95 protein-coding genes, 7 tRNA genes, 2 rRNA genes and 3 pseudogenes (2 of these 107 cut by a window edge) are annotated in these 114,414 nt (G+C 62.1%); 62 read left to right on the top strand and 45 right to left on the bottom strand.

The features are described from left to right. The 5 genes from ABX298_RS13750 to ABX298_RS13770 all read left to right on the top strand — a co-directional run. Window positions 1-2,335: ribosomal RNA gene (locus ABX298_RS13750) — 23S ribosomal RNA — on the top strand (it extends 556 nt beyond the left edge of the window). Between the two features lie 136 nt (window positions 2,336-2,471). Beyond that, window positions 2,472-2,587, top strand: a 5S ribosomal RNA gene (rrf, locus tag ABX298_RS13755). A gap of 256 nt (window positions 2,588-2,843) precedes the next feature. Continuing rightward, window positions 2,844-3,503 carry a paraquat-inducible protein A gene (locus ABX298_RS13760; protein WP_367393232.1) on the top strand — a complete coding sequence of 220 codons (660 nt, stop codon included), beginning with the start codon at window positions 2,844-2,846 and terminating at the stop codon, window positions 3,501-3,503. Further along, window positions 3,490-4,113: a paraquat-inducible protein A gene (locus tag ABX298_RS13765; RefSeq protein WP_367393233.1), complete on the top strand. Its 624-nt coding sequence runs from the start codon at window positions 3,490-3,492 to the stop codon at window positions 4,111-4,113. Before ABX298_RS13760 ends, ABX298_RS13765 begins: the two co-directional genes overlap by 14 nt. Continuing rightward, entirely contained in the window at window positions 4,106-6,406 is a 2,301-nt protein-coding gene (locus tag ABX298_RS13770; RefSeq protein ID WP_367393234.1) for an MlaD family protein, read from the top strand. Before ABX298_RS13765 ends, ABX298_RS13770 begins: the two co-directional genes overlap by 8 nt. A 244-nt stretch (window positions 6,407-6,650) precedes the next feature. Here the strand turns inward: ABX298_RS13770 and rpsT are convergent, their stop codons facing one another. Continuing rightward, complete coding sequence (gene rpsT, locus ABX298_RS13775; RefSeq protein WP_003247625.1) at window positions 6,651-6,929, bottom strand: 30S ribosomal protein S20; 279 nt, start codon at window positions 6,927-6,929, stop codon at window positions 6,651-6,653. Between the two features lie 250 nt (window positions 6,930-7,179). Between rpsT and murJ the strand changes: the two genes are divergently transcribed. The 6 genes from murJ to ispH all read left to right on the top strand — a co-directional run bounded on the left by murJ (window position 7,180) and on the right by ispH (window position 14,515). Continuing rightward, complete coding sequence (gene murJ, locus ABX298_RS13780; RefSeq protein ID WP_075043650.1) at window positions 7,180-8,718, top strand: murein biosynthesis integral membrane protein MurJ; 1,539 nt, start codon at window positions 7,180-7,182, stop codon at window positions 8,716-8,718. 118 nt (window positions 8,719-8,836) lie between these two features. Beyond that, a complete protein-coding gene (ribF, locus tag ABX298_RS13785; RefSeq protein ID WP_025337594.1) occupies window positions 8,837-9,787 on the top strand; it encodes a bifunctional riboflavin kinase/FAD synthetase in 951 nt (316 codons plus the stop codon). Further along, window positions 9,784-12,615, top strand: coding sequence for an isoleucine--tRNA ligase (gene ileS / locus ABX298_RS13790; protein WP_085592500.1), 2,832 nt, complete (start codon window positions 9,784-9,786; stop codon window positions 12,613-12,615). Before ribF ends, ileS begins: the two co-directional genes overlap by 4 nt. Beyond that, on the top strand, window positions 12,608-13,123 hold the full coding sequence (gene lspA / locus ABX298_RS13795) for a signal peptidase II (RefSeq protein ID WP_025337596.1): 516 nt from the start codon (window positions 12,608-12,610) through the stop codon (window positions 13,121-13,123). The genes ileS and lspA overlap by 8 nt, the downstream gene beginning before the upstream one ends. Continuing rightward, window positions 13,116-13,553: an FKBP-type peptidyl-prolyl cis-trans isomerase gene (fkpB, locus tag ABX298_RS13800; protein WP_003258215.1), complete on the top strand. Its 438-nt coding sequence runs from the start codon at window positions 13,116-13,118 to the stop codon at window positions 13,551-13,553. Before lspA ends, fkpB begins: the two co-directional genes overlap by 8 nt. 14 nt (window positions 13,554-13,567) lie before the next feature. After that, window positions 13,568-14,515: a 4-hydroxy-3-methylbut-2-enyl diphosphate reductase gene (gene ispH, locus ABX298_RS13805; RefSeq protein WP_025337597.1), complete on the top strand. Its 948-nt coding sequence runs from the start codon at window positions 13,568-13,570 to the stop codon at window positions 14,513-14,515. 156 nt (window positions 14,516-14,671) lie between these two features. Here the strand turns inward: ispH and ABX298_RS13810 are convergent, their stop codons facing one another. Continuing rightward, complete coding sequence (locus ABX298_RS13810; protein ID WP_075043653.1) at window positions 14,672-15,169, bottom strand: GspH/FimT family pseudopilin; 498 nt, start codon at window positions 15,167-15,169, stop codon at window positions 14,672-14,674. Window positions 15,170-15,278: 109 nt separating this feature from the next. Between ABX298_RS13810 and ABX298_RS13815 the strand changes: the two genes are divergently transcribed. The 5 genes from ABX298_RS13815 to thiO are packed head-to-tail and all read left to right on the top strand — an operon-like array spanning window position 15,279 to window position 18,106. Next, window positions 15,279-15,461, top strand: coding sequence for a prepilin-type N-terminal cleavage/methylation domain-containing protein (locus ABX298_RS13815; protein ID WP_075043654.1), 183 nt, complete (start codon window positions 15,279-15,281; stop codon window positions 15,459-15,461). Beyond that, a complete protein-coding gene (locus ABX298_RS13820) occupies window positions 15,458-16,102 on the top strand; it encodes a PilW family protein (protein WP_367393235.1) in 645 nt (214 codons plus the stop codon). The genes ABX298_RS13815 and ABX298_RS13820 overlap by 4 nt, the downstream gene beginning before the upstream one ends. Further along, a complete protein-coding gene (locus tag ABX298_RS13825) occupies window positions 16,099-16,563 on the top strand; it encodes a hypothetical protein (protein ID WP_085592508.1) in 465 nt (154 codons plus the stop codon). The genes ABX298_RS13820 and ABX298_RS13825 overlap by 4 nt, the downstream gene beginning before the upstream one ends. A gap of 1 nt (window position 16,564) precedes the next feature. After that, complete coding sequence (locus ABX298_RS13830) at window positions 16,565-16,954, top strand: type IV pilin protein (protein ID WP_317410499.1); 390 nt, start codon at window positions 16,565-16,567, stop codon at window positions 16,952-16,954. 54 nt (window positions 16,955-17,008) lie between these two features. Beyond that, entirely contained in the window at window positions 17,009-18,106 is a 1,098-nt protein-coding gene (gene thiO, locus ABX298_RS13835; protein ID WP_075043657.1) for a glycine oxidase ThiO, read from the top strand. 158 nt (window positions 18,107-18,264) lie between these two features. On the opposite strand, the gene ABX298_RS13840 is transcribed toward thiO, so the two are convergent. From ABX298_RS13840 to ABX298_RS13885, 10 genes are all read right to left on the bottom strand, one after another. After that, entirely contained in the window at window positions 18,265-19,674 is a 1,410-nt protein-coding gene (locus ABX298_RS13840; protein WP_367393236.1) for an amidase, read from the bottom strand. A gap of 1 nt (window position 19,675) precedes the next feature. Further along, on the bottom strand, window positions 19,676-20,953 hold the full coding sequence (locus ABX298_RS13845; RefSeq protein WP_075043659.1) for a Zn-dependent hydrolase: 1,278 nt from the start codon (window positions 20,951-20,953) through the stop codon (window positions 19,676-19,678). A 175-nt stretch (window positions 20,954-21,128) separates the two neighbouring features. Beyond that, window positions 21,129-21,824, bottom strand: coding sequence for an ABC transporter ATP-binding protein (locus tag ABX298_RS13850; protein WP_047934069.1), 696 nt, complete (start codon window positions 21,822-21,824; stop codon window positions 21,129-21,131). Next, window positions 21,824-22,576 carry an ABC transporter ATP-binding protein gene (locus ABX298_RS13855; protein WP_039614950.1) on the bottom strand — a complete coding sequence of 251 codons (753 nt, stop codon included), beginning with the start codon at window positions 22,574-22,576 and terminating at the stop codon, window positions 21,824-21,826. The genes ABX298_RS13850 and ABX298_RS13855 overlap by 1 nt, the downstream gene beginning before the upstream one ends. Next, window positions 22,576-23,595: a branched-chain amino acid ABC transporter permease gene (locus ABX298_RS13860; RefSeq protein ID WP_039614951.1), complete on the bottom strand. Its 1,020-nt coding sequence runs from the start codon at window positions 23,593-23,595 to the stop codon at window positions 22,576-22,578. The genes ABX298_RS13855 and ABX298_RS13860 overlap by 1 nt, the downstream gene beginning before the upstream one ends. A 1-nt stretch (window position 23,596) precedes the next feature. After that, window positions 23,597-24,457, bottom strand: coding sequence for a branched-chain amino acid ABC transporter permease (locus ABX298_RS13865; RefSeq protein ID WP_039614952.1), 861 nt, complete (start codon window positions 24,455-24,457; stop codon window positions 23,597-23,599). A 65-nt stretch (window positions 24,458-24,522) separates the two neighbouring features. Further along, window positions 24,523-25,725 (bottom strand): ABC transporter substrate-binding protein, encoded by a 1,203-nt coding sequence (locus ABX298_RS13870; RefSeq protein WP_075043660.1) that lies wholly within the window; start codon window positions 25,723-25,725, stop codon window positions 24,523-24,525. 90 nt (window positions 25,726-25,815) lie between these two features. Beyond that, complete coding sequence (locus ABX298_RS13875; protein WP_047934916.1) at window positions 25,816-26,580, bottom strand: FadR/GntR family transcriptional regulator; 765 nt, start codon at window positions 26,578-26,580, stop codon at window positions 25,816-25,818. Window positions 26,581-26,806: 226 nt separating this feature from the next. Further along, entirely contained in the window at window positions 26,807-27,037 is a 231-nt protein-coding gene (locus ABX298_RS13880) for a PP0621 family protein (RefSeq protein WP_084785029.1), read from the bottom strand. A gap of 94 nt (window positions 27,038-27,131) precedes the next feature. Further along, entirely contained in the window at window positions 27,132-28,151 is a 1,020-nt protein-coding gene (locus ABX298_RS13885; RefSeq protein ID WP_025337604.1) for an outer membrane protein assembly factor BamD, read from the bottom strand. A gap of 147 nt (window positions 28,152-28,298) precedes the next feature. Between ABX298_RS13885 and rluD the strand changes: the two genes are divergently transcribed. The 8 genes from rluD (at window position 28,299) to ABX298_RS13925 (ending at window position 33,654) form a co-directional block, all read left to right on the top strand. Then, window positions 28,299-29,261 (top strand): 23S rRNA pseudouridine(1911/1915/1917) synthase RluD, encoded by a 963-nt coding sequence (rluD, locus tag ABX298_RS13890; protein ID WP_025337605.1) that lies wholly within the window; start codon window positions 28,299-28,301, stop codon window positions 29,259-29,261. After that, complete coding sequence (pgeF, locus tag ABX298_RS13895; protein WP_075043662.1) at window positions 29,258-29,998, top strand: peptidoglycan editing factor PgeF; 741 nt, start codon at window positions 29,258-29,260, stop codon at window positions 29,996-29,998. The genes rluD and pgeF overlap by 4 nt, the downstream gene beginning before the upstream one ends. A 250-nt stretch (window positions 29,999-30,248) precedes the next feature. Further along, window positions 30,249-32,813, top strand: a complete 2,565-nt coding sequence (gene clpB, locus ABX298_RS13900) for an ATP-dependent chaperone ClpB (RefSeq protein WP_025337607.1) — start codon at window positions 30,249-30,251, stop codon at window positions 32,811-32,813. A 397-nt stretch (window positions 32,814-33,210) separates the two neighbouring features. Further along, window positions 33,211-33,286 (top strand) — tRNA-Asn (locus ABX298_RS13905). Between the two features lie 4 nt (window positions 33,287-33,290). Next, window positions 33,291-33,367 (top strand) — tRNA-Pro (locus ABX298_RS13910). Window positions 33,368-33,373: 6 nt separating this feature from the next. Continuing rightward, window positions 33,374-33,449 (top strand) — tRNA-Lys (locus tag ABX298_RS13915). A 47-nt stretch (window positions 33,450-33,496) separates the two neighbouring features. After that, a tRNA-Pro gene (locus tag ABX298_RS13920) sits at window positions 33,497-33,573 on the top strand. A 5-nt stretch (window positions 33,574-33,578) separates the two neighbouring features. Beyond that, window positions 33,579-33,654 (top strand) — tRNA-Lys (locus ABX298_RS13925). A 177-nt stretch (window positions 33,655-33,831) separates the two neighbouring features. Here the strand turns inward: ABX298_RS13925 and ABX298_RS13930 are convergent. From ABX298_RS13930 to ABX298_RS13940, 3 genes are all read right to left on the bottom strand, one after another. After that, entirely contained in the window at window positions 33,832-35,127 is a 1,296-nt protein-coding gene (locus tag ABX298_RS13930; RefSeq protein WP_025337608.1) for an NAD(P)/FAD-dependent oxidoreductase, read from the bottom strand. A gap of 84 nt (window positions 35,128-35,211) precedes the next feature. Beyond that, a complete protein-coding gene (locus ABX298_RS13935) occupies window positions 35,212-35,385 on the bottom strand; it encodes a DUF3094 family protein (RefSeq protein ID WP_013970765.1) in 174 nt (57 codons plus the stop codon). Window positions 35,386-35,518: 133 nt separating this feature from the next. Then, window positions 35,519-36,148, bottom strand: a complete 630-nt coding sequence (locus ABX298_RS13940) for a DUF1780 domain-containing protein (protein ID WP_013970766.1) — start codon at window positions 36,146-36,148, stop codon at window positions 35,519-35,521. A 133-nt stretch (window positions 36,149-36,281) separates the two neighbouring features. On the opposite strand from ABX298_RS13940, the gene ABX298_RS13945 reads away from it, so the two are divergent. Beyond that, entirely contained in the window at window positions 36,282-36,989 is a 708-nt protein-coding gene (locus ABX298_RS13945; RefSeq protein ID WP_286100995.1) for an energy-coupling factor ABC transporter permease, read from the top strand. 136 nt (window positions 36,990-37,125) lie between these two features. Here ABX298_RS13945 and yacG read toward each other — a convergent pair whose 3' ends face one another. The 4 genes from yacG to ABX298_RS13965 are packed head-to-tail and all read right to left on the bottom strand — an operon-like array spanning window position 37,126 to window position 40,023. Further along, window positions 37,126-37,326, bottom strand: coding sequence for a DNA gyrase inhibitor YacG (gene yacG, locus ABX298_RS13950; protein ID WP_003260624.1), 201 nt, complete (start codon window positions 37,324-37,326; stop codon window positions 37,126-37,128). Beyond that, entirely contained in the window at window positions 37,323-37,946 is a 624-nt protein-coding gene (gene coaE, locus ABX298_RS13955; protein WP_075043664.1) for a dephospho-CoA kinase, read from the bottom strand. Before coaE ends, yacG begins: the two co-directional genes overlap by 4 nt. After that, window positions 37,946-38,812, bottom strand: coding sequence for an A24 family peptidase (locus tag ABX298_RS13960; protein WP_286100996.1), 867 nt, complete (start codon window positions 38,810-38,812; stop codon window positions 37,946-37,948). The genes coaE and ABX298_RS13960 overlap by 1 nt, the downstream gene beginning before the upstream one ends. A gap of 2 nt (window positions 38,813-38,814) precedes the next feature. Next, window positions 38,815-40,023 (bottom strand): type II secretion system F family protein, encoded by a 1,209-nt coding sequence (locus ABX298_RS13965; RefSeq protein WP_286100997.1) that lies wholly within the window; start codon window positions 40,021-40,023, stop codon window positions 38,815-38,817. A gap of 216 nt (window positions 40,024-40,239) precedes the next feature. On the opposite strand from ABX298_RS13965, the gene ABX298_RS13970 reads away from it, so the two are divergent. Together ABX298_RS13970 and ABX298_RS13975 are read left to right on the top strand one after the other, a co-directional pair. Then, the gene (locus ABX298_RS13970; RefSeq protein WP_075043667.1) at window positions 40,240-40,650 is read left to right on the top strand and encodes a pilin; all 411 of its coding nucleotides are present in this window, start codon (window positions 40,240-40,242) and stop codon (window positions 40,648-40,650) included. Between the two features lie 71 nt (window positions 40,651-40,721). Further along, a tRNA-Thr gene (locus tag ABX298_RS13975) sits at window positions 40,722-40,797 on the top strand. Window positions 40,798-41,675: 878 nt separating this feature from the next. Here the strand turns inward: ABX298_RS13975 and ABX298_RS13980 are convergent. After that, complete coding sequence (locus ABX298_RS13980; RefSeq protein ID WP_286100998.1) at window positions 41,676-42,545, bottom strand: LysR family transcriptional regulator; 870 nt, start codon at window positions 42,543-42,545, stop codon at window positions 41,676-41,678. 143 nt (window positions 42,546-42,688) lie between these two features. On the opposite strand from ABX298_RS13980, the gene ABX298_RS13985 reads away from it, so the two are divergent. Next, window positions 42,689-43,879: a multidrug effflux MFS transporter gene (locus ABX298_RS13985; RefSeq protein WP_286100999.1), complete on the top strand. Its 1,191-nt coding sequence runs from the start codon at window positions 42,689-42,691 to the stop codon at window positions 43,877-43,879. Window positions 43,880-44,118: 239 nt separating this feature from the next. Here the strand turns inward: ABX298_RS13985 and ABX298_RS13990 are convergent, their stop codons facing one another. After that, the gene (locus ABX298_RS13990) at window positions 44,119-44,892 is read right to left on the bottom strand and encodes an NYN domain-containing protein (protein WP_367393237.1); all 774 of its coding nucleotides are present in this window, start codon (window positions 44,890-44,892) and stop codon (window positions 44,119-44,121) included. A 633-nt stretch (window positions 44,893-45,525) separates the two neighbouring features. Here ABX298_RS13990 and ABX298_RS13995 point away from each other — a divergent pair. Then, window positions 45,526-45,753, top strand: coding sequence for a hypothetical protein (locus ABX298_RS13995; protein ID WP_015268870.1), 228 nt, complete (start codon window positions 45,526-45,528; stop codon window positions 45,751-45,753). Window positions 45,754-46,138: 385 nt separating this feature from the next. Here ABX298_RS13995 and ABX298_RS14000 read toward each other — a convergent pair whose 3' ends face one another. The 5 genes from ABX298_RS14000 to ABX298_RS14020 all read right to left on the bottom strand — a co-directional run bounded on the left by ABX298_RS14000 (window position 46,139) and on the right by ABX298_RS14020 (window position 49,742). Continuing rightward, window positions 46,139-46,558, bottom strand: a complete 420-nt coding sequence (locus ABX298_RS14000; protein ID WP_075043678.1) for an MAPEG family protein — start codon at window positions 46,556-46,558, stop codon at window positions 46,139-46,141. Window positions 46,559-46,603: 45 nt separating this feature from the next. Beyond that, window positions 46,604-47,182, bottom strand: a complete 579-nt coding sequence (locus ABX298_RS14005; RefSeq protein ID WP_075043679.1) for a hypothetical protein — start codon at window positions 47,180-47,182, stop codon at window positions 46,604-46,606. A 498-nt stretch (window positions 47,183-47,680) separates the two neighbouring features. Then, window positions 47,681-48,391, bottom strand: coding sequence for a hypothetical protein (locus ABX298_RS14010; protein WP_286101001.1), 711 nt, complete (start codon window positions 48,389-48,391; stop codon window positions 47,681-47,683). After that, the gene (locus ABX298_RS14015) at window positions 48,391-49,098 is read right to left on the bottom strand and encodes a nucleotidyl transferase AbiEii/AbiGii toxin family protein (RefSeq protein WP_075043681.1); all 708 of its coding nucleotides are present in this window, start codon (window positions 49,096-49,098) and stop codon (window positions 48,391-48,393) included. The genes ABX298_RS14010 and ABX298_RS14015 overlap by 1 nt, the downstream gene beginning before the upstream one ends. Further along, on the bottom strand, window positions 49,095-49,742 hold the full coding sequence (locus ABX298_RS14020; RefSeq protein ID WP_075043682.1) for a hypothetical protein: 648 nt from the start codon (window positions 49,740-49,742) through the stop codon (window positions 49,095-49,097). The genes ABX298_RS14015 and ABX298_RS14020 overlap by 4 nt, the downstream gene beginning before the upstream one ends. A gap of 260 nt (window positions 49,743-50,002) precedes the next feature. On the opposite strand from ABX298_RS14020, the gene ABX298_RS14025 reads away from it, so the two are divergent. Beyond that, a complete protein-coding gene (locus ABX298_RS14025; protein WP_367393238.1) occupies window positions 50,003-50,932 on the top strand; it encodes a malate dehydrogenase in 930 nt (309 codons plus the stop codon). Window positions 50,933-50,991: 59 nt separating this feature from the next. On the opposite strand, the gene ABX298_RS14030 is transcribed toward ABX298_RS14025, so the two are convergent. The 5 genes from ABX298_RS14030 to ABX298_RS14050 all read right to left on the bottom strand — a co-directional run bounded on the left by ABX298_RS14030 (window position 50,992) and on the right by ABX298_RS14050 (window position 58,669). Next, window positions 50,992-51,309 carry a DNA-binding transcriptional regulator gene (locus ABX298_RS14030; RefSeq protein ID WP_075043684.1) on the bottom strand — a complete coding sequence of 106 codons (318 nt, stop codon included), beginning with the start codon at window positions 51,307-51,309 and terminating at the stop codon, window positions 50,992-50,994. Between the two features lies 1 nt (window position 51,310). Next, a complete protein-coding gene (locus ABX298_RS14035) occupies window positions 51,311-51,538 on the bottom strand; it encodes a type II toxin-antitoxin system RelE/ParE family toxin (RefSeq protein WP_237140965.1) in 228 nt (75 codons plus the stop codon). A 530-nt stretch (window positions 51,539-52,068) separates the two neighbouring features. Further along, a complete protein-coding gene (locus ABX298_RS14040) occupies window positions 52,069-53,022 on the bottom strand; it encodes an arsenic resistance protein (protein ID WP_367393239.1) in 954 nt (317 codons plus the stop codon). 278 nt (window positions 53,023-53,300) lie between these two features. Continuing rightward, on the bottom strand, window positions 53,301-54,554 hold the full coding sequence (gene glyA / locus ABX298_RS14045) for a serine hydroxymethyltransferase (protein ID WP_025337620.1): 1,254 nt from the start codon (window positions 54,552-54,554) through the stop codon (window positions 53,301-53,303). Window positions 54,555-54,838: 284 nt separating this feature from the next. Then, complete coding sequence (locus ABX298_RS14050) at window positions 54,839-58,669, bottom strand: EAL domain-containing protein (protein ID WP_367393240.1); 3,831 nt, start codon at window positions 58,667-58,669, stop codon at window positions 54,839-54,841. 248 nt (window positions 58,670-58,917) lie between these two features. Between ABX298_RS14050 and ABX298_RS14055 the strand changes: the two genes are divergently transcribed. The 15 genes and pseudogenes from ABX298_RS14055 to gdhA all read left to right on the top strand — a co-directional run bounded on the left by ABX298_RS14055 (window position 58,918) and on the right by gdhA (window position 84,034). Then, complete coding sequence (locus ABX298_RS14055; protein WP_025337622.1) at window positions 58,918-59,325, top strand: hypothetical protein; 408 nt, start codon at window positions 58,918-58,920, stop codon at window positions 59,323-59,325. Window positions 59,326-59,565: 240 nt separating this feature from the next. Then, window positions 59,566-61,266 carry a ShlB/FhaC/HecB family hemolysin secretion/activation protein gene (locus ABX298_RS14060; protein ID WP_367394479.1) on the top strand — a complete coding sequence of 567 codons (1,701 nt, stop codon included), beginning with the start codon at window positions 59,566-59,568 and terminating at the stop codon, window positions 61,264-61,266. 23 nt (window positions 61,267-61,289) lie between these two features. Next, window positions 61,290-74,441 (top strand): hemagglutinin repeat-containing protein, encoded by a 13,152-nt coding sequence (locus ABX298_RS14065; protein WP_367393241.1) that lies wholly within the window; start codon window positions 61,290-61,292, stop codon window positions 74,439-74,441. Further along, complete coding sequence (locus tag ABX298_RS14070) at window positions 74,438-74,989, top strand: hypothetical protein (protein ID WP_075043689.1); 552 nt, start codon at window positions 74,438-74,440, stop codon at window positions 74,987-74,989. Before ABX298_RS14065 ends, ABX298_RS14070 begins: the two co-directional genes overlap by 4 nt. Window positions 74,990-75,448: 459 nt before the next feature. Next, window positions 75,449-76,291, top strand: a pseudogene (locus ABX298_RS14075) (IS5 family transposase). A 40-nt stretch (window positions 76,292-76,331) separates the two neighbouring features. Further along, window positions 76,332-76,538 (top strand): DNA/RNA non-specific endonuclease, encoded by a 207-nt coding sequence (locus ABX298_RS14080; protein ID WP_367393242.1) that lies wholly within the window; start codon window positions 76,332-76,334, stop codon window positions 76,536-76,538. A gap of 79 nt (window positions 76,539-76,617) precedes the next feature. Next, entirely contained in the window at window positions 76,618-76,866 is a 249-nt protein-coding gene (locus tag ABX298_RS14085; RefSeq protein WP_367393243.1) for a hypothetical protein, read from the top strand. 685 nt (window positions 76,867-77,551) lie between these two features. Next, window positions 77,552-77,662 carry a ribonuclease domain-containing protein gene (locus tag ABX298_RS14090; RefSeq protein WP_075043693.1) on the top strand — a complete coding sequence of 37 codons (111 nt, stop codon included), beginning with the start codon at window positions 77,552-77,554 and terminating at the stop codon, window positions 77,660-77,662. Window positions 77,663-77,676: 14 nt separating this feature from the next. Continuing rightward, window positions 77,677-78,051, top strand: coding sequence for a barstar family protein (locus ABX298_RS14095; RefSeq protein WP_286101006.1), 375 nt, complete (start codon window positions 77,677-77,679; stop codon window positions 78,049-78,051). A 189-nt stretch (window positions 78,052-78,240) separates the two neighbouring features. Further along, window positions 78,241-78,876, top strand: a complete 636-nt coding sequence (locus tag ABX298_RS14100) for an SMI1/KNR4 family protein (RefSeq protein WP_317410589.1) — start codon at window positions 78,241-78,243, stop codon at window positions 78,874-78,876. Window positions 78,877-79,076: 200 nt separating this feature from the next. Continuing rightward, entirely contained in the window at window positions 79,077-79,292 is a 216-nt protein-coding gene (locus ABX298_RS14105; RefSeq protein WP_162276772.1) for a hypothetical protein, read from the top strand. 149 nt (window positions 79,293-79,441) lie between these two features. Further along, window positions 79,442-79,621 (top strand): annotated as a pseudogene (locus tag ABX298_RS14110) (hypothetical protein); the annotation flags it as partial. A 5-nt stretch (window positions 79,622-79,626) separates the two neighbouring features. Further along, on the top strand, window positions 79,627-79,881 hold the full coding sequence (locus ABX298_RS14115; RefSeq protein WP_075043697.1) for a MafI family immunity protein: 255 nt from the start codon (window positions 79,627-79,629) through the stop codon (window positions 79,879-79,881). Window positions 79,882-80,713: 832 nt separating this feature from the next. Next, window positions 80,714-82,381 (top strand): energy-dependent translational throttle protein EttA, encoded by a 1,668-nt coding sequence (gene ettA / locus ABX298_RS14120; protein WP_085601695.1) that lies wholly within the window; start codon window positions 80,714-80,716, stop codon window positions 82,379-82,381. Window positions 82,382-82,693: 312 nt separating this feature from the next. Further along, window positions 82,694-84,034, top strand: coding sequence for an NADP-specific glutamate dehydrogenase (gdhA, locus tag ABX298_RS14125; RefSeq protein WP_015268894.1), 1,341 nt, complete (start codon window positions 82,694-82,696; stop codon window positions 84,032-84,034). A gap of 130 nt (window positions 84,035-84,164) precedes the next feature. On the opposite strand, the gene ABX298_RS14130 is transcribed toward gdhA, so the two are convergent. The 4 genes from ABX298_RS14130 to ABX298_RS14145 form a co-directional block, all read right to left on the bottom strand. Continuing rightward, complete coding sequence (locus tag ABX298_RS14130; RefSeq protein WP_075043714.1) at window positions 84,165-84,662, bottom strand: GreA/GreB family elongation factor; 498 nt, start codon at window positions 84,660-84,662, stop codon at window positions 84,165-84,167. A gap of 67 nt (window positions 84,663-84,729) precedes the next feature. Then, the gene (locus ABX298_RS14135; protein WP_025337630.1) at window positions 84,730-85,086 is read right to left on the bottom strand and encodes a hypothetical protein; all 357 of its coding nucleotides are present in this window, start codon (window positions 85,084-85,086) and stop codon (window positions 84,730-84,732) included. Window positions 85,087-85,326: 240 nt separating this feature from the next. After that, on the bottom strand, window positions 85,327-87,180 hold the full coding sequence (locus ABX298_RS14140) for a DUF4105 domain-containing protein (protein WP_367393244.1): 1,854 nt from the start codon (window positions 87,178-87,180) through the stop codon (window positions 85,327-85,329). Between the two features lie 74 nt (window positions 87,181-87,254). Then, window positions 87,255-87,743, bottom strand: coding sequence for a DUF3015 domain-containing protein (locus ABX298_RS14145; protein ID WP_003256313.1), 489 nt, complete (start codon window positions 87,741-87,743; stop codon window positions 87,255-87,257). 253 nt (window positions 87,744-87,996) lie between these two features. On the opposite strand from ABX298_RS14145, the gene ABX298_RS14150 reads away from it, so the two are divergent. The 5 genes from ABX298_RS14150 to ABX298_RS14170 all read left to right on the top strand — a co-directional run bounded on the left by ABX298_RS14150 (window position 87,997) and on the right by ABX298_RS14170 (window position 92,868). Next, window positions 87,997-90,435 (top strand): Lon protease family protein, encoded by a 2,439-nt coding sequence (locus tag ABX298_RS14150; protein ID WP_075043716.1) that lies wholly within the window; start codon window positions 87,997-87,999, stop codon window positions 90,433-90,435. Between the two features lie 161 nt (window positions 90,436-90,596). Further along, window positions 90,597-90,935 (top strand): hypothetical protein, encoded by a 339-nt coding sequence (locus tag ABX298_RS14155; protein WP_003247487.1) that lies wholly within the window; start codon window positions 90,597-90,599, stop codon window positions 90,933-90,935. A gap of 199 nt (window positions 90,936-91,134) precedes the next feature. Continuing rightward, a complete protein-coding gene (locus ABX298_RS14160) occupies window positions 91,135-91,623 on the top strand; it encodes a TIGR00645 family protein (protein ID WP_367393245.1) in 489 nt (162 codons plus the stop codon). Window positions 91,624-91,859: 236 nt separating this feature from the next. Beyond that, window positions 91,860-92,165 carry a DUF6482 family protein gene (locus ABX298_RS14165; protein ID WP_084785033.1) on the top strand — a complete coding sequence of 102 codons (306 nt, stop codon included), beginning with the start codon at window positions 91,860-91,862 and terminating at the stop codon, window positions 92,163-92,165. Window positions 92,166-92,250: 85 nt separating this feature from the next. Then, the gene (locus ABX298_RS14170) at window positions 92,251-92,868 is read left to right on the top strand and encodes an FKBP-type peptidyl-prolyl cis-trans isomerase (RefSeq protein WP_025337633.1); all 618 of its coding nucleotides are present in this window, start codon (window positions 92,251-92,253) and stop codon (window positions 92,866-92,868) included. 128 nt (window positions 92,869-92,996) lie between these two features. On the opposite strand, the gene ABX298_RS14175 is transcribed toward ABX298_RS14170, so the two are convergent. The 3 genes from ABX298_RS14175 to ABX298_RS14185 all read right to left on the bottom strand — a co-directional run bounded on the left by ABX298_RS14175 (window position 92,997) and on the right by ABX298_RS14185 (window position 94,825). After that, window positions 92,997-93,242, bottom strand: a complete 246-nt coding sequence (locus ABX298_RS14175; RefSeq protein ID WP_003256316.1) for a hypothetical protein — start codon at window positions 93,240-93,242, stop codon at window positions 92,997-92,999. 84 nt (window positions 93,243-93,326) lie between these two features. Further along, window positions 93,327-93,668, bottom strand: coding sequence for a zinc ribbon domain-containing protein YjdM (locus tag ABX298_RS14180; RefSeq protein WP_009686103.1), 342 nt, complete (start codon window positions 93,666-93,668; stop codon window positions 93,327-93,329). A gap of 188 nt (window positions 93,669-93,856) precedes the next feature. After that, the gene (locus ABX298_RS14185; RefSeq protein ID WP_003256318.1) at window positions 93,857-94,825 is read right to left on the bottom strand and encodes a polyprenyl synthetase family protein; all 969 of its coding nucleotides are present in this window, start codon (window positions 94,823-94,825) and stop codon (window positions 93,857-93,859) included. Between the two features lie 244 nt (window positions 94,826-95,069). On the opposite strand from ABX298_RS14185, the gene rplU reads away from it, so the two are divergent. From rplU to ABX298_RS14210, 5 genes are all read left to right on the top strand, one after another. Then, window positions 95,070-95,384 (top strand): 50S ribosomal protein L21, encoded by a 315-nt coding sequence (gene rplU, locus ABX298_RS14190; protein ID WP_003247466.1) that lies wholly within the window; start codon window positions 95,070-95,072, stop codon window positions 95,382-95,384. A gap of 38 nt (window positions 95,385-95,422) precedes the next feature. Then, a complete protein-coding gene (gene rpmA, locus ABX298_RS14195) occupies window positions 95,423-95,680 on the top strand; it encodes a 50S ribosomal protein L27 (RefSeq protein WP_003247464.1) in 258 nt (85 codons plus the stop codon). A gap of 189 nt (window positions 95,681-95,869) precedes the next feature. Further along, window positions 95,870-97,096, top strand: a complete 1,227-nt coding sequence (gene cgtA / locus ABX298_RS14200; RefSeq protein ID WP_025337634.1) for an Obg family GTPase CgtA — start codon at window positions 95,870-95,872, stop codon at window positions 97,094-97,096. Window positions 97,097-97,181: 85 nt separating this feature from the next. Continuing rightward, a complete protein-coding gene (proB, locus tag ABX298_RS14205; RefSeq protein WP_025337635.1) occupies window positions 97,182-98,300 on the top strand; it encodes a glutamate 5-kinase in 1,119 nt (372 codons plus the stop codon). 22 nt (window positions 98,301-98,322) lie between these two features. Beyond that, window positions 98,323-98,766 (top strand): CreA family protein, encoded by a 444-nt coding sequence (locus ABX298_RS14210; RefSeq protein WP_075043719.1) that lies wholly within the window; start codon window positions 98,323-98,325, stop codon window positions 98,764-98,766. A 133-nt stretch (window positions 98,767-98,899) separates the two neighbouring features. Here ABX298_RS14210 and mksF read toward each other — a convergent pair whose 3' ends face one another. Genes mksF through mksB form a run of 3 tightly spaced genes read right to left on the bottom strand, consistent with a single transcriptional unit; the run spans window position 98,900 to window position 103,714 of the window. After that, on the bottom strand, window positions 98,900-101,731 hold the full coding sequence (gene mksF, locus ABX298_RS14215) for an Mks condensin complex protein MksF (protein ID WP_075043720.1): 2,832 nt from the start codon (window positions 101,729-101,731) through the stop codon (window positions 98,900-98,902). After that, a complete protein-coding gene (gene mksE / locus ABX298_RS14220) occupies window positions 101,728-102,435 on the bottom strand; it encodes an Mks condensin complex protein MksE (protein WP_013970824.1) in 708 nt (235 codons plus the stop codon). Before mksE ends, mksF begins: the two co-directional genes overlap by 4 nt. After that, window positions 102,425-103,714, bottom strand: coding sequence for an Mks condensin complex protein MksB (mksB, locus tag ABX298_RS14225; RefSeq protein WP_024086237.1), 1,290 nt, complete (start codon window positions 103,712-103,714; stop codon window positions 102,425-102,427). The genes mksE and mksB overlap by 11 nt, the downstream gene beginning before the upstream one ends. A gap of 285 nt (window positions 103,715-103,999) precedes the next feature. On the opposite strand from mksB, the gene ABX298_RS14230 reads away from it, so the two are divergent. Genes ABX298_RS14230 through ABX298_RS14245 form a run of 4 tightly spaced genes read left to right on the top strand, consistent with a single transcriptional unit; the run spans window position 104,000 to window position 106,550 of the window. After that, complete coding sequence (locus ABX298_RS14230; protein WP_084785034.1) at window positions 104,000-104,785, top strand: energy transducer TonB; 786 nt, start codon at window positions 104,000-104,002, stop codon at window positions 104,783-104,785. Then, window positions 104,782-105,237: a ribosomal protein S18-alanine N-acetyltransferase gene (rimI, locus tag ABX298_RS14235; RefSeq protein ID WP_025337640.1), complete on the top strand. Its 456-nt coding sequence runs from the start codon at window positions 104,782-104,784 to the stop codon at window positions 105,235-105,237. The genes ABX298_RS14230 and rimI overlap by 4 nt, the downstream gene beginning before the upstream one ends. A gap of 52 nt (window positions 105,238-105,289) precedes the next feature. Next, a complete protein-coding gene (gene can, locus ABX298_RS14240; protein ID WP_025337641.1) occupies window positions 105,290-105,928 on the top strand; it encodes a carbonate dehydratase in 639 nt (212 codons plus the stop codon). Between the two features lie 46 nt (window positions 105,929-105,974). Beyond that, on the top strand, window positions 105,975-106,550 hold the full coding sequence (locus ABX298_RS14245) for a D-Ala-D-Ala carboxypeptidase family metallohydrolase (protein WP_286101010.1): 576 nt from the start codon (window positions 105,975-105,977) through the stop codon (window positions 106,548-106,550). Here ABX298_RS14245 and ABX298_RS14250 read toward each other — a convergent pair. Beyond that, the gene (locus ABX298_RS14250) at window positions 106,490-107,407 is read right to left on the bottom strand and encodes a LysR substrate-binding domain-containing protein (RefSeq protein ID WP_367393246.1); all 918 of its coding nucleotides are present in this window, start codon (window positions 107,405-107,407) and stop codon (window positions 106,490-106,492) included. The two genes, ABX298_RS14245 and ABX298_RS14250, sit on opposite strands and share 61 nt — an antisense overlap. 246 nt (window positions 107,408-107,653) lie before the next feature. Here ABX298_RS14250 and ABX298_RS14255 point away from each other — a divergent pair, with 246 nt between their 5' ends. Beyond that, complete coding sequence (locus tag ABX298_RS14255) at window positions 107,654-108,268, top strand: LysE family translocator (RefSeq protein WP_367393247.1); 615 nt, start codon at window positions 107,654-107,656, stop codon at window positions 108,266-108,268. 99 nt (window positions 108,269-108,367) lie between these two features. Here the strand turns inward: ABX298_RS14255 and ABX298_RS14260 are convergent. Together ABX298_RS14260 and ABX298_RS14265 are read right to left on the bottom strand one after the other, a co-directional pair. Next, window positions 108,368-108,444 (bottom strand) — tRNA-Met (locus tag ABX298_RS14260). 130 nt (window positions 108,445-108,574) lie between these two features. Next, window positions 108,575-109,135 (bottom strand): annotated as a pseudogene (locus ABX298_RS14265) (FecR family protein); the annotation flags it as partial. Window positions 109,136-109,317: 182 nt separating this feature from the next. Between ABX298_RS14265 and ABX298_RS14270 the strand changes: the two are divergent. After that, a complete protein-coding gene (locus tag ABX298_RS14270) occupies window positions 109,318-110,532 on the top strand; it encodes an MFS transporter (RefSeq protein WP_025337646.1) in 1,215 nt (404 codons plus the stop codon). Window positions 110,533-110,938: 406 nt separating this feature from the next. Beyond that, window positions 110,939-112,096: an MFS transporter gene (locus ABX298_RS14275; protein ID WP_367393248.1), complete on the top strand. Its 1,158-nt coding sequence runs from the start codon at window positions 110,939-110,941 to the stop codon at window positions 112,094-112,096. 160 nt (window positions 112,097-112,256) lie between these two features. On the opposite strand, the gene ABX298_RS14280 is transcribed toward ABX298_RS14275, so the two are convergent. Next, window positions 112,257-114,414, bottom strand: partial view of a TonB-dependent siderophore receptor gene (locus ABX298_RS14280; protein ID WP_367393249.1) — the 3' portion only. The gene runs 311 nt beyond the window's last position; 2,158 of the gene's 2,469 nt are visible here — the last part of the coding sequence; its start codon lies off the right edge, out of view; it ends in the stop codon at window positions 112,257-112,259.

Consider the following 114,414-nt stretch of genomic DNA (forward strand, 5'->3'; position numbering starts at 1 on the left):
TTTTGTATAATGGGTCAGCGACTTATATTCAGTGGCGAGCTTAACCGAATAGGGAGGCGTAGCGAAAGCGAGTCTTAATAGGGCGTTTAGTCGCTGGGTATAGACCCGAAACCGGGCGATCTATCCATGGGCAGGTTGAAGGTTAGGTAACACTGACTGGAGGACCGAACCGACTACCGTTGAAAAGTTAGCGGATGACCTGTGGATCGGAGTGAAAGGCTAATCAAGCTCGGAGATAGCTGGTTCTCCTCGAAAGCTATTTAGGTAGCGCCTCATGTATCACTCCAGGGGGTAGAGCACTGTTTCGGCTAGGGGGTCATCCCGACTTACCAAACCGATGCAAACTCCGAATACCTGGAAGTGCCGAGCATGGGAGACACACGGCGGGTGCTAACGTCCGTCGTGAAAAGGGAAACAACCCAGACCGTCAGCTAAGGTCCCAAAGTCATGGTTAAGTGGGAAACGATGTGGGAAGGCTTAGACAGCTAGGAGGTTGGCTTAGAAGCAGCCACCCTTTAAAGAAAGCGTAATAGCTCACTAGTCGAGTCGGCCTGCGCGGAAGATGTAACGGGGCTCAAACCATGCACCGAAGCTACGGGTGTCATCTTTGATGACGCGGTAGAGGAGCGTTCTGTAAGCCTGTGAAGGTGAGTTGAGAAGCTTGCTGGAGGTATCAGAAGTGCGAATGCTGACATGAGTAACGACAATGCGAGTGAAAAACTCGCACGCCGAAAGACCAAGGTTTCCTGCGCAACGTTAATCGACGCAGGGTTAGTCGGTCCCTAAGGCGAGGCTGAAAAGCGTAGTCGATGGAAAACAGGTTAATATTCCTGTACTTCCAGTTATTGCGATGGAGGGACGGAGAAGGTTAGGCCAGCCTGGCGTTGGTTGTCCAGGTTTAAGGTGGTAGGCTGAAATCTTAGGCAAATCCGGGATTTCAAGGCCGAGAGCTGATGACGAGTTGCCTCTAGGCGACGAAGTGGTTGATACCATGCTTCCAAGAAAAGCTCCTAAGCTTCAGATAACTGGGAACCGTACCCCAAACCGACACAGGTGGTTAGGTAGAGAATACCAAGGCGCTTGAGAGAACTCGGGTGAAGGAACTAGGCAAAATGGCACCGTAACTTCGGGAGAAGGTGCGCCGGCGAGGGTGAAGGACTTGCTCCGTAAGCCCATGCCGGTCGAAGATACCAGGCCGCTGCGACTGTTTATTAAAAACACAGCACTCTGCAAACACGAAAGTGGACGTATAGGGTGTGACGCCTGCCCGGTGCCGGAAGGTTAATTGATGGGGTTAGCGCAAGCGAAGCTCTTGATCGAAGCCCCGGTAAACGGCGGCCGTAACTATAACGGTCCTAAGGTAGCGAAATTCCTTGTCGGGTAAGTTCCGACCTGCACGAATGGCGTAACGATGGCGGCGCTGTCTCCACCCGAGACTCAGTGAAATTGAAATCGCTGTGAAGATGCAGTGTATCCGCGGCTAGACGGAAAGACCCCGTGAACCTTTACTATAGCTTTGCACTGGACTTTGAATTTGCTTGTGTAGGATAGGTGGGAGGCTTTGAAGTGGGGACGCCAGTTCTCATGGAGCCATCCTTGAAATACCACCCTGGCAACTTTGAGGTTCTAACTCAGGTCCGTTATCCGGATCGAGGACAGTGTATGGTGGGTAGTTTGACTGGGGCGGTCTCCTCCCAAAGAGTAACGGAGGAGTACGAAGGTGCGCTCAGACCGGTCGGAAATCGGTCGTAGAGTATAAAGGCAAAAGCGCGCTTGACTGCGAGACAAACACGTCGAGCAGGTACGAAAGTAGGTCTTAGTGATCCGGTGGTTCTGTATGGAAGGGCCATCGCTCAACGGATAAAAGGTACTCCGGGGATAACAGGCTGATACCGCCCAAGAGTTCATATCGACGGCGGTGTTTGGCACCTCGATGTCGGCTCATCACATCCTGGGGCTGAAGCCGGTCCCAAGGGTATGGCTGTTCGCCATTTAAAGTGGTACGCGAGCTGGGTTTAGAACGTCGTGAGACAGTTCGGTCCCTATCTGCCGTGGACGTTTGAGATTTGAGAGGGGCTGCTCCTAGTACGAGAGGACCGGAGTGGACGAACCTCTGGTGTTCCGGTTGTCACGCCAGTGGCATTGCCGGGTAGCTATGTTCGGAAGAGATAACCGCTGAAAGCATCTAAGCGGGAAACTTGCCTCAAGATGAGATCTCACTGGGATCTTGAATCCCCTGAAGGGCCGTCGAAGACTACGACGTTGATAGGTTGGGTGTGTAAGCGCTGTGAGGCGTTGAGCTAACCAATACTAATTGCCCGTGAGGCTTGACCATATAACACCCAAGCAATTTGCGCACGAAAGCCAAATTGTGGTGGTGAAGACGAAAGAACCGAAAGTTCGCAACATCACAAATATCGCATATCCGAATTCGCTGGGCTGTCCATCTGGACATTCTGGCAACAGAATTTCTTGACGACCATAGAGCATTGGAACCACCTGATCCCATCCCGAACTCAGCAGTGAAACGATGCATCGCCGATGGTAGTGTGGGGTTTCCCCATGTGAGAGTAGGTCATCGTCAAGATTCATTTCGCAAAACCCCTATCTGCACATGCAGGTAGGGGTTTTGTCTTTGTGGTGCAAAAATTCCCGGGCATACGCAGCCCCTGTGGGAGCGGGCGCGCCCGCGAAACAGACGACGCGGTGTATGGCACCGGCTTCGCCGGTGTTCGCGGGCGCGCCCGCTCCTACAAAGGTCGCGCAGGCCCGCTGTTATGTTGCCTCCCACAATTCGAGCCAGAACACTAGAATAGGCCCACGCACCTATTCAGAAGCGCTATATGCCCAATCCTGTCGAACCTGAAACCTTGGCCCGGTTGCCGCTGGACGAGCTTGTCGCCTGTCATGAATGCGACCTGCTGCTGCGCAAGCCCGTGCTCCAGCATGATGAGAAGGCCCAATGCCCGCGCTGCGGCTACGAGCTCTACGCCCATCGGCACAATGTGGTCAACCGCAGCCTGGCCCTGGTACTCACCGCTTTGCTGCTGTTTGTGCCCGCCAATTTCCTGCCGATCATGCAGCTGCACCTGCTTGGCCAGACATCGGACGATACCGTCTGGAGCGGCGTGCTGGGCCTGTACAACTCGGAAATGCGCGGCGTGGCCGTGGTGGTGTTCTTGTGCAGCATGGCCATCCCTCTGGCAAAACTGCTCTGTCAGCTGGTCGTGCTCCTGAGCATCCGCCTGAACGTGGGGCGTAGTTTCGGCCTGCTGTTCTACCGCATCTATCACCACTTGCGTGACTGGGGCATGCTCGAGGTCTATTTCATGGGCGTGCTGGTGGCCATCGTCAAGCTGGTGGACCTGGCCGAACTGACCGTGGGCCTGGGGCTGTTCTGCTTCATCAGCCTGTTATTGATCCAGGTGTGGCTCGAGGTGGTGATGTCACCGCACCAGATCTGGAGTGCGCTATCAGGGGAGGACCTGCATGCGGGCGATTGATGCAGGCATTCTTGTCTGCAATGAGTGTCACGAGCTGAACAGGCAACAGCCAGACAGCACTTCACAAACTTGTACACGCTGCGGTGCCATCGTGCATGCCCGTCGGCCGAACAGCATCGCGCGCACCTGGGCGCTGCTGATTGCCGCGTCGATCCTGTACATCCCGGCCAACATGCTGCCGATCATGACCGTGAGCACCCTGGGCCAAGGCAGCCCCGACACGATCATGTCCGGCGTCATCACCTTGCTCAAGCATGGCATGGTGCCTATTGCTGCCGTGGTGTTCATTGCCAGTATCCTGGTGCCCACGTTCAAGCTGGTGGGCATCGGCTTGCTGTTGTACTCCGTTCAGCGCCGGCAGCCGCTTTCGGCACGGCAACGGATATTGATGTACCGCCTCATCGAATTCATTGGGCGCTGGTCCATGCTCGATATCTTCGTCATCGCCATCCTGGTGGCGGTGGTGAATTTCGGCCGAATAGCCAGTGTCGAAGCCAACCTGGGCGCTGTCGCCTTTGCAACTGTGGTAATCCTGACAATGCTTGCCGCTTTAACTTTCGATCCCCGACTGATTTGGGATAACACGGAGTCGGATGACGACCATGAGTGACCTGCCAACGGCTAAAACCCGCCCAGCCTCGAACTGGTCGGCCATATGGATCCTGCCTTTGATCGCCTTGATGATCGGTGGCTGGCTTGCGTGGCAGGCTTACCGTGATGCCGGTGTGGAAATTGAAGTCCGCTTCGAGTCGGGCGAGGGTATCGTCGCCAACAAGACCGAGGTGATCTACAAGGGCATGCCGGTTGGCAAGGTCAAAAGCCTGGTGCTCGACGCCAAGGGTGATAACCAGGGGGTGATCGCCACCATCGAGATGAACAAGGCTGCCGAGCCTCATCTGACCAAAGGTACGCGTTTCTGGCTGGTGAAGCCGAGCGTCAGCCTGGCAGGTATTTCCGGTCTTGAAACACTGGTGTCAGGCAACTACATCGCCGTCAGCCCGGGGGAGGGGGAGCGCACCAAGCGTTTTACCGCCTTGAAGGTGGCACCGCCGCTTTCGGACACCGAGCCGGGCCTGCACCTTACCCTCAAGGCCGAGCGGCTGGGGTCGCTCAACCGTGACAGCCCGGTGTTCTACAAGCAGATCCAGGTTGGCCGGGTCAAAAGCTATCGCCTGTCCGAGGACCAGAGCACCGTCGAGATCAAGGTCTTCATCGAGCCGGCCTATGCCAGCCTGGTGCGCAAGCACACGCGTTTCTGGAATGCCAGCGGCGTCAGCATCGATGCCTCGCTCTCGGGCGTGAAAGTGCGTAGCGAATCGCTGTCGAGCATTGTTGCCGGTGGTATCGCCTTTGCGACGCCGGAACACCGCAAGGACAGCCCACCTACCGACTCGAACCTGCCGTTCCGTCTGTATGAGGACTTCGATGCGGCCCAGGCCGGTATCCGGGTAAAGGTGAAATTGAGCGATTACGAGGGCCTCCAGGCGGGCCGTACACCGGTCATGTACAAGGGCATCCAGGTGGGCTCGCTCAAAGCCCTGACAATGGCAGACAACCTGGCCAGTGCATCGGCCGAGCTTACGCTGGACCCGTTGGCCGAGGATTATCTGGTCGAGGGCACGCAGTTCTGGGTGGTCAAACCATCGATATCCCTGGCGGGTATCACCGGCCTGGAAGCGCTGGTCAAGGGTAACTACATCGCCATTCGCCCTGGTGAGAAGGGTGCGCGGCCAGAGCGTGAGTTCGAAGCCCGCGCCAAGGCACCGCCGCTCGACCTCAAGGCACCAGGCCTGCACATGGTGCTGTTCGCCGACACCCTGGGTTCGCTGGAAGTCGGTAGCCCGGTCATGTACCGCCAGGTGAAGGTGGGTAGCGTGCAGAGCTACCAGTTCGCTCGCAACAGCAACCGCATCCTGATCGGTGTGCATATCGAGAAGGAATACGAAAAGCTGGTCAACGGTTCGTCGCGCTTCTGGAATGTCAGTGGCATCACCCTGACGGGCGGCCTGTCGGGCATCAAGATCAAGAGTGAATCACTGCAAACCCTGATGGCCGGTGGTATCGCATTCGACACGCCACGGCCCGATGTACCCTTGAAACGCCACATCCCGCGCTTCCGCCTGCATGACAGCCAGGATGCGGTCAACCGCGCGGGTACGTTGATCACCATTCGCGTGGACCGTGCCGATGGCCTTAAGCCGGGCACGGCGATTCGCTTCCGCGGCCTGGATGTGGGCAGCATCGAGAGCGTCGACCTGACCGATGACCTGCAGGCGGTGCTGCTGCGGGCGCGCATTACCGAAGCGGCGGACCGTATCGCCCGCGTCGGTACGCAGTTCTGGGTGGTCAAGCCGGCCTTTGGCCTGGTGCGTACGCAGAACCTCGACACCTTGGTGGGCGGGCAGTACCTGGAAGTGCAGCCGGCTGCCAAGGACCGTGGCCCACAGCGCGATTTCATCGCCTTGGCCGACGCCCCGCAGGTGGCAGGGCCTGAAGTCGGCCTGCCGTTGACGCTGAGCGCTCCGCGCCGTGGCTCGATCAAGCCGGGCGTGCCGGTGACCTATCGTGAGGTTGCGGTGGGCAAGGTGACGGGCTTCGAGTTGGGCCAGAGTGCTGACCGCGTATTGATCCATATCCTGATCGAGCCGCGCTATGCGGCCCTGGTGCGCAGCGGTAGTCGCTTCTGGAACAGCAGCGGCTTCGGTTTCGACTGGGGGCTGGTCAAGGGGGTTACGGTGCGTACCGAGTCGGTGGAGACCATGATCGACGGCGGTATCGCCTTTGCCACGCCGGATGGCGAGCAGATGGGCAACCCGGCACGGCCGCAGCAGACGTTCGCCTTGTTCGACAAGGCCGAGGATGAATGGCTGCAGTGGGCGCCGAAGATTCAGATCGCCAAGTAACATATGGCAGGGCTACCAAACATGGCCCTGCTTTTTTGTGTGGGAGCGGCCTTGTGTCGCGAAAGGGGCGCGCAGCGGCCCCCTTATCTCAGCGCAGATGCTGAAATTGCCGGGGGCCGCTTTGCGACCCTTTCGCGACACAAGGCCGCTCCCACAGAAGGCCGCTCCCACCGAGGGGGCGCAAACACAAATCGCAGGCAACAAAAAACCGACCCTAGGGTCGGTTTTTCGACTAGCACGTCGCTTAGGCAGCTGCAGCTTCTTTCAGCGCCTTGATGTGGCCATTCAGACGGCCTTTGTGACGAGCAGCCTTGTTCTTGTGGATGATGCCCTTGTCGGCCATACGGTCGATTACAGGCACAGCCAGAACGTAAGCGGCTTGCGCTTTTTCGGCGTCTTTTGCGTCGATGGCCTTGACTACATTCTTGATGTAGGTGCGGACCATGGAACGCAGGCTGGCGTTGTGGCTGCGACGCTTCTCAGCCTGTTTTGCACGTTTCTTGGCGGAAGGTGTGTTGGCCACCGTCGAGCTCCTCGAAAGACTTTAGGTAAATAGCAAACAAAATAGGCCGCGAATCATGCCGATCAGTCGAACGGATGTCAAGGCCACCTGCAAGGTTCCGCCGAGCGGTGCGCCAACAAGAGGGAAATATTCCTTTCTGCTGCGCGACCTGTAAACTCGGGAATTTTTGGCTCCCCTGCGAAGGCGCGGGAGTATCGCACATTCGGACGCTGTCTGGCAGCGTCCTCTGCCCTTGGCGTGAATCTTTTCGATGAACCTGCTCAAATCCCTGGCTGCGGTAAGCTCGATCACCATGATTTCGCGGGTGCTGGGCTTTGTCCGCGACACCATCCTGGCGCGTGTTTTCGGTGCCGGCATCGCCACCGATGCTTTCTTCATCGCCTTCAAGCTGCCCAACCTGCTGCGGCGCATCTTCGCCGAGGGCGCTTTTTCCCAAGCCTTCGTGCCAATCCTGGCCGAATACAAGACCCAGCAAGGCGAGGAGGCGACCCGCACCTTCGTCGCCTATGTCAGTGGCCTGCTGACCCTGGTTCTGGCGCTGGTGACCGCCATCGGCATCCTGGCGGCGCCGTGGGTGGTGTGGGCGACCGCACCAGGTTTTGTCGACAGCGCCGAAAAATACGAGCTGACCACTGCCCTGTTACGGGTGACTTTTCCTTATATATTGCTGATCTCGCTGTCGTCCCTGGCCGGGGCGATCCTCAATACCTGGAACCGTTTCTCGGTACCGGCCTTTACCCCGACCTTGCTGAACGTGGCGATGATTGCCTTCGCCGCGCTGCTCACGCCGTATTTCGACCCGCCGATCATGGCCCTGGCCTGGGGCGTGCTGGCGGGCGGCCTGGCGCAGTTGCTGTACCAGCTGCCAGCGCTGAAGAAGATCGGCATGCTCGTGCTGCCACGCCTGAACCTGCGTGATGCTGGCGTGTGGCGGGTGCTCAAGCAGATGCTGCCGGCGATCCTCGGGGTGTCGGTGAGCCAGATCTCGCTGATCATCAACACCATCTTCGCCTCCTTCCTGGTGGCCGGTTCGGTGTCGTGGATGTATTACGCCGACCGCCTCATGGAGCTGCCTTCCGGCGTGCTAGGGGTGGCCCTGGGCACCATATTGCTACCGACGCTGGCCAAGACTTACGCCAACAAGGACCGCGAGGAATACTCGCGGATCCTCGACTGGGGCCTGCGCCTGTGCTTCCTGCTGGTGCTGCCATGCACCCTGGCCCTGGCCATCCTCGCCGAGCCACTGACCGTGGCGCTGTTCCAGTACGGCAAGTTCACTGCCGTCGACGCAGCCATGACCCAGAAGGCGCTGATCGCCTATTCCGTGGGCTTGCTGGCGATCATTCTGGTCAAGGTACTGGCACCGGGCTTCTATGCGCAGCAGAATATCCGTACACCGGTGAAGATCGCGGTATTTACCCTGGTCTGCACCCAACTGTTCAACCTGGCCCTGATCGGCCCGCTCGCGCATGCCGGCCTGGCCCTGGCGATCAGCCTGGGGGCCTGCCTGAACGCCGGCCTGCTGTTCTGGAAGCTGCGCAGCCAGCAGCTGTTCCAGCCGCAGCCAGGCTGGGCGATGTTCCTGCTCAAGCTGGTGCTGGCAGTGGGGCTGATGTCGGCGGTGTTGCTGGCCGGCATGCATTACCTGCCGGCCTGGGAGCAGGGCAACATGCTCGAGCGCCTGGTGCGCCTGGCGGCTCTGGTACTGGCGGGCATCGTGACCTATTTCGGCTGCCTGTACCTGTGCGGCTTCCGGCCTCGGCATTTCGCCCGCAAGGCCTTGCACTAAGGCATCGGGCGGGTCAGGCGTCGGTTTTTCGCATTCCACGCCGCCCTTGGGCGCTGCTGCCTGTCACCAGCGCCCGGGTGTGGTTATAATCGGCCACTTTATGAGCAAGAAGCGCGTTATGCAGCTGGTTCGAGGTCTTCACAACCTGCGCCCCGAGCACCGGGGCTGTGTCGCCACCATTGGCAACTTCGACGGGGTTCACCGCGGCCACCAGGCGATCCTGGCGCGCCTGCGCGAGCGCGGCCAGGCCTTGGGCCTGCCGACCTGCGTGGTGATCTTCGAACCGCAACCACGCGAGTACTTCGCCCCCGACACCGCGCCGGCCCGCCTGGCCCGCCTGCGCGACAAGATCGAGCTGCTGGCGGCCGAGGGTATCGACCGGGTGCTGTGCCTGGCATTCAACCAGCGCCTGAGCAAGCTCAGTGCCGATGCCTTCGTCAAGGCCATCCTGGTCGACGGCCTGGGTGTACGCCACCTCGAAGTGGGCGATGACTTCCGCTTCGGCTGCGACCGCGCCGGCGACTTCGCCTTCCTGGTCGAGGCCGGCAAGCAGTACGGCTTCACCGTCGAGGCTGCCAACACGGTGATCCAGGACGGCCTGCGGGTCAGCAGCACCGAAGTGCGCAAGGCCCTGTCCGAAGGCAACTTCGAGCTGGCCGAGCACCTGTTGGGCCGCCCGTACCGCATCAGCGGCCGCGTGTTGCATGGCCAGAAGCTGGCCCGCCAGCTCGGCACACCTACCGCCAACATCCAGCTCAAGCGCCGCCGCGTGCCGCTGTCCGGGGTCTACCTGGCCAGCATCGAAATCGACGGCAAGGCCTGGCCGGGTGTCGGCAATATCGGCGTGCGCCCCACCGTTGCCGGTGACGGGCGCCCGCACCTGGAGATTCATCTGCTGGACTATGCCGGCGACCTTTACGGCCGGCGCCTGACGGTGGAGTTCCACCACAAGCTGCGTGAAGAGCAGCGATTCGCCTCCCTGGAGGCGCTGAAGTCGGCGATCGATGCGGATATCGCCGCCGCACGTGCACATTGGCACGCTCAACCGTTAACGAAGAGCCTGAAATGACCGACTACAAAGCCACGCTTAACCTTCCGGACACCGCCTTCCCCATGAAGGCCGGCCTGCCTCAGCGCGAACCGCAGATCCTGCAGCGCTGGGACAGCATTGGCCTGTACCAGAAGCTGCGCGAAATTGGCAAGGATCGTCCCAAGTTCGTCCTGCACGACGGCCCGCCCTATGCCAACGGCAAGATTCACATCGGTCATGCGCTGAACAAGATCCTCAAGGACATGATCGTCCGTTCCAAGACGCTGTCCGGCTTCGATGCGCCGTATGTGCCGGGCTGGGACTGCCATGGCCTGCCGATCGAGCACAAGGTCGAGGTCACCCACGGCAAGCATCTGTCCGCCGACCGCACCCGCGAGCTGTGCCGCGAGTACGCCGCCGAGCAGATCGAAGGGCAGAAGACCGAGTTCATCCGCCTGGGCGTGCTGGGTGACTGGGACAACCCGTACAAGACCATGAACTTTGCCAACGAGGCCGGCGAAATCCGCGCCCTGGCCGAGATGGTCAAGCAAGGCTTCGTGTTCAAGGGCCTTAAGCCGGTGAACTGGTGCTTCGATTGCGGTTCGGCCCTGGCCGAGGCCGAAGTCGAATACGCCGACAAGAAATCGCAGACCATCGACGTTGCCTTCCCTGTTGCCGACGAGGCCAAGCTGGCTGCTGCCTTCGGCCTGGCTTCGCTGGCCAAGCCGGCCGCCATCGTGATCTGGACCACCACTCCGTGGACCATCCCGGCCAACCAGGCACTGAACATCCACCCGGAGTTCAAGTACGCCCTGGTCGACACCGGCGAGCGCCTGCTGGTACTGGCCGAAGAGCTGGTGGAGTCGTGCCTCAAGCGCTACAGCCTGGAAGGCTCGGTCATCGCCACCGCCCAGGGTTCGGCGCTGGAACTGATCAACTTCCGCCACCCGTTCTACGACCGCCTGTCGCCAGTCTACCTGGCCGACTACGTCGAACTGGGCGCCGGTACCGGCGTGGTGCACTCCTCGCCAGCCTACGGTGAAGACGACTTCGTCACCTGCAAGCGCTACGGCATGGTCAACGACGACATCCTCACCCCGGTGCAGAGCAACGGCGTGTACGTCGACTCGCTGCCATTCTTCGGCGGCCAGTTCATCTGGAAGGCCAACCCGGCCATCGTCGAGAAGCTGAGCGAAGTCGGTGCGCTGATGCACACCGAAACCATCAGCCACAGCTACATGCACTGCTGGCGCCACAAGACCCCGCTGATCTACCGCGCCACCGCGCAGTGGTTCGTGGGTATGGACAAGCAGCCGACCACCGGCGAGCCGCTGCGCGAGCGTGCACTGAAAGCCATCGAGGACACCAAGTTCGTGCCGGCCTGGGGCCAGGCGCGCCTGCATTCGATGATCGCCAACCGCCCGGACTGGTGCATCTCGCGTCAGCGCAACTGGGGCGTGCCGATCCCGTTCTTCCTGCACAAGCAGACCGGCGAGCTGCACCCACGCACCGTCGAGCTGATGGAAGCAGTGGCCAAGCGCGTCGAACAGGAAGGCATCGAGGCCTGGTTCAAGCTGGACGCCGCCGAACTGCTGGGTGCTGAAGCCGAGCAGTACGACAAGATCACCGACACCCTCGACGTATGGTTCGACTCGGGTACCACCCACTGGCACGTGCTGCGTGGCTCGCATGACATTGGCCACGCCACCGGCCCGCGTGCCGACCTGTACCTGGAAGGTTCCGACCAGCACCGCGGCTGGTTCCACTCGTCCTTGCTGACCGGTTGCGCCATCGACGGCCACGCGCCGTACCGCGAGCTGCTGACCCACGGCTTCACCGTGGACGAGAACGGCCGCAAGATGTCCAAGTCGCTGGGCAACACCATCGAGCCGGAGAAGGTCAACAACACCTTGGGTGCCGATATCCTGCGCCTGTGGGTTGCCGCTACCGACTATTCCGGTGAAATGGCCGTTTCCGAGCAGATCCTGCAGCGCAGCGCCGACGCCTACCGCCGTATCCGCAACACTGCACGCTTCCTGCTGTCCAACCTGTCCGGCTTCGACCCGGCCCGCGACCTGCTGGCCCCGGAAGACATGCTGGCGCTGGACCGCTGGGCCGTAGACCGCACCCTGCTGCTGCAACGCGAGCTGGAAGAGCACTACAGCGAGTACCGTTTCTGGAACGTCTACTCCAAGGTGCACAACTTCTGCGTGCAGGAGCTGGGTGGCTTCTACCTCGACATCATCAAGGACCGCCAGTACACCACCGGCGCCAACAGTGTCGCCCGCCGTTCCTGCCAGACCGCGCTGTACCACATCAGCGAGGCGCTGGTGCGCTGGATCGCGCCGATCCTGGCGTTCACCGCCGACGAAATCTGGCAGTACCTGCCAGGCGAGCGCAACGAGTCGGTAATGCTCAACGGCTGGTACCAGGGCCTGAGCGAACTGCCGGAAGGCACCGAACTGGACCGCGCCTACTGGGACCGCGTGATGGCCGTCAAGGCATCGGTCAACAAGGAGCTGGAAAACCAGCGTACCGCCAAGGTCATCGGCGGCAACCTGCAGGCTGAAGTCACCCTGTACGCCGACGAAGGCCTGAGCGCCGACCTGGGCAAGCTGGGCGACGAACTGCGCTTCGTGCTGATCACCTCGGCTGCCAGCGTGGTGCCGTTCGTGCAGGCGCCAGCCGAAGCCGTGGCCACCGAAGTCGAAGGCCTCAAGCTGCAAGTGGTCAAGTCCGGCCACGCCAAGTGCGGCCGTTGCTGGCACTTCCGCGCCGACGTCGGCAGCCACCCGGAGCACCCGGAAATCTGCGGCCGTTGCGTCGACAACCTGAGCGGTTCCGGCGAGGTGCGCCACTATGCCTAACCCTGCAGCGGGGCGCTTCGGGCGCCTTGCATGGCTTTGGCTGAGCCTGGTGGTACTGGTCCTCGACCAGGCCACCAAGCTGTATTTCAACAATGCCCTGACCATGTACCAGCAGGTTGTCGTCATCCCTGACTACTTCAGCTGGACCCTGGCCTACAACACTGGCGCGGCGTTCAGCTTCCTGGCGGAAAGCTCCGGCTGGCAGCGCTGGCTGTTCGCCCTGATCGCCGTGGTGGTCAGTGCCGTGCTGGTGGTGTGGCTCAAGCGCCTGGGGCGCAACGAGACCTGGCTGGCCGTGGCGCTGGCGCTGGTGCTGGGTGGCGCGATCGGCAACCTGTACGACCGCGTCGTGCTCGGCCATGTGGTCGACTTCATCCTGGTGCACTGGCAGAACCGCCATTACTTCCCGGCCTTCAACCTGGCCGACAGCGCCATTACCGTTGGTGCGGTGATGCTGGCGCTGGATATGTTCAAGAGCAAGAAGTCCGAGGATCCGGTCCATGACTGACACCCGTATCGGCCAGAACACCGAAGTCACCCTGCACTTCGCGCTGCACCTGGAAAACGGCGACACCGTCGACAGCACGTTCGACAAGGCCCCGGCCACCTTCAAGGTTGGCGATGGCAACCTGCTGCCGGGTTTCGAGAACGCGCTGTTCGGCTTCAAGGGCGGTGACAAGCGTACCGTCGTGGTGGCCCCGGAGAACGCCTTCGGCCAGCCCAACCCGCAGAACGTGCAAGTCATGCCGCGGTCTCAGTTCGAGGGCATGGAGTTGTCCGAAGGGCTGTTGATCATCTTCAACGACGCCGCCAACACCGAGCTGCCGGGTGTGGTCAAAGCGTTCGATGACGACCAGGTGACCATCGACTTCAATCACCCATTGGCTGGCAAGACCCTGACCTTCGAGGTGGAGATCCTCGAGGTGAAGGCCCTGTAAGCCTGGAGCCGAGCATGCAAATCAAACTCGCCAACCCTCGCGGCTTCTGCGCGGGGGTCGACCGGGCGATCGAGATCGTCAACCGCGCGCTGGAAGTCTTCGGCCCGCCGATCTATGTGCGTCACGAAGTGGTGCACAACAAGTTCGTGGTGGAAGACCTGCGTAACCGCGGCGCCATCTTCGTCGAAGAGCTGGACCAGGTACCGGACGATGTCATCGTCATCTTCAGTGCCCACGGTGTTTCCCAGGCCGTGCGCCAGGAAGCCGCTGGCCGTGGCCTGAAAGTGTTCGATGCCACCTGCCCGCTGGTGACCAAGGTGCACATCGAAGTGGCCAAGTACAGCCGCGACGGCCGTGAGTGCATCCTCATCGGCCACGAAGGGCACCCGGAAGTCGAAGGCACCATGGGCCAGTACGACGCCAGCAACGGTGGCGCCATCTACCTCGTCGAAGACGAGGAGGATGTTGCCAACCTGCAGGTGAAGGACCCGGACCACCTGGCGTTCGTCACCCAGACCACGCTGTCGATGGACGACACCAGCCGCGTCATCGACGCCCTGCGTGCGCGCTTCCCGAACATTGGCGGCCCGCGCAAGGACGACATCTGCTACGCCACCCAGAACCGCCAGGACGCGGTCAAGCAACTGGCGGACGAGTGCGACGTGGTACTGGTGGTCGGCAGCCCGAACAGCTCCAACTCCAACCGCCTGCGCGAGCTGGCCGAGCGCATGGGCACCCCGGCCTACCTGATCGACGGTGCCGAGGACCTGCAGCGTGGCTGGTTCGAGCAGACGGCGCGGGTCGGCATCACCGCCGGTGCTTCGGCCCCCGAAGTACTGGTGCGTGGTGTGATCGAGCAGCTCAAGGCCTGGGGCGCCAGCGGTGCTGAAGAGCTGGATGGGCGGGAAGAGAACATCACCTTCTCCATGCCCAAGGAGCTGCGGGTTCGGTCGCTGATCTGAAACGGCCCCCACCTGATGCTGTTTTATGTGGGAGCGGCCTTGTGTCGCGAAAGGGCCGCAAAGCGGCCCCGGCAATATCAGCGCCAACGCTGAAATCCCGGGGCTGCTTTGCAGCCCTTTCGCGACACAAGGCCGCTCCCACAACGACCACGTATGCTAGCTGGAGGTGTCTTTGCATCGGGATTTTTTTGGCTCTCCCATATCTACCCTGACCCTGCCAGTCGATGCCATCACCACTTGATACTGGCTAGTTGCGGTCAAGCGCTCGCAAATCTCCATCGTTGAACCTAACCAATTACCGTTGGCCCCAAGCGGAACACCCTGCGCACTGAATTTCAGCTGCTCGCCGCGATTGCTCGTGATCTTCAGCGGCCGTGAAAGACGCTGCTCGCGCAGCACCTGCCCGTTATGCTCCAGCATCACCTGCCAACCATTCCCCCAGTTACCGTCCAACGCCTGCACCAGCACCGGCTGGCTTTGCAACATGGCATGGCTGCGCGCACTGCGCAGCGCCTGCGCCAGGTCTCGCGCAGCTGCCGCCCTGTGTAGGTCGTCGCTCAATCTGGCGTAGGCCGGCATGCCGAGCTGTGTCAGCAATACGGCCACCGCCAGGGCCGACAACATTTGTATCAGTGTTACACCTCGTTGCTTCACCGTGCATTCCTCCCTGGAAGTGCTTGGCTGTAGCTTCACGGTCGTTGGACCGGCGGTCCAGTCGCCCGGGTTCAATGCAATTGCAGGAAAAGTCGCAGGAGGTGCAGGGATGCACGCAAGACAACGAGGCATGACGCTTCTGGAAGTGTTGTTGGCGGTGGGTGTGGTGGCCGTGGGTATGTTCGCAGCGGCAGGCCTGCAACTGCAGGCATTGCAGGCTGCGGAGGATGCGCGTCGCGATGGGAAGGCGGCAATGGCGGCTCACAGCGAGCATGAAAGGGGGCGGCCATGAGCCGCGTCCAGCGTGGTTTCGGCTTGCTTGAGCTGATGCTGGCGCTGACCATCGGGTTGCTGCTGTTGGCGGCGGCCAGCCAGCTATTTACCTCGGCCCACCATACCTGGCGGCTGCACAGCACGGCAGTACGCATGCAGGATGACGCTCGCCTGGCATTGCTGCGAATGGCCCAGGATATCCGCATGACCGGGATGTTCGGCTGCTTGCGACTGCAGCCAAAGCACTTCGGCAGTTCGAGCGCAGAGCACGCATTCGCCCGGCCGATGGAAGTCGAAGCATCCACCCTTAGCCTGGTCGTGGCGGAGTTACCTGGGCAAGCCGGTGGGCCGCAGTGGTTCCTGCACACGGACTGTACTAGCAAAGTGTCTGTGGACGATGAGTTGAAGGAGGGCTACCCACAGGTTCACCCCATCAGCAGATATGTCTACCAACTCGAGGGCAATACGCTGAGATTCAAACGCAACAACAGCAATTTCCAGCCGCTGGTTGAAAATGTGCGGTCAATGCGTTTGCAGCGGGTGCAAATGGCACAGGGTGAGGGGGTGGATATTGCCCTGACGCTTTACGAACCCACGCTCGAACTTGAACAGCACCATGAACTGAGCGTCGCAATCCGCAACCCGGTGCCGGCCTCATGAGTCGTCAGCGTGGCATTGTCCTGTTGTTGGCCTTGGTCCTGAGCATGCTGCTGGGGCTGCTTGCGGCGTCGGCCCTGCGAGATGCGCTGGCGCAAACGCAGATGACCGGCTATCTGAGCGAAGGCCTGCTGGCGCTGGAGCAGGCCGAGGCCACGCTGCTGGCAGGGGCAGGCGAGCTCGAGCGGGCTCCCCCCGACCCTTGCGAGGCGTGCCCGCCACCCGCTCGACCGCATGACCTGAGCGGGCAGTGGCAGCGCACGCCAACCGGCTATTTCCATTTGCAGAATCTGGGTACCAGCGAACACGCGGCGCATATGCCGGAAGGGCAGCAGGTCACCCTGTACCGCGTCACCGCCGTCAGCCTGCAAACCCAGTCACGGCATGTGCTGGAAGCGGTCTATGCCATGGGCGAGGACACGACCCGGCGCATTGCCTGGCGCCAGAGATTGCGAGGAGACTGACATGCAGCAAGGCTTGAGCCTGATCGAGTTGTTGATTGTGCTGGCCGTGACCGGCATTCTGGCAGCCATTGCCTACCCCAGTTACAGCGACCAGCTACGGCGAGCCGCGCGCAGCGAAGTGGTTGGCCTGCTGCATGATGCCGCCCTGCGCCTGGAGCGCCACCGCGTATGCACTGGCCAATACGCCGAGGGCGACCCGGCCTTGCCCGACGGTACCCGCTATTACAGCCTGCAGGCCCAGCGCGACAGCGACACCTTCACGCTGCGCGCCCGGCGGCTGCCGAGTGGGCTGATGGCGCAGGACCGCTGTGGCGATTTCCAGCTCGACCAGGCCGGCGTGCAGCGCAATCCGGGTGCCGTCGAAGACAGCGTGCACTGCTGGGGAAGCTGAAGGTTGAATGATGCCCGGTGCATCGCGGATTTACTTCAGGTGTTGGATCGACAGATGAGCAAGCAAGTAGTGGTGGTCGGTGGCGGGGTGATCGGCCTGCTGACGGCATTCAACCTGGCGGCGAAGGTCGGGCAGGTGGTGGTGTGTGATCAGGGTGAAGTCGGCCGCGAGTCGTCCTGGGCCGGCGGTGGCATCGTTTCGCCGCTGTACCCGTGGCGCTACAGCCCGGCCGTGACCGCCTTGGCACACTGGTCACAAGACTTTTATCCACAGCTGGGCGAGCGCTTGTTCGCCAGCACCGGCGTCGACCCCGAAGTGCACACCACCGGCCTGTACTGGCTTGACCTGGACGACGAGGCCGAAGCGCTGGCCTGGGCCGAGCGTGAGCAGCGACCGCTGAGTGCCGTGGATATTTCGGCGGCCTATGACGCGGTGCCGGTGTTGGGCCCGGGCTTCAAGCGTGCCATCTACATGGCCGGCGTGGCCAACGTGCGCAACCCTCGCCTGGTGAAGTCGCTCAAGGCGGCGTTGCTGGCGTTGCCCAACGTGACCTTGCGTGAGCACTGCCAGATTACCGGCTTCGCCGAGCAAGGCGGTCGCGTGACCGGTGTGCAGACGGCAGACGGCGTGCTGGCGGCGGATGAGGTGGTGCTCAGTGCCGGCGCCTGGAGTGGCGACCTGCTGCGTACGCTCGGCCTGGAATTGCCGGTGGAGCCGGTGAAGGGCCAGATGATTTTGTTCAAATGTGCCGAAGACTTCCTGCCGAGCATGGTGTTGGCCAAGGGGCGCTATGCGATCCCTCGGCGGGATGGGCATATTCTGGTGGGTAGCACGCTGGAACATGCCGGGTACGACAAGACCCCGACCGAGGAGGCGTTGGAGAGCCTGAAGGCCTCGGCGGTGGAGTTGCTGCCTGAGCTAGAGGGGGCCACGGTGGTGGCGCATTGGGCCGGGCTGCGGCCGGGATCGCCGGAGGGTATTCCGTACATAGGGCCGGTGCCGGGGCATGCGGGGCTGTGGTTGAACTGCGGTCATTACCGCAACGGGCTGGTGCTGGCGCCGGCTTCGTGCCAGCTGTTTACCGACCTGTTGACCGGGGCAGAGCCGATCATTGACCCGGCGCCGTATGCGCCAGCCGGGCGGTTGAGCTGAGATTGCCGGGGCCGCGTTGCGGCCCTTTCGCCGGCAAGCCAGCTCCCACAGGTCCACCTACAGCCACGGGACCTGTGCTTTACCTGTGGGAGCCGGCTTGCCGGCGATGAGGCCAGCAAGGCCAATAAATATTTCAGCCGGCGGGTCCAATAGAGCACTCAACCGGTAATCGGTGCCTGCGAGTGCCGGCTTGGATAATGCTGCTCATACACCTTGCACACCCGCAGTACCTGCTCATCGGCAAAGCGCCCGGCCACCACCTGCAGCCCCACCGGCAACCCCTCGCGGGTGAACCCGCAGGGCACCGAAGCCGCCGGCTGCTGGGTCAGGTTGAAGGGATAGCTGAACGGCGTCCATTCCATCCACTGCGTCATCCCCGACCCCGGCGGCACATTGTGCCCTGCCTCGAATGCCACCAGCGGTAGCATCGGCGATACCAGCACGTCATGACGCTGGTGGAAGGCATTCATCTTCGCGATCAACTCTGCCCGTGCCTCCAGAGCCTGGGTGTATTCGCCCAGACTGATTCGCGCTCCCTGTTCGGCAATCCAGCGCAGCCCTGGGTCAAGCTGCGCCCGCTGTTCATCGCTGAACGCACTGGCCAACCGCGCCGCCCCGGCAAACCACAGGGTATTGAACGTCTCCAGCGGGTCACCGAACCCTGGGTCGACTTCCTCAACCTGTGCGCCCAGCCGTGCCAGGCGCTGCACGGCCTGGGCCACCAGTGCCTGGACCTGCGGGTCGACCTGCACGTAACCGAAGTTGGCACTGTAGCCGATGCGCAGGCCGCTCAGGTCCTGTTCCTGGCCCAGCCACGGCGCCTGCCTGGGTGCGCCGGCCAACCCGTCACGGGCATCGGGGCGGGCGACGCAGTCGAGCATCAGTACCGAATCGTCGACGGTGCGCGTCATCGGCCCCAGGTGCGACAGCACGGTCATGGCACTGGGCGGCCATTGCGGTACGTAGCCGAAGGTCGGCTTGATGCCGAAGGTGCCGGTAAAGGCGCAAGGGATGCGAATAGAGCCGCCGGCATCGCTGCCCTGGTGCAGCACGCCCAGGTTCAGCGCGGCTGCCGCCGCGGCGCCACCGGACGAGCCGCCGGCGGTCAGCCGGGTATCCCAGGGGTTGCGGGTGATGCCGTACAGCGGGTTGTCGGTCACCCCCTTCCAACCGAACTCCGGCGTGGTGGTCTTGCCCACCAACACAGCGCCGGCTTCGCGCATGAAGGCCGTGAAGGGCGCATCGACTTCCCACGGGCCTGCGCCCGAGGTAGTGCGCGAGCCCTTGCGTGTGGGCATGCCCCGGGTCAGGGTCAGGTCCTTGATCGAGGCGGGTACGCCATCCAGCCGGCCGCAGGGCTCGCCACGCTGCCAGCGCTGTTCGCTGGCGCGGGCGGCGGCGCGGGCACCTTCGCCGTCGACATGGCAATAGGCGTTGACCGCCGGGTTGTGCAGGTCGATGCGCGCCAGCACATCGTCGATCACCTCGACCGGTGACAGTTGGCGGCGCTGGTACAACTCGAGCAGTTCGACGGCGGTGAACTCGCCAATCGCGGTTTTCTGGGTCATCTCAACGGGCTCCCGGGTTGGCGGCCTGGAACATGGCGCGCAGCAGCACGTCGCAGCCATCGGCCAGGTCCTGTGGCGCGGCATTTTCGATTTCGTTGTGGCTGATGCCGCCCTCGCAAGGCACGAAGATCATCCCGGCCGGGCCCAGTTCGGCGAGGAAGATCGCGTCGTGGCCGGCGCCGCTGACGATATCCATGTGGCTCAGGCCCAGCTCCCGCGCGCCTTGGCGCACGGCGTCCACGCACTGCTCGGCGAAGTACAGCGGCGGGAAGTCGGCGGTTGGCGTCAGCTCGAAACTCAACCCGTGTCTTACCGTGCTGGTTTCAATGGCCGCGCGTACTTCGCTGACCATGGCGGCGAGGTGCTCGGGGTCGAGGTGGCGCAGGTCGATGGTCATCTGCACCTGGCCGGGGATGACATTGCGCGAGCCCGGGTGCAGGTTCAGGCAGCCGACGGTGCCGCAGGCATGCGGCTGGTGGGCGTGCGCCACGCGGTTGACCGCAGCCACCACCTCGGCGGCACCGACCAGGGCATCCTTGCGCAGGTGCATCGGGGTCGGGCCGGCATGGGCCTCGACGCCGGTCAGTACCAGGTCGAACCATTTCTGCCCCAGGCAGCCCTGGACCACGCCAATGGTGGTGCGCTGGTCTTCCAGCACCGGGCCTTGTTCGATATGTGCTTCGAAGTAGGCACCGACGGCATGCCCGGTGGGCGCGCGCGGGCCGGCGTAACCGATGCGCTGGAGTTCCGCGCCTACCGACAGGCCCTGGTCGTCGACCTTGGCCAGGGTCTCCTGCAGGCCGAACTTACCGGCGAACACCCCCGAGCCCATCATGCACGGCGGGAAGCGCGAGCCTTCCTCGTTGGTCCATACCACCACTTCCAGCGGGGCCTCGGTGGTCAGGTCCAGGTCGTTCAGGGTGCGCAGCACCTCGAGGCCGGCCATGACCCCGTAGCAGCCGTCGAACTTGCCGCCGGTGGGTTGGGTGTCGATGTGGCTGCCGGTCATCACTGGCGGCAGGGCCGGGTTGCGCCCCGGGCGGCGGGCGAAGATGTTGCCGATGGCGTCGATGCTGACCGTGCAGCCGGCGTCTTCGCACCAGCGCACGAACAGGTCGCGGGCCTGGCGGTCGAGGTCGGTCAGGGCCAGGCGGCATACGCCACCCTTGGCGGTGGCGCCGAGCCGGGCCAGGTCCATCAGCGATTGCCAGAGGCGATCGCGGTTGACCAGCGGGCCTTGGTCGAGCAGGTGCTGCGAGGGATCGATGCGGGTGTTCATGGTTCATCTCTCCTGAAATGACTGGGTTGCTTGTACTGGCCTCTTCGCGGGTGAACCCGCTCCCACAGGGACATCACTGCCTTCAGGTCTGCGGGCCCCTACCACCAGGACGACGCGTTCACTGTGGGAGCGGGTTTACCCGCGAAGAGGCCAGTACAGGTAAACGAGGCCTGTATCAGGCACTAAGGGCCAGGTAACGGTTCTTGATGCTCGGGTCCTCGCGGAACTGCGCCGCACTGCCCTGGTAGGCGACGCGACCCTGTTCCAGCACGTAGTGGCGGTCAGCGAGGGCGTCGCAGACCATCAGGTTCTGTTCCACCAGCAGGATCGACAGGCCTTCGTCCTTGATCCGCCGCAGAATCCTCACCAGTTCGTCGACGATCACCGGGGCCAGGCCTTCGGTGGGCTCGTCGAGGATCAGCAGCTTGGGGCCGTTGAGCAGGGCGCGGGCGATGGCCAGCATCTGCTGCTCGCCACCGGACAGGGCGAAACCGCCGTTGCGGCGCCGTTCCTTCAGCCGCGGGAACATGCTGTACACGTCTTCCAGCTGCCAGCGGCTGTCCTTGCGAACGGCAATCCTCAGGTTCTCCTCCACGCTGAGCTGGCGAAAGATGCCGCGGTGCTCCGGCACCAGGGCAATGCCGAGCCGGGCGATATCGAAGATTTCGCGGCCGACCAGCTGCTGGCCGTTGAAGCTGATCTGCCCCTGCCGTGGGCGGACGATGCCGAGGATGCTGCGCAGGGTGGTGGTCTTGCCGGCGCCGTTGCGCCCCAGCAGGGTCACCAGTTCGCCAGCCTCGACCTTGAGCGAGACGCCTTCGAGCACATGGCTCTTGTCGTAGTAGGAGTGGATCGAATCGACATTGAGCATCAGGCGGCCTCTCCAAGGTAGGCGGTGCGGACACGCTCGTCGTTGCGCACCTGTTCAGGGGTACCCTCGACCAGGATCTGGCCGTGGCTCATCACCGTGATGCGTTGGCTGATCGACATGACGATGCTCATGTTGTGCTCGATCAGCAGCACGGTGTGGTCGCGGCCGAGGTCGCTGATCAAGTCGGTCATCACCGGGATGTCGTCGATGCCCATGCCTGAAGTGGGTTCGTCGAGCATCAGCAGGGTGGGTTTGGCGCAGATCGACATGCCCACCTCCAGCACCCGTTGCTGGCCGTGCGACAGCTCGCCGGCCAGGGTCTCGGCGCGGGCGGCAAGCTTCAGGCGCTCCAGCACCTGGTCGGCGGTGTCCCAGTGGCTGCGCTTGTGCTCGACGCTGCGCCAGAAGTTCAACGCACCCAGGCCATCGCGGCCCTGGGCGGCAAGGCGCAGGTTCTCGCGCACCGACAGGTTCTGGAACAGGCTGGTGAGCTGGAACGAACGGGCCATGCCCAGCGCCACGCGCCCGTGGGACGGCTTGCGGATGATGTCCTGGCCGTTGAACAGGATCTTGCCTGCGGTGGCCTGGCGCTCGCCGGTCAGGCAGTGGAACAGGCTGGTCTTGCCGGCGCCGTTGGGGCCGATGATGGTATGGATGGAGCCGGCGCGAACCTTGAGGTCGACACCCGCAACCGCCTTGAACGGCCCGTAGGCCAGCTCCAGCTGGCGGGTTTCCAGGAGGTAGTCGCTCATCACAGAGTCTCCTTGGTCTTGGCCTGGGGTTTGTCATTGGCATTGCGGTTAGCCAGCAGGCGCTTGCCCAGTTCGGCCAGGCCGCCCCACAGCCCGCCACGCATGAACACCACCACCAGGATCAGGATCACCCCCAGCAGCATCAGCCAGCGCGGCCACAGCTCCGACAGCACATCGCCCAGCAGCACGATGGCGCCGGCCCCCAGCAGCGAGCCGAACAGCGAGCCGGTGCCGCCGACGATGGTCATGATCAGGATGTTCTCGCTCATCATCAGGTCGATGTTCGACAGCGGCGCAAAGTGCAGCAGCATGGCGTACAGCGCCCCTGCGATACCGGTGATGGCGCCCGACAGCATGAACACCAGGATCTTGAAGTGGCGGGTGTCGTAGCCGATGGCTGCGGCGCGGGTCTCGTTTTCGCGGATGGCCAGCAGGGTGCTGCCGAATGGCGAGCGGATCACCCGCAGGGCGCCGGCAAAGATCAGCAGGAACAGCACCGCGACGAACACATAGAAGTGCCGTGGGTCGGCCAGGTCGACCAGCACATGGCCGGCGATTTCGATGTTGGGCCGGGGCACATCGAGCAGGCCGTTGTCACCGCCGGTCCAGCCGCTGAGGGTGTAGGCCAGGAAGTAGGCCATCTGGCTGAAGGCCAGGGTCAGCATGACGAAGTAGATACCCGTGCGGCGGATCGCCAGGGCGCCTACCAGCAGCGCCAGGAAGGCACCGAACACGGCTGCGCCAAGCAGCGCGGCGAACATGCCCCACTGCAGGTGGATCATCAGCAGCGCCGCGCCATAGGCGCCCACGCCAAAGAAGATGCCCTGGCCGAACGACAGCAGGCCGGTGTAGCCGAGCAGCAGGTTGCAGGCCAGCGCCGCCAGGGCAAAGATCAGGATCTCGGTGGCCAGGGTGGCCGATGGCAGCAGCAGCGGCAGCGCCACCAGGCTGGCGACCACCAGCAACAGCAGGGCCGGGGCGCGGCCCTTGGCGACTGGCAATGGGTTTTTCTCGCTCATCTCAGGCTCTCCCGAACAGGCCATAGGGACGGACCAGGATCACTGCGGCCATGGCGCCGTAGATCATCAGGCTGGCGCCTTGCGGCCAGAGGCTGGTCATCATGCTTTGCACCACACCCACCAGCAGGCCGCCGACCAGGGCGCCGCCGAACGAGCCCATGCCGCCGATCACCACCACCACGAAGGCGATGCCGAGGATTTCCGGGCCGACGAAGGGCTGGGCGCCACGCAGCGGTGCGAACAGCACGCCCGCCACGCCGGCCAGGCCCACGCCCAGGGCGAAGGTCAGGGAGAACAGGCGGAAGATGTTGGTGCCCAGCAGCGACACGGTTTCGGTGCTTTCGCTGCCGGCCCGCACCAGGGCGCCGAAGCGGGTGCGCTCCAGCAGCAGCCACAGGCCAAGGCCGATCAGCGCGGCGAAACCGATCAGGAACAGCCGGTAGTAGGGGTAGATGAAGTCACCGACGATCAGCACACCGCGCAATTCCGGCGGCACGGCGATGTTCTTGCCCACCGGGCCCCAGATCAGTACCGAGGCTTCCTGGATGATCAGCGCGATACCGAGGGTGACGAGGATCTGGAAGGTGTGCGGCAGGTGGTAGATGCGTTTGATCAGCAGACGCTCGACCGCCCAGGCCAGCGCCGCCACCACCAGCGGTGCGATCAGCAGGGCCAGCCAGAAGTTGCCGGTAATGGCCACGGCGGTGTAGCACAGGTAGGCGCCCAGCAAGAAGAACGCGCCGTGGGCGAAGTTGACGAAGTTGAGCAGGCCGAAAATGATCGTCAGGCCCACGGCGATGAGAAAGTAGATCATCCCCAGGCCCAGGCCGTTGAGCAGTTGGAACAGGTACAAATCGAGCATGAGCGTGCCCTCGACAGCGCGCGATGCGGCTGCCTGTACGAGTGTTTGTGACTGACGCCGCGGCTTCAGGCCAAGGCGCAACCGGTGTGGTCGACTTCGACGAACGAGCGGCCCGAGCTGATGACTTCGGCCAGGTCGTCCTCGTCGCGCATCTGCCCCTGGGGCTTGCCGCGCAGCAGGTAGTAATCCTTGAGCACCTGGTGGTCGCCCGGGCGGATCAGTTCTTCGCCGGTCGGGCCCTGGAAGCGCATGCCCTGCAATGCCGCGGACACGGCGGCGCCATCCAGGCTGCCGGCCTTGATGATGGCTTCGAGCATGACCTTGGTGCCGATGTAGTCGGCCGCCAGCGGGTAGTTGGGGTTGATGCCATAGGCCTTGCGGGTGGCAGCGACCAGCTGCTTGTTCAGTGGGGTATCGACCTGGTGCCAGTACTGCGCGCCCAGGTACACGCCTTCGAGCACGTCGCTGCCCAGCTCCTGGAACTGGTCGAGGCCGGCGGACCACACAATCAGCACTTTCATGCGCTCCTTGATGCCGAAGTTCACTGCCTGGCGCAGGGCATTGGACGCCTGGCTGCCGAAGTTGAGCAGCACCAGCACGTCGGGCTTGGCGGCGATGGCGTTGGTCAGGTAGCCGGAAAACTCCTGCTCCTGCAGCGAGTGGTAGCTGTTGCCGATGTGTTCCACACCGAGCTCGGCGAACACCTTGCGGGCGTTGTCCAGCAGGGCATCGCCGAACACGTATTGCGGGGTGATGGTGTACCAGCGCTTGGCCTGTGGCAGCTGGCGGATCATCGGCACCAGCGTTTCGCGGATGGCGCCGTAGGTGGGCACCGACCAGCGGAAGGTCGAGGCATTGCAGTCCTTGCCGGTGATTTCGTCAGCGCCGACCGGGGTCATGAACACGCCGCCGGCCTTGTGGATTTCCTTCGACACCGCCAGTGCCGAGGACGACAGGGTACAGCCCTGGAAGAAGCGGGCGCCATCCTGGCCGATGGCTTCCTGCACCTTGCGCACCGCCTTGCCGGCGTTGCCTTCGGTGTCGATGACCTTGTACTTGAGCGGGTGGCCGAGCAGTTGCGGGTATTCGGCGATGGCCAGGCGTGAGCCCATGTCGGCGTACTTGCCGTAGCTGGCGAAGGCGCCAGACATGGATTTGAGCCCATAGAAGGTCAATGGTTGGTCGGCGAATGCCCGGTGCGCCCCCAGGGGGAGGCTACCTAAGGCACCCAGGGCAAGGCCTGCCTTGAGCAGGGTACGTCTTTGCATGAGTAACTCCTTGGTTGTGGTTATTAGGCAGGAGTGGCAATGACAAAGCGGGTACGGCCGGGCCTGTGTGCAGGCCTCTTTCCAGGCGGATCAGTGGTGGTGTTCGAACTCCAGCAGGAAGTTGCGGGCAACCTCGCCTTCCAGCGCGGTCATGTGGTGTTCGGCGTCGCACATGTGTTCGTGCATCAGCCGGCGTACGGCGGGCTCGTCGCTGGCGCGCAGGGCGGTCAGCAATTGCTTGTGGTAGGCGATGTTGGCAGCGGCGAACTGCTGGCGCTTGGGCAGGTAGGCCTTTTTCAGCACTACCAAGTCGCGCAGCAGGTCGTTGAGGAACACCGCCATGAAACGCAGCAACGGGTTGGGGCAGCGGTCGGCCAGCAGGGTGTGGAATTCCAGCTCCGCCAGGCGCTGTTCGCGCTGGCCTTCCTCGCTGTCTTCCGGGGCGCTGCAGAAGTCGATGTTGGCCTGCAGCGCGGCGTAGTCGGCTTCGCTCAGCTTGCCCATCACCGATACCGCCAGCTCCACCTCGATGACCTTGCGCAGCTGGTACACCTGTTCGCCGTCCAGGTGCTGGAAGTGCAGGTAGTTGCGCAGCGCGCGGCTGGCAGGTTCGGTGCCCACTTCATTGAGGTAGGCGCCGCCGCTCGGGCCTGTGCGGGTGCTGACCAGGCCCTCGACCTCCAGGGCCTTGAGCGCTTCGCGGGCGGTTCCCTTGGAGCACTCGAAATGCTCCATCAACTCACGCTCGGTGGGCAGGCGGTCGCCGGGGTGCAGCGCTTCGGTGACGATCGAGCGCTTGACCGATTCGACGATCACATCGGACAGCTTCTGGCGCTTGCGTTTGGGTTTGAGCATTTCGCTATTTTTCATATTTATGCGGATAAATAGGATTTAGCGAGTTTTGCCGGGGTGGGTCAATGCTGGTGGCGGGGGAGGGGTCGCAAATGGTGCGAAAGGGTCGGGGAGGGATAAGTGAAGTTGGGATTCACCGCACAACCTGTGGGAGCGGGTTTACCCGCGAATGCTGCAGTGAAGCTACCGACGCATTCGCGGGTGAACCCGCTCCCACAGGGTACTGTGTTCAGTTCTGGTGGCCTGGGCCCTGTTGCAGGTGCGCCTGGCTGCAATACCACTCGTTGCCTTGCTGCAGCGCCCGGTCATTGGGCAGGTGCACGCCGCAATGGGCGCAGCGCACCATCTTCAGCGGCGCATCCAGCTTTGCCTCGGGGTGCGACTGTTGGCTGGCTTTGAACTTGCGCCACAGCCAGAACGCGGCGGCGATCAGGGCGATCCAGAAAAGTAGGCGAACCATGGTGTCCAGCTTGTCGGTTGAAGAAGCCGACAGTCTAGGACGCGGCCAATAAAAAAGGGAGGCCCAAGGCCTCCCTTTCATGTACCGCTGCGTATCAGTCGAACAGACCAAAGGTCATGTAGCTGAACCAGGAGCGGTCTTTCTCGGCTTCCTTCGGCCCTTCCGGCACGATCGGGTCACCATTTTCGTCAGTCGGCAGCAGCTCACGCGGCATCTCGTCACGCGCGTCCTGGAACTGCTTGACCACGTCCTGGTTGGCGCGGGTTTCACCCGGCGGCAGCGGGGTTTCGGTTTCGATCAGGCCCAGGGTCGCCTTGGACAGCCAGCCGCGGCCGTCAGACTCGGTCTGCTTTGGCTGGAACTCGCCATCTGCCAGGCTCGGGTGGTCCGGGTAGTTGAGCTTGAGGGTTTCCAGGCTGGTGGCGGCCAGTTCGTCCAGGTGCATCTTCTGGTACGCCTCGACCATCACCGCCAGGCCGTCGCCGACCGATGGGGTTTCCTGGAAGTTCTCCACCACGTAGCGGCCACGGTTGGCGGCGGCTACATAGGCCTGGCGGCTCAGGTAGTAGTCGGCCACGTGGATTTCGTACGAGGCCAGCAGGTTGCGCAGGTAGATCATGCGCTGCTTGGCGTCGGGCGCGTAGCGGCTGTTGGGGAAGCGGCTGGTCAGCTGGGCGAACTCGTTGTACGAGTCGCGGGCAGCACCCGGGTCACGCTTGGTCATGTCCAGCGGCAGGAAGCGCGCCACCAGGCCACGGTCCTGGTCGAACGAGGTCAGGCCCTTGAGGTAGTAGGCATAGTCGACGTTCGGGTGCTGCGGGTGCAGGCGGATGAAGCGCTCGGCAGCCGACTTGGCAGCCTCTGGCTCGGAGTTCTTGTAGTTGGCGTAGATCAGCTCGAGCTGCGCCTGGTCGGCATAGCGGCCGAACGGGTAGCGCGACTCCAGGGCCTTGAGCTTGTTCACGGCGCTGGTGTAGCTGGAGTTGTCCAGGTCAGCTTGCGCCTGCTGATACAGCTCGGCCTCGCTGAGGTTCTCGTCAATCACTTCTTTATTGGAGGAACAGGCCGCGGTGAGCCCGAGGATGGCGATCAGCAGCAGGTGTTTCACTTGCATGGCGGCTTGCGTCCCTTTGACGGCCGCTGTCTTGGGCGGTGCCGTCCTGTTATGATGAGCGCCCCGGCCAACCCCGGGACAAAAGAAGTCGTATTTAACCACAAGCTCGCAGCCGAAACCAAAGGCTGTGCGCCCGCCGAATCGAGCATGTCCGAGATCATTCAACTTAGCGCAGAGGTCCCGTCCGAACTGGGCGGTCAACGCCTCGACCAGGTCGCCGCCCAATTGTTCGCCGAGTACTCGCGTTCCCGGCTGACTTCGTGGATCAAAGAAGGCCGCCTGACGGTCGATGGTGCCGTGGTGCGCCCTCGAGACCTCGTCTATGGTGGCTCGCAACTTGTCCTGGAGGCCGAGCAAGAGGCCCAGGGCGAGTGGGTCGCCGAAGATATCGAGCTGGATATCGTCTACGAAGACGACCATATCATGGTGATCAACAAGCCTGCCGGGCTGGTTGTGCACCCGGCCGCCGGGCATGCCAGCGGGACTTTGCTCAATGCACTGCTGCACCACGTGCCTGACATCGTCAACGTACCGCGTGCCGGTATCGTCCACCGCCTGGACAAGGACACCACCGGCCTGATGGTGGTGGCCAAGACCTTGCAGGCGCAGACCCGGCTGGTCGAGCAGATGCAGGCGCGCAAGGTCAGCCGCATCTACGAGTGCATCGTGATTGGCGTGGTCACTGCCGGCGGCAAGATCGATGCCCCGATCGGCCGCCACGGCGGCATGCGCCAGCGCATGGCGGTCACCGACGGCGGCAAGCCGGCGGTCAGCCACTACCGTGTGCTCAAGCGCTTCCGCTCGCACACCCACGTGCGGGTCAAGCTGGAAACCGGCCGTACCCACCAGATTCGCGTGCACATGGCTCACGTCGGCTTCCCGTTGGTCGGCGACCAGACCTACGGCGGGCGCTTCCGCATTCCGCCGGCAGCCAGCCCGACCATGGTCGAGGCGGTGAAAACCTTCCCGCGCCAGGCACTGCATGCGCGCTTCCTGGCATTGGCCCACCCGATTACCGGTGAAGTCATGAAGTGGGAATCGCCGCTGCCGGATGACTTCGTCTGGTTGCTGTCGCTGCTGAACCAGGACCGCGAGAGCTTTGTCGGATGAGTGGCCTGACGCAGTCGCTGCTGTTCCCCGACTGGCCAGCCCCGGCCTCGGTGCGCGCCTGTGTCACCACCCGCCAGGGCGGCGTCAGCCTGCCGCCCTATGAAACCTTCAACCTTGGCGACCATGTAGGGGACGACCCTGCCGCGGTGGCCGATAACCGTCGTCGCCTGAGCGACGAATTCGCCATCCAGCCGGCCTGGCTCAAGCAGGTGCATGGGCTGGTGGTGGCGGATGCCGACCCGGCCGTGGTGGCCGAGGCCGACGCCAGCTGGACCGACCAGCCTGGCATTGCCTGCGCCGTGATGACTGCCGATTGCCTGCCTGCGCTGTTCTGCGACCGGGCCGGTACCCGCGTGGCCGCGGCGCATGCTGGCTGGCGCGGGCTTGCCGGTGGTGTGCTGGAGGCCACCTTGGATCGTCTGGCACTGCCGCCCGAAGAGGTGCTGGTGTGGTTGGGGCCGGCGATTGGCCCGCAGGCGTTCGAAGTGGGGCTGGAGGTGCGTGATGCCTTTACGGCGGTGCACCCGGAAGCGGCCAGGGCCTTTGTCGATGGTGCCCGGCCGGGCAAGTTGATGGCCGACATCTATGAGCTGGCGCGTATTCGATTGGCGGCGCGTGGGGTGACTGCCGTTCATGGTGGTGGCTTGTGCACGGTCAGCGATGAGCGGTTCTTCTCCTATCGCCGTACCCCGCAGGGTGGGCGGTTTGCTTCCCTGGTGTGGCTGGAGCCGCGCTAGCCTGCACCGGCCTCTTCGCGGGTGAACCCGCTCCCACAGGATAATCACAGCCCCTGAGAGCGGAGCAGTACTTGTGGGAGCGGGTTCACCCGCGAATGGCCCAGCACTAATCCAACAGGTTGACCCCGGTCAACCCCGCTACGCTTGAATCTTCCAGAATCAGCCTTATCTATAAGGTCATCTCAGGCAGGTTTCTTCATAAACAGGCGCTGTCCATCGCTCCGACCTGCCCTTTAAAGGAAGGTACCCCATGCGAATAGACCGTTTGACCAGCAAGCTGCAGCTTGCAATATCCGATGCCCAATCCCTGGCCGTTGGCATGGACCACCCTGCCATCGAGCCCGTGCACCTGTTGCAGGCACTGCTCGAGCAGCAGGGCGGTTCGATCAAGCCGCTGCTGATGCAGGTAGGTTTCGACATCAACAGCCTGCGCCAGGCGCTGGTGAAAGAACTCGACCAGCTGCCGAAAATCCAGAACCCCACCGGCGACGTGAACATGTCGCAGGACCTGGCCCGCCTGCTCAACCAGGCCGACCGCCTGGCCCAGCAGAAGGGTGACCAGTTCATTTCCAGCGAGCTGGTGTTGCTGGCCGCCATGGACGAGAACAGCAAGCTCGGCAAGCTGTTGTTGAGCCAGGGCGTGACCAAGAAGGCCCTGGAAAATGCCATCAACAACCTGCGCGGCGGCGCGGCCGTCAACGACGCCAACGCCGAGGAATCGCGCCAGGCGCTGGACAAGTACACCGTCGACCTGACCAAGCGTGCCGAAGAAGGCAAGCTGGACCCGGTGATCGGCCGTGACGACGAAATCCGCCGTACCGTGCAGGTGCTGCAACGCCGTACCAAGAACAACCCGGTGCTGATCGGTGAGCCTGGCGTAGGCAAGACCGCCATCGCCGAAGGCCTGGCCCAGCGCATCATCAATGGTGAAGTGCCCGACGGCCTCAAGGGCAAGCGCCTGCTGGCGCTGGACATGGGCGCGCTGATTGCCGGTGCCAAGTACCGCGGCGAGTTCGAAGAGCGCCTCAAAGGCCTGCTGAACGAGCTGTCCAAGCAGGAAGGCCAGATCATCCTGTTCATCGACGAGCTGCACACCATGGTCGGCGCCGGCAAAGGCGAGGGCGCCATGGATGCCGGCAACATGCTCAAGCCGGCCCTGGCCCGTGGCGAGCTGCACTGCGTTGGCGCCACCACGCTGAACGAGTACCGCCAGTTCATCGAGAAGGACGCGGCCCTGGAGCGCCGCTTCCAGAAGGTGCTGGTCGAGGAGCCGAGCGAGGAAGACACCATCGCCATCCTGCGTGGCCTGAAGGAGCGCTATGAAGTGCACCACAAGGTGGCCATCACCGACGGCGCCATCATTGCTGCGGCCAAGCTCAGCCATCGCTACATCACCGACCGCCAGCTGCCGGACAAGGCCATCGACCTGATCGACGAAGCGGCCAGCCGCATCCGTATGGAGATCGACTCCAAGCCGGAAGTGCTCGACCGCCTCGACCGTCGCCTGATCCAGCTGAAGGTGGAATCGCAGGCGCTGAAGAAGGAAGAAGACGAAGCGGCGAAAAAACGCCTGGAGAAGCTGACCGAGGAAATCGACCGGCTGGAGCGTGAGTACGCCGACCTGGAAGAAATCTGGGCCTCCGAGAAGGCCGAGGTGCAGGGTTCGGCGCAGATCCAGCAAAAGATCGAGCAGGCCCGCCAGGAGCTGGAGACCGCCCGTCGCAAAGGCGACCTGAGCCGCATGGCCGAGCTGCAGTACGGGGTAATCCCGGACCTGGAGCGCAGCCTGCAGATGGTCGACCAGCACGGCAAGACCGAAAACCAGTTGCTGCGCAACAAAGTCACCGAGGAAGAAATTGCCGAAGTGGTGTCGAAGTGGACCGGTATCCCGGTGGCCAAGATGCTCGAAGGCGAGCGTGAAAAGCTGCTGAAGATGGAAGAGCTGCTGCACCAGCGCGTGATCGGCCAGGGCGAGGCGGTAACCGCGGTGGCCAACGCCGTGCGCCGTTCGCGTGCCGGGCTGTCCGACCCGAACCGGCCGAGTGGCTCGTTCCTGTTCCTTGGCCCGACCGGGGTGGGCAAGACCGAGCTGTGCAAGGCGCTGGCCGAGTTCCTGTTCGACACCGAAGAGGCGATGGTGCGCATCGACATGTCCGAGTTCATGGAGAAGCATTCCGTGGCTCGCCTGATCGGTGCCCCACCAGGCTATGTAGGGTATGAAGAGGGCGGTTACCTGACCGAGGCGGTACGGCGCAAGCCATACTCGGTGGTGCTGCTGGACGAGGTGGAGAAGGCCCACCCGGATGTGTTCAACGTGCTGCTGCAGGTGCTGGAAGACGGCCGCCTGACCGACAGCCACGGGCGCACCGTGGACTTCCGCAACACCGTGATCGTGATGACCTCCAACTTGGGCTCGGCGCAGATCCAGGAACTGGTGGGTGACCGCGAGGCACAGCGTGCGGCGGTGATGGATGCGGTGGGTTCGCACTTCCGTCCGGAGTTCATCAACCGTATCGACGAAGTGGTGGTGTTCGAGCCACTGGGCCGCGAGCAGATTGCCGGCATTACCGAAATCCAGCTGGGCCGCCTGCGCAGCCGCCTGCTGGAGCGCGAACTGTCGCTGAGCTTGAGCCCGGAGGCGTTGGACAAGCTGATTGCCGTGGGTTACGACCCGGTGTATGGCGCACGGCCGCTGAAGCGGGCCATCCAGCGCTGGATCGAAAACCCGTTGGCGCAGTTGATCCTGGCAGGCAAGTTCATGCCGGGGACGGCGATTACCGCCAAGGTGGAGGGCGACGAAATCGTCTTCGGCTGATCTGTTTCACCATGAGCCCCGCATCTGCGGGGCTTTTTTTTGCCTGTGCCGTACCTGTGGGAGCGGGCATGCCCGCGAAGAGGCCCTCACAGCCCCAGCAAATCCGGGCCTTTCCGGCTTCCTGGATAACTTGCTGAAATTTTTGAAATTTTTGCTTGCATCTAAAATCGAGTGCCCCTAATATACGCCGCGTTGTCAGGCACTAAGCGAATCACCAGCAACATCGGTGACCGCAAAACAACTTACAAATCAGTAAGTTGAATGAAAAAAAGTGGTTGACAAGCAAAACGAAGAATGTAGAATAGCCGGCCTCAGCAGCGACAACGCGAAAGCGGGTAGCCAAAGAGACCGAAGCTAACACAAGCTTCGAAGCTGTAAAGATGTACCGAAGTTCAGTTCCGCGATAGCTCAGTCGGTAGAGCAAATGACTGTTAATCATTGGGTCCCTGGTTCGAGTCCAGGTCGCGGAGCCAATCTCGGGGTGTAGCGCAGTCCGGTAGCGCGCCTGCTTTGGGAGCAGGATGTCAGGAGTTCGAATCCCCTCACCCCGACCATTTTCCGGGTCGTTAGCTCAGTTGGTAGAGCAGTTGGCTTTTAACCAATTGGTCGTAGGTTCGAATCCTACACGACCCACCATGTAAAAAGGGCATCTCAAGCGAGATGCCCTTTTTCTTTAAGTATCACGGGGTGTAGCGCAGTCCGGTAGCGCGCCTGCTTTGGGAGCAGGATGTCAGGAGTTCGAATCCCCTCACCCCGACCATTTCCGGGTCGTTAGCTCAGTTGGTAGAGCAGTTGGCTTTTAACCAATTGGTCGTAGGTTCGAATCCTACACGACCCACCATGAAAAAAAGGGCATCTCGCATGAGATGCCCTTTTTTTTGCGTTGAATTTATCCCACAAGAATGCGCTCTTGGGCCTACACAGCCCTGTGTGGGAGCGGGTTCACCCGCGAATGCGGCAGCAGGTTCACCATCGCATTCGCGGGTAAACCCGCTCCCACAGGGCATGCTGGTGTCTGTCAGTGCAGTTTCAGGCGCGGCTCGGTACCCCGGCCAATCTTGCTACCCAGCATCATCAACGCCGTACGGAAGAACCCGTACAACGCCATCTGGTGCATCCGGTACAGCGACACGTAGAACATCCGCGCCAGCCAGCCCTCCAGCTTCACGCTGCCCATCAGGTTACCCATCAGGTTGCCCACCGCCGAGAAGCGCGACAGCGATACCAGCGAACCGTAGTCCTTGTACTCATAGGTCGGCAGCGCCTTGTTCTCCAGCCGCGCCTTCAAACTCTGCGCCAGCATCGAAGCCTGCTGGTGCGCCGCCTGGGCACGTGGCGGCACGTTGCGGTCGCTACCCGGTTGCGGGCAGGCGGCGCAGTCACCGAAGGCAAAGATATTGTCGTCGCGCGTGGTCTGCAGGGTAGGGCGCACCACCAACTGGTTGATGCGGTTGGTTTCCAGGCCATCGATGTCCTTGAGGAAACCCGGCGCACGGATACCGGCCGCCCACACCTTCAGGCTGGCCTGGATCACTTCACCGTCCTTGGTTTTCAGGCCATCCTCGGTCACTTCACTGACGGCGGCATTGGTCATCACCTTCACCCCGAGCTTTTCCAGGGTCTTGTGCACCGGCACGCTGATGCGCTCTGGCAGTGCCGGCAACACGCGCGGGCCCGCCTCGATAATGGTGATGTGCATGTCCTTGGGCTGGATGCGGTCCAGGCCATAGGCCGCCAGTTCGTGGGCCGCGTGATGCAGCTCGGCGGCCAGTTCCACACCGGTGGCACCGGCGCCAACGATGGCCACGCTGATCTTCTCGCTCGCCACATCACCGGCATGGGCACGCAGGTAGTGGTTGAGCAACTGCTGGTGGAAACGCTCGGCCTGCTTGCGGGTGTCGAGGAACAGGCAGTGCTGCGCCGCGCCCAGGGTGCCGAAGTCGTTGGTGTTGGAACCCACGGCAATGACCAGGGTGTCGTAGCCCAGGGTGCGCGCAGGCAGCAGCTCGCGGCCCTCTTCGTCGAGGGTGGCGGCCAGTTGAATCTGTTTGCCTTCACGGTCCAGGCCGCTCATGCGCCCCAGCTGGAAGTTGAAGTGGTTCCACTTGGCCTGGGCCACGTAGTTCAGTTCGTCTTCCGAGGAGTTCAGCGAGCCGGCGGCCACTTCGTGCAGCAGCGGCTTCCAGATGTGTGTGAGGTTGGCGTCGACCAGGGTGATCTCGGCCTGCTTGCGCTTGCCCAGGCTTTTACCCAGGCGGGTCGCCAGTTCCAGGCCGCCGGCGCCGCCGCCGACAATCACGATGCGATGAGTCATGGGGATATCTCATAAGGTTTACGGAATTCGTGGCCCCGGGGGCCGGCCGCAAACTGCACGAGGGGAGGGCGAGCGCGAAGCAGCTCATAGCACCAGTCCACTGAGCAGGCGGCTGATGAGACCCAACCCGATGGTCACGGCCACCACCAGCACAAGGAGCAGCCACGGCCGGAAGGGCCTGCGCTCGACTTGGTGCTGGGGGGCTCGCAGATACTCATCGACACGACGCTGATCTTCCGGATTCAGGCGGCTGGTCATGGTAGGGCCTCGTCAGGTAGACGTTTGTGACTGCGTAAACGCTACAGCGTTCACGCAAGCGCTTGAAACAAATGATAATGCTTTCTATATCTGGCGCCGAGTGTACGCCATCGCAAACATTCGCTGCACTGGATCAAAGACTGATGCCCACGTCGAACACAATGCTGCGGCCCAGGTTGCCGCGCAGGAAGTCCGGCGCGTCGGGGTGGGCGAAGAGCACCCGGGCAAAGGTCGGCCCGACCAGCGACAGCGAGCGCCAGCCTTGGCGCAGGTATTCGGTGGGCGGCGGGAAGTGAGTGTTGAGGTCGAGCACTTCGCGCTTGAGGCTGGCGAAGGCAATGATGTCCAGCTCGTTCAGCTCCAGCCCGCGTTCCCGGTAGTTGTGCGCCTTCTTGCGCAAGGTCGGCGCCAGCCGCCCCAGCAGCTCGGTGGCACTGATGCGCCGCGGGCGCGCTTCGCGGCGTACCAGCTGCGCCAGGGAGAATGCACTGCGCCGGCGCTGCAGTTCTTCGCGCCATTCGTCGTTGAGCCGGCGGCCCTCGTCGAGCACGAAAAACACCTCGAACGCCGCGTCGCGGAACAGTACGTCTGGCGGTTCTTGCCCGGCCGGGGTGAAGTCCTCGCTGCGGTAGGGGATGTTCAGCCCCTGCAACAGGCGTTGGCACACCCAACGCTCCCGCTCCCACTTGCGGGCGTTGGAGAGAAAGGCATTGGCTTGTTCCGCCTGGATGGTAAGCAGGCGCAGGTAGTCTGAGTCATCCATGCAGACAAGCTTAGCCGCTAATCGATGACGATAAGATGCTGTTTGTGCGCAGGAATCAGCCCGGTACCGGCGCACTGTTGCGCTACCCCTGCCAGATGAAACCGAGAATGGGTGTAGACTCGGCTTTATCCACATGGCTGCAAGGGGCATTCCTCAGGTGATCAGCGCGCAGGTGTTGTCCGGCACCACCCTTACGCTTGGCTGGCTGGGATATGTGCCGTTGCTGATCTGGGCGGTCAGCCAGGTGCGTTGGGTTGAGCTGTTCACTGACCGGCGCCGCCAGCATCTGCTGTTTGGCACGGTGTTCTGCCTGTTTGCCTTGTGGTTGGTGCGACGCGATTTCGATACAGGGGTGTCGTACCACTTCATTGGCATGACGGCGGTCACGCTGTTGCTGGACTGGCCACTGGCGGTGCTGGGCGGGTTCATGGCCCAGCTCGGCTTGCTGGCGCTGGGGCGCCAGGACCTGGCGGCGCTGGGGGTGAATGGCTTGTTGCTGGTTGGCCTGCCGGTGCTGATAGCCGAGGCGTGCGCGATAGGGGTCGAGCGCGCCCAGCCGCAGAACCTGTTTGTGTATATCTTCTGTTCGGGGTTCTTCCCGGCGGCACTGACCGTGCTGGCCTGCCTGTCGGCTGCGTTGGGGCTGTTGTGGCTGGACGGGCGCTTCGCCATGCCGGAGTGGCTCAGCGATTTTGTCGGCTACCTGTGGCTGATGATGTTCCCCGAAGCGTTCATCAACGGCACGGTGATCAGCGCGCTGGTGGTGTTTTGCCCGGAGTGGCTGGAAACCTTCAACCGCACGCGGTATCTGCAGGCGCCGTGGAAGGAGGATGATCGTTGATTCTCTGGTGGCTGTACTGGCCCTTTCGCGGGTGAACCCGCTCCCACAGGTATTGCACCAGCCTTAAGAACCGTGAGGTCCTTGTGGGAGCGGGTTCACCCGCGAAAGGGCCCTGAAGGACAACTTGGCTATCGGATCAATGCCGCGGCTCCAGGTCCCCCGAGTACAGCTCGTCCTCGGACTCTTCCGCCCCCGGAATCTTGTGCTCCTCCGCCGCCCAGGCCCCCAGGTCGATCAGCTTGCAACGGTCCGAACAGAATGGCCGGAACGGGCTTTTCTCGTTCCATTCCACAGGTGCGCCACAGGTCGGGCAATCGACGGTCAATGGCTGGCTCATGGCTGGCCTCCTCGTAAAGTCAGGTAAAAGTGGTGCAGGCGGTCAATCTGCTGATGCAGCGCGGCCAGGTCGCCGTCATTGACCACCACATCATCGGCATGGCGCAGGCGCTCCTCGCGGGCCAGCTGGGCCTTGAGAATGGCCTGCACCTGCTCGGCACTGGTGTTGTCACGCGCCAGAGTACGCGCCACCTGCAGCTCCTGCGGCGCATCGATCACCAGCACCCGCTGGGTCTTCTGGTACTGGCCCGACTCGATCAGCAGCGGCGACACATACACCGCATACGGCGACTCCGCCTTGGCCAGGTAGCTGAAAATCTCCTGCCCGATCAACGGGTGCAGCAATTGCTCCAGCCATTTGCGCTGCGCCGGGTCGGCGAAGATCAGCTGGCGCAGGGCGGCACGATCGAGTTGGCCGTCGGCCTGCAGCACGCCGGCGCCGAAGCGCTCGACGATGCTGGCCAGTGCCGGGCGGCCAGGCTCGACAACCCAACGCGCCGCTTGGTCGGCATCGACCAGGTGCACGCCAAGCTCGACGAAACGCTCGGCAGCGGCGCTCTTGCCGCTACCAATGCCGCCGGTCAGGCCGAGAATCCAGGGGGTAAAGGCCGCAGTGGTCATCAGAATCCAAGCAGTTGTGTGTATGAAGCGTATATTTCATCACCCCAGAGCACGGCAATCCACCCCGCAATCGCCAGATAGGGGCCGAACGGGATCGCCGTACCCATGGCATGGCGGCGCAGACGCAGCAGACACAGCCCAGCCAGCGCCCCGACCACCGACGACAACAGCAAGGTCAACGGCAACACCTGCCAGCCACCCCAGGCCCCGATCAGCGCCATCAGCTTGAAGTCGCCATAGCCCATGCCCTCCTTGCCGGTAACCAGCTTGAACACCCAGTACACCGTCCAAAGGCTGAGGTACCCGGCCACCGCGCCCCACAGCGCGCTGGTCAGCGGGATATAGAGGCCGAAGGCGTTGACGATCAGCCCCAGCCACAGCATCGGCAGCACCAGCGCATCCGGCAGCAACTGGTGCTCGGCATCGATCAGGCTCAGGGCCAGCAGGCACCAGGTCAGCGGCAGCGCCAGCAAGGCCTCGGGCGAAGCACCAAAGCGCCAGGCCACCACCAGCGACAGCAGCGCGCTGGCCACCTCCACCAACGGGTAGCGCGGGCTGATGCGGGTTTTGCAGGCTGAACAACGCCCGCGCAAGGCCAGGTAGCTGATGACCGGAATGTTCTCCCACGCGCGAATTCGATGCTCGCAATGCGGGCAGCGCGAGGCAGGTAGCCACAGGTCGAAACGCTCGTGCGGCGTGATCGGCAATTCCAGCATTTCCTGCGCCTCACGCTGCCATTGCCGCTCCAGCATGATCGGCAGTCGGTAAACCAGCACATTGAGAAAACTGCCCACCACTAGGCCCAGCACCGTGGCCAGGGTGAGAAAGTACGCCGGCTGCTCAGCCAGCAAAGTCCATAAAGTCATGTTCAGATCAAGCTACCCAACTGGAAGATCGGCAGGTACATCGCCACCACCAGGCCGCCCACCAGCAGGCCCAGGACCAGCACGATGGCCGGCTCCAGCAGGCTGGTCAACTGGTCCAGCGCCTGGCTGACCTGTTCCTCGTAATGACTGGCGGCTTTTTCCAGCATCTGGTCCAGCGTGCCGCTGGATTCCCCGATGGCCGTCAGTTGCACCAGCAGCGGCGGAAACAGCGGCTCAGCGGCCATCGCCTGGTGCAGCCCCTGCCCATTGGCCATACCCTGGCGTAGCCGCAACACCGCCTGTTCATGCAGGTCGCCACCACTGACCCTGGCCACCGTGCCCAGCGCATCCAGCAACGGCACCCCAGCGGAGTAGGACGTTGCCAGGCTGCGCGCAAACCGCGCCAGCGCCGCCTGCCCCAGCAGCGTGCCGAACACCGGCAAACCTAGCACCCGGCGAGATATCCACAGGCGCGCTGGCGCGTGCTGCCGGTAGAGCTGGCGCATGGCAACACCCAGCACCACACCCATCACCAGCAACAGCGGCGCAAACCGGCTCAGCCCTGTGGACAAGTCGATCACCCATTGGGTAAATGCCGGCAACGCCACGCCCATGCCCGAGAACATACTCTCGAACTTCGGAATCACCTCCAGCAACAAGATCGCCGACACCCCCAGCCCAGTCAGTAACAGCAGGAACGGGTAGATCATCGCCTTGCGCACCTTCTTGTGCAGCACCCGACGCTGCTCCAGCATGCCTGCCAGCTGTTCCAGCTGCCGGTCGAGCGTGCCGGACTGCTCACCCACCCGTACCAGGTTGCAGTACAGCGCATCGAACCAGCCCGGGTGGCGCTGCAACGCATCTGCCAGCCCCAGGCCCGAGGCCACATCCTGTTTCAATCTATCCAGCAATGCCGCCTGCGCCGCATCACAGCCACTGCGCCCCATCACCTCGAATGCCTGCAGCAGAGGCACCCCAGCCTTGAGCAGGGTCGCCAACTGCCGGCTGAACCCCGCCGGGTCGGCCTTTGCCCGCCGTTTCGGCAAACTGAATGTCAGCCCACCGGCAGGCCGCAAACTGGCGACCTTGATGCCCTGGCGGATAAGCCCGGCACGCACATAGGCCGGGCTGCGCCCGGACGTTTGCCCGCTGACCGGCGTGCCGTTGGCGTCGGTGCCGTGCCAGGTGTAGAGGAGTGTGGATTGGGTCATGCAAAGGTCCTTTTTCTGCCCGTGCGACAAGCCTGGAAACAGCTTGCCGCGCCCATGCAAGGGCGTGCGTCCGAGATGCTCACTAGAGTAGTTCAGCGAAGACGACGCCCGAGCGGGCAGGGGTGACAAAAGGTGTCTGTTCAGGCCTACTGCGCCGCTGCCAGCCGGGGTCGAGCCTGACCTCAACGAGTACGCGTATCAAAAAGGAAAACGTTCATGAAAGGGCAACGCGGTATCACCCTGATCGAACTGATGATCGTCGTCGCGATCATCGGCATTCTGGCGACCATCGCCTTACCGATGTACACCAACCACCAGTCACGCTCCAAGGCCGCGGCTGGGTTGCTGGAGATCAGCGCGCTGAAGACCGCGATGGATCTGCGGTTGAATGATGGGAAGGATGTTGCGGATGTAGCCGCGCTGGGTGGCCAGCCAGCGACGGCGCACTGTGCGATCACGGCTAGCGGCAAGGCGGCGGATGGCACTGGGAGCATCGTGTGCACGCTGGTGGATGCGCCGGCTACTGTGCTCGGCAAGGCACTGACCCTGACGCGTTCGGCTACTGGGTGGGCGTGTACGACCAACATCGAGGAAGACCTGGCGCCGAAGGGGTGCAAGGCGCCTTGAGGGTGGGGCAATAAACTAGCGGAAACAGGGGTTTGCGTAACGGGTGCGAGCAGTGGTACGTTGCGCTACACGCCGGTGTAGCTCAGTCGGTAGAGCAGCGCACTCGTAACGCGAAGGTCGCAGGTTCGATTCCTGTCTCCGGCACCAGATCTTGTTGGCACGATGCAGGTTTTCCTGGTTTCGGCCCCTCCAAAAATGCCCGCCTTGTGCGGGTATTTTTGTTTCTGCCACATTCTGCTTTTGGCCGATCAGGCTACCTTCGGCCCACCACTTCGCTTGAGTGAATGGTTAGCTGCTTTTCACTTCCGATTGCACGGGTTTCAAGATAATGGGTGGCTCGCATTTGGCTTTCGCCCAGTGTTTTAGGGGCGTTTAGCGAATTTTTTTTAGATAGTGCTTTCACCGGTTAGAGATATTTTCAGTTTGCTAAGCCTTCCATCATGATCTACATCTGCGGACCCCGCCTGGCCATCACACAACCCGTAGACCCACTGCATACCCTTCGGGAGATGGCGCTGCCCTTTGGGCTGCAACGCGGGCCATGGTCACCACCACAGCTAAGGGATGGTGGATATCTCCACGCGCCTACGGCAAAGGTGTCTCCGAAACGGAGATACCCTGAACGCTGTGGGCATTGCCTTGGTCTGGCCAGCCTCGACGAAACTACCAATATCGATCGACTCGATACGCGCCAGTGTGTGGAAAACGACACTATGGGCTGGTTCTCGACGCGGTACAGAGCCGGGCAAGTACGTCCGCCGCCGTCCGCGGGAACCAAGTATACCTGGCAGCGGAACAGGGGCAGACCTAGGGCGACCTGACCCTGGCGGCGAACGTGGGTCAGGCCAGGATGGGCCAGCAGGTCTGACGAGAAAGCGCAGGAGCAACGAAAATGTGCAGGTGGCGCAGGCCCAGCAGGTGACCGAGCTGCCTGCCGTGAACTACCCGTATCAGATAATCAGGCGCCCAGCTCTCCAGCCTGAGCATCGCGACTAGTGTCTTCCCGAGTGCTGTATGGGCCGCCATCAGTCACTGAAAGCGGCCATGATTGCGTCCACGACCACACGTACTCTGGTGGTGTGGGCCAAGTCCTGATGTAGAACCAGCCACGCCTCATAGGACTTGGCCCGATGACGATCAGGCCATAACCGCACCAGTTCAGAATCACGCCGGGCTACATATTCTGGTAACTCGCCTAAGGCCAGACCAGCGCGTACGAAGGTCGCCAGCATCAGGCTTGAATCCAGTTCAGCGACCACGCGGCCTTGAGCTCTGGATTCGCCAGCCAGTGTCTCGTCCTGGCGCACTGTCACACCTTCTTGGTAAAGCGCAATGTCGTGGCCTGCGAAAGCTTCTCCAGGCCTCGGCTCCCCGTGTTGCTCCAAGTAACTCCGGGTTGCGTACAGGCCAACATCCCAGCGAGCGAGTTGTCGCACGATCAGGTCGGGTTGCTCCGGTCGCAGGGTGCGCACGGCAACATCGGCTTCCCTGCGTCCTAGGTCGAGCAGCCGTGTGGTAGTGGTCAAGATCACGCGCACCTCGGGGTGGCTGGCACGTAACCGTTCGATGGCCGGTACAACGAAATCCACGGCGAGTGCATCGGTGGTTGTCACACGCACCTCGCCAGAGGCGTGCGTGTCGGTGCCTTCACCGCGCCGCTCGAAGGAGACGGCCATGCGCTCCATGCCTTCGGCTATACGCACTACCTGCTGACCGGTGTCGGTCAACACCAAGCCACCAGTGCTGCGCAGGAACAGCCGACTGCCCAGAGCCTGCTCCAACCCGGCCAGGCGCCGGCTTACCGTAGTCTGGTCGATGGTCAGATGTTGGGCCGCACCGCGGAGGGTGCCGGCACGCTGTACCGCCAGGAAAATCCGTATGTCGTCCCAGTTCATCTCCGTTCTTCACCTTGCTGCAAATATGCAGCCATAGAATGCTATTTCATGCATTTTCGCATTTAAGGCAACTCCTTAACATAGTGTTCATTCCGTTGAACCCTTGATCTGCAACTAATCCAAACCGGTTGCTTGGGAGCGCCATGCCTCGTTTATCTTTTATCCTGACCGTTGCCATGCTGAGTACCTTTGGTCTCATTGCTTCGGATATCTACCTTCCCGCCATGCCGAGCATGACCACCGAGTTCGATATCGCCGACTGGCAAATGCCGCAGACGGTTTCTTTCTACCTGCTGGCACTGGCGATCTCGCAACTGGCTTACGGTCCGTTGTCTGACCGTTACGGCCGCAAGCCAGTATTGCTGGCCGGTGGTGTGCTCTACCTGATCGGTTCTCTGGGCTGCGCGGCGTCGGGCAGCTATGTAGGCTTCCTGGCTTGGCGTATGGTTGAAGCGGTTGGAGCTGCGGCGGGACTGGTCATCGGCCGGGCGCTTATCGCCGATACCTGCGATAAGCGCATCTCGGCCAAGGTCTATGCGGTGGTTTATCCATTAGTGTCGCTGTCGCCGGCTTTGGCTCCGGCTATTGGCGGGCATTTGGCCGTCGCGTTTGGGTGGCGGGCCGACTTCCTGTTCGTGGCGGCCTTTGGCGCTGTGGCGCTGCTGATGGCTTTGACGTTACTGCCTGAAACCCTGCCCGTGTCGGCGCGCACTCGGACTTCTCCTTTTGCCGGATTTAGCCATGTGTTACGCGACCGTACCTTTCGCCGCTATACGCTGGTAGTCTGCACGATCTACTGCGCGTGGTTCGTATATCTGACACAGTCGCCGTTCCTATTTGTACGGGCGGGATTGAGCGAAGAACAGAGCGGCTGGCTGTATTTGCCGCTGACGGCAGGCATCGTTGGCGCGAACTTGCTGGCGAAGCGATTGCTTGACCGCTGGCCCTACGACCGCATCGTCACTGTCGGCATTGCATGTTTTGTACTCGGCGGCGCAGCGTTTCTCACTGCCGCGGCATTGGGGTGGTCTGGCGCTGCGGCTGTGGTACTGCCAATGTGCCTGGTCAGCCTTGCTAACGGATCGTCGCTGTCGCTGGCGGTCTCCGGTGCCATCGCCAGCGAGCATGGGTATGCGGCTACCGCGTCGGGATTGGTTGGGTTCTGCCAGATCGGCAGCGCTGCGCTTATGGCAATGGGCGTGAGCGCGGCTTTCGGCACGAGCTTTAGCGTACTCGGCGGCGCGGTACTGGTGTTTAGTCTGCTCGCATTGTTCGCATGTTTACCATTCTCTGCAAACAACATCGGGCGCGTAGTTGATAGCCCCATGAGATAGCCCTTACCAGGTTTCCTCAGGATGGCCTTTGGTATTGGCTCAGGCGCTTCAGTCTGGCGATACGTGTGGTAGGCACTGGCTATCCCTGCCGCGTGAGTGAGAGGGGTATCATCCCAGCGGCTGAACATAGCATCAACCCGGGTTCAACCAGCGAGTAACCTTGCTGGTAATTCTGTTCTGATGGCCAACGGCAATTCACAGAGCGTAAATGAGGATACCCCAGCAGCCGAAGTACAAATTCATGAGATGGATACCTCAGTTTGGGAATGCAGTACCGGGTTTGATTTCCGAGCAGCTTTGATGTACATCGCCGTTCCACCTTGCCGCATATCGATCTCGAACAGCTCTGAGGTTCGGATGAGATCGCTAAGGGTCCGGTGCCCGTAGTTCACGGCTGAAAACGAACTGTTGTTGCGGATAAAATTACCGACCTGGCTGAGGCGCGACCAGCCTGCGTCATCGGCGGTCTTCTCTGCCGCAGTTCTCAGCAAGCGCACAAGTGATGTGTCATTGCGAAGCTCGTTTCGGGTGCGTTTACTGCTTTTCGACGCTTCGCCTTCAACTGCTTTCTCCTGATCATCGCCAAGCAGGTTCTCTGTGTAGATGAACTGCGAGCAGGCATCTACAAAAGGCTTCGGCGTCTTCTTCTCCCCGAAACCGTAGACCGGCAAGCCGCTTTCCAGCAGCCGAAGCACCAACGGGGTGAAGTCGCTGTCGCTTGTCATGAGCGCAAAGGCATCGACGTTTTTGCTGTACAGCAAGTCCATCGCATCAATGATCATCGCTGAGTCAGTGGCATTCTTGCCCTTGGTGAAAGCAAATTGCTGCATGGGGCGGATGGCGAACGGGTGGATCTTCTCGACCCATCCAGTGAGGAGAGGAGAACTCCAGTTCCCGTGTGCATGCCTGATGTTGACCATGCCGTACTTGGCCAACTCATCGAGCACGCCCCCTATGGATGCATGGCTCACATTGTCGCAGTCAATCAGCAGTGCTATCCGTTTCGACTCCACGGTGTACCCCGGTCAGCCCCTGTGTAACCAAACTCTAGCTCAACTGCCCTGGCAGCACTTTCAATGTTCATATCGTGCACCTCATCTTACCTTGGGGATTTCAGCTGAGCCTAGTTCGCTGCATTCGAAGTTTGAATGGGGATTTTGATGCAGATGATCGGATGTGGATTTATGGTTGCGTTCAACGCTGTTCGCACATAATTCAGAGACGTTTCCTACAGCTTTGACACTTGCTTGGCCGAGATACATGAGGCTAAATTTCCTCCGTCGCGGAAAATTCCGTGACCGGGCGTAGGAACCCGTTGGTAAACTTGGCGCACGCACTAGGCGCCCCTGCACCACAGCTGGCGCTTTTTTTGTGCCTGCCGTGCTGTGTCATGGCGGCTGTGTGTGGGCAGGCTTCGGCCTGGCCGGGTTTCCAAGTTTCCCGGTATTCCTACCCCATACACAGCTGCCACCCAATCCCGTAGGAAGGATCGTGGCAGCTCCAACTAAAACTTGGAGTGTCATGGATGCTTATCTCAAGTCCGTCCAGGATCCTCGCATTCGTTCTCCACCGTCGTTCCTCGACGGCCCTCAGCGATCTCACCTCCAGTCAATCTCGCTCCGTCTCTGCAACAAGGGAGGCACGCCATGACTGACCAAGAACGCCTATCCACCATCCAAAGCTATGCCTGGACCCTCGAACTGCTAGGCGAAGCCCTGGTCCAGCACGACGAAATGCTGGAGTGCGAACACAACCCACACCTGAGCTTTCGCAACACTGCCGGTATCCATCAGGCGATCCGGATCATCAGCCGTTTGGCCAGTGAGCAGTGTGGGAAGGTGATGGAGCGAAACGGGCAGGACCCTGTTAGTTAGGCAGGATCATTGATGAGCGGTGGGCCAGATATCACCGTTACGGCTGGCCCTCTGCTCAAGGCCGCCTGGTTATGGGGCTGCTGCGCAGCCCATCGCAGGCAAGCCAGCTCCTACACGGACCGCGCAGGTCTTGGGGGATGTGCCGAACCTGTGGCAGTGGGTTTGCTGGCGGGGGGATGGCACGGGCTTTGTCCGTGTTCGCGAGTGAACTCGCTCTCACTACGATCTGCAGCTACTGAACCCGTCTGATCTGGTCGGTGCGACTGACAGTGATAGACCCCTAACGGTCATCCGCGAAAGTACGAAACTGCCAATCGGACCACAATCGATGCTGGCAACCCAGCCACTACACGTCAGTGTCTATGGATCGCCCTAAGAGTTCGAGTTAGCTAACGAAGCCTGACAACAACTCAAACGTCCAGTAGCCGGCGATTACCAACTGCACGGCAAAAGCCGTGAAGCGAAGAAAAACTGCGGGAACAGCCAGAGAGACTAAATGCACCAATGACTGAACCAGGCGCGCTGCGAGCAGAGCAATAGCCAGCGGGTCGGTAATGGCGGTTTGTCTGGTCACCAGGGCCACCAGCAGCAACCCACCAAAGATTGGGAGCCCCTCTAGGCAATTGGCGTGCGCGCGCGCCAACCTCTGCATGAAGGGCGAAAGATTGGAGTTGTCCGGGGTGAATCCGTTTGCCGGAAATTGCTTGAAAACAACTAACAGACCGCGCAACAGCTCCATCAATACCAACAGTGTTAGCGCCCAGGCAATGAGCCCGGTCAATGCAATCGTGCTGGCGTTTGTCATCGATCAATGTTCCTGTCGTGCGACGAACTGGGGTCATCGGTGCGGCTAACCCTGCTTCTCTCGCCATTTATCAGAGTCGTACACATAAGCGTCGCCAAGAATACTGTCGTAGCGGACGATCATCCTGACGCGAGCTTTTGACATCGCCATGACGGGTTGTGGGTCCTGGTCATGCAGCACAACGGTGGAAACATTGAACTTCCTTCCGGGCGGAATGAACTCACCGACCACAAATAGTTCGGCGCTCTGTTCATGAGGTATATCCCCAAGCATTTTCTTGCCAGCTGCGATAATCAAGTCAGGCCCCTCGCCGTCTAATAGCTCACCATCTACCCAAAGCTTGACCTCACGAATGATCGCTGGACCTAGGCCATTGTTCTCTATCGTAAAAAAGTAAGTTCTGGTCGTGGGATCAGTACGGTTCCAAGGCGACAGGTGTGGCGTGGCCATCAAACGGTTGTGCAGTTCGTGCATATTTATTTGCTTATGACTGAAACGCAACGCGAGGGTAGCCACTATGACCGAAGCAAAGGCAGCAACAGCGGACAGCAGTGTACCGGCCTCAGTCAACCAACTCTCCTGAGACGCCACGACATACACCACATAATCCACGATAGTACCCATAGAGATCTTCTCGCGATGTCAATCCGCCGAACCCAGGGGAATCGACAGCGCGGATGGATCTGCATGTAAGACTAGAAAGGGATACGCAAGAAGCAAGGGCCACCCCTGCTGTCTGGCAAAAGCTAGGCGGAGCCAGGTCCATGACAAAATGCTTGAGTGCGAACACTACCCGCGGCTGAGCTTTCGCAACACGGCCGGTATCCATCAGGCGATCCGGATCATCAGCCGTTTGGCCAGTGAGCCGTGTGGGAAAGTGATGGAGCGAAACGGCCAGGACCCTGAGCGTAAGGCAGGATCATTGATGAATCGGGCCAGATATCACCATTGTGGCTGGCCCTCTGCTCAAGGCCGCCTGGTGGTTTATTCCTGTCGGGTAGGGTTATGGGGCTGCTGCGCAGCCCATCGCAGGCAAGCCAGCTCCTACAGGAACCGCGCAGTTATTAGGTAAGCGCTGTGCTAGTGAAGGCACCCAGTACTGCCGCAGACCAGCACAATGCGTCAGGCCGAAGAAGCAGTAGTCACTGTGCCCTGAATGCATTCCCGGAAATTGTCGCAGTCCGACTGTAGTTCGATGACCGGTTCGCCATACTCCAGGCTCAGCATGCTGGCGTCATCGTTGACGCTCTGCAAATCGGTACCCGAATGCAGATGTTCATGCCAGTACCCGTCACTGCACAGTAGTAGGCGTGCATCCAATGGGAGGTGGGTCATCTGCCAGTCCGGAGAGCAAAAACGCCTGGCGTTCAGGGAGCGGGTCAGCAGATGCCGTGATTCGTTAATTCCCGAGGTTGCCCCCGGCCAGATGGCCTGTTCTTGCAGATTCTGCGGTCGGTTCAGCCAGCTGATGGCCAATCCGGGTCTCTGGAGTCCCACAAGGCCATCGCCAACATGCCCAACATGGAGCAACTGCTGCTGCAAGTCGACGAGTACGCAGCAATAGCTGGCGATCGCATGCAGGTAATCTTGACGCAAGCGCTGCTGCTCGGCACGCATGATGCTAACCAGTCCTTCGGGGCTCAGCTGCTGGGCCTCTCCAAGCGCAACGTCGACAACGGTACGGGACCAGTGCCGAGCGAGGCCTTGTCCGTCGCCTCTTTCGGCCGCATCCACAAGCATAGCCAGCACGTAGCTACCCTTGCGCCCAAAAGCTGCTGCATCGTTGTTACAGCGTCGTCCCTTGCCTTGGCGACTGATCCAGCCAATCTGCATCAGCGGTTCATCCCTGCCAGGGTTTCCAATCGTTCGAACAGCAGATTCTCGCGGTCCGCATCGCCTCTGGCCTGGGCGTTGACCGCATATTCAAAGTTTCCGTCAGGCAGTAGCTGGCCAATTTCCTTGCTGATGTAGTCGCGCACTTCGACAGCGGCAGATTCGATTTCGTCTTCTAGTTCCGGGCGCCCGTCTATCAAGTTCAGGATGTCTTCTATGTCGCGACTGGACAAGGCATCCCCGCGTCCACGCCCTTTCCAGGCTTCCAGTTTGGTGGCCACGAAGTACACGGGGTTGACCAAGTTGATAGTGACTCCCTCTTCCAAATCATAGGCCGTGGAGGTGGCCATGGCGTCTTTGTACCAGCGGTTGCTGAACCCAAGGGAATCGTCGTCCGGCATGAAGTCAACGCGAAGATCGCCAAGTCTCATTGCGCAGATGGGGAAGTCATCGTCATCTTCTTGTGGGCTGACCCGGAAGCCGCGCGCGCTGAGCGTCTCCTGCAAACGGGTGAAGCCTACCGGGCCCATGACATGCACGATCAGATCAACATCGTCGGTACTGCGTACTTGTTCACGGGTGTAATCGTCGGTGAGTAGCAAACCAGTGGTGCAGCCGCCGACAAAGGTCATCTGCTGGCGCAGTTCGGGCCCCAAGGCTTTAGCAACCTCGCACAGCATGCTCCGCAGCGTACTGAAAACGCTCATGGCAACTCCAGGCGGTCCTGCAGCAGTTCTGCCGCAAGGTTTCGTTCGCGGGGCTGTCCCAGCCGTATGGCATCGACAAGCGCCAGCAGGGCGTACATTTCCGGATCTCTTCGAGCGGCATCTGCTGCGGTCTTGAACAGTGGCTCGATCTTCATTCCCATGGTGTTGCCGCGGGCATAGGACCAGACCGGCACGTGCTCACCGGCGCTAATCAGGCTCTTGTCCAATACTGGCGCTGCAAAGCCGGTGGCAATGCCACGAGTCAGCTCCCCGGCTCGCGCTGGAAAAACGTACTTCAGGCCGTAAACGACGAACTCAAACAGGGCCTTGGTGTTCGCTCTAGGTACGCCCAGCTTGCGGTCAGCCTTGACCAAGCCAATCTGCGTGCAGTGCTTCAAAGAGATGTTGATCTGGGTCTTGCTGATGCCAGTTTGTAGCTCCAGTGCACGGGCGGTGTAGGAGGATAAATGTGGGGGGCTCTCCTCAAAGAAATCTGGCTGCCCTTGGTATCGCGTGATTTGGTCATCACTTTCCTCCTCCCAGTCCTTCCAGTCGTGCGGCCACGCTTCTACAGCCTTGCCATGCGACTCATGCCGCTGGAGGCAAACCAGCTTGAGTAGTAAGCCGATGTCTTGACCTTTCATGTGATATTCCATCCATTTGTCCCCAGTCCCGGGACATGGGACAAAGAGAACACGCAGGCCGCAGAAGTGCAAGCAGTGGAATGAATATTCTTTGAGGACGGAAGCGATCCCTCCGGCGAATGGCACAGGCTTCGCTCATGTTCGCAACCTCGTGCCTACCGGACTCACATCACCTTCGAGTGGCCTTTTCGCCTCAGCGGGCAATACTTCTGTGTATTGCAGGCGTGTTCCTGGTGGCGCGCGCCGCTGGGAGGTGTCACGTGAACAAACTGACAATCGTGGGTGCCGGCATGGTCGGCGAGGCGGCGGCACAGATCATCGCCCGGGAAGAGTTGTGCCGGGAGTTGGTATTGATGGATGTGCAGGGCGAAATGGCGCAAGGCAAGGCGCTGGATGTGTGGCAGGCGGCAGTCGAGTCGGGTTCCGATACCCGGGTTCACGGCGGGGCCAAGGCTGAAATGCTGGGCGGGTCTGAGCTGGTGGTCATTACCGCAGGCGTGCCGCGCAAGCCTGGGCAATCGCGTCAGGACGTGCTGAGCATCAACCTGCCGATTATCGATAGCATCATGGCGGACATCAAACAGCATGCGCCAACGGCGACGGTACTGGTGGTGTCGAACCCGGTCGATGTGCTGACCTATCGCGCCTGGAGCCTCAGCGGGCAGGGGCGCAGCAAGGTGTTCGGCCAAGCGGGGGTGCTGGATACGGCGCGCATGAAGTGTTTCATCGCCGAGCAGACCGGGTTTTCTGCCCGGGATATCACGGCGCTGGTCCTGGGCGGGCATGGCGACAGCATGGTGCCGCTGATGCGCTATTGCCGGATCGGCTCGGTGCCGCTGTCGCACTTCCTCTCCAGCGAGCAGATCGAGCAGATCGTCGAACGCACCCGCAAGGGTGGTGGCGAGATCCTGGGGCTGAAGAAGCTGGGCAGTGCCTGCGATGCGCCGGGCGTGGCGATTGCGCAGATGGTGGATGCGATCGCCAACGGGCGAAACCGCATATTGCCGGCAGTGGCGATACTGGAGGGCGAGTACGGGCGAACGGATATCGCCATGGGTGTGCCCTGTGTGCTGGCAGGGGAGGGGCTGGCGCGGGTGATCGAGTTGCCGCTGGATGCGCAGGAGCAGGCGATGTTCGACCATTCTGCAGATCAGGTGGCGCGGGATATTGCTGAGATGAAGGCGCTGTGAATGGGGAAATGCTTGATCGCCGACGCGCAGCCGGCGATCAAGCCCAATTGGACCTGTGGTCAGATCGCGGCCAGCTCCAGTGACAGCTCAGGATGCTTGAGGATCAGGCGCATCAGGCACAACACACCGCCTGGCGGCACGAAGCGACCTTGCTCCCAGTCACGCAGCGTTGCGACCGGTGTTGCGATACGCTCGGCGAATGATGCTTGGGTCAGCCCACAGCGTTCGCGGGCCTGGCGAACCAGAATCTGCTCCGGCGTGGTTACTCGCCCAGCGCCAATCTTGGCTTCCTTGAGCGCTTGGCGCAGGTCAGGCAATGGCTCACCCGCATCAGCCTCAATGGCCTTGGCAACACTTTCTATATCGATGTCACGCATTTCACACCACCTTGCTGATTTCAGCGGGGCTCATGTTGGCACGTTCAGCCTTCGCATAAACCGTAAGCAACAGCACAATTTCATCTTCATTCAGGTTGAAGTAGATCACCCGTGTGCCACCGGACTTACCAGAACCTGCGCGGGTCCATCGAACTTTTCGTGCGCCGTCCGCACCGGGTACTACATCCCCCGCGAGCGGATTGACCGCAATCCAGTCGATGAAAGCCACGCGTTCTTCGTCAGACCACAATTTGGCAGCGGCTCTTTGGAACGTAGGCGTTTCAATTACTGTATGCATATGAATGTACGGGATTCCCTTATAGCATGCAACGTTGAATACGGATGCTCAAAGGGCGGAACTGCGATGGGATGAACGCTGTAGCGTGCCAGGTCAACCCTGGCGCCAACCACTGAACCCGCTCCCTGAGCTCATCGAGCACATGCTGCATGCGCTCGTCCGGATCATTCTCCAGACTTGGTAGCAGTGAGGCCTTGTCGGTTGATTTGCCGGATATGTCCGAAGTGGCGTTCGAGCAGATTTCTACTCGGGCGTTTGAGTGATCATTCGCCTCGCTGTGGTGAAGTGAGGCTTCGACTTCTGGGATCTTGGGGCCGCGTCGCGGCCCTTTCGCGACACAAGGCCGCTCCCACAGGTACAGCGACAACCTCGAGATCAGCGCTGCACCTGTGGGAGCTGGCTTGCCAGCGATGAGGCCAGCGCAGGCAGCACAGACTGTTGCTCTGGCGTGCGCTGGCGGTTCAGCGCACCAGCAGCGGCACTGCCCGCACGTAAACCAGTTCACACACCAGCTCCACCAGCGTCTGGGTAATCACCGCAGCGGCGGCCAGCCCGCGCATTTCTTCGGGCAGCGCCAGCGCCAACGGCAACACCACCAGCGAGTTGCGCGTGGCGGCGCTGAAGGTGACCGAGCGTGCCTCGGTCACCGGCAAGCGCAGCAAGCGCGATGCAACGAACCCGAGCACCGGCGCCAACAGCATGAAGCCGATGTACACCGGAATCACCGGCAGCAAACGGTCGAAATCACGCAGTACCACGGCAATCTGCGAGGCGATCACTACCACCAGCACCAGGGCCATGGCGGGTACCGGCATCCACGCCCAGGCGTCGTTCCAGGTCGAGACCGTGCGCGAGCGACGGGCGCCGACGCTGGTGAGCACGGCGAGCGCCATAGGCAGCACGATCAGCAGCACGAAGGCTTCCACGAACGGGGTGATGGAGATGGCCACTTTGCTGCTGTCGCCCAGCATCAGGGCCAGGTAGAGCGGCAGCAGTGCCAGTTGCACCAACAGCAGCACGGGGGTGGCGGCCAGGGTCAGGCGGGAGTCGCCTTTGCCGATGTGGGTGAACACCACCACGTAGTCGATGCACGGTGTCAGCAGCACCAGCAGCGCGCCGATGAGGATCGCCGGGTGTTCGACCAGCCCACGGGTGATGGCCCATACCAGCAGCGGCACGAAGATGAAGTTGGCCAGCAGCAAGGCGCTGATGAAGCGGCGGTTGCTCAGGCCTTGGCGCAGGTCGAGGAAAGGGATCTGCAGGAACATCGCGTACATCAGCACGGTGATGGCGGGGGTGACCAGGACTTCCAGATGGCGCGCAGTGTCGCTGGTCAGCACGCCGCAGGCGACGGCGGCGAGCACGGCGATGAAGTAGATCGGGACCTGGTGGGTTTCGAGTTGCTCTCTGGTCAAGGTATGGCCTGTGCTCGGTGGTATGGAGGAGGCACAGGGTAATACCTGCTGCCAGTAGGGGGCGCGGTTTTTTGTGGGAGCGGCCTTGTGTCGCGAAAGGACCGCAAAGCGGTCCCGGCGATCTCGATGGTGAAGTTGCAATCGTGGGGCCGCTGCGCGCCCCTTTCGCGACACAAGGCCGCTCCCACATTGACCGCATCGACTTCAAGTCATGCCGCCTGAGTCAAACGAAAAAGCCCGGCACTAGGCCGGGCTTTTTCCTGTCAGGCAATCGCCAATCAGTTGCCGTAAACCGGCAGCTTCTTGCAGATGGCCTTGACCTTCTCACGCACGGCGTCGATCACCGCTTCGTTGTTCAGGTCAGCCAGGATGTCGCAGATCCAGCCAGCCAGCTCGCGGCACTCGGCTTCCTTGAAACCACGGGTGGTAACGGCTGGGGTGCCGAAACGCAGGCCCGAGGTGACGAACGGGGAACGTGGGTCGTTCGGTACCGAGTTCTTGTTGACGGTGATGAAGGCTTTGCCCAGGGCGGCGTCAGCGTCCTTGCCGGAGATTTCCTGCTTGATCAGCGACAGCAGGAACAGGTGGTTCTGGGTGCCACCGGAAACCACGTCGAAACCACGCTCGATGAACACGCTGGCCATGGCCTGGGCGTTCTTCACGACCTGCTGCTGGTAAGCCTTGAACTCAGGCTGCAGGGCTTCCTTGAAGCAGATGGCCTTGGCAGCGATGACGTGCTCCAGCGGGCCACCCTGGGCGCCAGGGAAGACGGCGGAGTTCAGCTTCTTCTCGATCTCTTCGTTCTTGCGAGCGAGGATCAGGCCGCCGCGCGGGCCGCGCAGGGTCTTGTGGGTGGTGGTGGTGACCACGTCGGCGAACGGAACAGGGTTCGGGTACACGCCAGCGGCAACCAGGCCGGCAACGTGGGCCATGTCGACGAACAGGTAGGCACCGACCTTGTCGGCGATGGCGCGGAAGCGGGCGAAGTCCAGAACCTGCGAGTAGGCCGAGAAGCCGGCAACGATCATCTTCGGCTTGTGCTCGACAGCCAGGCGCTCGACTTCGTCGTAGTCGATCAGGCCGTTGCCGTCGATGCCGTACTGGATGGCGTTGTACAGCTTGCCCGAGGAGCTTACCGAAGCACCGTGGGTCAGGTGGCCACCGTGGGCCAGGCTCATGCCCAGGATGGTGTCACCGGCCGACAGCAGGGCCAGGTAGACGGCGGCGTTGGCCTGGGAGCCGGCGTGCGGCTGGACGTTGGCGTAGTCGGCGCCGAACAGTTCCTTGGCACGGTCGATGGCCAGCTGCTCGACGACGTCGACGTACTCGCAACCACCGTAGTAGCGCTTGCCCGGGTAGCCTTCGGCGTACTTGTTGGTCAGGACCGAGCCCTGGGCCTCCATGACTGCCGGGCTGGTGTAGTTTTCCGAAGCGATCAGCTCGATATGCTCTTCCTGGCGCAGAGCTTCTTGCTGCATGGCTTCGAAGAGCTCGGCGTCGTACTTGGCAATGGTCAAATCACGGCTGAACATGGCGGTCCTCAAGGATCGGGGTGAATTGGGGGGGCATTCTAACCGATTGATCCGCGGCTGGCATATGAAGTGGCATCAAGTCGCGGACCAATGGGCTTCACGTTGCATCCCGCGCCGTTTCTGGGCTGGGCGGGAACTGGAGTTGACTCAAAGGTCCGTTTTTTGGGGCGCTGTGCGGCCCATCGCCGGCAAGCCAGCTCCCACAGGTACTGCACAGGGCTTGAGGTCTGTGCGGTCGAGGTGGGAGCTGGCTTGCCGGCGATAGGGCCAGTGCAGGCAACTGCTCAATGGAACATGAACAGCTTCTCGTTGGCGAACTGCGCCTCGAACTGGTTCGCCGGCATCGGCCGCCCGAACAGGTAGCCCTGCACCTCGTCGCAACCATGCTCGCGCAGGAACTCCAGCTGCTCGTGGGTTTCCACCCCTTCGGCAATTACCGCCAGGTTGAGGCTGTGGGCCATGGCGATGATCGCCCGGGCAATCTGCGCATCCTGTTCGCCTTCGGGCAGGCCGTCGACAAAGGTGCGGTCGATCTTCAACACATCGATCGGGAACTGCTTGAGGTAGTTCAGCGACGAGTAGCCGGTGCCGAAGTCGTCCACCGCGATGCTCAGGCCGAGGTTTTTCAGGCTGGCGAGAATCTGCATGGCTTCGTTCACTTCGCGCATCAGGATGCTTTCGGTCAGCTCCAGCTCCAGGCACGCCGGTGGCAGGCCGGTTTCTTCCAGAATGGTGGCGATGCGCGTGCCCAGCTGGCCGTCGGAGAACTGCCGCGCCGAGATGTTCACCGACACCTTGGGCACGCGCACCTTGGCCTTGTGCCAGGCCTTGAGCTGGCGGCTGGCCTCGCGCAGCACCCAGTCGCCCACGTCCACCACCAGGCCCAGTTCTTCGATCACCGGGATGAAATCGCCCGGCGGCACCAGGCCGCGGGTCGGGTGGCGCCAGCGCAGCAGGGCTTCGGCGCCGGTCAGGCGCTTGCCGTCGCCGCTGAACTGCGGCTGGTAGTAGAGGATGAACTCGTTCTGCTCCATGGCATGGCGCAGGTCGCTCTCCAGCTCCAGGCGTTCCAGGGCACTGGCGTTCATCTCCGCCTGGTAGAACTGGAAGTTGTTCTTGCCGCGCTCCTTGGCGTGGTACATGGCGGTGTCGGCGTTTTTCATCAGCTGGCTCAGCTCGCTGCCGTCCTGCGGACTGAGGGCGATGCCGATACTGGCGGTGACGAAGAACTCGCGGTTTTCCAGCACGAACGGCCGCACCAGGCTGCCGAGGATGTTCTCGGCCACGTGGATGGCGCGGTTGAGTGCCATCTCGCGGGTAGCGCGCGGTTGCAGCAGCAGGGTGAACTCGTCGCCGCCCATGCGCGCCACGGTGTCGTCGTTGTCCACGCACGCCAGCAGGCGCTGGGCCATGTCCTTGAGCATGCGGTCGCCGGCAGCGTGGCCGAGGGAGTCGTTGATCGGCTTGAAGCGGTCCAGGTCGAGGAACATCAGCACCACCCAGGCCTTTTGCCGCTCGGCCTGCTGCAGGGCGTTGTACAGGCGGTCCTGGAACAACGTGCGGTTGGGCAGGTGGGTGAGGGCGTCGTAGTAGGCCAGGCGGTGGATGCGCTGTTCGCTGGCCTTGCGCTCGCTGATGTCGGTGAAGAAGCACACGTAGCTGGCCAGGTCGCCTTCGTCGTCCAGCACCGCGGTAATGCCGACCCAGGCCGGGTAGTGGTCGCCGTCGCGGCGCTTGAGCCACACCTCGCCCTCCCAGCTGCCGCGCTGGTAAAGCTGCTTGACCACGTAGCGCAGGTGGCCTTCCTGCTGCTCATCGACGGTAAGCATGCCCGGCAACTGGTCGAGCACCTCGCTGACGGCGTAGCCACTGACGCGGCTGAACGCTTCGTTGGCCTGGACGATATAGCCGGCCGGGTCGGTGATGAGGATGGCCGAGGTGGAATGCTCGAATACCGTCGCGGCCATGCGCAGGTCTTTTTCGGCGCGGCGTTGCTGGCTGATGTCGCGGCCCACCCCGAGCACGCCTTCGAAGCGTTCTTCATCGTCCCACACCAGCACCAGGCGCAGTTCGATGGGGATCTTGCGGCCATCGGCGCGCAGGCAGTCGAACAGGAACAGTTGGGTGGGCAGCTGGCTGCGTAGCTGGGCCAGCTGGGCCGGGTCGCCCATGGCCTTGCTGACGCGCTCCATCAGGCTGTAGATACCGGTGAGCTGGGACGGGTTGGCGACGATCGACTGCCAGCCGTTGGCGAAGATCCAGTCGGCCTGGTAGCCCAGCACGGCCTGCACCGAGGGGCTTACGTAGTTGAGCTGGAGCAGCCTGTCGGTGGAGAAGATCACGTCGCTGATGCTTTCGGCGAGCATGCGGTAGCGCTGTTCGCTGTCGCGCAGCGATTGGCTGGCCTCGATCTGCACCGTCACGTCCTTGCCCACGCCGATGATGCGCGTCACCAGGCCATCGGCGTCGCGGGTCAGCACTTGTTCGCGGATGTCGTAGCAGCGCCAGCCGCCATCACGGTGGCGGAAGCGCAGCTGGCAGTGCAGCGGCTGGTCATGGCCGCTGTCGCGTTGTTGCTGGCGCAGCGCCTGGTAGTGCGCGGCGTCCTCGGGGTGCAGCAGCAGCTCCCAGAAGCGGTCGCCCATCTGCGCCAGCTCGGTACGGTCGTAGCCCAGCGTCTGGCCGAGGTGGCGGTTGCTGAAAATCATCCGCTGGCTGAGCACGTCCTGCACGTACAGCTGGTCGGGCACGGTGCGCACCACATCCGACCAGAAGCTTTCGCGCTCCAGCAGCGACAGCTCCACCTGCTTGCGGCTGGTGATGTCGCTGATGCTGAGGATAACCGCCTGGTAATCGCGGCGCTGCTGCGGCAGGCGGGCCATCAGCCACAGGTGCAGCTCGCCTCCCAGCGGCGCCGGCAGGCGCACTTCCAGCTCCAGCAGCTGGCGCTGCTCGATCAGCGCGTCGATCAGCTGCATGCCGATGCTGTCGCGGCCATCGCCCGTGCCGTCGATCAGGCGCTGCCAGGCACCTTCGTGGCTGTCGATATTCAACAACTGGCGAGCCACCTGGTTGATCTCGGTGATCTTCAGCTCCAGCAGCAGCGAGCGGCGCAGGTTGGGGTCCAGGGCCAGGCTGTGCTTGAGCGCGGCGCGGTTGCGCAGGTGGTAGCGGTCGAGTTGGCCGGGCAGGCTGGACAGGTCGAGCACGCACAAGGCCACGCCGGTGCCTTCGAAGATTTCCTGGTAGCGCCGGCGGTCTTCCTGCAGCGCCCGTTGGCGGCGGCGCATGTTGATCAGGGCCAGCACCGGCAGCAGGGCGCAGAACAGCACCAGCAGGCATTTGCCGAGCAACGCCGGCAGCAGCTTCTGCTGGGCCAGCTTGGCGTCGAACAGGCCGCGCAACTGCCAGGTACTGTTATCGATGAAGGCCAGCATCACGCTTTGCAGCGGCTCGTTGCTGGTGTCGGCTGGCGCATGGCTTTGCAGTACCTCGCCGTTGCGGCTGTTTTCCAGCAGCCACAGCGGGTGGCTGGCACCATCCAGATGGAGGGTTAGGGTGCGGTAATAGTCCGGCGAAAGGCGCAGCAGCCAGTAGCCGCGGCCCTGTTCGGTGGCCTGGCGTAGCAGCAGATAGAGGGTGCGGTTGTCGGCCGAATTGGTGAAGAAGTACGGGCTGCCCTGGTTCAGCCTGAGCAGTTCGTCAAGCAAATGGCGGTCGGGGCTGCCGGCAAGGCTGTCGGCCTGCACCTGCCCGGTAGCGTCCAGCCAGGCCATGCTCTGCAGGGCCGGCAGGCGCTCGCGCAGGGTACCCAGCAGGCTGGGCAGGGCCGAGGGCGTCGGCGCCTTGACGTAAGGCTGCACCACATTCACGGCCTGCTGGGCCTTGAACGCCATGTTCAGGCTCAGGTGGTCGGCCAGTTCGGCGGTGGCGTCCAGGCTCTGTTTGCGCAGGTCGGCCTGGGTATGGTTGAACTGGGCGAACAGCTGCCACAGCAGCAGGCCCAGCAGGATCAGGGCCAGCAGCGCCAGCGCACCCTTGATCGACCCGCGCAGCGAGGCGACGGGCGCTTGTGGCGCGGAACGCAATGACGACGGATGAGTAAGATTGGTCAAGCGTTGATCCTGCGATTGGGCTGGCGATGGCAGGGATGGATCATGCACGGTGTGTGCCGGTGTCTGGTTGCCAGACCGCGGTGGCGCACTATAAGGCCGGACACCCGAAACGAGCTAGCATGCCTAGGATTATGGCAAAGTGCCAGCCAATGTGACCGGTGGTGCCTGCCCGGTGGTTCGGCAAGCCCCTGCAACCTGTGCGAGAATAGCGCCCGCTTCAAATGACAACGCATCGGAGATGTTCGGTTTTGGTTACTCACTTTTCCTCCAATGGCCTCGATTCCGCCTGCGGGCGCAGCAGTCAGACCCTTGTCAGCACTGCCGTGACCGAGGACGTATCCTGCAAGTCTTGCCAGCGTTCGCTGAGCAAACCCGAGGCGGCAGCTGTCGCCAAGAGCAAGAGCCCATCGCTGGCTGAACTGCGCAAGACCGCCAAAGCGGCAGCTGAGCCGGTGGTGGCTGTGGCTGCGGCCAGCAAGCCCGCCGCCAAGGTCGTCGGTACTGCGCCTGCGGCGGCCAAACCGGCCCAGGTGGCCGAACAGCAGCCTGCCCGTAACGGTGGCTTCAGCGTGAAATCGGCCTGGGCCGCGCGCCTGGCCGAGCAGGGCGAGCGCTGCCGGTTGCCGCGCGGCAAGGCCAGGCAGCGTCACGTCTGAGCCATCTCAAGACCTGTGCGGTCCCTGTGTGGGGCTTCAGCCGCGAAGAGGCCGGCACAGGTCATGAGTTTCCCAATCATTCAATCGATCCTGCCTCCACCTTCAATCCTTGCTTACCCTACCGTGCGTCGATGGCTTATTGATGCCATGGGAATGCCCGAATAAACTCGTCGGCTTTTCGCTCTACCGCTCTATTTCGAAGGATCGAACATGTTTTTCCCCTCCCTGGGTCAGCGCGGCATGGGCTGGCTTGCATGCGCGTTTCTTGCCACTTTGGCAAATGTTGCCTCCGCTGCGCCGATGGGGACACCCGGCGACCAGGAGCTGATTCGTGACCGTCAGAACCGCCTGCTTGAAGAGCAGCAGCGGCGTCTGGAACAGTTGCAGGAGCTACCTGGCCGGGGCGCCGAGCCGGTCGCGCCGGTCAAGCCCGGTGACACTCGCTGTTTTCCGATCAGCGATATCGTGCTGGAGGGTGCTGATGCGCTCTCCACGTCGGAACGCGAGCGCCTGCTCAAACCCTATCTTGGCCAGTGCCTGGGCGTCACGCAGCTGAACGCGCTGCTCAAGAGCGTTACCGATCTTTATATTCAGAAAGGCCTGGTCACCAGCCGTGCCTACCTGCCCCAGCAGGACCTGTCCAACGGCCGCCTGAAGGTCATCGTGGTGGAGGGCCGTCTCGAAGGCCTGAAGCCGGCAGAAGGCAGCAAGCTTTCCCCTCGTGAGCTGGCCATGAGCTTTCCGGGTGGCACCGGCGAGCTGCTGAACCTGCGCCAGATCGAACAGATGGTCGATCAGCTCAACCGCCTGCCATCGAACCAGGCACAAATGGAACTGACCCCGGGCAAGGCGGTGGGCGGCAGCGAAGTGGTGGTGCGCAACGCCCCACAAAAGCCATGGCGCGTGGGCCTGTCGCGCAGCAACGATGGCCAGCGCAGCACCGGCGAGCAGCAATGGGGCAGCAGCCTGGAATGGGACAGCCCGCTTGGCCTGGCCGACCAACTGGTTTTGCGTGGCAGCCACGATGCCATCAGCGACCACCAGAAGACCTCGCGCAGCGCCATGCTCTACTACAACCTGCCATTGGGCTGGTGGAACCTCAGCTACAGCTACAGCCAGAGCGAGTACCGTTCGCTGGGCGAGGCTTCAGGCTTCAATTTCAAGCAGGACGGTGACAGCCAGAACCACCAGCTGCGGCTGGAACGGGTGATACACCGCGATGCAATGAGCAAGACTTCGCTCAACACCGGCCTGAGCTACTTGCGCACCAACAACTTCATCGAAGACAGCAAGCTGGACACCAGCAGCAACCGCTTGAGTGAAGCGCAGTTCGGCATCAACCACGGGCGGCGGGTCGGCAATGCGTTCGTCAACGTCGACCTGGGCATGCAGAACGGCATCGGTGCCTTCGATGCTCAGGGCGAAGACCAGCGCAGCAGCACCGGCAAGCGCCTGCCCAACGCTCGGTACCGCAAGTACACCGCTACGGTCAGCTACCTGCAGCCGTTCAAGCTGTGGGGTGAGTCGCTGGTGTTCAGCAGCCTGGTCACTGGCCAGCGCAGTGAAGACCTGCTGTTCAGCTCGCAACGCATGAGCCTGGGCAGCCAGTCCTCGATCCGTGGCTACAAGGACCAGAGCCTGAACGGAGACAGTGGCTATTACTGGCGCAACGATGTGCGCTGGAGCCGGCCGGTGGCCTGGGACTGGCTGCAACCCGTGCTGGCCGAGTACGGCCTGGGGCTGGCCTACGACGTCGGCGCGATTCGCCATGATCGCTACAACAGCGGGCAAAGTGGCCGGCTGTCCAGCGATGCGGTCGAGCTGTTCGCTCGCGGCAAGCACCTGTCCGCCAGCGTGACCTTTGCCCACTCCCTCGAGCGGCCCGCCGCAATCGAAGCACGCGAGGCGCCGGTTTACTTCCGCCTGGACATCTTCCTTTAACAGCGCTTTTCCCGAGTACCGACATGGACGTTCGTCAATTCGCCTTCCTGGCCCGTCAGCCTTCGGCTGCCCTGCAAACACGCCGCACCTTCTGGGGCCTGTCCAAGCGTGGGCTGGCTTTCATGCTGGCCAACATGATGTTCTGGCAGCCGCTGGTGGCCATGGCCGACGGCATCGTGGTTAACGGCAGTGGCACCAGCCTCGGCCAGGCAGGCAACGGCGTGCCCATCGTCAATATCGCTGCGCCCAGCGGCGCCGGGCTGTCGCACAACAAGTTCAGTGACTACAACGTCGGCCAGCAAGGCGTAATCCTCAACAACGCCACCGGCCGCACCCAGGCCACCCAGCTGGGCGGCATCGTTCTCGGCAACAGCAACCTGGGCGGCCGTGCGGCCAGCACCATCCTCAACGAGGTCAATGGTGGCAACCCGAGCCAGCTCAAGGGTTACACCGAGGTGGCCGGGCAGTCGGCGCATGTCATTGTCGCCAACCCCTATGGCGTAACCTGCAACGGCTGCGGTTTCATCAATACGCCCAGGGCCACGCTGACGACCGGCAAGCCGGTAGTCGAAAATGGGCAACTGCAGCGCTATCAGGTGGAGCAAGGCAGTGTCGCCATCGAAGGCGCCGGGCTCAATGCCAGCAACATCGACCAGTTCGAGATCATCACCCGCAGCGCCAGAATCAACGCCCAGATCCAGGCCCGCCAGCTGGCGGTGGTCGCCGGCAGCAACGACGTCGATGCGCAGAGCCTGGCCGCCACCGCACGTGCCGCCGACTCGGCCCAGGCGCCGCAGTTGGCCATCGATTCCTCGGCACTGGGCGGCATGTACGCCAACACCATCAAGCTGGTAGGTACCGAAGCCGGCGTGGGGGTGAAGCTCGACGGCAAGCTGATTGCCAGCGGCGGCGATATCCAACTCGATGCCAACGGCCAGCTGCGCATGGCCGAGGCCACCGCAGCCAAGGGCTCGGTGGCGATCACGGCCAGCCAGCTCGATACCCAGGGCGGGGTATATGCCGGCAACGAACTGAAAGTGCGCACCCAGGGCGACCTGAACAATCGCCAGTCGCTCGCTGCCGGGCAACGCATCAGCCTGGACAGCGCTGGGCGGTTGAGCAACCAAGGCATCATCGAAGCGGGCGTCAACGCCGACAACAGCCGCAACACCACCGGCGACGCACGCCTGAACGCCAGGCACATCGATAACCATGGCAACACCGTGGTGGCCAGCCGCGATCTGAGCGTCACGGCGCAGCAAAGCCTGAACAACCAGGGCGGTACGCTCGGCGCCCGGTCTCGCCTCAGCGCAAGCGCCGATACCCTCGACAATCGCAACGCCGGCAGGCTGCTCAGCAGCGGCCAGGCGGACCTCACAGCCTCACGCCTGAACAATGCCCAAGGCGGGCTGATCGACGGCGCCAGCGTGAACGCCAAGGTTGGCCAGCTGGACAACGCCGCCGGTAGCGTGCGCGCGGGCCAGCACCTGGCTCTGACAGCCAGCGGCGCGGTGGATAACCGTGGTGGCCAGCTGACCAGTCTGCAGACCCTGAACCTCAACGCTGGCCAGGTAAACAATAGCGACAGCGGGCGCATTGCCAGCAACCAGGCACTAAGCGCCAGTGTCACGGGCCTCGATCAGCACAACGGCGGCAGCCTGACCAGCGTCAGCGAGCTGAGCCTGAACCTGAACAAAGGCCACCTGAACAATCAGGGCGGCCTGATCAATGCGCCACGCCTGACCCTGAACAACCTCGACACGGTGGATAACCACAAGGGCGAAATCTCCAGCGCCCAGGCGTTTGCGCTGGTGGCGCGCAGTCTCGACAACAGCCTTGGCAAACTGCTCGGTAACCAGAACCTGAGCCTGCATCTGGACCAGGCACTGAACAACGACGGCGGGCTGGTTTCCGCTAACGGCATCAATGTGCGTGCCGCCAGCCTGGATAACCATGCGGGTACCCTGACCAGCCGTGCCGACCTGGCGCTGCAAGTGACCGGTAACAGCAACAACCAGTCAGGCGAGATTTCCAGCGTCGGTACTACCACCCTCAAAGGTGGCAGCCTCGACAACCGCGGTGGCCAGGTCACCGGCGATGCGGCCTTGCAGGTAGCGCTGGGCGACGCCCTGGACAATCGCCGAGGCCTGCTCGGATCGGCCGGGGGCGTCCACCTGCAGGCCGCCAGCCTGGACAACCGCGAGGCCGGCAACCTGGTCAGCGACGCGGGCCTGAGCGCCGAGGTCACCCGCTTGCTGGACAACCAGCAAGGCGAGATCAGCGCCAAAGGCAACATCGACCTGCGCGCGGCCAAACTCGACAACCGTGCCGGCAAACTGCGCGCCGGCCAGCAGGCGAGCCTGAATGTCGAGCAACTGGACAACCGCCAGCAAGGGCTGCTGAACAGCCTGGCCGCACTCAGCTACAAGGGTTTGCAGCTGGACAACCGTGGTGGCCTGCTAAGCGCCGCCGGGCCGGTGCGCCTGCAAGCCGGCAGCCTGGACAATAGCGGCGGTCGTATTTCCAGCCAGCGCACACTGGTGGCCCAGTTCGGGCAAATGATCAACCAAGGTGGCGAGCTGGTTGCCCAGGGCGACCTGTTGCTGGCCGGCAGCCACCTGGACAACCGCGCCAAAGGCTTGATCGGTGGCACCAGCGCGTTACGGCTGAATGTTGCCGAAATCGACAACCGGGGCGGGGAAATCTCCACCACCAAGGCGTTGGCCATGCAAGGCACCCGCCTGGACAACAGCGACAGCGGCAAGGTCCTGGCCGGCAGCGCCCTGCAACTGCAGATGACCGAGGTGCTCAACCGCAACCTGGGCCTGCTGTCGGCCACCGGGCCGCTGACCCTAAGCGGCCAGCAGCTGGACAACGGCCAAGGGCGTCTGGTCAGTGGTGGCGACCTGGACGTTGGCCTGGTTGGCGGGTTAACCAACCAGCAGGGACTGATCAGTGCCGAAGGGCGCCTGGGCGTTACCGTCGGCAAGCTGGACAACAGCAGCGGCAAGCTCTCCAGCGCTGCCGGCCTTTCGCTGACCAGCGCCGGCACGCTGCTCAACCGCAACGGCTCGATCACTACCGACGCCGGTCTGGCGCTGACCAGCCAAAGCCTCGACAACGGCCAGGCCGGCTTGCTCAGCAGCAAGGGCGCGGCCAAGGTCGTCACCGGTACTTTCGACAACGGCGAGGGCGCGCAGCTGGTCAGCGGCGACCGCCTCGACCTCCAGGCCGGCCAGCTCAATAACGGCCAGGGCAGCCGCATCGCCAGTGAAAAGGCGCTGATCGCCAGCGTCACCGGCCTCGCTCAGGACGGTGGCCAACTGTTCAGCAAAACTGCGCTGACCCTCGACCTTAACCACGGCCAGCTGAGCAACCGGCAGGGGCTGATCAACGCGCCACTGCTGGTGCTGAACAACCTTGCCAAGGTGGATAACCAGCAAGGCGAAATCTCCAGTGCCCAAGCTTTCACCCTGGCAGCACGCAGCCTGGACAACAGCAACGGCCGGCTGATCGGCCAGCAAGGCCTGACCCTGCGCATCGACCAGGCACTGAGCAATCTCAAGGGCCTGGTAGCGGCCAATGGCCTGAACCTGCGCAGCGCCAGCCTGGACAACAGCCTGGGCCTGATCAGCAGCCGCGCCGGCCTGGGCCTGGCCGTCGACGGCGAGCTGCGTAATCAGGGCGGTACGCTGATCGCAGATGATCGCCTGCACATGCAGGCCGGCAGCCTGCTGAACCAGCAGGGGCAGGTTTCCGCTGCGGGCGAGTTGCAAGCGCGAATTGGTACCCTCGATAACCAGGCCGGTGTGCTGGTTGCCTCTGGGTACCTGAAACTGTCCGGTGACCAGCTCGACAACCGCCAGGGTGGCCTGATCGGTTCGAGCCAGGGCCTGGACTTGCAGGTGGCGGCGGTAGACAACCGCGCCGGGGAGCTGTCGAGCAAGGCGGACGTCATCCTCGGCGGTACCCGCCTGGACAACAGTGACGGCGGCAAGGTGCTGGCCGACGGCAAGCTGCAAGTCGCCGTCGCCGAGGTGATCAACCGTAGCAAAGGCATGCTCTCGGGCAAGGCCGGCCTGGGCTTGACCGGTAACAGCCTGGACAACGTCGGCGGCCTGCTGCTCAGCCAGCACGCCATCGATGCCACGCTACAAGGCACACTCGACAACCGTCAGGGCCTGATCAGTGCCGAAGGTAGCTTGGGCCTGGCGAGCAACGCACTCGACAACCGCGGCGGCAGTGTTTCCAGCGCGGGGGCGATGACACTCAAGCACACCGGCAACGTCCTCAACCAGGGCGGGGAATTGGTCACCGATGCAGCGCTGCAACTGAGCGCGGGCCAGGTCACCAACACCGACCAGGGAACCATCAGCGCCAAGGGACCGGCCAGCATCGACGCCGGCAGTCTCGACAACAGCCGCAAAGGCCGGATCGAAAGCGGCGCCAGCCTGGGCCTGATCACCGGCCAGCTGAGCAACCGCGATGGCGGCCGAATTGCCAGCGACGGCGCCCTGTTGGTCAACGCCAGCGGCCTTGACCAGCAAGGTGGACAGCTGTTCAGCAACAGCGCATTGACCCTGGAGCTCAACCATGGCCAGCTGGATAACCGCCACGGGCTGATCAACGCCCCGATGTTGGTGCTGAAGAACCTCGATGGGGTAAACAACCAGGGCGGCGAGATCTCCTCGGCCCAGGCCTTCACCCTGGCTGCTCGCAGCCTGGACAACAGCAGCGGCAAGGTGCTGAGCAATCAGGCGCTGACCCTGCGTATCGACCAGGCCTTGCACAACATCAAAGGCCTGGTCGCTGCCGAAACCCTGCATACCCGTGCTGCAAGCCTGGACAATACCGGTGGCACGCTGACCAGCCGTGGTGGCCTCGACCTGCAGTTGGCCGACAGCCTGAACAACAGCCAGCAAGGCCTGATCAACGCCGCTGGCCTGCTGGACATTGCAGCCCGCGCCGTCGACAACCAAGCAGGCTCGCTGTTGGGCAACGCCATCCGCATCGACTTCGGCAGTGCCACCGGCGACCTGAACAACGATGGTGGCCTGATCACCACCGATGGCCCGCTGGCCCTCGACCGCCTGCGCGACCTGAGCAACCGCGGCGGTGAAATTTCCTCGCGGCAGGACCTTGCCCTGGCCGGCCGTGCCCTGGACAACAGCGCTGGCAAGCTGATCAGCAGTGGCCAGCTGAATGTCACCGCCCAGCGCCTGCTGAACCAGGGCGGACTGGTCTCGGGCTGGCGGGGCCTGGGCGTGAATCTGGGCAGCCTCGACAACCGCAACCAGGGCACCCTGTCCAGCCGCGATGGCGCGTTGGACGCCGCAGTCAGCGGCGACCTGCAGAACAGCGCTGGTGGCGCGCTGGTCAGCCAGCAAACCCTGAACGTGGCAGCGGCGAACCTCGATAACAGTGGTGCCGGCATCCTGTCCAGTGGCGGCGCGCAGCGCCTGACCATCAGCGGGCTGCTGAACAACGGCCAGGGTGGCCTGATCGACAGCGGCGCGGCGCTGGCCCTCAACGCCATGGCCCTGGGCAACGGCGCCGGCAGCATCAGCGCCCGTCAGGCACTCGATGTGAATGCCGGTAGCCTGGACAACAGCGCCGGCAGCCTGATTGGCAATGCGGCCGTCACCCTCAAGCTGCTCGGCGCCCTTGCCAACAACAACGGCAAGCTTGCCAGCGCCGGCCCCCTGCGCATCGACAATGCCACGCAAATCGACAACCAGGGTGGCCAGATCGCCAGTCAGGGCCTGCTGAGCCTGTTCGCCAGCAGCCTGGACAACCGCAATCGCGGTACCGTGGCGGCCAGCCAGCAACTGACCCTGGCCGTTGACGGCCAGCTGCTCAACAGCGCCGACGGCCTGATCTACAGCCAGAACGGCGGCGCCGATGTGCGTGCCGCCAGCTTTGGCAACACCAAGGGCACTTTGCAGAGCCAGGGCGCCTTGCAACTGGTGACCGGTGATGTCGACAACCAGAGTGGCCGTATCCTGGCCGACGCTGGCAACCTCGACGTCACGGCCGGCAACCTGGACAACCGTGGCGGCGTGCTTTCCAGCCTGCAAGGCAAGTTGGTCGCCGACCTGCGCGGTGTGCTGAACAACGGTTATGACCTGAACAACAACCGCCAGGGTGGCGTCACCCAGGCCCATGCCCTGGACCTCAAGGTACTGGGTGGCATCGACAACTATGGCGGGCGAATTGCTGCACAAGCTGGCGATGCCTTGGTCAGCACCGCCGATTTCGACAACCGCAATGGCGGCCTTTATGCCCAAGGGCTGGTCAAGGTCACAGGTGGCAACTTCGACAACAGCGGCGACAACGATGGCCAGATCGCCGGCCAACGCATCGTCCTGGGCCTCAGCGGTGCGCTGAACAACCGCCTGGGCATCATTGAAAGCGACAGTACCCTGGCCATCAAGGCGGCCAGCCTCGACAACCAGACCGGCCAGTTGCGTGCCTTGGGCACAAGCGGCGCCACCCGCCTGCAGATCGGCGGCCCGTTCGACAACCGCAACGGCACGCTGGAAACCGCCAACAGCGACCTCAGCCTCGGCGTCGGCAGTTTCCTCAACGCTGGCGGCAGCCTGCTGCACGTGGGCAGCGGCAACTTCGACATCAGCACTGCCAATGTCACAGGCGCCGGCGGCAGTATCGTCACCCGGGGCGGCCTCACCCTCAACGCTGGCAGCTGGAGCAACAGCAACGTTATCCAGGCCGGGCGCCTGACGCTCAATGTCGGCACCTTCAGCCAGACCGCCAACGGCCAGTTGCTGGCCAGCGAAGCGCTGGTCGGCAGCGGCAGCGACTGGAGCAACGACGGCCTGATCGCCAGTGACGGCAGCCTCAGCCTTGATCTGGCTGGCACCTACGCCGGCAACGGCCGCCTGAGCAGCCGTGGCGACCTTGGCCTGAGCGCCGCACAGGTCAACCTGAGCAACACCGGCAGCATCGCCAGCGGTGGCACCACCAGCCTCTCGGTAGTCGGGCAGTTGAACAATGCCGGCCGCCTGACGTCTGCTACCGGCTTCACCCTCGTGGCAGGCGGCGTCAACAACCAGGGCACGCTGGGTGCCGGCGAAGCGCTGAGCGTGACCACCGGCGCCCTGGTCAACAGCGACCAGGGCCTGATTTTCAGCGGCAGGGATATGGGCCTGCGGGTCGCCAGCCTGACCAACAGCTATGCCGACGTCTACAGCCTGGGCGCCCTGACCATCGACCGGGATGGCCAGGGCGGCTTGGCCAACAGCATCGTGAACCGTTCCGGCTCGCTGCAGAGCGACCTGTCGATGAGCCTGGCAGCGAGCACCATTCAGAATGTGCGGGCGGTGCTGCAGACCGACAACAAGGGCCTCTACACCGCCCGCGTTGGCGAGGTGGCCTGCATCGAGGGCTACAACGCCGGCGACTGCGGCGGCAAGCGCAACCACGTCTGGGAGATCGTCCAGCGTGACAAGTTCGAGGTGACCGACGCCAGTGCCGCCTCCAGCATCACCACCGGCGGCAACCTGACCATCCGGGGCGGCGACCTGCTCAACAGCAGCAGCACCATCGCCGCTGCCGGTAACCTGGTGGCCAGCGTCGACAACCTGACCAACAGCGGTGTGGAAACCGGCGAGACCGAAACCACCCGCATCTTCCGTTCCGAACGTACCCGCAACGCCGGGGCCTGGTACCAGCTGGCCAGCTCGATCACCAGCAAGTACTGGTACGAGAGCGCTGGTTACGACCCTGCCAACCTGGGTGGCTTGCAAGCTGACCTGGCCAGGTTCATCGGCATGACCGAAGCGGAGCTGGTGAGCCTTGGCAGCACCCGCAAACTAGCGGCTGGCGACCAGAGCTATGCCGCCATCATGCAGGCCAATGGCGCGGTGAACATCACCGCCGGCAACGGCATCGACAACAGCGTCGTGCGCCCGGGTTACGCCTACATCGGTAGCGGCGCGCGTACCGATACCACCGCACCCGGTACGGCGTTCTCCACCCGCATCACACTCAACCAGCAGCTGCCGCCGGACCTCGCCCAACAACAGGTCAACCCGCTGGCGCTGCCCGGCTTCAGCCTGCCCACTGGGCAGAACGGCTTGTTCCGCCTGAGCAGCGAGGCCGGCAGCACGACCGCCAGCGGCCCGCAAAGCTGGAGCATGGGCGGCGCCAGCCTGAGCGTCGCGCAGCGCCAGCAACCCTTGCCGCTGGCCCAGGGGCGCACGGTCAGCATCCGCGGTGCCGACCAAGCGGCAGGCAGCAGCACCACGCTGAATATGGCCGATCGCACCCAGGCGAACGTCGCCGGTAGTGCCAGCGCCGTCGACACCAGCCTGCCCGGCAACACCGGTAGCCCCGCGCTGCCCGGCCGTTCGGCGGTGGACGACCGCATCAGCCAGGCCTCCACGCTCAACGGCCAAGGCCCGCTCACCATCGAGCGCGTGCAAGGCCTGCCCGACAGCAGCGTGCGCAGTAACCCGCACAAGTATCTGATCGAAACCAACCCGGTGCTCACCGACCTCAAGCAGTTCATGAGCTCCGACTACCTGCTGGCGAACCTTGGCTACGACCCGGATGAAAGTGCCAAGCGCCTGGGCGATGGCTTCTACGAGCAGAAGCTGATCCAGCAGGCCGTGGTCGCCCGCACCGGGCAACGCTTTATCGATGGCCAGAACAGTGACGAACAGCTGTTCAAGTACCTGATGGACAATGCCATCCAGAGCAAGCAACAGCTCAACCTGGCAGTGGGCGTGAGCCTCACCTCCGAACAGGTGGCGGCGCTGACCCATGACATCGTCTGGCTGGAAACCGCCGAGGTGAATGGCGAGCAGGTGCTGGTGCCAGTGCTCTATCTGGCGCACGGCAACAACCGTCTGGCCCCCAACGGCGCTCTGATCGCCGGCAACGACGTCAACCTGATCGCCGGCCAGAACCTCGACAACGTCGGGACCCTGCGCGCCAGCAACAACCTGTCGGCCAAGGCCGGCAACAACATGGTGAACAGCGGCCTGGTCGAGGCTGGCAACCGCCTCGACCTGCTGGCTGGCAACGATCTGGTGAACAAGGCCGGCGGCATCATCGCCGGGCGCGACGTCAGTCTCGCCGCCGTGCGTGACGTGATCAACGAACGCACTTTGACTTCGCACCAGAGCAGCAACGGCAGCTACGCCCAGCAGCGCGACTTCGTCGATAACGCCGCCCGGGTGGAAGCCGCGAACAACCTGGCGATCAACGCCGGGCGTGACCTGAGCAACAACGGCGGCGTGCTCAGCAGCGCTGCCGACACCAGCCTGAAGGCCGGCCGCGATGTGAAGCTGACCTCGGTCGAGCAGGTGGTGGTCAACGACCGCGGCGTGCGCCACACCGACAGCAGCGTGACCCAGAACGGCTCGAGCGTGCAGGCCGGGCGTGACCTGAGCGTCAGCGCCGGGCGCGATATCAGCGCGGTGGCCAGTGTGATCGAGGCCAAGCGGGATGTGGCCATGGCGGCGACGGGCGATCTGCAGCTGGCAGCGGCCGCCAACGAGCAGCACTCGGCGAGCAAGACCCGGAAAGTCACCAGCCAGGAGGACCATGTCCAGCAGGTGGGCAGCACCGTGGTGGCTGGCGGCAATGTGGCATTGAAGGCTGGCGACGACCTGGCACTGAGCGCCAGCCGCGTGACGGCGGGTGATGAGGCCTACCTTTACGCCGGTGGCGATGTACAACTGGTCGCTGAGGAGAACAGCGACTACAGCTACTACCGCAAGACCAAGACCAGCCACTCCGGGCTATCCAGCAGCCAGAAGACCCGGATCGACAGTTCGAAGGCCATCACTCAGCAGGGCTCGTCGGTCAGTGGTGACACGGTGGTCGTTCGCGCCGGGCAGGATATCGGCGTGTCGGGCAGCAGCATCGTGTCCACCAACGACACCAGCCTGCTGGCGGGCCGTAACGTGCAGATCGATAGCGCGACCGAAACGTTCGAGCAAAGCCACTCGAGCTCGAAGAAGAAATCGGGCCTGCTCAGCAGTGGAGGCATCGGCTTCACGTTGGGCTCGACCAGCCTGGAAAAAACCTCGACCAGCACCAGTGAGAACGCCAGGGCCAGCACCATTGGCAGCGTGCTGGGCAATGTCACCATCGAGGCGGGCAAGGACCTGGGTATCAAGGGGTCGGAGGTTGTCGCCGGCAAGGACATCACCCTGGTTGGGCAGAACGTCGAGATCGTTGCGGCCGAAAACCACAACACCAGCGAGCAGACGTCCAAGAGCAAGAGCAGCGGCTTGACCCTGGCGCTGTCCGGTACGGTTGGCAGTGCCATCGACACCGCTTACCAGACTACCAAGCAAGCGACCCGGGAAGAGGACAGCCGGCTTTCTGCACTCCAAGGTATCAAGGCCGGGCTGACCGGTGTTCAGGCCTGGCAGGCTGCCCAGCAGAGCGGTGGCATGACGGCGGATAATGCTGGCCAGTTCGTAGGTATCGCCTTATCGCTGGGCGGGCAGAAGTCGAGCTCGCGGCAGACCCAGGAACAGACCGTCAGCCAGGGCAGCAGCCTGACCAGTGGCAACGACCTGAGCATTGTGGCCACCGGCAACGGGGCCGGCAGCGGCGGGGATATCCGGGTACAAGGCAGTCAACTCAAGGCCGGCAATGACCTGCTGTTGTCCGCCGAACGCGACATCCAGCTTGAGGCTGCTGCCAATACGCAAAAGCTCGATGGCAAGAACAGCAGCAGTGGCGGCGCCATCGGCGCCAGCATTGGTGTAGGTTCCGAAGGTGCCGGTCTCAGCATCTTCGCCAATGCCAACAAGGGTGCCGGCAACGAGAAAGGCAACGGCACGACCTGGACCGAAACCACACTGGACGCCGGCAATGAGGCGACCCTGCTCAGCGGGCGGGACACGGCGCTCAAAGGGGCCCAGGTCAACGCCGCGAAAATCACCGCCGACGTAGGGCGCGACCTGACGCTGCAAAGCCTGCAGGACACCGACAACTACAAGTCCAAACAGGCCAATGTCAGCGGTGGGTTGAGCGTCACCATCATCGGCGCGGGCGGGGCAAGCGGCAGTCTCAGCGTCAGCAAGACCAAGCTCGACTCCAACTACCAGAGCGTGCAGGAGCAGACCGGTCTGTTCGCCGGCAAGGGCGGTTATCAGGTCGATGTGGGCAAGCACACCCAGCTTGACGGCAGCGTCATTGCCAGTACTGCCGACGCCGACAAGAACCGCCTGAGCACCGGCACCCTGGGCTGGAGCGATATCGCCAACAAGGCCGAGTTCAAGAGCCAGTTGGCCAGCGCCAGCATCAGCGGTGGCAACGGTGGTGCTGACACCTTCACCAGCAACATGCCAAGCGGCACGTTGATCGCCTATAACCACAGCGGCAGCGCCAGCGGCACCACATCTTCGGCCATTTCCGAAGGCGCGCTGGAAATCCGAGACCCGGGCCGGCAGCAGCAGGATGTGACCAGCCTCAGTCACGACGTCGAGCATGCCAACGACAGCATCAGCCCGATCTTCGACAAGGAGAAGGAACAGCGGCGCCTGCAGCAGGTGCAGCTTATTGGCGAAATCGGCACACAGGTATCGGACATCGTCCGCACCCAGGGGCAACTGAAGGCTGACCAGGAGGCGCGTGCGGAACTTGAAGCACACGGCATCGTGGCGCCGGGTGAAGGGGCAAGCAAGGAGGCGGTGAAGGCTTACCAGGAACAACTGGTCGCCACCGAGGCTTACCAGCGAATCATGGGTAAGTACGGCACCAGTGGTGATTACCAGCGCGTGACCCAGGCCGTGACAGCGGCACTGCAAGGGTTGGCGGGTGGTGATATCGGTTCTGCGTTGGCAGGCGCATCGGCACCGTACCTCGCGCAGGTGATCAAGAAATCTACTGGTGACAATGCTGCACTCAACGTCATGGCCCACGCAGTGTTGGGTGCCGTTGTCGCCCAAGCGCAGGGCAACTCGGCGGCAGCCGGGGCAGCGGGTGCGGCCGGCGGCGAACTGGTTGCCCGCCTGATCACTCAGCAGTTGTATGGCACCAGCGATAGCAACTCGCTCAGTGAAGAGCAGAAACAGACCGTTTCGGCGCTGTCGACGCTAGCGGCCGGGCTTTCGGGTGGTCTGGTGGAAGGTAATAGTGCTGGGGCTGTCGCAGGTGCCGGTGCGGGCCGTAACGCGGTTGAAAACAACCTGCTGGCGAACAAATACGGCGTTGAACGGCTGGATGCCGCCAGCCGTGCGTTGTATGAGAAGCTCAAGGCCGCCGGTATTGGCAGTATTGATGAGTTGCACGAGCGGTATAAAGCCTGTGGTGGAAATGGCGGCTGCGAGGTTGGTATTCGTGATGAGTACCGGCAGCAGGAGAAGCAGGCTGGGGAAAAGCTGGTTGAGCTGTACCAGAGCGGCAGGCTGAGCAAAGCGGAATATGACCTTCTGGTAACGGATTACGCCCTTGCGATGATGAGGGGGGTAGTGGACGCGCAGAAGAGCGACGCGGACGCGAGCTTCCTTGATGTCTACGCGCTGTCGGGCAGCGATTGGTCGCCAATGGGCGTTGTTGCGAATCCGTATGTGAACGCGATCAGAGCGAGTGAGCTGATTGCGGAATGGAGACGGCAAGGGTTAGCTGAAGAGGCAATCAATGAACGGGCACGTCAGGACGGCTTGCTCGGCTCGACCTTGGCGCCGGTGGATGTGCCAGGGATCATAAGCCTTGTCGATAAAGGTGCTACGCGGGATGATGTAGTAAAATTAGCGGCGGTGGTGATACTAGGCAAAGCTACCAGCGGTGCAAAAGGTACTGCAACAGATCCGAAAGTCACCATCAAAGATCACTATGATCATCACTTGAATATGGTGGATGACATAAAGGATCAACTTTCGTCTCAAGGGTTCAGAGTCAGCGAAAAGGAAATATCATTCGGTAGCTCCTGCGGAACTGGTCGTTGTAGGCCAGATATCGTGGCCGAAGCACCTGATGGGACCTTGAGAATTATTGAGGTTAAGACAGGGGGCGCGGACTTGAGTATTCGTCAGTCAGAAATTTTCCCTCAAATAAAAGATGGGGCTTCAATTCCAAGGGGGAAAGTTGCCGAAAGTTTTGGCCTCACGCCAGGCGTACCACTAAAGGATCAAGGTTATCCTAACGGTATCCCTATTGAGATAATGAATTTTCCTGGTGCTAAGTTATGAAGGAAAAAGATGTGGCTTCAGTTTTGACGGAGCTGGGCTGGGTTTGTAGCAAGGATGAAGTCGGGGATTATTTTTGCGTGACAGATGTTGATGGGGTTAAACTTCAAGTAATCCCGTCTGTGAAGAAGCGCTCGGATCATTTTCGGGTGTCACTTATGCCATCGGTTTCGACCAAAGAATTCTCGGAAACTGTTGCGTTTGTGCGGGGAGAGGGGAGCGGATATTCGCCGGTAATAGTCAGTAATGAGCCTCCAGAGAAGTTGCCTGAATTTTCTAGTGATGATGTTCTCAGGATGTCTGAGAAAGCCATGTCTTGGGCACGCTCTCAAAATATTGAGTCCGGCCTGATGGTTTATAGAAGTCTGCCGACTGACAGTAAAGGCGCGATGCCCCTTCGGCACTTGGCTGCATTGGCAATAGCTGGTGACGTTGAACGATTGGACGGTTACAAGAAGAGCTTTGAGATGGGAGACAGGCTTGGTTTTGTACCCTACATTACTGATGGCATGATTGATCGGGCAGTCTTGAAAGCCAAACTTGCAAAATAGATTTTTTCTTGAGCGCTACACACCTTTGACACCGGCCTTGGGCCGGTGTTGTATTTCGCTTTACGTTCAAAACCGTCCCATCCTTCGCTACGCGTTTTGTTTGCTTTGGTGGATATTCGGCGCACTCTAGCGCCAGTATTTTCAGTTGCTTTTGCACCCTGATTGCACTCTTTCTGCATCCTATCTGCACTCAAGTTGCACCCCTTTAGCACCCACCTCTGACGACCTACGGTCTATCTGCTCAATACGCCCTTTTTGAGCATGATTTTTCGCTACTTAATAGGATCAAAATCTCAATACACACGCACCTCTTGCGAGATGAGTATTTTCTTATGTATCAATTAGTTATCCGACTTCTGTCTTCTAGGCTCTGTACGAAATCCCGAGAAACCCAATTGCCGCCCTTCGGAAGCTGAAATTCTGCAGGGTTCCCGGCCATCTACGGAAAGGAATTCTGTGATGGCAAAGCGTTACGAACTCTCGGACGAGGCCTGGGATGTGGTCTCTGATCTCTTCATCGAAACTCATGGTCGGGGGCGACCGCGTCTAAGCGACCGCCTGATGCTCGATGGCGTGCTCTGGGTGCTCTGCTCGGGCGCTGCGTGGCGAGACATGCCGGAGCGCTTCGGCCCATGGTCAACGGTGTATCAACGGTTTCGCGGCTGGCGAAACCAAGGGACGTTCGATCAGATGCTCAAGCGCTTACACCTGAGATTGAACGAGCAAGGCTTGATTGATCTGCAAAGCTGGATGATCGTCTCAACCGCAGTACGTGCAACCCGAGCCCCATCTGGCGCTCGGAAAAAAGGGGGCCTGACGAACCTGCCGATCACGCTCTAGGCCCCAGTCGCGGTGGCCCGACAACTAAGATCCACTTGCTCTGCGACGCCAACGGGACACCGTTGCGCTTCCTCCTCTCTGGCGGTCAAGCCAGTGACATCAGCTACGCACAACCACTGCTGGACGAAGTCAGCATTCCATCGAACCAACGTGGCCGCCCGCGCAAGCGCCGCAAATGGTTGCTCGCCGACAAGGGCTACGCGCCGTTACTGCGACCAGTACCGTATGCAACCCGTCCTCCCGATGCGCTCAATGAAGCGCAAACCCAAGCCTGGCTTACCCAGACTGTTTGATCGGCCCAAATACTGACAGCGCAACATCATTGAGCGCATTTTTGGCTGGCTGAAAGAGAATCGCCGCATCGTCACACGCTTCGACAAGCTCGCGAAAAGCTATGCCGCCATGGTCTCACTGGCTTGTTCCATGCGGTGTTTGCGACATCTCTTTTCGTACGGAGCCTAGTATATTCAACGGACCTGGGGAGAGGTTGAACCTCCTTCCCATGAATGGGAACTTGAATAAAGGTACTTGGAAATCTATGGGAAATACATGGGCGTCCGCATTCAAGGAGGGAAAGCAAGTTAACGTAAAGATTGAGACTATTTATTTTGGCAATACTGTTCGGCCAGAAAGCTTTAACGTGCAGTATTTAATAGGTATTGCTCGTCCAAAAGAAATTTTATTTAAAAACTCACCGGGTGTAAATTGATGCGTAGTGATGATGATATCTATAATGACATTGGGGCATTCTGTTTGAGATTGCTCCCGATGGAGCCTGTAAAATTATTATGCGTGCACAACTATCCCAGGAGCTAGATAGCTGTGAGTATGAGTATGACTACATTGATGAACAAGGTAACGTTGCCTGGTTTACGGCAGGCGGGCGAGTCAATACAGATATTTTAGATCTTTTAATGGAGTTGCGTCGTTGGTATGTTGAGAATAAACTGACAGGAGGGCTGCCAGCGTGGAGTGGCTGTGAGGTGGGCTTAGACTTGATTAAATTTAAAATTTGCATCGACTTTATTTATCCTTGAGCTTAAGCGGCAAGTTTAGATGTAGAGGCTTAGGCTGAATGTGGTGTGCTTTTGGAAAATCTTAAGGCAAGAGAAGTTGTTGGAGATGGCCTAGAGCACGACCATAGCCCTTCCTTTGCTGCGTTGCGCACAGCAAAGGAAGCAGAGTTGGGCCGTCCCCTTACCGAGCTGGAAACCAAGACTCTCTACCAAAACTCTACTGCTGTGGAGGTACCGCGAGATGTACATATTGCAGGTCCTATCTATGGCGGAAAAAATACACCTGCTCAGATTCAACAAGACGCAGCGGATCTGTAAGGTGCAGTCTGTCGTGACACAGATGCACTACAAACAAATTTGAGCAGTCGAGGTTATGATTCAAAGCTTGTGGATGAAACTGTTCAAAAAATAGTGGAAAGAAATCGCAAGGCAGGATTTATTAAGTAATGAATACTTGGTCGAGTTTTATTTGAACTCTTGGTCAAAATGAAGGTGGTTCAATAGTGCCTGACTTGTGTCGGGAGGTCGGAGAGCCGCCAGCCATTTCAGAGACCCCGGGTGGTTATAATGATCCAGAAGGGAAGAAAATGTTATAAGTTTATTAAGTCCGGCTTGGACCTTGGGTTTCGTTCGGGAAAGTTAAATCACGTTCATTTTTTGTGCAGCGCCACGAAGGGTATTCGACATATAAGAAAGATGTGCTTGGTTGTATAGAGGTGTTTCAGGGTCAGGGCCTCAGCGGATAGTTGTTGGGAAGGGTGATGAGATATACTACTCTGCAGATCATTACAAGACATTTATCCCAATCAATAAATAAAACAAGGAGTGGAAATGCTGCCATTCAAGTACTCCGATCTCACGCCCTCATTCGACGCTGCGGAAGTTTTTTATGTCCGTATTGATCCGAAAATTTCTCTCTCGGAAGAACTGTTAAGCGCGCTATATTACCAGCTATGGCTTCCAGGGTATTTTGGATTCAATTGGGATGCACTCTACGACTGTTTGAGAGATCTTGAATGGATTCCATGCAGCAAGGTGGTTCTTGTGCATGAAGTTATTCCAAGCGTGCCAGTAGATGACCTGAAGGTTTATCTGGAGGTGTTGCGCGACGCGGCTCTTGACTGGGGGCGAGATGAGGCGCGTCAATTGGAGGTTTTCTTCCGGTCGACTGACCGAAGTGCAGTGGAGGCACTTTTAATGAGCTAATTCAAGCGGTGCAAAAGACGTTATGAATGCCGTGGAAGGTGTTCCGGTCGCGTACAGTCGCGTATAAACGTTGCTGATGCTGTAATTTCGCCCAGGACGCCGATTGAACTGCTTTTTTTGTGCTGTCAAGCTGCTGTTTTTCGGCTGCATCCGCAAGCGGAAAGTCGAATAGGCGTGATGGATTAGAATATGACTAGTTTGGACAAATTGTTGTTGAACGCAAGTTCATCTTTGAGTGAGCATGAGCCGGAAATATTAGGGCAATTGCATAGATTGGCAGGTAATTTAGCAGATCAACTTTTTGGAGTGCTGTGTCAGTGTAATGGTTTTTGTGCTCTAGAAAGTGCTTTGCATGTATTTCCCACGCACTCTAGTCAGAACGAAATTGGTATTAGTTATTGGAACGAGAGCGCTCTGTGGCGCAGTGGCTACAAAGACTTGGCCGATGATTGCCTTTTCTTTACAGAAGATGTTTTTGGTGGGCAGTTCTGCATTAAAAATAGCAGGGTCTATACCTTTGACCCAGAAACAGGCTCGTTAGAGTACTTGGCTGATGACATTGAAGGCTGGGTGCAAATGCTCCTAAGCGACTATGAGGTACTTACGGGTTATCCGTTAGCGCATCAATGGCAAAAGAAGAATGGTCAGCTCCCTGCCGGGAAACGTTTGTTACCTAAGGTGCCGTTCGTACTAGGTGGTGAGTTTGTGTTGGACAATTTGTACCTGGCTGATGCTGTAGAGGGAATGAGATTTAGAGCTAATATGGCTAGTCAAATTAAAGAGCTGCCGGACGGAGCCCGGATTAGATTAAATTTTGACAGCTAGCTCTTTAAAGCGGGCAACAGATTTATATAGAATCATACTCGGTCTGACACCGGCCTCGCGCCGGTGTTGTTTTTATCTGTTTGCTGCAAAATCTCCCTCACTTCGCTGCTCGCTTTAGGGATTCTCAGACCAAGTCAGCACAGACCAATCGACCTGTGCCGAAATAGCCCTCCAGTTAGCTTCCCCCCAACAAGCCTTCCATGAGTCAAATGAGCTTCTCCGATTTTGAGTACGCCGGTAAGCGCAAGCAAACCCGCTGTAGCATTTCCCGGATGAGATGGAGCAAGGCTGCCGGCATTGGCAGCATTGATGATGGCACGAGCGGTATAAAGCCTGTGGTGGAAATGGCGGCTGCGAGGTTGGCATTCGTGATGAGTACCGGCAGCAGAAGAAACAGGCTGGGGAAAAGCTTGTGAGCTGTACCAGAGCGGGAGGCTGAGCAAAGCGGAATATGACCTTCTGGTAACGGATTACGCCCTTGCGATGATGGGGGGTAGTGGACGCGCAGAAGAGCGACGCGGACGCGAGCTTCCTTGATTTCTATGCGCTGTCGGGCAGCGATTGGTGGTACGCGCAAACAGGAACCGGTGGGGTTTATACGGCTACGGGAGATCCTGCCAAATGGGTTGCTTATGAAACTCGTGATGGTGTACGTATGCGAGTTGTATACCAATCAGCCACTGGGAAGGTGGTTACCGCGTTTCCTGATGATGCTCCTGTCCCGCCTTATAAGCCTATTAGGTAAATTTTATGTTTGCAGATCGTATTATTGAATTCGGGAAGAAATTCGACGGCCGATTGGAAGCTGGCCTGCTCCAAGGGGCTTTGGACTATGTCGCGTACAATGAGGAAGGCCTAGCCTTTGAGATACTATGCGATCACATTTGTGAATTTGATATTTCTATTACGGACGACGAGTACCAGGAGGCAGTTAGACTTATCACAGATCTAGGGTTTGATTTAGATGAGGGTCCATTTAAGCACTTGGTGGGATTGAAGAAATAAAATCCTAGGGGTCGGTTGGTGCAAAAGGCGCAGGTGAGGTTGCCTCTATTGGCGGAAAGACCTGTGTTTATAACTGCGTTGTTGATGGCATGACGAGATTAATTTAATTGGTCATGAAATGAAGTTTGGTATTGAATTTGTATATAGTAATTAGATTAAGTTCATATTCATCCAGGCACCGGCTTCGACCAAAGCCAGCAGCGAAGGAAGGGAGGCTTGGCTTGAGCGATCAGGGTATCGAGCATCTGCGCAACAGAGTGTGGGTGATGCCGTGTTCTTTGCGCAGGCGGGCAATTCGCTCGCCCACGGCAATGAAAAATTCACGTTTTTCGCTGGTGATGCTCAGTCCGCAGGCCAAGCCCCGTCTTGGTCTATACCAGAGGGGCGTACTCCGCTTTGCTCAGCCTCCCTTTGTCCAATGATGAACATGACTACCTTTCTGCCACCCAGCAGGCGAACAGTTGAGCGTGTCGCACGTAGTTGAGATGATAGCCAGCTTGGCAGCGGCGACGACTGCCGCAGGCGCTACAGGAGCGAGCAGCGTGCCGGCTCTGAGCGTCATGGCGAGGTCGATTTTTGTAGCGAGAACATGAGGTAGGGCGGAAAAAGGCTGCTTCACTGCGTTGCACCACCCAGCGACGGCATCCAGACCCCCGGCCAATCCTCGCCAGCTGCGCAACGGATCATTTTCATGGCGAGAAGGCTGTTTACGCGTTTTTGCAGCCCAAATTAACAGCGCGACGCCAGACAACGAATTTTTTGGCAATGGCAGCCCGGTCAAATTCACGTGGGCTGCCCGGTATTTCTTAACCTTTAGACTGGGGTATCCAGAATGGCTCAATACGTCTACACCATGCATCGGCTGAGCAAGGTCGTGCCGCCGAAGCGGGAAATTCTCAAGAACATTTCCCTGTCGTTCTTCCCGGGCGCCAAGATCGGCGTGCTCGGCCTGAACGGCGCCGGTAAATCGACCCTGCTGCGGATCATGGCGGGCGTCGACAAGGAATTCGACGGCGAAGCCCGTCCGATGCCCGACATCAACGTTGGCTACCTGCCACAGGAACCGCAACTGGACCCGAACAAGTCGGTGCGCGAAGTGGTCGAGGAAGCGGTCAGCGTGATCAAGGACGCCCAGGCGCGCCTGGACGAGGTCTATGCTGCCTACGCCGAACCGGATGCCGACTTCGACAAGCTGGCCGCCGAGCAGGCCAAGCTGGAAGCCATCCTGCAGGCCGCTGACGGCCACAACCTTGAGCGCCAGCTGGACGTTGCCGCCGACGCCCTGCGCCTGCCGGCCTGGGACGCACGCATCGAGCATCTGTCCGGTGGTGAGAAGCGCCGCGTGGCCCTGTGCCGCCTGCTGCTGTCGGCCCCCGACATGCTGCTGCTGGACGAACCGACCAACCACCTGGACGCCGACTCGGTGGCCTGGCTGGAGCGCTTCCTGCACGACTTCCCGGGCACCGTGGTAGCCATTACCCACGACCGTTACTTCCTCGACAACGTCGCTGGCTGGATCCTGGAACTGGACCGCGGCGCTGGCATCCCGTACGAAGGCAACTACTCGGGCTGGCTGGAAGCCAAGTCCGAGCGCCTGGCGCAGGAATCCAAGCAGCAGAGCGCCCACGAGAAGGCCATGAAAGAGGAACTGGAATGGGTGCGCAAAGGCGCCAAGGCCCGCCAGTCCAAGTCCAAGGCCCGTCTGCAGCGCTTTGAAGAAATGCAGTCGCAGGAATTCCAGAAGCGCAGCGAAACCAACGAGATCTACATCCCGGCCGGCCCGCGCCTGGGCGACAAGGTCATCGAGTTCAAGAACGTCACCAAGGGCTACGGCGACCGCGTGCTGATCGACAACCTGTCGTTCTCCATGCCTAAAGGCGCCATCGTCGGTGTGATCGGTGGTAACGGTGCCGGTAAGTCGACCCTGTTCCGCATGCTGATGGGCAAGGAACAGCCGGACTCGGGCAGCATCGAGATCGGTGAAACCGTGCAGCTGGCCTGCGTCGACCAGAGCCGCGAGGACCTGGACGGTGCCAAGACAGTGTTCCAGCAGATTTCCGACGGCTCCGACATGATCCGCATCGGCAACTACGAGATCCCGTCGCGTACCTATGTGGGCCGCTTCAACTTCAAGGGTGGCGACCAGCAGAAGTTCGTCAAGGACCTGTCCGGTGGTGAGCGTGGCCGCCTGCACCTGGCCCTGACCCTGAAGGAGGGCGGTAACGTCCTGCTGCTCGACGAACCGTCCAACGACCTCGACGTCGAAACCCTGCGTTCGCTGGAAGAAGCCCTGCTGGACTTCCCGGGCGCGGCGATCGTGATCTCCCACGACCGTTGGTTCCTGGACCGTGTGGCTACCCACATCCTGGCGTACGAAGACGACTCGAACGTGGTGTTCTTCGAGGGTAACTACACCGAGTACGAAGCCGACCGCAAGAAGCGCCTGGGCGATGCTGCTGCCCAACCGCACCGTGTACGGCACAAGAAGCTGGCTCAGTAAGCCGGTGTTCTGATGCACAAGAATGGGGCCCTTTGAGGCCCCATTTTTGTGCCTGGCTGGAAAGTGGTGCTGGCTTCATTCGCGGGCATGCCCGCTCCCACAGGAGCCCTTGGAACCCAAGGCCTGTGATGAACCTGTGGGAGCGGGCGAGCCCGCGAAGAAGCCGCCGCCGACCCCGGTTTTGTATACACTTATAGAAAACGCACCAAATAATTTCAAAAAAACGACATCCCGCCCTATTCCGGTGCGATTGCTTCTTGGTACATTCGTGAAAAAACCAATAAGTCCAATCCTCTTGGTGAGATGTCTACCATGATCGAATCTGTCGACAATTTCCTCGCGCGCCTGAAGCAACGCGACCCGGCCCAACCTGAATTCCACCAGGCTGTGGAAGAAGTGCTGCGCAGCCTGTGGCCATTCCTCGAGGCCAACCCGCATTACCTGCAGGCAGGCATTCTGGAGCGCATGGTCGAGCCCGAGCGCGCCGTGCTGTTCCGCGTGTCCTGGGTCGATGACCAGGGCAAGGTGCAGGTCAACCGCGGCTACCGCATCCAGATGAGCAGCGCCATCGGCCCGTACAAGGGCGGCCTGCGCTTCCACCCGTCGGTCAACCTGGGTGTGCTCAAGTTCCTGGCCTTCGAGCAGGTGTTCAAGAACTCCCTCACCTCGCTGCCCATGGGCGGCGGCAAAGGCGGCTCGGACTTCGACCCCAAAGGCAAGAGCGACGCCGAAGTCATGCGCTTCTGCCAGGCGTTCATGAGCGAGCTGTACCGCCACATTGGCGCAGACCTGGACGTCCCGGCCGGTGACATCGGCGTGGGGGCCCGCGAAATCGGCTTCATGTTCGGCCAGTACAAGCGCCTGGCCAACCAGTTCACTTCGGTGCTGACCGGCAAGGGCATGACTTACGGCGGCAGCCTGATCCGCCCGGAAGCCACCGGCTACGGCTGCGTGTACTTCGCCGAGGAAATGCTCAAGCGCCAGGACAAACGTATCGATGGCTGCCGCGTGGCGATTTCTGGTTCGGGTAACGTGGCCCAGTATGCTGCGCGCAAGGTCATGGACCTGGGCGGCAAGGTGATTTCGCTGTCCGACTCCGAAGGCACCCTGTACGCCGAAGCCGGCCTGACCGATGCCCAGTGGGATGCGGTGATGGAGTTGAAGAACGTCAAGCGTGGCCGCATCAGCGAACTGGCCGCGCAGTTCGGCCTGGAGTTCCGCAAGGGCCAGACCCCGTGGAGCTTGCCGTGCGACATCGCCCTGCCGTGTGCCACGCAGAACGAGCTGGACGCCGAAGACGCCCGCACCTTGCTGCGCAATGGCTGCATCTGCGTGGCCGAAGGCGCCAACATGCCGACCACCCTGGAGGCTGTGGATATCTTCCTGGAAGCGGGCATCCTGTACGCCCCGGGCAAGGCCTCCAACGCCGGCGGCGTGGCCGTGTCGGGCCTGGAGATGTCGCAGAACGCCATGCGCCTGCTGTGGACTGCCGGTGAGGTGGACAGCAAGCTGCACAACATCATGCAGTCGATTCACCATGCTTGCGTGCATTACGGTGAAGAGGCGGATGGCAGCATCAACTACGTCAAAGGTGCGAACATCGCAGGCTTCGTGAAAGTGGCTGATGCGATGCTGGCGCAGGGCGTGGTCTGATTCGAGGCCCTGGGGGCTGCTTTTGCAGCCCATCGCCGGCAAGCGCGGCTCCCACAGGTACTGAACAAGGCTTGAGAGCTGCGCTTCCTGTGGGAGCCGCGCTTGCCGGCGATGGGGCGCGAAGCGGCCCCTAGGGCCCACCTTCAATTTCGATCACCTCGATCACCTGCTCCCCCACCGGCCGCCGCCAGACCACCTCATCCCCAGGCCCTGCCCCGAGCAAAGCCCTCCCCAACGGCGAACCCCAGTTGATCAACCCCCGCCCGGCATCCGCCTCATCCTCGCCCACCAGCCGCACCACATGTTCCTGGTCCTGCCCATCGACAAACCGCACCCGGCTACCAATCTGCACCTTGCTGCGCGATGTCGCCGCCGGCACCACCTGGGCACTCTGCACCCGCGCGCTGAAGTAGCGCAGGTCCCGTTCGGTATCCGCCAACCGCTGCTTGTCGCCACGTTCGCCCTGTGCCTGCAGTTCGCTGCGCAGGGCATTCAGTTCGGCCACGCGCTCCTGCAGCTGGCGCAGGCCACTGGCAGTCACGTAGTTGGGTTGTTCACTGACCCGTCGCTCGACCGGCTGATCAGCCTGGGCGGCGGCCTGGTCTTCGTTGACGAATGCTCGGCTCATGCGTGGCCTCCTTGTGCAGGAGACCATCATCGCAGGCCGCCGGTTTCAAGGGATGTCCGTTTGCGACTCAGTTGTGGCGATAGGCGCGTGCGGCGTCGCGGTCCTTTTCCTGCTCCCAGTCGCGCTCGCGCTGGTCCCAGAAGCGCTCGTGGTACTGGCGCTGTTCTTCGCTGTTCTGCATGGCGTGGCACTGGCGAAAGCCGTCGTCCCAGCCGCTTTCGTACTGGCGCTCGTGGAGGTAGCGCGGCACGTCCTTGCGAAAGCCGCCGACCATCAGCCCTGCCGCCTGGCGGCCGCTGCTGCAGCCATCCTGGAAGCCATCGGCATAGGCGGGGGGATAACCCTGGTTGACCATCTGCTCGTGGGTGGTTTCGCAACCAGACAGCAACAACGCCATGCACACGCCAAACCAGTACCGCGACATAACCACAAAACCCTCCGGTTGATACTGGAAAGTCTAGGTTGCGATTTGTCGGGGGGCCGTCAAAACAGTGTCAAAGACTCGGTTGGTTCACACAGCTCAGCCTTGATGCTGTCATTTGTGGGAGCGGCCTTGCGTCGCGAAAGGGCCGCAAAGCGGCCCCGGCAATTCTGCATGAGTGCAACAATCTGGGGGCGCTTCGCACCCCTTTCGCGACGCAAGGCCGCTCCCACAAAGTCCGCTTCAGTAGTGATACCACTTCAGCTCAAGCATCACCTCGTTCTGCGCCGTAGCCAGGTGGCTGAACTCCCGCGAAGCACTCAACCGCAGGCCCAGGTTCTGGCTGATCTCCCACTGCTGGTTCAGGCTCACACTGCGCCGTACCTCGCCATTGGTGAAGTAGTCGCCCTTGGCCTCCAGCGTCATGTTGCCCAGCCCGTTGCGCCACAGCAGCCCGCCATTGAAGCCCGCCGCCGGGGCGATGAACTGGGCAAAATCATTGTGGTGCTCGACCCGCACAGTGCCCAGGGCAAAGCCCAGCAACCCGTCGGCCAGTTGCCAGGTGCCGCCGGCCCCGCCGTTCACATGGCTCACCAGCACTTCGTCATCATGCTTGCCCGGCACCCGCTCCAGCCCGCCGGCCACCTGCCACGACCAAGGTTTGAGCAGCTCGTTGCGCGGCGTCAGCGAGCGGATGGTGGCCAGGTCCAGGCGCTGCACCTGCCAGTCGTTGCCTTCGTACTGGCGCAGCTTCAGCTGCAGGATCTCGATCTGCGCCCCCAGCGGGAAGCCATAGGCGTTGTCATTCAGGTCGTGGTAGGCCATGCGCAGGCCGTACTCGGCGTAGGCGCGGTCTTCGCGGGTGCCCACGCCAAGCTGCCAGGTGCGCGAGTCATGGCCGTCCTCGGGCAGGCCCGGGCGCTCGATCTGCAGGGGCGGTGGCGGGTTGCTGTTGATTGCCCGCAGCAGTTCGAAGCTGCGTTTCGCCTGCCCAGGGTCGCGCTCCTGGCCATTGGCGCGGTAACGCTCCAGGCGGTACGCGGCATCCTGCACCAGCGCCTGGCGCTGGCGGGGGAGGGCCTTGAACTCGGGGCTCTGCAGGTGCGCGGTGTCAGCGCTTGCAGCCAGCACCTGGCGCTTTTCGTCGTGATCGAGCGGCTCGGCCCGGGCCAGCAGTTCACGTTCGCGAGAGGGGCGGTACGTCTCGCTGGCGACCATGCCGGACTGCTTCACGGCCTTCACCGTGTCGGTCGGGATGGCGGTCAGCGGGAACTGCGAGGTCAGGTCCAGGCTCGGCCGGGCCACCTGCAGCAGCTCCAGCAGGCGGTACGAGCAGTTTTCGTCGAAGAAGAAGTAGTCGAACTGGACCTGCTTCAGCTCCCACACATGTTCGACCATGCGCCCGGTTTCTTCCGGGGTCAGATCCAGCTGGTACTCCCACAGGTCGCGGTTTTCCAGGCTGCGGTATTCGGACAGTTTTTCCTGGTAGGGCATCAGCGCGAACAGGCCCGGGTAGCCGCCCATCAGGCCCTTCCAGGCGTACAGGATGCTATTGTCGCTGCCTTCGATGTAGGCACCGAAGTTGATCGCGTAGCTCAGCAACGTGGTGTCGTCGCTGCGGGTGTTGGACTGGTCGATGCGCAGCAAGGTGTGGCCGAACATCGATGACGGGCTGTTCAGGTAGGCCGCCGGGAAGATCAGCGCCGCACTGTGCGGGTCGATCGACTGGTACCAGGTGGTGAATTCCTGGCAGTCCGGTTGCGGCAAGTCTTGCAGGTCGAGCTGTTCGCGCAGCCAGCGGGTGCGCGCCGGGAATACGCACTGGGCATGTTTGTCGCCGAGGCTGGCCGGGGCGTACAGCGCTTCGACCGTGGCTTGCAGCTCCTGGTCGGGGTGGTGCGCGCCATCCTCGGCGAGGAAGAACGCATCATCGTCCACATAGCTGCGCCAGCCACCCAGCTTGGCGGTTTCGTAATGGCCCAGGGCAATCCAGTAAGGGGTGTTGGCCAGTTGCTGGACACGGCCTTGGTCCGGCACGGGCGCGGCATGAACAGGGGCGCAGGCACACAGCGCCAGGGATACGAAGCGTTTGAGCATGTCGGGCAACTACTTCTTAACGATGCCGAAAAAAGGCGAAACCCGCCCCGGGGCCGGGGCGGGAGCAGCTGCACTCAGGCCTCGGTTGCGTATTTGGCCAGGCGTGGGTCGTTCTTCAGAACAGCCAGGGTGTTGCTGTGGACGGTTTCGGCAGTGACGTCGGCGCTGCTGAAGATCTGGTTGAAGTGCTGGTGGGTGACCGATGCGAAGTAGCCACGGTCTTCCGGGGCCACGCCGAGAACCACGGCATAGGTGGTCAGTGCTTCGCCCTGGCCCATGGCCATGTCTTCGGAAAGCTCATTCATCATGCCGTTCATGGCGAACCAGGACTTGCCGCCGTAGGTCAGCGAGGCCTTGGTCGAGCAGCCGTTGGTGCCGGAGGTCATGCCGAAGGTGGCGTTACCGGAGGTGCCGTTGGTGGTGGAAGCCAGGAAGTGTGCCGGAGTGCCGCGCTGGCCTTCGAACAGCATGTTGCCCCAACCGCAGTTCGGGCCGCCTGGCGCTTCGGCCATGGCATTGATCGAGACCACGGTGAACAGAGTACCCAGAAGAATCCGTTTCATAGCATTTGTTCTCTATTTGACTTAACCAAGGGTCAGGGTTTCTGGCAACTCGGTTGCCAGGTCGGGAAAGCTTTTCACCCACCCGCGCAGCTTGGAGTTTAGGCACGATCTAAGAGTTGCGTTGTTGATTGCGAAAAATTTGCGGTTACATGACCCGCACCGGCTGCGACATAAAGTCCCGTGGAGCCTTGCAAGGCGCGCGCGGGCGGCGCCAGAATGCTGCGTATCTGCCCCGCCGAAGTAAGGAAACCCAATGCCCGATCCTGTCGCTGCGCGCCTGCGTCTCGCGCCTGAAGCCCTGACCCGGCGTTTCTCCCCCGAGCAGTTTGCCTTTACCAATACCGACGATCTGGAGCCGTTTCGCGGAGTCCTGGGCCAGGAGCGTGCTGTCGAGGCCCTGCAGTTCGGCGTGGCGATGCCGCGCCCTGGTTACAACGTGTACGTGATGGGCGAGCCCGGCACCGGCCGCTTCTCGTTCGTCAAGCGCTACCTCAAGGCCGAGGGCAAGCGCCAGCAGACCCCGGCCGACTGGGTCTACGTCAACCACTTCGATGACACCCGTGAACCCCGCGCACTGGAGTTGCCGTCCGGCAGCGCCGGGGCGTTCATCAGCGACATGAGCGGGCTGATCGACAACCTGTTGTCGACCTTCCCGGCGGTGTTCGAGCACCCGTCGTACCAGCAGAAGAAAGGCGCCATCGACCGCGCCTTCAACCAGCGTTACGACCGCGCCCTGGATGTGATCGAGCGCGCCTCGCTGGAAAAGGACGTGGCCCTGTACCGCGACGCCAGCAACGTCGCCTTCACCCCGATGGCCGACGGCAAGGCGCTGGATGAAGCCGAATTCGCCCAGTTGCCGGAAGAGGTGCGCGAGCAGTTCCACGAGGATATCGCCCTGCTCGAGGAACGCCTGAACGAAGAGCTGGCCAGCCTGCCGCAATGGAAACGCGAGTCGAACAACCAGCTGCGCCAGCTCAACGAAGAAACCATCACCCTGGCCCTGCAACCGTTGCTGGCGCCGCTGTCGGAGAAGTACGCCGAGAACGCTGCGGTCTGCGCCTACCTGCAGTCGGTGCAGCTGAACCTGCTGCGTACCGTGGTCGAGCAACTGGTCGATGACAGCAAGACCGACGCGGCCGCGCGCAAGCTGCTGGAAGAGCAGTACGCCCCAAGCCTGGTGGTCGGCCACCACGCCGACGGCGGTGCGCCGGTGGTGTTCGAGCCGCACCCGACCTACGACAACCTGTTCGGCCGTATCGAATACAGCACCGACCAGGGTGCGCTGTACACCTCGTACCGCCAGCTGCGCCCGGGCGCGCTGCACCGCGCCAACGGCGGCTTCCTGATTCTGGAAGCCGAGAAGATGCTGGGCGAGCCGTTCGTCTGGGACGCGCTCAAGCGTGCGCTGCAGTCGCGCAAGTTGAAGATGGAGTCACCACTGGGCGAGCTGGGCCGGGTGGCCACCGTCAGCCTGACACCGCAGATGATCCCGCTGAACATCAAACTGGTCATCATCGGTTCGCGCCAGCTGTATTACGCGCTGCAGGACCACGACCCGGACTTCCAGGAGATGTTCCGGGTGCTGGTGGACTTCGACGAAGACATGCCCATGGTCGACGAGAACCTGGAGCAGTTCGCCCAGCTGTTGCGCACCCGCACCAACGAAGAGGGCATGGCGCCACTGACCAGTGACGCGGTGGCGCGCCTGGCCACCTACAGCGCCCGCCTGGCAGAAAACCAGTCGCGTCTGTCGGCGCGTATCGGCGACCTGTTCCAGCTGGTCAGCGAAGCCGATTTCATCCGCCAGCTGGCCAGTGACGAAATGACCGACGCCGGGCACATCGAGCGTGCGCTCAAGGCCAAGGCCACCCGCACCGGGCGTGTTTCGCAGCGGGTGCTGGACGACATGCTCGCCGGCATCATCCTGATCGACACCGAAGGTGCGGCTATCGGCAAGTGCAACGGCCTGACCGTGCTGGAAGTGGGGGATTCGGCGTTCGGTATGCCGGCGCGTATCTCCGCCACCGTGTACCCGGGCGGCAGCGGTATCGTCGACATCGAGCGTGAGGTCAACCTCGGCCAGCCGATCCACTCCAAGGGTGTGATGATCCTCACCGGCTACCTGGGCAGCCGCTATGCCCAGGAGTTCCCGCTGGCGATCTCGGCGAGCATCGCCCTGGAACAGTCCTACGGCTATGTGGACGGTGACAGCGCCTCGCTGGGCGAAGCCTGCACGCTGATCTCGGCCTTGTCGCGCACGCCGCTCAAGCAGTGCTTCGCCATCACCGGCTCGATCAACCAGTTTGGTGAAGTGCAGGCGGTGGGTGGGGTCAACGAGAAGATCGAAGGCTTCTTCCGCCTGTGCGAGGCGCGTGGCCTGACCGGCGAGCAGGGGGTGATCATCCCGCGTGCCAACGTCGCCACGCTGATGCTCGACGAGCGCGTGCTGCAGGCAGTGGAGAACGGCATGTTCCACGTGTACGCAGTCAGCCAGGCCGACGAGGCGTTGAGCCTGCTGGTGGGCGAGGAGGCCGGTGTGCTGGATGACAAGGGCCAGTTCACCGAAGGCAGCGTCAACGCGCGGGTGGTGGAGCGCCTGCGTGAGATTGCCGAGATGATCAGCGAGGAAGAAATCGAGAAGGCGGAGAAAGAACGCCTGGAAGAGGTAATTGCCCAGGCCAAGCCAGCCTGAGTCAAGAAACCGGCGCTAGCGGCGATGTGCTACCGTTCAGCGCCGGTTTTCCATCTTTCTGTACCGTTCTTCTATGCTGGAACTTAAGGACGGTATCAGCGTTCAGGATGGAAACAGCCTGAGGTTCAGGCTGAACAAGGCTTTTTGGAGGGGGCGCGGCCATGCGCAATCTCAGCCTCACACGCCAGTGCCTGGGCCTGGTGACCCGCATCGAATGCAGCATCCGTCCGCTGGCCGGGGACAACGGCATGTGGACGCTGCTGTTCGCCGCCGGCATGGCCGGTGAACAACCGTCCGCGATCAAGGCCCAAGGGCCGTTCCATGGGCCGCTGGTGGCCGAATCGGTACTCAATGCCATTGTCGACAGCCTGACCTTGCATGGGTACCAGGTGGCCGAGGATCCGCAGATCTGGTGTTTGCATTTGCAGGCGCAGTTGCGGCGGATCAACGGTGAGCGGTGTCGGAACCTGGGGGATTACCAGTTTCATCCTGAGACCTGAGTAACTTTACTGGCCTCATCGCCGGCAAGCCAGCTCCCACAGGTAAAGCAAAGGCCACAGGTCGGTGATCAACCTGTGGGAGCTGGCTTGCCGGCGATTGGGCTGCAAAGCAGCCCCGATTCACCGGGCTTTTGCTGTAACAGGTGGCTGGCTATACTCGGCGTCGCTTTTTTAGTCACCTGATGAGTCCCGACACTCCATGGAACGTATCCTCGAAAACGCGATGTATGCCTCGCGCTGGCTGCTCGCCCCCATCTACTTCGGCCTGTCCCTCGGCCTGCTGGCCCTGGCGCTGAAATTCTTCCAGGAAGTGGCCCACGTCCTGCCCAACGTCTTCGCCCTGAGCGAAGCCGACCTGATCCTGGTGATCCTGTCACTGATCGACATGTCGCTGGTGGGCGGCCTGCTGGTGATGGTGATGATCTCCGGCTACGAGAACTTCGTCTCGCAACTGGACATCGACGAGAGCAAGGAAAAGCTCAACTGGCTGGGCAAGATGGACTCTTCGTCGCTGAAGATGAAGGTTGCCGCGTCGATCGTGGCCATTTCGTCCATCCACCTGCTGCGGGTGTTCATGGATGCACAGAACATCTCCACCGATTACCTGATGTGGTACGTGATCATCCACATGACCTTCGTGGTCTCGGCATTCTGCATGGGCTACCTGGACAAGCTGACCAAGCACTGAGCCTGTGCCCCTTGTGGGAGCGGCCTTGTGTCGCGAAAGGGCTGCACAGCAGCCCCCTCTGCTCATGCATTGCTGCTGATATCCTGGGGCCGCCATGCGGCCCTTTCGCGACACAAGGCCGCTCCCACACAGTTCGGCTTCCACCTGACGAGCGGCGTCAGTCATGCCCTTGTGCATTCTCCCTTTCTGTACAAAAAATGAGCTCTCATGCGTGGTTCCCATCGCGAGGTGCTCTCATGAACCTGCATCAGCTCAACACCGAGGCCAGGGCTGGCCATGTCGACGAACTGAACCTGATCGCCATCGAAGGCGGTGACTACCTGCTCGAGGCCCGGATCAAAGGCCACCCCCACCCCCTGTCCGATGCCCGTGGTGAACGCTTGCGCGTGCATTCGGTGGAGGATGCGCGCAATTTGCTGCAAACCATCCCCATGGTCTCGATGAACCTGGTGCACTGGTCGGTGCAGGACGAAATGTGCGGTATGGGCACGCACCCGGAAGAAGACTTGAAGGTGCCGATTTCCCAGCGCTCGGCCTGGTAGCTGCTCGCAGCGCCCCAGTGTGCTAGGCTGCTCGCCCTTTTCATCAAGGGCGCGGCTTCACTGCGCCCTGCAGTGGAGCACGACAATGTCCGAACTCAACCTGTCCACCGACGAAACTCGCGTCAGCTACGGCATCGGCCGTCAGCTGGGCGGCCAGCTGCGCGACAACCCGCCACCAGGCGTCAGCCTGGAAGCCATCCTGGCCGGCCTGACCGACGCCTTCAACGGCGCCGACAGCCGCGTCAGCGAAGCCGACCTGTCGGCCAGCTTCAAGGTCATCCGCGACGTGATGCAAGCCGAAGCAGCCGCCAAGGCTGAAGCCGCTGCTGCTGCTGGCAAGGCATTCCTGGTCGAGAACGCCAAGCGTGACGGCATCACTACCCTGGCTTCGGGCCTGCAGTTCGAAGTACTGACCGCAGGCGAAGGCGCCAAGCCGACCCGCGAAGACAACGTGCGCACCCACTACCACGGCACCCTGATCGACGGCACTGTGTTCGACAGCTCCTACGACCGTGGTCAGCCGGCTGAATTCCCGGTAGGTGGTGTGATCGCTGGCTGGACCGAAGCCCTGCAGCTGATGAACGCTGGCAGCAAATGGCGCCTGTACGTGCCGAGCGAGCTGGCCTACGGCGCCCAAGGTGTTGGCAGCATCCCGCCGCACAGCGTGCTGGTGTTCGACGTCGAGCTGCTCGACGTTCTGTAATGCCGCTGGGGCCGCTTTGCGGCCCATTCGCGACACAAGGCCGCTCCCACAGAATCCCCACAGCATTCGAACCCTGTGTTGTGCTTGTGGGAGCTGGCTTGCCGGCGATGAGGCCGGTCCTGCTGGCCTCAATTCCAGTCTGTCCCCCCGGGGCGCAACGCCCGCGCATAGCAGAACAGAAACAGATTCCGCACCAGCTCCTTGAGCACCCCCGGTTCACTCGAGTTCAGCCCGCTCATGTCCAGGTCGCCCTGGTCGCGCAGCTCGTCGAGCGCTTCTTCTTCGAGCACCGCGCACACTTCGCCGGTTTCCCGATGAAGAATGCGCAGGTAGGGATGAGGGCGGTCCAGCCAGGCGTCGATCAGATAAGTCATGGCTATTCTCCTTGGATAGCAGTCCCAATGAGAATAATTCTTATTATCCGAATAGCAAGCGCCAATTGGCGGTTTTTTGGAAAATCAGACCTTGCGTACGAACTCGGACTTCAGCTTCATGGCGCCGATGCCGTCGATCTTGCAGTCGATGTCGTGATCGCCATCGCACAGGCGGATGTTCTTGACCTTGGTGCCAACCTTGACCACCAAGGACGAGCCCTTGACCTTGAGGTCCTTGATCACGGTGACGGTATCGCCATCCTGCAGGATGTTGCCGACCGAGTCCTTCTTCACCACCTCGTCGCTGGCCGCTTCGGCGTCGCCGCTGGCCGACCACTCGTGGGCGCATTCAGGGCAGATCAGCTGAGTGCCATCCTCATAGGTGTATTCGGAGTTGCATTTCGGGCAGGGTGGCAGAGTGCTCACTTCGGTTCCTCAAACAAACAGACGGGCGGTTAAAAACCCGAATTGTATAAGGTATTTTTTCAGAAGTGATTATGTCCGGACAAAAGCATTCGCGGGCTTGCCCGCTCCCACAGGATCTGCGCTACCTTTGAGGCTTGCGCGATCCCTGTGGGAGCGGGCAAGCCCGCGAATGGATTTGATGCGATCTGTCAGTGAGTACGCGCGACCGCAAACTCGCTCAGCTCGACCAGTGCGTCACGATATTCGCTGGCCGGCAGCACTTCCAGGCACTGGATCGCACGCTTCACATAGTCACGCGCCAGCTCCGCCGTGTACTTCAGCGCACCCGACTCCTCGACCGCCACGCGAATCTGCTCCAGGTCTTCCAGGCCACCCTTCTGGATCGCCTGGCGCACCAGCGCAGCCTGTTCGGCGGTGCCTTCGCGCATGGTGTAGATCAGCGGCAGGGTAGGCTTGCCTTCGGCCAGGTCGTCACCGACGTTCTTGCCCAGGGTCTGCGAGTCGCCCTTGTAGTCCAGCAGGTCGTCGACCAGCTGGAACGCCACGCCCAGGTGGTCACCGAAGGTACGCAGGGCCTCGCGCTGTTCGTCGGTGGCTTCTGCCAGAGCGGCGGCGCTGTGGGTCGAAGCTTCGAACAGCATCGCGGTCTTGCCGCGGATGACCTCCATGTAGACTTCCTCGGTGGTGCTGGCGTCGCGTACCCGCGACAGCTGCAGCACTTCACCCTCGGCAATCACGCGGGTGGCCTTGGACAGGATCTGCATGACCGGCATCGAGCCCAGTTCGACCATCATCTCGAACGAGCGCGAATAGAGGAAGTCGCCCACCAGCACGCTCGGCGCGTTGCCCCACAGGGCATTGGCGGTGGAGCGGCCACGGCGCATGCCGGACATGTCGACCACGTCGTCGTGCAGCAGGGTAGCGGTGTGCAGGAATTCGATGGTGGCAGCCAGCAGGCGCAGGTCGTCGCCTTCGCGGCCCAGGGCCTTGCCACACAGCAGCACCAGCAGGGGGCGCAGGCGCTTGCCACCGGCGGACGTGATATAGTCGCCGATCTTCGATACCAGCGGCACGCGCGAGGTCAGCTGCTTCTTGATGATCTCGTCGACGGCGCTGAAATCATCAGCCACCGCGCGGTAGAAGGATTGGGGTTGCATCGGCTGCTCCAGTGAGGTTGCGCGGCATGCTAGGTCGCGGGTCCCGGTGTGTCAAGGCGCGGTGCCAGCGCCCCGGGGGCGGTACTTGCAAGCAAAACCGCGGTTGCGTACAATCGCGCACCCTAACTTCCTGGGCAGCACCTGCCTTACGCAATTGCGCCGGGCCGTTCCAGCCCTGTGCAGCCATGCCAGCCAATACTCATCATATAAAGCGCTGGGTGAGCAGGATTATCGGAGAAATACCATGTCTTACGCAGTAATCGTTACCGGCGGCAAGCAGTACAAAGTCGCTGAAGGTGAATTCCTCAAGATCGAAAAACTGGAAGTCGCCACTGGCGAATCCGTGACCTTCGATCGCGTCCTGCTGGTCGCCAACGGTGAAGAAGTCACCATCGGTGCTCCAGTTGTTGCTGGCGCTAAAGTAGTGGCCGAAGTCGTTTCGCAAGGCCGCCACGACAAGGTTCGCATCATCAAGTTCCGTCGTCGTAAGCACCACATGAAGCGTATGGGCCACCGCCAGTGGTTCACCGAGATCAAAATCACCGGTATCCAGGCTTAATCCCCTAGATCCCCTGAATTTATTTGGAGAATTGAACCATGGCTCACAAGAAGGCTGGTGGTAGTACTCGTAACGGTCGCGACTCAGAATCGAAACGCCTTGGCGTGAAGATGTATGGCGGCCAGGTTATCAAGCCAGGCAACATCATCGTCCGTCAGCGCGGCACCGAATTCCACGCTGGCTACGGCGTTGGCATGGGCAAGGATCACACCTTGTTCGCCAAGATCGAAGGCGTGATCAAGTTCGAGAAAAAAGGCGAGTTCATGCGCCGTTACGTGAGCATCGTCGCCGCTTAATCGCGACGTCGCTCCAGAAGCCCCGTCATGCGACGGGGCTTTTTCGTTTGTGGTGAGCCTCTTGCAAAGCTGTTTGTATGGGCTGCCGGCGTGGTTTTCTACGGTCGTACGGGGCCGCCGCGCTCATTTTTGCAAGAGCCTCAGGTTTTTCAGGTATTCAACTCGCCAGCAGGCGAGAGGCGGTTTTGAATGAAGTTTGTTGACGAAGTATCCATTCGGGTCAAGGCCGGTGACGGCGGCAACGGTTGCATGAGCTTCCGTCGCGAGAAGTTCATCGAGAACGGTGGCCCCAACGGTGGTGACGGTGGCGACGGTGGTTCGGTGTACATGATCGCCGACGAAAACCTCAACACCCTGGTCGACTATCGCTACACCCGTCACCACGAGGCCCAGCGTGGTGCCAACGGCGGCAGCACCGACTGCACCGGCAAGAAAGGCGACGACCTGTTCCTGCGTGTGCCGGTCGGCACCACCGTGATCGACGCTTCCACCCAGGAAGTGATCGGTGACCTGGTCACCCCGGGCCAGAAGCTGATGGTCGCCCAGGGCGGCTGGCACGGCCTGGGCAACACCCGCTTCAAGTCCAGCACCAACCGTGCACCGCGCCAGACCACCCCGGGCAAGCCAGGTGACCAGCGTGACCTGAAGATGGAAATGAAAGTGCTGGCCGACGTCGGCCTGCTGGGCCTGCCGAACGCCGGCAAGAGCACCTTCATTCGCTCGGTTTCGGCCGCCAAGCCGAAAGTGGCCGACTACCCGTTCACCACCCTGGTGCCGAACCTGGGCGTGGTCAGCGTCGACCGCTGGAAGAGCTTCGTCATCGCCGACATTCCCGGCCTGATCGAAGGTGCTTCCGAAGGCGCCGGCCTGGGTATCCGCTTCCTCAAGCACCTGGCGCGTACCCGCGTGCTGCTGCACCTGGTGGACATGGCGCCGCTGGACGAAAGCAGCCCGGCCGATGCCGCCGAAGTCATCGTCAACGAGCTGACCCGCTTCAGCCCGTCGCTGGCCGAGCGTGAGCGCTGGCTGGTGCTGAACAAGGCCGACATGGTCATGGAAGACGAGCGCGACGAGCGGGTCAAGGAAGTGGTCGAGCGCCTGCAGTGGGAAGGCCCGGTCTACGTGATTTCGGCCATCTCCAAGCAGGGCACCGAAAAGCTCAGCCACGACCTGATGCGCTACCTCGAAGACCGCGCCGACCGCCTGGCCAACGACCCGGCCTACGCCGAAGAGCTGGCCGACCTCGACCAGCGTATCGAAGACGAAGCCCGTGCCCAGCTGCAGGCCCTGGACGACGCCCGTACCCTGCGCCGTACCGGCGTCAAGAGCGTGCACGACATCGGCGACGATGACGGTTGGGACGATGATTTCGAGGACGACGAAGACGGCCCGGAAATCATTTACGTGCGCGACTGACCGGTTGCAGTACACTAAACGCCGCTCTTTGGAGCGGCGTTTTTGTATCCACGGTATCTACAGATTCGACATAGGTTGGAAGAAGATGCGAAGCAAGGTAACGGGCGCCAAGCGCTGGGTCGTGAAGATTGGCAGTGCTCTGCTGACCGCCGATGGCAAAGGCCTCGACCGCGGTGCCATGGCCGTTTGGGTCGAGCAGATGGTCGCGCTGCGTGAGGCAGGCGTGGAGTTGGTACTGGTCTCCTCCGGGGCCGTGGCTGCCGGCATGAGCCAGCTGGGCTGGACGTCGCGACCGAGTGCGATGAACGAGCTGCAGGCGGCTGCCTCGATCGGCCAGATGCGCCTGGTGCAGGCCTGGGAGTCGAGCTTCGGCGAGCACGGCAAGCACACCGCGCAGATCCTGCTGACCCATGACGACCTGTCCGACCGCAAGCGCTACCTGAACGCCCGCAGCACCCTGCGCACGCTGGTCGACCTGGGCGTGGTGCCGGTGATCAACGAAAACGATACCGTGGTTACCGACGAGATCCGCTTCGGCGACAACGACACCCTGGCGGCGCTGGTAGCCAACCTGGTCGAGGCTGACCTGCTGGTGATCCTCACCGACCGCGATGGCATGTTCGATGCCGACCCGCGCAACAACCCCGACGCCCAGCTGATCTACGAGGCCCGCGCCGACGACCCGGCACTGGACGCCGTGGCCGGCGGTACCGGTGGCGCCCTGGGCCGTGGCGGCATGCAGACCAAGCTGCGCGCCGCGCGCCTGGCAGCCCGTTCCGGTGCCCATACCATCATCATCGGTGGCCGCATCGAGCGCGTGCTGGATCGCCTCAAGGCTGGCGAGCGTCTGGGTACCTTGCTGTCGCCCGAGCGCGGCATGCTTGCTGCGCGCAAGCAGTGGCTGGCCGGTCACCTGCAGACCCGTGGCACCCTGGTGCTGGACGCCGGTGCCGTGCAGGCGTTGCGCCAGGCCAACAAGAGCCTGCTGCCGGTTGGCGTGAAGACCGTGCAGGGCAGCTTCCGCCGTGGCGAGATGGTGGTGTGCGTCGGCCCGGACGGCCATGAAGTGGCGCGCGGCCTGGCCAACTACAGCGCCCTGGAGGCGCAGAAGATCATTGGCCAGCCGTCGGATGCCATCGAAAGTATCCTGGGCTATATCGCGGAGCCTGAGCTGGTGCACCGCGACAACCTGGTTCTGGTCTGAGGGCGCGCACGTGCTGAAAAGGATGATTGCCGTGGCGGCACTGGCGTTGCCGATACTGGCCGGGGCCGAGGAAATCGGCCAGGTGTCCACCGTGTTCAAGTTCCTCGGGCCGAATGACCGTATTGTGGTCGAGGCGTTCGACGACCCCAAGGTCGAGGGCGTGACCTGCTACCTGTCGCGGGCCAAGACTGGCGGCGTGAAGGGTGGGTTGGGGTTGGCGGAGGACCGGGCGGAGGCATCGATTGCCTGTCGCCAGGTCGGGCCGATCAGCTTCAAGGGTGAGCTGAAGGATGGCGAGGAAGTGTTCAAGGAACGCACCTCGCTGGTGTTCAAGACCATGCAGGTGGTGCGCTTCCTGGACAAGAAGCGCAATACGCTGGTGTACCTGGTGTACAGCGACCGCATGATCGAAGGCAGCCCGCAGAATGCGGTGACCGCGATTCCGATTCTGCCTTGGGCTCATTGATAGCCTGACAGATCCTGGGAGGCCTTTGGCCTCCATCGCGACACAAGGCCGCTCCCACAAAGGTCCTGCGTACACCGGTCAATGTGGGAGCGGCCTTGTGTCGCGAAAGGGCCGCAAAGCGGCCCCAATTACCTCAGGCCAATTCCTCGGCCTGATCCTCACGCACAACCGCCTTCACCTCATCCCGACGGCTGATGAACTTCCAGTCCGCCTCGTCGATGTAGATGCCATTCGGCCCGCTGCCACCTTCCAGGTCGATCGCCACGCGTGCAGACACCTGCGGCTTCACGCTCGCCAGGATCGGCACGAAGCCCAGCTGCAGGCTGGTTTCCAGCAGCGCAGCCTGGTTGCGTTCGTCGATGTCCGCCGCTTCGTCCAGGTAGTACGGCAGGCGGATGCGCCCGGCCAGGTCGCGGTCCATCAGGTGCAGCAACAGGTACATGTTGGTCAGCGCCTTGATGGTCATGGTGGTGCCGTTGGATGCCGCGCCGTCGATGTCGGCATGGATCACCGGCTGGCCGTTGACCTTGGTGATCTCGAACGCCAGCTCGAACAGGTCCTTCAGGCCCAGCTGGTTGTGGTTGGCTGCCACCAGCCGTGCCAGGTACTCCTTGGCCTCTTCGTTCTTGTTGTCCTGCTCGGCGCTCTGGGTCAGGTCGAACACCGACAGGGTTTCGCCTTCTTCGTACTGACCGGCGCTGTGGATGATCTGGTCAATGTGCTTGAGCGCTTCCTTGTTCGGCGCCAGCACCACGCGGAAGCTCTCCAGGTTGGATACCTGGCGCTTGTTGATCTCGCGGTTGAACAGGGCCAGCTGGTGCTCGAGGCTGTCGTAGTCGCTGCGGATGTTGCGCAGGGTCCGGGCGATGTCGGTGACCGCGGCGCGGCGTGCCTTGGCCAAGGTCAGGGCTTCGTCGGTGCGGTGCGCGTAGGCATTCACCAGCAGCTGCAGGCGGCGTTCCATGTCGTCTTCGCTGTCGAACTTGGCCACGCCTTTCAGGCGCACCTGGGCGTACAGCGCCTCGATCTGGTTGTCCACCCGCTGCAGGCTCTGCCAGCTGTCCTGGTAGTCGTTGAGCAGTGGCAGCAGGTTGTCCATCGAGTCGTCGATGGCTTCCATGTACGGCGTGCCGTAGGGCAGGTCGGCCGGCAGCAGCTGGCGACGGCGCAGGGCGTCTTCCAGGGTGCGCTGCTTGGCCTCGAGGTCGCCGATCTGCCGGCCGACCAGTTGCAGCTTGGCCGACAGCTGCTGGACGCGTTCGGTGAAGGCGTCGCTGGAGCGCTTGAGTTCGTCCTGGGCGGCTTCGAGCTGCGACAGCTGCTCCAGCTTCTCGGGCTCTTCGGCGGCCAGGGTTTCGCTGCGGCGGAAGTCTTCCAGCGCTTTCTGCGCGTCCAGTACTTCCTGGTACAGGGCCTCGGTCTGCGCCTTGGAGGCGGAGCGGTCGGCGGCCACGGCCTGCTGGGTCTTGAGCTGCTTCAGCTCTTTTTCCAGGCGCTCTTTCTGGTCGCGCAGGGCCGCACGGTCGGCCAGGGCCTGCAGCGCCGGAGGGTCGATGTGCGACAGGTCGATGGACAGGCCCGGGGCTTCGAAGCGTTCGCCCTTGAAGCCGTCGAGTACCGCTTCCAGCGATTTTACCCACAGGTCGCTGTCGTCCAGTTCGATACCGCGGTCACCCAGCGGCAGGCTGAACAGCGCGCCATTGAACAGGCGCATCAGGCGGTCGACGTCCTGCTGGGAGAACTCTTCGCGCAGGCGGGCGTAGCTGTTGTTGTCGGCGTGGTCGAGCTGCTGCTTGACCTGCTTCAGGCGCTTTTCCAGGTCGCGGACGCGTTCGTCCAGGTCTTCGGCGCTGAACTGCCGCGACTGGGCCAGGGCGCCGGCCAGTTCGTCGTGGGCGTCCTTGGCCGCCAGCAGTTGCTGCTCCAGCACCTTGACGTCATCGACCAGGGCGAAGCGGTGCTTGAGCACCGACAGCTCGCCCAGCCAGCGCTGGATACCGGTGATTTCACGCTCCAGGCGCATCAGCTCCTGAGTACCGCCGCGCTGGTCGTTCTGCAGGCGGTCCTGCTCGCCACGGTAGTGCTCGGCCTGGATCACCAGCTCTTCCTTGCGCGCCATGGCGTATTCCTGCCAGGTGCCCAGCAGGGTGTCGAGCACTGGCGAAATGCGGTGCAGCTTGCCGCGCAGGATGTCGCGCTGGGCCACGCCACCGGCCAGGGCCTCGACCAGCGGGCCGGCGGCGACCAGGGCGTTGTAGTCCTGTTCCATGCGGCGCACGTCGCGGAAGGCTTCCTCGCACGCGGCGATATAGTCGACGCTGCCAGAGCGCAGGCTGTGCTCGAAAGCGTCGAGGAACAGCTGCTTGAGCTTGGCGGCGGTGATTTCGCGCATGTGCAGCAGGTTGATGAACAGCGCGCGGAAGGTTTTCAGGCTTTGCTCGCTGGTCGAGCGCAGCGGGATCATGGTCAGGTCCAGCGGCACCGAGGTGTGGCCACCCACCAGCAGACGACGCAGTTCGTCCGGCTTCAGCTCGTAGGCCTTGATCCCCAGGCGCTCGAGGTTGGTGAACAGCTCTTTCTGGCGCAGGCAGGTGTCGTTCTTCTGGTAGTGGGCCAGGTCCAGTTCGCCCTTGTAGGCAAAGAACTGGTGACCGAAACCGCCGCCCGGGCCGCGGCCGACAACGCCGATGACGTGCGGGCCGTGGGGCAGGCTCAGTTCGCAGAGAATGTACGAGGTGTCGCTGGCGAAGTAGAAGCGGCGCGACTGCTCGAGGCTGTACTTGCCGAAGCTCATGTCCGACATGCGCGCCAGGATCGGGAACTGCAGGGCGTTGATCGACGCCGATTTACCCAGGTTGTTGGCACCGTATACCGACAGTGGGTGCTCCAGCGGGAACAGGCCAAGGCTGTAGCCGGCGGTGTTGAGCAGTGCGAAGCGGCGGATGCCGTAGCGTTCCTGGCTCATGCGTCAATCTCCTGTTGCTCTTCGCGGATCGCCCGGGCCAGGGCTTCCTCTTCGCTTTCCTCGCCCTCGAAGGGGCTGAGGTCGAGCGGGTCGTCGGTGCGGTTGAGTTCTTCTGGGCTTTCTTCCTCGACCAGTACCGGGGTCGGCAGCGGCAGGTCGCTGTGCAGGGTGGCCGCCAGGTCGCGGTCCTGCTGCACGGCCAGGCACACGTCGAGGAAGCGATGCATCGGCGGCAGGAAGCGGTAGATGCCGCCTTCCTCGAAGGCGAAGCCGAGCTGGGTCATGCGGCGCAGGATTTTTTCTTCCAGCTCGTCCACGGTCTGCACTTCGGCCTGCAGGAACAGGTCGCGGTACTTGTCCAGCAGCGAGGGCAGTTCGTCACGGCCGATGCTGCCGCCATCGAGCACGGCCATCGGGTCGCGGCCCTGGTCGGCCAGGTGTTCGACCAGGATGAAGGTGAACAGCGACAGGCGCTGCGCGGTCTTGTTGACCTGCGCGGCGGTCATGTCCGGCACGAAGTAGTAGAAGCCACGGGTGTCGCACACCAGTTCGAAGCCCAGGGCCTTGAACAGGGTGCGGTACTGGTCCTGGAAGTTCGACAGCTGGGCGTACAGCTCGGGGTCGCGGCGGCTGACGTGGAAGCCTTTGAACAGCTCGCGGAAGATCGGCGCGAGCTGGGACAGTTCGGAAAGATCAAGATGCATGGGCTGGGCTCGCGTTGGATTCGGTAGGCGCGCTGGCGGCGTCTTCGCGGCTGGAGGTCAGGGCGAACGAGCGCAGGCTGACCAGGTGTTCCTGGGTGATGTACTCGCGGCGGTCGAGGCGTTCGCGCTTGAAGCGCTTTTCCCGCGACAGGCGCGAGAACCAGTACAGCAGCTCGTCGGTGGCGCCTTCGGGTTCCTGCTCCAGCAGCCAGACCATCAGGTCGGGCAGCGGCAGGGCCTGTTCGCAGCGTTCGGCCATTTCCTTGACCGTGCGCGGTGCGCGGGGCAGGGCGCCGGACTGGGTCTTGTGGGCCTTGGGGAAGCGCGCCGGCTTGGGCTCGAAGCGGGCCAGGGCGTAGACATAGGCCTCGACCTGGCTGGCGCTGCCGAGGAAAGTGCTTTGCGGGCGGGTGAACATCGGCATGGCCGCTTGCGGTACGGCGTCGATGCCCTTGCGCCGGATCACCGACAGGGCCAGTGCGGCGCCGCGGGTCACGGCGTTGTGCCGGCGGGCTTCCTCACGCAGCGGCAGCAGCAGTTCGCGGGCGTGGCGCAGGGTCAGCTGGGCGCTGGTCTGCATTTCCAGGATGCGCGCGTGGGTGCGCAACAGCATGTCGTCGTCGACCAGGTGGCCCAGGCGCGCCTGTTCGCCCAGCAGCTTCAGCAGCACGGTCTCGACCTTGCGCACGCCCTGTTCGAAGGCGCCGTCGGCGTTGACCAGCTGGATCATCGGCTCGACGTACTCGTCCCAGGTCGCCAGTACTTCGGCATAGCGCTGGCGCAGGGGGATCTGGCGGTTGCTGGTCTTGGCCCGCTCGGCCACGGCCACCAGTGCCTGCTCGTCGTTGTCGAGCTTCTTCAGTACATCGCGCACGCGCATGTCGAGCAGGCGCAGCTGGCGCGCCAGGTCGTCGCTGTCGCGGTTGTCGAAGGCGTCCTGGATATGCCCGGCCAGGCGCTCCAGGTGGCGCAGGTAGGCTTCGATCTCCAGGCACAGGCCCAGCCGGTGTTCGCGGCGCAGGTAGGCGAGGAAATCGTGGATCTGCGCGTTGAGCTCGAAACGGTTCGGGCTCTTGGCCACCGGGACCAGGATATCCAGGCGGATCCACACATCGAGCAGCTGGGTGATGTCCTGCGGGGTACTCTCGACCTGCTGGCGGGCCACATGCTGACGCAATTCGACCAGGCTCAGGGTGCCCTGGTCGAAACGCTCGCACAGCGGCTCGATCAGGGCCCAGTGTTCGGCTAGGGCGCGCAGGACGCGCTTGGGTTCGATCATTGGCTTCGACTCGTTGCCAAGAAAAAGGGGGCGATTGTACTGCATCCGGGGGGGAGGTTTTCACCCCTTGGTCTGTAATGAGAGATAACCTTTATCGTTGTAGGGGATTCACTGGCCCTTTCGCGGGTGAACCCGCTCCCACAGGGCCTTGCGCAGTACCGGTGGGAGCGGGTTCACCCGCGAAAGGGCCAGTACAGGCAATAAAAATCCGCCGACCAGTTGCGGCACTCGAATGCCAACGGCGTTAGAATGGCTAATTGTCTCCACCCCTCGGAACCCCGCCCCTTGCTCACCGAACCCCGTCGCCGCGCCTACCTTTCCGCCATGCAAGTGGTGCACTGGCTGCCGCGCGCCGAACTGCCGTTCGCCGCACCGTCGCGGCCCGAGCTGCTGCTGCCGGTGGCGCCGGTCGAGGACCTCGATTTCGACGTCAGGCCGGCACCGGCTGCCGACGAGGCGCCAGTCACCCCCCAGGCCCGCTCCGGCGAGCGGCCGAAAATCGAGATTCCGCGCCCGGGCAGTGCGCCCAAGCCGGCCGCCAAGCCCGCCGAGGCCGAGGAGCAGGCCGCGCCACCGCGCCCGGCCCCGGTGCCACCCCCGCGCTTCTCGTTGCAGTTGCTGCGTGCCGGCAGCTGCCTGCTGCTGGTGGAGTTGGCCACCGGCCAGCCGTTCCAGAGCCGCGACCCGTCCTACCTGCTGCTCAAGGACATGCTGCGCGCCGCCGGCCTGCCCGACGCCCCGCAGATCATCGGCGAGCCGGTGCGCTGGCCGCTGCTGGTGCGCGGCAACATGGACCAGGGCCCGGAGGCGGCGCGCGATTTCGTCCAGGGCTTTGTCCAGGCGCGCCTGGAAGACGCCCCGTGTACCTGCCTGTGGCTGGTCGGCCTGCCGGCGCTGCGCTTTGCCGCCAATGTCGACGGCGAAGCCTATTACCAAATCCTGAAGCTCGAGGGCCTGGGCGAAGCCTGGGCCTTGCCGGGCCTTGAACTGTTGATGGACGAGCCGCAGCGCAAGGCGGACGTCTGGAAAGCCATGCGCCAGCTGATGGCGCGCTGGAAGAGCGTTGAATGAGTGACTCGATCAGCTTCCGCCCGATGACCGAGGCGGATCTGGATGCCGTACTTAAGATCGAATATGCCGCGTTCAGTCATCCCTGGACCCGCGGGATCTTTCAGGATGCGCTCAAGTCGTACGAAGTCTGGCTGATGTTCGACGGCCAGCAGCAGGTGGGTCATGGGGTGATCAACGTGATCATCGACGAGGCGCACCTGCTCAACATCACCGTCAAGCCGGAAAACCAGGGCTGCGGCCTGGGCCTGCGCCTGCTCGAGCACCTGATGGCCCGGGCCTACCAGCTCAATGGCAGGGAGTGCTTCCTGGAAGTGCGCGCCAGCAACCAGTCGGCCTATCGTTTGTACGAGCGCTACGGTTTCAACGAAATCGGCCGCCGCCGCGACTATTACCCGGTTGCCGGTGGCCGTGAAGACGCCCTGGTGATGGCCTGCACCCTGCTCGAGGACTGACCTTGCAGGGGCTGGCGCTGTCACGCAGGCAAACCCTGATGAGGCAACGACCATGCACGACCTGCAGGAACTGATCGACAACAACGCCCGCTGGGCCGACGCGATCAACCAGCGCGACCCCGACTTCTTCGCCAAGCTGGCCCGCCAGCAGACTCCCGAATTCCTCTGGATCGGCTGCTCCGACGCCCGCGTGCCGGCCAACGAAATCGTAGGCATGCTGCCGGGCGATCTGTTCGTCCATCGCAACGTTGCCAACGTGGTGCTGCACACTGACCTCAACTGCCTGTCGGTGATCCAGTACGCGGTGGAAGTACTGAAAGTGCGGCACATCCTGGTCACCGGCCACTACGGTTGCGGTGGCGTGCGCGCCGCCATGCAGGATCGCCAGCTGGGCCTGATCGACGGCTGGCTGCGCTCGATACGCGACCTGTATTACGAAAAGCGCGCCGAGCTGGCCAAGCTGGACAACGAAGAGGCCAGGGTCGACCGCCTGTGCGAACTGAACGTCATCCAGCAGGTGGCCAACGTGGCTCACACCAGCATCGTGCAAAACGCCTGGCACCGTGGTCAGGAACTGTCGGTGCATGGCTGCATCTATGGCATCAAGGATGGCCGGTGGAAGAGCCTGGACACCACCATCAGCGGCTTCGCCCAGCTACCGCCGCAGTATCGGTTGCGGGCGTTGGAGTAGTAACGTTTACCAGTTTGACGCGGCCCCTTGCAGGGATGGTCAAGGAATGAAAAAACTGCTTCTGGCTGCAAGCCTTCTGATAACGGCCACTGCCCACGCCGACGAACGCGACCTGTGGATGTTCGCCCAGTGGGCTGGCGACCATCACACGCGTCCCTTCCGTGAAATGCTGGTGGATGCCCGCCTTTACGGCATAGTGCCTATCCATCAGCTGCTGCGTTCGGCTTCGGACTGGAAGCTGTGCCACGCGTCCCCCTTCGCCGTGCCGCCTGCCAGCAACTGGCCGGCAGTGCGTTCTACGCTCTCGCTGATCAAGGCGCTCGACGACCAGGGCATCCTGCGCCAGTTCGAGGTGGTTTCGGCCTATCGAGACCCACGCCTGAACGTCTGCGCCGGCGGGGCGGCCAACAGCGCCCATACCCGGGCGTTCGCCGTCGATATCCTGCTACCCGACTGGACGGACCCCAACCCGCTGTGCCGTTTCTGGCAGCAGTATGGCCAGGCCTGGAACATGGGCCTGGGGCGCTATCCGTCCGGGCGTATTCATGTGGATACCGCGGGTTACCGCACCTGGGGTGGTGACGGCCGTGCAGGTTCGTCGTTCTGTATCAAACCCAGATGAGCCAGGCAGCTCTTGCATTCGCCCATCACCCACGTGGCGAAGCGCTGGCGCTTGCCGTCGTCTTCCAGCGGCTGAGGGCTGAGCAGGTGGTAGGCCGAGCCGTCACGCACAAAACCGAACGGCGCCTGCAACTGCCCGCTGTCGAGTTCGTCGCGCACCATGAGGGCTGAGGCCATGGCCAGGCCCAGGCCGGCGCTGGCGGCCTGAATCGACAGGTAGAAGTGCTCGTAGTCGCTGCGCTCGGTATGCCGGGCCTGCTGGCCGCTCAGGCGCAACCAGTTGGGCCAGGCGCCGGGGCGGGTGGCGCTGTGCAGCAGGCGCTGGCCTTCAAGTTGGATGGGTGTGGTGGGGTGGCAGACCGGGCCGATCCATTCGTCGCAGATCTTCTGGTTGTACAGCTGCTTGTCCCAGTGGAAGTCATCGCGGCGAATTGCCAGGTCGACACCACTGCGGGCGAAGTCCAGTGGCCCGCCTGCGGCCACCAGGTGCAACTGCAAGTCGGGATGGGTGGCATGGAAGCGGGGCAGGCGCGGGATCAGCCAGCGCATGGCGATGGTCGGCTCGCACGACAGCACCAGCACGTTGTCGCGGGCCTGTTGTTGCAAGCGCTGCACGGCGCCTTCGAGCTGTTCGAAGATTGTCTGGGTGGTGCCCTGCAAGGCACGGCCGGCAGGGGTGAGGAAAATGGCCCGGTTGCGGCGCTCGAACAACTCCACACCAAGGCTTTCCTCAAGCAGGCGCACCTGGCGGCTGACTGCGCCATGGGTGACGTGCAGGTGCTCGGCGGCGCGCACGAAGCTCTCGGTTTCGGCGGCGATGTCGAAGTAGCGGAAGGCATTGAGTGGCGGCAGTTTCATGGCATCCCTGTTTGCCTGTGCTGGCCTCTTCGCGGGTAAACCCGCTCCCACAGGTGATGCGCCGCCCTCAGGTTTGGTGAAGTCCCTGTGGGAGCGGGTTTACCCGCGAAGAGGCCAGCACAGGTTCTATGTATCTGTGAAGAAAGCTATCAGATTTGCTTCACTATAAATCGATTTTTCCTGGGCTATAAGCTCTCGATAATTACATGGTCTGTGCATTTCCATCGCCTATCGAGAGCCACCAGCATGACCGAACTCATTGCCGTCGCCCTGTTCACCCTGCTTGCCGTCATCAGCCCCGGTGCCGACTTCGCCATGGTCACCCGCAGCAGTTATGCACAGGGCCGCAAGGCCGGGCTGGCTGCTGCCGTGGGCATTGCCCTGGGAGTGCAGGTGCACGTCCTGTACACGGTGCTGGGCATCGCAGTGATCATCAGCCAGAGCCCGGCCCTGTTCCTGGGCATGAAAGTGCTGGGCGCGGGTTACCTGGTCTACCTGGGTTACCAGTCGCTGACCAACACCCGGCGAATCAGCCTCGACGGGGTTGCCGCATCCGCAGCCAGCGTAACGCAGGCCCTGCGCACGGGCTTTCTGACCAACGCCCTCAACCCCAAGACCATGCTGTTCGTCATCAGTGCCTTCACCCAGGTGGTGCAGCCTGGCAACTCGCTGGCGCTGGATTTTGCCTACGGCGCTTTCATGTCCGTTGCCCACTGGCTGTGGTTCAGCCTGGTGGCGGTGTTTTTCTCCAGCACGGCATTGCGCAAGGCGATGATCGAGCGGCAAAGGCTGGTGGACCGGGTAATCGGCCTGGCGCTGATCGGGTTGGGCCTGGCAGTGGCGGTGACCGGCATGCGTTGAGGTAGCGATTGCATGCCCTGTAGGGGGAGGGGCAGGCCTGTGGTATTTTTCGCAGGCAAAGAAAAAGGGCTTACCTTGCGGTAAGCCCTTCGTCTTGTTTGGTGGCTACACAGGGACTTGAACCCCGGACCCCAGCATTATGAATGCTATGCTCTAACCAACTGAGCTATGTAGCCGATGGCGCGCATTATTCTCTTGAACGGCCCCCCTGTCAACACTCATTTCAAAAAAAATTTGCACGCTTTCAAAAACTTAGCGGCCAGGCCCTGGTTCTGCGTTGCCCAACGGCATGTCGCCGGCTTTCTACTGCCCGTTGCGCCAGCCATCGGTGCCCTTGAGGTCGGCTTTCTGTAACGGGCCGATACGCCCGCCATCGAAGGTTACCCGCTCGCCCGCCGATACAAGGCGCTGTTCGCCACCCTGGATAACCATGGCCTTGCCACTGAGCACCACCAGTTCGTCATGCCCGGCATGGCGGGTGACCTGCAGGCGGGTACCGAACACCTGGATGCGCGCATCGCCCACTGTCACCTCCATGGCCCGGCCGTCGAGCATCACTTCCAGGTATACCCGGCCCTGCACCAGCTGCAGCTGGCGCGTGCGGCCGCGCAGGTCGGCGTTCATCGCGCTGGCGCTGCCCAGGTGCAGGGTGGTGCCATCGGCCAGGCGGATACTGCGGCGTTCACCTGCATCGGTGTGCAATTCGCTGCCCAGGCGCTGCATCAGCGGCCAGTACAGGTAGGCTGCAGCGCCCAGCCCCAGCAGGAATAGCAGCGCCAGCCATTTGCCCATGTGGCTGCGGCGCGTGTTGATCTGCCGAGGGCGGGGGCGGTCAGGCTGCAGCTGATTGGCGAGCATCTGGCTCATGGGTTCGATCTGCTTGCGATAGGGGCCGTTTCGCCCAACGATGACAGGGGTATGGGCCAAGGATGCTAATTATATTGATAACCATTTTCAAGTGCGTCACGACAGAGGGATAAAAAAGGTAGCTATGTATCTATTTGTTTCCCGATAATCGGATCCCAAACTGCTGACGGAGATTCAGGCACATGGCTATCAGTAGCGCCTCCACGGCGCCCACCAGTGCGGCGGCGAGCCAAGCCACGCCGCTGGTGATGCGCATCATCGGTTTCTGCGCCCTGGCGCACCTGATCAATGACCTGATCCAGTCGGTGCTGCCGGCGATCTACCCGATGCTCAAGGCCAATTACGACCTGAGCTTCGCCCAGATCGGCATGATTACCCTGACGTTCCAGATCACCGCCTCGCTGCTGCAGCCTTGGGTCGGCTTTTTCACCGATCGCCGACCGGCGCCGAACCTGCTGCCGCTGGGCACCCTGTGTACCCTGGTGGGTATAGTGATGCTGGCCTTCGTCGGCAGCTTCCCCATGATTCTGCTGGCCTCGGCGCTGGTGGGGATCGGCTCGTCGACCTTCCACCCGGAAACCTCGCGTATTGCGCGCCTGGCCTCGGGCGGGCGCTTCGGCCTGGCCCAGTCGACCTTCCAGGTCGGCGGCAACACCGGCTCTGCGCTGGGCCCACTGCTGGCGGCGGCCATTGTCATTCCGTTCGGTCAGAGCCACGTGGCCTGGTTCGGCCTGGCTGCGCTGTTCTTCCTCGGCGTCACCCTGATGCTGCGTGGCTGGTACAAGGAGCACCTCAACCAGGCCAAGGCGCGCAAGGCAGTGCAGGCGACCCACGGCATTTCCCGCGGGCGGGTGGTCGCGGCGCTGATCGTGCTGGGCCTGCTGGTGTTCTCCAAGTACTTCTACATGGCCAGCTTTACCAGCTACTTCACCTTCTACCTGATCGAGAAGTTCGATGTGTCGGTGGCCAGCTCGCAGCTGCACCTGTTCCTGTTCCTCGGTGCGGTGGCGGCAGGTACCTTCTTTGGCGGGCCGATCGGTGATCGCATCGGGCGCAAGGCGGTGATCTGGTTCTCGATCCTCGGCGTGGCGCCGTTCACCCTGGTACTGCCGTATGCCGACCTGTTCTGGACCACCGTGTTGAGCGTGGTGATCGGCTTTATCCTGGCTTCGGCGTTTTCCGCGATCGTGGTGTATGCGCAGGAGCTGGTGCCGGGCAGCGTGGGCATGATTGCCGGGATCTTCTTCGGGCTGATGTTCGGCTTTGGTGGCATCGGTGCGGCCTTGCTGGGGTATGTGGCGGACCTGCGTGGCATCGAGTACGTGTACGAGCTGTGTTCGTTCCTGCCGTTGTTCGGGTTGCTGGCGGTGTTCTTGCCAAGTACCGGCAAGCGCTGAGGTTGCCGGGGCTGCTTTGCAGCCCATCGCGACACAAGGCCGCTCCTACAGGGGACCGCGTACTGTTGTAGGAGCGGCCTTGTGTCGCGAAAGGGCCTCGTAGAGGCCCCCTGGGCAATTGACGAGCCAACCTGCGGTGGCCTAGAGTCCGCCTTTCCCCAACCACCTGCGTAGTAGTCAAAGCAATGTGCCGTACCCAGTCCCTGCCAAACGCCCGCCAGCCTGCCTTCCAGGCCCTGCGTTGTGCGTGGCCGAGCGATACGGTGCTCAAGCGTCGCCGCAGCGTGCTGTTTGCCTTCACCTTCTCGCCACACCTCGCCTGAACTGATCTGCGCTTTCGCGTCGCTCGCCACCCTGGCGTGCGCGCCTGTGTCTGCACGTCTTTTCGGTTTGCAAGGAGTGGTACATGAACATGCGTTTGCTGGCGGGCCTGTTGTTCGCCGTTTCGGTCGTGGGTTTCAGTTTGGGGGCCAGCCTGCCGCTGGTGTCGTTGCGCCTGCATGAAGCCGGTGCGAGCACCCTGGAAATCGGCATCATCTCGGCCATCCCCGCTGCGGGCATGATGCTCTCGGCGTTCCTGGTCGACGCCTGCTGTCGCCACCTCACCCGGCGCACCATCTACCTGCTGTGCTTCAGCCTGTGCACGCTCAGCATTGGCTTGCTCGAGTCGGCGTTCGGCTCGCTGTGGCTGCTGGCGCTTTTGCGCCTGGGCCTGGGGCTGGGCATGGGTATCGCCATCATCCTCGGCGAGTCGTGGGTCAACGAACTGTGCCCGGAGCACAACCGCGGCAAGATCATGGCCCTGTACGCCACCAGCTTCACCGGCTTCCAGGTGCTCGGCCCGGCCATGCTGGCGGTGCTGGGCGCCGACAGCCCGTGGATCACCGGTGTGGTCACCGCCTGCTATGGCCTGGCGCTGCTGTGCATCGTGCTGACCGTGCCCAACGACCATGTGGAACATGAAGAGGGTGAAAAGAGCTTCGGCCTGGCCGGTTTCTTCCGTGTGGCGCCGGCGTTGTGCGTGGCGGTGCTGTTCTTCTCGTTCTTCGATGCCGTGGTGCTGTCGCTGCTGCCGGTGTATGCCACCAGCCATGGCTTTGCCGTGGGCGTGGCGGCGCTGATGGTGACCGTGGTGTTTGCCGGTGACATGGTGTTCCAGTTGCCGCTTGGCTGGTTGGCCGACCGGGTGGAGCGCACCGGGCTGCATCTGGTATGCGGGCTGCTGGCGATGGCGATCGGTATCGGCCTGCCCTGGCTGCTGAACCTGACCTGGCTGCTGTGGCCGCTGCTGGTGCTGCTGGGCGCCGTGGCAGGGGGCATCTATACCCTGGCGCTGGTGCTGATCGGGCAGCGCTTCAAGGGGCAGGACCTGGTTACCGCCAATGCCAGCGTGGGCTTGCTGTGGGGTGTGGGTAGCTTGGTCGGGCCGCTGGTCAGCGGTGCGGCGATGGATGTGGCGCCGCATGGTCTGCCCATCGCGCTGGCGCTGATGGCCGGGTTGTTCGTGTGCTTTGCCCGGCAGTCGTACCGGCGCGCGGGGCGGTTGCGGGCGGTGGCGGACTGAGGTTTTCCAGGGCTGCGCAATACCTGTGGGAGCGGCCTTGTGTCGCGAAAGGGCCGCAAAGCGGCCCCAGCAATCTGGCCGGTGCAGTTGAAACCCTGGGGCCGCTTCGCGGCCCTTTCGCGACACAAGGCCGCTCCCACAAGGCGACCGTGTTGCCCCGTCAGAAACTCCCGCGCAAGGTCACCGACACATTGCGCGGCTCCCCCCAGTAGTACCCCGTCGCCGTGGTACCGATCTGCCGGTAGTACTTCTTGTCGAAGATGTTGTTGGCGTTCAGTTGCACTGAGTAGTTGTCGTTGATGCGATAACCGAGCATGCCGTTGTAAACCGCATACCCCGCCTGGGTCGCCTTGGCCGTGCCGCTTTCGGAATAGATATCGCTCTGCGCCTGCACGCCGCCGCCAATGGTCCAGGCATCCAGCGTGCCCGGCAGGCGGTAGCTGGTGAACAGCCGCAGCATGTGCTCCGGGTCGGTGGTGCGGATCGCGTTGCCATTGGTGGCTGCCGAGTTCTTCAGGTACTCGGTGGTGTTGTAGGTGTAGCCACCGGTGACCTGCCAGCCCGGCAGCACTTCGCCGGAAATCTCCAGGTCGATGCCCTCGCTGCGGCTCTTGCCCGAGGCGATCTTGCAGCGGCCGGTGGTGCCGTTGCAGCCGATCTCCGTGGACATGTCATCCACCGGCGTACCCACCTGGTTGATACGGAAAAACGCCAGGCTGGTGTTCAACCGGCCATCGTAGAACTCGCCCTTGATGCCCGTTTCGTAGGCTTCGCCGATGATCGGGTCGAGCACCGAGTTGTTCTTGTCCACCACTGTCTGCGGGCTGAATATCTCGGTGTAGCTGGCGTACACGCTGAAGTTGTCATTCAGGTCGTAGATCAGCGCCGCGTACGGCACGATCTTCTCGTCGACGCTGAACTTGCCGTTGGCTCCGGTGTTGTTTTCCTGCTCGTAGTCATACCAGTTGGCCCGCGCGCCGATGATCGCGGTCAGCGGTTCGGCCAGCGAAATGCGCCAGGTGGCGTGCGCGGCTTGCTGGGTGGTACGGGTGCGCACCGGGTGTGCGGTGATGTCGATGTCCGGCTCGGGCAGGCTGGTTTTCGGGTCCCAGTAGCGGATGTCGTACAGCCCGGAAATCACCCGGTTAGTGGCCGACGCGTAGGAATCGTTGCGAATCCGTTCGACGCCGACCATCAGCTCGTGGGTGCGACCAAACAAGTCGAACGGGCCGTTGAGGGTGGCGCTCAGGTTGTTCTGCAGGCTCTCGCCGCCGTCGCCTTCGGTAACCTGGTATCGCATCAGGTACGGGTTGCCGGTGGGGTTCAGGTTGGCCGGTGCGCGCTCCATGTAGGTTTGCTTGAAACCATGGTCGTCCAGCTCGAAGTGGGTACGCAGGGCCATCAGCTTCAGCGTCCAGTCGTTGTCGAAGCGGTGTTCCAGTTCGGCAAAAGTGTTCAGGTTGCTGCGGTCCCAGCGGTTCCAGTCGGCGCCCAGGTAGGTGCTGCGGCCGAAGGGCAGGGGGGCGCCGCTGGCGTCGGCGGGCAGGTTGCCCCAGGCGCCAGTGGCGTCGAGCTTGGTCCACTCGACACCGGTGGTCAGCGTGGTGCTGTCGTCCAGGTCGAAGGCCAGCGAGCCGCCGAACGCTTCCTTGCGCTCCATGCGCGAGTCCTGGAACAGGTCGCGGTCGTCATGCACGGCGATTACCCGCCCGCGTACGTTGCCGGTTTCGGTCAGCGGGCCGGAGATATCGGCCACATAGCGCTGGGCATTCCACGAGCCCAGGGTCACGCTGCCCGTAGCCTGGAAGTCATGGGTCGGGCGCTTGCGCACCAGGTTCACCGTGCCCGACGGGTTGCCGGCGCCACGCAGCATGCCGGTGGCGCCGCGCAGCACTTCGGCGCGGTCGATGAACGCCGAGTCAGTCTGGATGAACGAACCGCCACCGCTGCTCTGCACCACGGTGGCGCCGTCATACTGGATGGCATCGATGGCAAAGCCACGCGAGTAGTACTGCACTCGCTCGCTGTCGGTGTAGTTGACCACCACGCCGGGTGTCTGCTCCAGCAGGTTGGTCAGGTTGGTGATGTTCTGGTCATCGATGCGCTGGCGGGTTATCACGCTGACCGATTGCGGGGTATGGCGCAGGGTTTGCGGCATCTTGCCGATGGTCACTTCGCCGGTAGTGTAGGAGCCGGTGTGCTCGGTGGTTTCGCCCAGGCGGTCGCTGGAAATGCTGGTCGCGCCCAGCTCAAGGGCGTTTCCCACATCCAGCGCCGGGATCAGCAGGAAGCTGGTTGCGCTTTCCTGCTGGACCTGC

The sequence above is a fragment of the Pseudomonas sp. X4 genome, from assembly GCF_040784925.1.
GTDB classification, from domain to species: Bacteria; Pseudomonadota; Gammaproteobacteria; order Pseudomonadales; family Pseudomonadaceae; genus Aquipseudomonas; species Aquipseudomonas putida_Z.

Coding starts and splice junctions, on each gene's coding strand:
- ABX298_RS13760 (WP_367393232.1), top strand. CDS start 2,844: ATGCCCAATCCTGTCGAACCTGAAACCTTGGCCCGGTTGCCGCTGGAC.
- ABX298_RS13765 (WP_367393233.1), top strand. CDS start 3,490: ATGCGGGCGATTGATGCAGGCATTCTTGTCTGCAATGAGTGTCACGAG.
- ABX298_RS13770 (WP_367393234.1), top strand. CDS start 4,106: ATGAGTGACCTGCCAACGGCTAAAACCCGCCCAGCCTCGAACTGGTCG.
- murJ (WP_075043650.1), top strand. CDS start 7,180: ATGAACCTGCTCAAATCCCTGGCTGCGGTAAGCTCGATCACCATGATT.
- ribF (WP_025337594.1), top strand. CDS start 8,837: ATGCAGCTGGTTCGAGGTCTTCACAACCTGCGCCCCGAGCACCGGGGC.
- ileS (WP_085592500.1), top strand. CDS start 9,784: ATGACCGACTACAAAGCCACGCTTAACCTTCCGGACACCGCCTTCCCC.
- lspA (WP_025337596.1), top strand. CDS start 12,608: ATGCCTAACCCTGCAGCGGGGCGCTTCGGGCGCCTTGCATGGCTTTGG.
- fkpB (WP_003258215.1), top strand. CDS start 13,116: ATGACTGACACCCGTATCGGCCAGAACACCGAAGTCACCCTGCACTTC.
- ispH (WP_025337597.1), top strand. CDS start 13,568: ATGCAAATCAAACTCGCCAACCCTCGCGGCTTCTGCGCGGGGGTCGAC.
- ABX298_RS13815 (WP_075043654.1), top strand. CDS start 15,279: ATGCACGCAAGACAACGAGGCATGACGCTTCTGGAAGTGTTGTTGGCG.
- ABX298_RS13820 (WP_367393235.1), top strand. CDS start 15,458: ATGAGCCGCGTCCAGCGTGGTTTCGGCTTGCTTGAGCTGATGCTGGCG.
- ABX298_RS13825 (WP_085592508.1), top strand. CDS start 16,099: ATGAGTCGTCAGCGTGGCATTGTCCTGTTGTTGGCCTTGGTCCTGAGC.
- ABX298_RS13830 (WP_317410499.1), top strand. CDS start 16,565: ATGCAGCAAGGCTTGAGCCTGATCGAGTTGTTGATTGTGCTGGCCGTG.
- thiO (WP_075043657.1), top strand. CDS start 17,009: ATGAGCAAGCAAGTAGTGGTGGTCGGTGGCGGGGTGATCGGCCTGCTG.
- ABX298_RS13840 (WP_367393236.1), bottom strand. CDS start 19,674: ATGACCCAGAAAACCGCGATTGGCGAGTTCACCGCCGTCGAACTGCTC.
- ABX298_RS13845 (WP_075043659.1), bottom strand. CDS start 20,953: ATGAACACCCGCATCGATCCCTCGCAGCACCTGCTCGACCAAGGCCCG.
- ABX298_RS13850 (WP_047934069.1), bottom strand. CDS start 21,824: ATGCTCAATGTCGATTCGATCCACTCCTACTACGACAAGAGCCATGTG.
- ABX298_RS13855 (WP_039614950.1), bottom strand. CDS start 22,576: ATGAGCGACTACCTCCTGGAAACCCGCCAGCTGGAGCTGGCCTACGGG.
- ABX298_RS13860 (WP_039614951.1), bottom strand. CDS start 23,595: ATGAGCGAGAAAAACCCATTGCCAGTCGCCAAGGGCCGCGCCCCGGCC.
- ABX298_RS13865 (WP_039614952.1), bottom strand. CDS start 24,457: ATGCTCGATTTGTACCTGTTCCAACTGCTCAACGGCCTGGGCCTGGGG.
- ABX298_RS13870 (WP_075043660.1), bottom strand. CDS start 25,725: ATGCAAAGACGTACCCTGCTCAAGGCAGGCCTTGCCCTGGGTGCCTTA.
- ABX298_RS13875 (WP_047934916.1), bottom strand. CDS start 26,580: ATGCTCAAACCCAAACGCAAGCGCCAGAAGCTGTCCGATGTGATCGTC.
- ABX298_RS13880 (WP_084785029.1), bottom strand. CDS start 27,037: ATGGTTCGCCTACTTTTCTGGATCGCCCTGATCGCCGCCGCGTTCTGG.
- ABX298_RS13885 (WP_025337604.1), bottom strand. CDS start 28,151: ATGCAAGTGAAACACCTGCTGCTGATCGCCATCCTCGGGCTCACCGCG.
- rluD (WP_025337605.1), top strand. CDS start 28,299: ATGTCCGAGATCATTCAACTTAGCGCAGAGGTCCCGTCCGAACTGGGC.
- pgeF (WP_075043662.1), top strand. CDS start 29,258: ATGAGTGGCCTGACGCAGTCGCTGCTGTTCCCCGACTGGCCAGCCCCG.
- clpB (WP_025337607.1), top strand. CDS start 30,249: ATGCGAATAGACCGTTTGACCAGCAAGCTGCAGCTTGCAATATCCGAT.
- ABX298_RS13930 (WP_025337608.1), bottom strand. CDS start 35,127: ATGACTCATCGCATCGTGATTGTCGGCGGCGGCGCCGGCGGCCTGGAA.
- ABX298_RS13935 (WP_013970765.1), bottom strand. CDS start 35,385: ATGACCAGCCGCCTGAATCCGGAAGATCAGCGTCGTGTCGATGAGTAT.
- ABX298_RS13940 (WP_013970766.1), bottom strand. CDS start 36,148: ATGGATGACTCAGACTACCTGCGCCTGCTTACCATCCAGGCGGAACAA.
- ABX298_RS13945 (WP_286100995.1), top strand. CDS start 36,282: ATGGCTGCAAGGGGCATTCCTCAGGTGATCAGCGCGCAGGTGTTGTCC.
- yacG (WP_003260624.1), bottom strand. CDS start 37,326: ATGAGCCAGCCATTGACCGTCGATTGCCCGACCTGTGGCGCACCTGTG.
- coaE (WP_075043664.1), bottom strand. CDS start 37,946: ATGACCACTGCGGCCTTTACCCCCTGGATTCTCGGCCTGACCGGCGGC.
- ABX298_RS13960 (WP_286100996.1), bottom strand. CDS start 38,812: ATGACTTTATGGACTTTGCTGGCTGAGCAGCCGGCGTACTTTCTCACC.
- ABX298_RS13965 (WP_286100997.1), bottom strand. CDS start 40,023: ATGACCCAATCCACACTCCTCTACACCTGGCACGGCACCGACGCCAAC.
- ABX298_RS13970 (WP_075043667.1), top strand. CDS start 40,240: ATGAAAGGGCAACGCGGTATCACCCTGATCGAACTGATGATCGTCGTC.
- ABX298_RS13980 (WP_286100998.1), bottom strand. CDS start 42,545: ATGAACTGGGACGACATACGGATTTTCCTGGCGGTACAGCGTGCCGGC.
- ABX298_RS13985 (WP_286100999.1), top strand. CDS start 42,689: ATGCCTCGTTTATCTTTTATCCTGACCGTTGCCATGCTGAGTACCTTT.
- ABX298_RS13995 (WP_015268870.1), top strand. CDS start 45,526: ATGACTGACCAAGAACGCCTATCCACCATCCAAAGCTATGCCTGGACC.
- ABX298_RS14000 (WP_075043678.1), bottom strand. CDS start 46,558: ATGACAAACGCCAGCACGATTGCATTGACCGGGCTCATTGCCTGGGCG.
- ABX298_RS14005 (WP_075043679.1), bottom strand. CDS start 47,182: ATGGGTACTATCGTGGATTATGTGGTGTATGTCGTGGCGTCTCAGGAG.
- ABX298_RS14010 (WP_286101001.1), bottom strand. CDS start 48,391: ATGCAGATTGGCTGGATCAGTCGCCAAGGCAAGGGACGACGCTGTAAC.
- ABX298_RS14015 (WP_075043681.1), bottom strand. CDS start 49,098: ATGAGCGTTTTCAGTACGCTGCGGAGCATGCTGTGCGAGGTTGCTAAA.
- ABX298_RS14020 (WP_075043682.1), bottom strand. CDS start 49,742: ATGAAAGGTCAAGACATCGGCTTACTACTCAAGCTGGTTTGCCTCCAG.
- ABX298_RS14030 (WP_075043684.1), bottom strand. CDS start 51,309: ATGCGTGACATCGATATAGAAAGTGTTGCCAAGGCCATTGAGGCTGAT.
- glyA (WP_025337620.1), bottom strand. CDS start 54,554: ATGTTCAGCCGTGATTTGACCATTGCCAAGTACGACGCCGAGCTCTTC.
- ABX298_RS14060 (WP_367394479.1), top strand. CDS start 59,566: ATGGGCTGGCTTGCATGCGCGTTTCTTGCCACTTTGGCAAATGTTGCC.
- ABX298_RS14065 (WP_367393241.1), top strand. CDS start 61,290: ATGGACGTTCGTCAATTCGCCTTCCTGGCCCGTCAGCCTTCGGCTGCC.
- ABX298_RS14070 (WP_075043689.1), top strand. CDS start 74,438: ATGAAGGAAAAAGATGTGGCTTCAGTTTTGACGGAGCTGGGCTGGGTT.
- ABX298_RS14080 (WP_367393242.1), top strand. CDS start 76,332: ATGAATGGGAACTTGAATAAAGGTACTTGGAAATCTATGGGAAATACA.
- ABX298_RS14085 (WP_367393243.1), top strand. CDS start 76,618: ATGCGTGCACAACTATCCCAGGAGCTAGATAGCTGTGAGTATGAGTAT.
- ABX298_RS14095 (WP_286101006.1), top strand. CDS start 77,677: ATGCTGCCATTCAAGTACTCCGATCTCACGCCCTCATTCGACGCTGCG.
- ABX298_RS14100 (WP_317410589.1), top strand. CDS start 78,241: ATGACTAGTTTGGACAAATTGTTGTTGAACGCAAGTTCATCTTTGAGT.
- ABX298_RS14105 (WP_162276772.1), top strand. CDS start 79,077: ATGAGTCAAATGAGCTTCTCCGATTTTGAGTACGCCGGTAAGCGCAAG.
- ABX298_RS14115 (WP_075043697.1), top strand. CDS start 79,627: ATGTTTGCAGATCGTATTATTGAATTCGGGAAGAAATTCGACGGCCGA.
- ettA (WP_085601695.1), top strand. CDS start 80,714: ATGGCTCAATACGTCTACACCATGCATCGGCTGAGCAAGGTCGTGCCG.
- gdhA (WP_015268894.1), top strand. CDS start 82,694: ATGATCGAATCTGTCGACAATTTCCTCGCGCGCCTGAAGCAACGCGAC.
- ABX298_RS14130 (WP_075043714.1), bottom strand. CDS start 84,662: ATGAGCCGAGCATTCGTCAACGAAGACCAGGCCGCCGCCCAGGCTGAT.
- ABX298_RS14135 (WP_025337630.1), bottom strand. CDS start 85,086: ATGTCGCGGTACTGGTTTGGCGTGTGCATGGCGTTGTTGCTGTCTGGT.
- ABX298_RS14140 (WP_367393244.1), bottom strand. CDS start 87,180: ATGCTCAAACGCTTCGTATCCCTGGCGCTGTGTGCCTGCGCCCCTGTT.
- ABX298_RS14145 (WP_003256313.1), bottom strand. CDS start 87,743: ATGAAACGGATTCTTCTGGGTACTCTGTTCACCGTGGTCTCGATCAAT.
- ABX298_RS14150 (WP_075043716.1), top strand. CDS start 87,997: ATGCCCGATCCTGTCGCTGCGCGCCTGCGTCTCGCGCCTGAAGCCCTG.
- ABX298_RS14155 (WP_003247487.1), top strand. CDS start 90,597: ATGCGCAATCTCAGCCTCACACGCCAGTGCCTGGGCCTGGTGACCCGC.
- ABX298_RS14160 (WP_367393245.1), top strand. CDS start 91,135: ATGGAACGTATCCTCGAAAACGCGATGTATGCCTCGCGCTGGCTGCTC.
- ABX298_RS14165 (WP_084785033.1), top strand. CDS start 91,860: ATGAACCTGCATCAGCTCAACACCGAGGCCAGGGCTGGCCATGTCGAC.
- ABX298_RS14170 (WP_025337633.1), top strand. CDS start 92,251: ATGTCCGAACTCAACCTGTCCACCGACGAAACTCGCGTCAGCTACGGC.
- ABX298_RS14175 (WP_003256316.1), bottom strand. CDS start 93,242: ATGACTTATCTGATCGACGCCTGGCTGGACCGCCCTCATCCCTACCTG.
- ABX298_RS14185 (WP_003256318.1), bottom strand. CDS start 94,825: ATGCAACCCCAATCCTTCTACCGCGCGGTGGCTGATGATTTCAGCGCC.
- rplU (WP_003247466.1), top strand. CDS start 95,070: ATGTCTTACGCAGTAATCGTTACCGGCGGCAAGCAGTACAAAGTCGCT.
- rpmA (WP_003247464.1), top strand. CDS start 95,423: ATGGCTCACAAGAAGGCTGGTGGTAGTACTCGTAACGGTCGCGACTCA.
- cgtA (WP_025337634.1), top strand. CDS start 95,870: ATGAAGTTTGTTGACGAAGTATCCATTCGGGTCAAGGCCGGTGACGGC.
- proB (WP_025337635.1), top strand. CDS start 97,182: ATGCGAAGCAAGGTAACGGGCGCCAAGCGCTGGGTCGTGAAGATTGGC.
- ABX298_RS14210 (WP_075043719.1), top strand. CDS start 98,323: ATGATTGCCGTGGCGGCACTGGCGTTGCCGATACTGGCCGGGGCCGAG.
- mksF (WP_075043720.1), bottom strand. CDS start 101,731: ATGAGCCAGGAACGCTACGGCATCCGCCGCTTCGCACTGCTCAACACC.
- mksE (WP_013970824.1), bottom strand. CDS start 102,435: ATGCATCTTGATCTTTCCGAACTGTCCCAGCTCGCGCCGATCTTCCGC.
- mksB (WP_024086237.1), bottom strand. CDS start 103,714: ATGATCGAACCCAAGCGCGTCCTGCGCGCCCTAGCCGAACACTGGGCC.
- rimI (WP_025337640.1), top strand. CDS start 104,782: ATGAGTGACTCGATCAGCTTCCGCCCGATGACCGAGGCGGATCTGGAT.
- can (WP_025337641.1), top strand. CDS start 105,290: ATGCACGACCTGCAGGAACTGATCGACAACAACGCCCGCTGGGCCGAC.
- ABX298_RS14245 (WP_286101010.1), top strand. CDS start 105,975: ATGAAAAAACTGCTTCTGGCTGCAAGCCTTCTGATAACGGCCACTGCC.
- ABX298_RS14250 (WP_367393246.1), bottom strand. CDS start 107,407: ATGAAACTGCCGCCACTCAATGCCTTCCGCTACTTCGACATCGCCGCC.
- ABX298_RS14255 (WP_367393247.1), top strand. CDS start 107,654: ATGACCGAACTCATTGCCGTCGCCCTGTTCACCCTGCTTGCCGTCATC.
- ABX298_RS14270 (WP_025337646.1), top strand. CDS start 109,318: ATGGCTATCAGTAGCGCCTCCACGGCGCCCACCAGTGCGGCGGCGAGC.
- ABX298_RS14275 (WP_367393248.1), top strand. CDS start 110,939: ATGAACATGCGTTTGCTGGCGGGCCTGTTGTTCGCCGTTTCGGTCGTG.